The 115,343-nt window shown below is 32.7% G+C and carries 107 protein-coding genes and 1 pseudogene (2 of these 108 running past the window's edge); 44 read left to right on the forward strand and 64 right to left on the reverse strand.

Annotated features, from left to right (window positions below; genetic code table 11):
- Together EW093_RS03730 and EW093_RS03735 are read right to left on the reverse strand one after the other, a co-directional pair.
- Positions 1-1,860 carry the 5' portion of a sensor histidine kinase gene (locus tag EW093_RS03730; protein ID WP_149567104.1) on the reverse strand. It extends 30 nt beyond the left edge of the window, so 1,860 of the gene's 1,890 nt are visible here — the first part of the coding sequence; the start codon lies at positions 1,858-1,860; its stop codon lies off the left edge, out of view.
- Between the two features lie 69 nt (positions 1,861-1,929).
- Positions 1,930-2,460, reverse strand: a complete 531-nt coding sequence (locus EW093_RS03735) for a rhodanese-like domain-containing protein (protein WP_149567105.1) — start codon at positions 2,458-2,460, stop codon at positions 1,930-1,932.
- Positions 2,461-2,704: 244 nt separating this feature from the next.
- On the opposite strand from EW093_RS03735, the gene EW093_RS03740 reads away from it, so the two are divergent.
- The 8 genes from EW093_RS03740 to EW093_RS03775 all read left to right on the forward strand — a co-directional run bounded on the left by EW093_RS03740 (position 2,705) and on the right by EW093_RS03775 (position 12,994).
- Positions 2,705-3,982 carry a P-loop NTPase gene (locus EW093_RS03740; RefSeq protein WP_149567106.1) on the forward strand — a complete coding sequence of 426 codons (1,278 nt, stop codon included), beginning with the start codon at positions 2,705-2,707 and terminating at the stop codon, positions 3,980-3,982.
- A gap of 122 nt (positions 3,983-4,104) precedes the next feature.
- Entirely contained in the window at positions 4,105-5,430 is a 1,326-nt protein-coding gene (locus EW093_RS03745; RefSeq protein WP_149567107.1) for an MATE family efflux transporter, read from the forward strand.
- Positions 5,431-5,490: 60 nt separating this feature from the next.
- Positions 5,491-6,783 carry a DUF1015 domain-containing protein gene (locus EW093_RS03750; protein WP_149567108.1) on the forward strand — a complete coding sequence of 431 codons (1,293 nt, stop codon included), beginning with the start codon at positions 5,491-5,493 and terminating at the stop codon, positions 6,781-6,783.
- A 58-nt stretch (positions 6,784-6,841) separates the two neighbouring features.
- Positions 6,842-7,429: an acetate uptake transporter gene (locus EW093_RS03755; RefSeq protein ID WP_149567109.1), complete on the forward strand. Its 588-nt coding sequence runs from the start codon at positions 6,842-6,844 to the stop codon at positions 7,427-7,429.
- Between the two features lie 174 nt (positions 7,430-7,603).
- Positions 7,604-7,912 carry a hypothetical protein gene (locus tag EW093_RS03760; RefSeq protein ID WP_149567110.1) on the forward strand — a complete coding sequence of 103 codons (309 nt, stop codon included), beginning with the start codon at positions 7,604-7,606 and terminating at the stop codon, positions 7,910-7,912.
- 58 nt (positions 7,913-7,970) lie between these two features.
- Positions 7,971-9,701, forward strand: a complete 1,731-nt coding sequence (locus EW093_RS03765; RefSeq protein ID WP_223111645.1) for an ABC transporter ATP-binding protein — start codon at positions 7,971-7,973, stop codon at positions 9,699-9,701.
- 208 nt (positions 9,702-9,909) lie between these two features.
- Positions 9,910-10,578: a TetR/AcrR family transcriptional regulator gene (locus EW093_RS03770; protein WP_149567111.1), complete on the forward strand. Its 669-nt coding sequence runs from the start codon at positions 9,910-9,912 to the stop codon at positions 10,576-10,578.
- Positions 10,571-12,994: a beta-glucosidase gene (locus EW093_RS03775; protein WP_149567112.1), complete on the forward strand. Its 2,424-nt coding sequence runs from the start codon at positions 10,571-10,573 to the stop codon at positions 12,992-12,994. Before EW093_RS03770 ends, EW093_RS03775 begins: the two co-directional genes overlap by 8 nt.
- On the opposite strand, the gene EW093_RS03780 is transcribed toward EW093_RS03775, so the two are convergent.
- From EW093_RS03780 to EW093_RS03815, 8 genes are all read right to left on the reverse strand, one after another.
- Positions 12,959-14,122, reverse strand: a complete 1,164-nt coding sequence (locus EW093_RS03780; protein WP_187759816.1) for an MFS transporter — start codon at positions 14,120-14,122, stop codon at positions 12,959-12,961. The two genes, EW093_RS03775 and EW093_RS03780, sit on opposite strands and share 36 nt — an antisense overlap.
- Positions 14,123-14,138: 16 nt before the next feature.
- Complete coding sequence (locus EW093_RS03785; protein WP_149567114.1) at positions 14,139-14,741, reverse strand: TetR/AcrR family transcriptional regulator; 603 nt, start codon at positions 14,739-14,741, stop codon at positions 14,139-14,141.
- Between the two features lies 1 nt (position 14,742).
- The gene (locus tag EW093_RS03790; RefSeq protein WP_281283472.1) at positions 14,743-15,378 is read right to left on the reverse strand and encodes an aldo/keto reductase; all 636 of its coding nucleotides are present in this window, start codon (positions 15,376-15,378) and stop codon (positions 14,743-14,745) included.
- Positions 15,379-15,468: 90 nt separating this feature from the next.
- Positions 15,469-16,443 (reverse strand): ABC transporter ATP-binding protein, encoded by a 975-nt coding sequence (locus EW093_RS03795; RefSeq protein WP_149567116.1) that lies wholly within the window; start codon positions 16,441-16,443, stop codon positions 15,469-15,471.
- Positions 16,444-17,445 carry an ABC transporter ATP-binding protein gene (locus EW093_RS03800; protein ID WP_149567117.1) on the reverse strand — a complete coding sequence of 334 codons (1,002 nt, stop codon included), beginning with the start codon at positions 17,443-17,445 and terminating at the stop codon, positions 16,444-16,446.
- Position 17,446: 1 nt separating this feature from the next.
- Positions 17,447-18,319, reverse strand: a complete 873-nt coding sequence (locus EW093_RS03805; protein ID WP_149567118.1) for an ABC transporter permease — start codon at positions 18,317-18,319, stop codon at positions 17,447-17,449.
- Between the two features lie 10 nt (positions 18,320-18,329).
- Positions 18,330-19,343, reverse strand: a complete 1,014-nt coding sequence (locus EW093_RS03810; RefSeq protein WP_149567119.1) for an ABC transporter permease — start codon at positions 19,341-19,343, stop codon at positions 18,330-18,332.
- Positions 19,344-19,399: 56 nt separating this feature from the next.
- On the reverse strand, positions 19,400-21,007 hold the full coding sequence (locus tag EW093_RS03815; protein ID WP_149567120.1) for an ABC transporter substrate-binding protein: 1,608 nt from the start codon (positions 21,005-21,007) through the stop codon (positions 19,400-19,402).
- Positions 21,008-21,617: 610 nt separating this feature from the next.
- Here EW093_RS03815 and EW093_RS03820 point away from each other — a divergent pair.
- Complete coding sequence (locus EW093_RS03820; protein WP_187759818.1) at positions 21,618-22,310, forward strand: PTS sugar transporter subunit IIA; 693 nt, start codon at positions 21,618-21,620, stop codon at positions 22,308-22,310.
- Between the two features lie 2 nt (positions 22,311-22,312).
- Here the strand turns inward: EW093_RS03820 and EW093_RS03825 are convergent, their stop codons facing one another.
- Positions 22,313-22,627, reverse strand: a complete 315-nt coding sequence (locus tag EW093_RS03825; RefSeq protein ID WP_149567122.1) for a hypothetical protein — start codon at positions 22,625-22,627, stop codon at positions 22,313-22,315.
- Positions 22,628-22,663: 36 nt separating this feature from the next.
- Positions 22,664-24,361 carry an AMP-binding protein gene (locus EW093_RS03830; protein ID WP_149567123.1) on the reverse strand — a complete coding sequence of 566 codons (1,698 nt, stop codon included), beginning with the start codon at positions 24,359-24,361 and terminating at the stop codon, positions 22,664-22,666.
- 106 nt (positions 24,362-24,467) lie between these two features.
- Here EW093_RS03830 and EW093_RS03835 point away from each other — a divergent pair, with 106 nt between their 5' ends.
- The 3 genes from EW093_RS03835 to EW093_RS03845 all read left to right on the forward strand — a co-directional run bounded on the left by EW093_RS03835 (position 24,468) and on the right by EW093_RS03845 (position 28,566).
- Positions 24,468-25,736: a hybrid sensor histidine kinase/response regulator gene (locus EW093_RS03835; RefSeq protein WP_149567124.1), complete on the forward strand. Its 1,269-nt coding sequence runs from the start codon at positions 24,468-24,470 to the stop codon at positions 25,734-25,736.
- Positions 25,737-25,819: 83 nt separating this feature from the next.
- Entirely contained in the window at positions 25,820-27,436 is a 1,617-nt protein-coding gene (locus tag EW093_RS03840) for a cytochrome c biogenesis protein CcdA (RefSeq protein ID WP_149567125.1), read from the forward strand.
- A 47-nt stretch (positions 27,437-27,483) separates the two neighbouring features.
- Positions 27,484-28,566, forward strand: coding sequence for a bifunctional methionine sulfoxide reductase B/A protein (locus tag EW093_RS03845; protein WP_149567126.1), 1,083 nt, complete (start codon positions 27,484-27,486; stop codon positions 28,564-28,566).
- Here the strand turns inward: EW093_RS03845 and EW093_RS03850 are convergent.
- A complete protein-coding gene (locus tag EW093_RS03850; protein WP_149567127.1) occupies positions 28,558-28,959 on the reverse strand; it encodes a PGPGW domain-containing protein in 402 nt (133 codons plus the stop codon). The two genes, EW093_RS03845 and EW093_RS03850, sit on opposite strands and share 9 nt — an antisense overlap.
- A gap of 92 nt (positions 28,960-29,051) precedes the next feature.
- On the opposite strand from EW093_RS03850, the gene EW093_RS03855 reads away from it, so the two are divergent.
- The 4 genes from EW093_RS03855 to EW093_RS03870 all read left to right on the forward strand — a co-directional run bounded on the left by EW093_RS03855 (position 29,052) and on the right by EW093_RS03870 (position 34,819).
- Entirely contained in the window at positions 29,052-29,513 is a 462-nt protein-coding gene (locus EW093_RS03855) for a MarR family winged helix-turn-helix transcriptional regulator (protein ID WP_149567128.1), read from the forward strand.
- Between the two features lie 204 nt (positions 29,514-29,717).
- A complete protein-coding gene (locus EW093_RS03860) occupies positions 29,718-30,830 on the forward strand; it encodes an IS110 family RNA-guided transposase (protein ID WP_149566950.1) in 1,113 nt (370 codons plus the stop codon).
- A gap of 60 nt (positions 30,831-30,890) precedes the next feature.
- The gene (locus EW093_RS03865) at positions 30,891-32,966 is read left to right on the forward strand and encodes an ABC transporter ATP-binding protein (RefSeq protein ID WP_149567129.1); all 2,076 of its coding nucleotides are present in this window, start codon (positions 30,891-30,893) and stop codon (positions 32,964-32,966) included.
- Positions 32,963-34,819 carry an ABC transporter ATP-binding protein gene (locus EW093_RS03870; protein ID WP_149567130.1) on the forward strand — a complete coding sequence of 619 codons (1,857 nt, stop codon included), beginning with the start codon at positions 32,963-32,965 and terminating at the stop codon, positions 34,817-34,819. Before EW093_RS03865 ends, EW093_RS03870 begins: the two co-directional genes overlap by 4 nt.
- Before the next feature lie 31 nt (positions 34,820-34,850).
- Here the strand turns inward: EW093_RS03870 and EW093_RS03875 are convergent, their stop codons facing one another.
- The 3 genes from EW093_RS03875 to EW093_RS03885 are packed head-to-tail and all read right to left on the reverse strand — an operon-like array spanning position 34,851 to position 40,359.
- A complete protein-coding gene (locus EW093_RS03875; RefSeq protein WP_149567131.1) occupies positions 34,851-36,218 on the reverse strand; it encodes a TolC family protein in 1,368 nt (455 codons plus the stop codon).
- Positions 36,215-39,274, reverse strand: coding sequence for an efflux RND transporter permease subunit (locus EW093_RS03880; protein WP_149567132.1), 3,060 nt, complete (start codon positions 39,272-39,274; stop codon positions 36,215-36,217). The genes EW093_RS03875 and EW093_RS03880 overlap by 4 nt, the downstream gene beginning before the upstream one ends.
- Positions 39,271-40,359: an efflux RND transporter periplasmic adaptor subunit gene (locus EW093_RS03885; protein ID WP_149567133.1), complete on the reverse strand. Its 1,089-nt coding sequence runs from the start codon at positions 40,357-40,359 to the stop codon at positions 39,271-39,273. Before EW093_RS03885 ends, EW093_RS03880 begins: the two co-directional genes overlap by 4 nt.
- A gap of 100 nt (positions 40,360-40,459) precedes the next feature.
- Here EW093_RS03885 and EW093_RS03890 point away from each other — a divergent pair, with 100 nt between their 5' ends.
- Complete coding sequence (locus EW093_RS03890; protein WP_149567134.1) at positions 40,460-41,338, forward strand: helix-turn-helix domain-containing protein; 879 nt, start codon at positions 40,460-40,462, stop codon at positions 41,336-41,338.
- 7 nt (positions 41,339-41,345) lie between these two features.
- Here the strand turns inward: EW093_RS03890 and EW093_RS03895 are convergent, their stop codons facing one another.
- From EW093_RS03895 to EW093_RS03915, 5 genes are all read right to left on the reverse strand, one after another.
- Positions 41,346-43,565 (reverse strand): MFS transporter, encoded by a 2,220-nt coding sequence (locus EW093_RS03895; RefSeq protein WP_149567135.1) that lies wholly within the window; start codon positions 43,563-43,565, stop codon positions 41,346-41,348.
- 303 nt (positions 43,566-43,868) lie between these two features.
- Positions 43,869-44,936 carry a hypothetical protein gene (locus EW093_RS03900; RefSeq protein ID WP_223111646.1) on the reverse strand — a complete coding sequence of 356 codons (1,068 nt, stop codon included), beginning with the start codon at positions 44,934-44,936 and terminating at the stop codon, positions 43,869-43,871.
- Between the two features lie 87 nt (positions 44,937-45,023).
- Positions 45,024-46,490 (reverse strand): sensor histidine kinase, encoded by a 1,467-nt coding sequence (locus EW093_RS03905; RefSeq protein WP_187759819.1) that lies wholly within the window; start codon positions 46,488-46,490, stop codon positions 45,024-45,026.
- Positions 46,462-47,154, reverse strand: coding sequence for a response regulator transcription factor (locus EW093_RS03910; RefSeq protein ID WP_149567137.1), 693 nt, complete (start codon positions 47,152-47,154; stop codon positions 46,462-46,464). The genes EW093_RS03905 and EW093_RS03910 overlap by 29 nt, the downstream gene beginning before the upstream one ends.
- Positions 47,151-48,143 (reverse strand): aldo/keto reductase, encoded by a 993-nt coding sequence (locus tag EW093_RS03915; protein ID WP_149567138.1) that lies wholly within the window; start codon positions 48,141-48,143, stop codon positions 47,151-47,153. Before EW093_RS03915 ends, EW093_RS03910 begins: the two co-directional genes overlap by 4 nt.
- Positions 48,144-48,275: 132 nt before the next feature.
- On the opposite strand from EW093_RS03915, the gene EW093_RS03920 reads away from it, so the two are divergent.
- Together EW093_RS03920 and EW093_RS03925 are read left to right on the forward strand one after the other, a co-directional pair.
- Positions 48,276-50,219, forward strand: a complete 1,944-nt coding sequence (locus EW093_RS03920; RefSeq protein WP_149567139.1) for a sensor histidine kinase — start codon at positions 48,276-48,278, stop codon at positions 50,217-50,219.
- A 44-nt stretch (positions 50,220-50,263) separates the two neighbouring features.
- Positions 50,264-51,787 (forward strand): flagellar assembly protein A, encoded by a 1,524-nt coding sequence (locus EW093_RS03925; RefSeq protein ID WP_149567140.1) that lies wholly within the window; start codon positions 50,264-50,266, stop codon positions 51,785-51,787.
- Here the strand turns inward: EW093_RS03925 and EW093_RS03930 are convergent.
- The 3 genes from EW093_RS03930 to EW093_RS03940 form a co-directional block, all read right to left on the reverse strand.
- The gene (locus EW093_RS03930; RefSeq protein WP_149567141.1) at positions 51,780-52,469 is read right to left on the reverse strand and encodes a DUF554 domain-containing protein; all 690 of its coding nucleotides are present in this window, start codon (positions 52,467-52,469) and stop codon (positions 51,780-51,782) included. The genes EW093_RS03925 and EW093_RS03930 overlap by 8 nt on opposite strands.
- Positions 52,469-53,062: a cob(I)yrinic acid a,c-diamide adenosyltransferase gene (gene cobO, locus EW093_RS03935; RefSeq protein WP_223111647.1), complete on the reverse strand. Its 594-nt coding sequence runs from the start codon at positions 53,060-53,062 to the stop codon at positions 52,469-52,471. The genes EW093_RS03930 and cobO overlap by 1 nt, the downstream gene beginning before the upstream one ends.
- Before the next feature lie 68 nt (positions 53,063-53,130).
- Positions 53,131-53,619: a ferritin-like domain-containing protein gene (locus EW093_RS03940; RefSeq protein WP_187759820.1), complete on the reverse strand. Its 489-nt coding sequence runs from the start codon at positions 53,617-53,619 to the stop codon at positions 53,131-53,133.
- An 83-nt stretch (positions 53,620-53,702) separates the two neighbouring features.
- On the opposite strand from EW093_RS03940, the gene EW093_RS03945 reads away from it, so the two are divergent.
- From EW093_RS03945 to EW093_RS03995, 11 genes are all read left to right on the forward strand, one after another.
- Positions 53,703-54,539 (forward strand): MBL fold metallo-hydrolase, encoded by an 837-nt coding sequence (locus EW093_RS03945; RefSeq protein WP_149567143.1) that lies wholly within the window; start codon positions 53,703-53,705, stop codon positions 54,537-54,539.
- A gap of 64 nt (positions 54,540-54,603) precedes the next feature.
- Entirely contained in the window at positions 54,604-54,933 is a 330-nt protein-coding gene (locus EW093_RS03950; protein WP_149567144.1) for a NifB/NifX family molybdenum-iron cluster-binding protein, read from the forward strand.
- Between the two features lie 86 nt (positions 54,934-55,019).
- Positions 55,020-55,367 (forward strand): NifB/NifX family molybdenum-iron cluster-binding protein, encoded by a 348-nt coding sequence (locus tag EW093_RS03955; protein WP_187759821.1) that lies wholly within the window; start codon positions 55,020-55,022, stop codon positions 55,365-55,367.
- An 11-nt stretch (positions 55,368-55,378) separates the two neighbouring features.
- The gene (locus tag EW093_RS03960; protein ID WP_149567146.1) at positions 55,379-55,669 is read left to right on the forward strand and encodes a hypothetical protein; all 291 of its coding nucleotides are present in this window, start codon (positions 55,379-55,381) and stop codon (positions 55,667-55,669) included.
- Positions 55,666-56,025, forward strand: coding sequence for a NifB/NifX family molybdenum-iron cluster-binding protein (locus EW093_RS03965; RefSeq protein WP_149567147.1), 360 nt, complete (start codon positions 55,666-55,668; stop codon positions 56,023-56,025). Before EW093_RS03960 ends, EW093_RS03965 begins: the two co-directional genes overlap by 4 nt.
- A gap of 1 nt (position 56,026) precedes the next feature.
- Entirely contained in the window at positions 56,027-56,863 is an 837-nt protein-coding gene (locus tag EW093_RS03970; protein WP_149567148.1) for a nucleotide-binding protein, read from the forward strand.
- Entirely contained in the window at positions 56,853-57,707 is an 855-nt protein-coding gene (locus EW093_RS03975; protein WP_149567149.1) for a nucleotide-binding protein, read from the forward strand. Before EW093_RS03970 ends, EW093_RS03975 begins: the two co-directional genes overlap by 11 nt.
- A gap of 12 nt (positions 57,708-57,719) precedes the next feature.
- On the forward strand, positions 57,720-58,001 hold the full coding sequence (locus EW093_RS03980; RefSeq protein ID WP_149567150.1) for a DUF134 domain-containing protein: 282 nt from the start codon (positions 57,720-57,722) through the stop codon (positions 57,999-58,001).
- 92 nt (positions 58,002-58,093) lie between these two features.
- Positions 58,094-59,434, forward strand: a complete 1,341-nt coding sequence (locus EW093_RS03985; protein ID WP_149567151.1) for a bile acid:sodium symporter — start codon at positions 58,094-58,096, stop codon at positions 59,432-59,434.
- A 121-nt stretch (positions 59,435-59,555) separates the two neighbouring features.
- Positions 59,556-60,674 carry a selenoprotein TsoY gene (tsoY, locus tag EW093_RS03990; RefSeq protein ID WP_149567152.1) on the forward strand — a complete coding sequence of 373 codons (1,119 nt, stop codon included), beginning with the start codon at positions 59,556-59,558 and terminating at the stop codon, positions 60,672-60,674.
- A 49-nt stretch (positions 60,675-60,723) separates the two neighbouring features.
- Positions 60,724-61,494 (forward strand): 3'-5' exonuclease, encoded by a 771-nt coding sequence (locus EW093_RS03995; RefSeq protein ID WP_149567153.1) that lies wholly within the window; start codon positions 60,724-60,726, stop codon positions 61,492-61,494.
- A 96-nt stretch (positions 61,495-61,590) separates the two neighbouring features.
- Here the strand turns inward: EW093_RS03995 and EW093_RS04000 are convergent, their stop codons facing one another.
- From EW093_RS04000 to EW093_RS04110, 24 genes are all read right to left on the reverse strand, one after another.
- A complete protein-coding gene (locus tag EW093_RS04000; protein WP_149567154.1) occupies positions 61,591-62,568 on the reverse strand; it encodes a helix-turn-helix domain-containing protein in 978 nt (325 codons plus the stop codon).
- 206 nt (positions 62,569-62,774) lie between these two features.
- Positions 62,775-63,062, reverse strand: coding sequence for an RNA recognition motif domain-containing protein (locus EW093_RS04005; protein ID WP_149567155.1), 288 nt, complete (start codon positions 63,060-63,062; stop codon positions 62,775-62,777).
- A 234-nt stretch (positions 63,063-63,296) separates the two neighbouring features.
- Positions 63,297-63,791, reverse strand: coding sequence for a flavodoxin family protein (locus EW093_RS04010; RefSeq protein WP_281283474.1), 495 nt, complete (start codon positions 63,789-63,791; stop codon positions 63,297-63,299).
- Between the two features lie 8 nt (positions 63,792-63,799).
- Complete coding sequence (locus tag EW093_RS17800; RefSeq protein ID WP_281283475.1) at positions 63,800-63,988, reverse strand: NAD(P)H-dependent oxidoreductase; 189 nt, start codon at positions 63,986-63,988, stop codon at positions 63,800-63,802.
- A 22-nt stretch (positions 63,989-64,010) separates the two neighbouring features.
- The gene (locus tag EW093_RS04015) at positions 64,011-65,765 is read right to left on the reverse strand and encodes a histidine kinase N-terminal 7TM domain-containing protein (RefSeq protein ID WP_149567156.1); all 1,755 of its coding nucleotides are present in this window, start codon (positions 65,763-65,765) and stop codon (positions 64,011-64,013) included.
- Positions 65,766-65,842: 77 nt separating this feature from the next.
- The gene (locus tag EW093_RS04020) at positions 65,843-66,310 is read right to left on the reverse strand and encodes a Na+/H+ antiporter subunit E (protein WP_149567157.1); all 468 of its coding nucleotides are present in this window, start codon (positions 66,308-66,310) and stop codon (positions 65,843-65,845) included.
- Positions 66,303-66,719 (reverse strand): 4Fe-4S dicluster domain-containing protein, encoded by a 417-nt coding sequence (locus EW093_RS04025; RefSeq protein ID WP_149567158.1) that lies wholly within the window; start codon positions 66,717-66,719, stop codon positions 66,303-66,305. Before EW093_RS04025 ends, EW093_RS04020 begins: the two co-directional genes overlap by 8 nt.
- Positions 66,720-66,721: 2 nt before the next feature.
- The gene (locus EW093_RS04030) at positions 66,722-67,849 is read right to left on the reverse strand and encodes an NADH-quinone oxidoreductase subunit D (RefSeq protein WP_223111648.1); all 1,128 of its coding nucleotides are present in this window, start codon (positions 67,847-67,849) and stop codon (positions 66,722-66,724) included.
- Positions 67,827-68,426 (reverse strand): NADH-quinone oxidoreductase subunit C, encoded by a 600-nt coding sequence (locus EW093_RS04035; protein ID WP_149567159.1) that lies wholly within the window; start codon positions 68,424-68,426, stop codon positions 67,827-67,829. The genes EW093_RS04030 and EW093_RS04035 overlap by 23 nt, the downstream gene beginning before the upstream one ends.
- Complete coding sequence (locus EW093_RS04040) at positions 68,423-69,034, reverse strand: NADH-quinone oxidoreductase subunit B (protein WP_187759822.1); 612 nt, start codon at positions 69,032-69,034, stop codon at positions 68,423-68,425. Before EW093_RS04040 ends, EW093_RS04035 begins: the two co-directional genes overlap by 4 nt.
- Positions 69,034-69,957 carry a respiratory chain complex I subunit 1 family protein gene (locus EW093_RS04045; RefSeq protein WP_223111649.1) on the reverse strand — a complete coding sequence of 308 codons (924 nt, stop codon included), beginning with the start codon at positions 69,955-69,957 and terminating at the stop codon, positions 69,034-69,036. Before EW093_RS04045 ends, EW093_RS04040 begins: the two co-directional genes overlap by 1 nt.
- Positions 69,954-71,753 carry a proton-conducting transporter transmembrane domain-containing protein gene (locus EW093_RS04050; RefSeq protein ID WP_149567160.1) on the reverse strand — a complete coding sequence of 600 codons (1,800 nt, stop codon included), beginning with the start codon at positions 71,751-71,753 and terminating at the stop codon, positions 69,954-69,956. The genes EW093_RS04045 and EW093_RS04050 overlap by 4 nt, the downstream gene beginning before the upstream one ends.
- On the reverse strand, positions 71,746-73,191 hold the full coding sequence (locus EW093_RS04055; protein ID WP_149567161.1) for a complex I subunit 5 family protein: 1,446 nt from the start codon (positions 73,189-73,191) through the stop codon (positions 71,746-71,748). The genes EW093_RS04050 and EW093_RS04055 overlap by 8 nt, the downstream gene beginning before the upstream one ends.
- Positions 73,191-73,484 carry a sodium:proton antiporter gene (locus EW093_RS04060; protein WP_149567162.1) on the reverse strand — a complete coding sequence of 98 codons (294 nt, stop codon included), beginning with the start codon at positions 73,482-73,484 and terminating at the stop codon, positions 73,191-73,193. Before EW093_RS04060 ends, EW093_RS04055 begins: the two co-directional genes overlap by 1 nt.
- A 64-nt stretch (positions 73,485-73,548) precedes the next feature.
- Positions 73,549-74,256, reverse strand: a complete 708-nt coding sequence (locus EW093_RS04065; protein WP_187759823.1) for an MnhB domain-containing protein — start codon at positions 74,254-74,256, stop codon at positions 73,549-73,551.
- On the reverse strand, positions 74,246-74,497 hold the full coding sequence (locus EW093_RS04070; RefSeq protein ID WP_149567164.1) for a Na(+)/H(+) antiporter subunit B: 252 nt from the start codon (positions 74,495-74,497) through the stop codon (positions 74,246-74,248). The genes EW093_RS04065 and EW093_RS04070 overlap by 11 nt, the downstream gene beginning before the upstream one ends.
- Positions 74,490-74,804, reverse strand: a complete 315-nt coding sequence (locus EW093_RS04075) for a cation:proton antiporter (RefSeq protein WP_149567165.1) — start codon at positions 74,802-74,804, stop codon at positions 74,490-74,492. The genes EW093_RS04070 and EW093_RS04075 overlap by 8 nt, the downstream gene beginning before the upstream one ends.
- Complete coding sequence (locus tag EW093_RS04080; RefSeq protein WP_149567166.1) at positions 74,804-75,058, reverse strand: MrpF/PhaF family protein; 255 nt, start codon at positions 75,056-75,058, stop codon at positions 74,804-74,806. Before EW093_RS04080 ends, EW093_RS04075 begins: the two co-directional genes overlap by 1 nt.
- Before the next feature lie 155 nt (positions 75,059-75,213).
- Entirely contained in the window at positions 75,214-75,810 is a 597-nt protein-coding gene (locus EW093_RS04085) for a histidine phosphatase family protein (RefSeq protein ID WP_149567167.1), read from the reverse strand.
- Positions 75,804-76,571: an adenosylcobinamide-GDP ribazoletransferase gene (gene cobS, locus EW093_RS04090; protein WP_342781930.1), complete on the reverse strand. Its 768-nt coding sequence runs from the start codon at positions 76,569-76,571 to the stop codon at positions 75,804-75,806. The genes EW093_RS04085 and cobS overlap by 7 nt, the downstream gene beginning before the upstream one ends.
- Entirely contained in the window at positions 76,565-77,617 is a 1,053-nt protein-coding gene (gene cobT / locus EW093_RS04095) for a nicotinate-nucleotide--dimethylbenzimidazole phosphoribosyltransferase (RefSeq protein ID WP_149567169.1), read from the reverse strand. Before cobT ends, cobS begins: the two co-directional genes overlap by 7 nt.
- Positions 77,618-77,625: 8 nt before the next feature.
- The gene (locus EW093_RS04100; RefSeq protein ID WP_149567170.1) at positions 77,626-78,168 is read right to left on the reverse strand and encodes a bifunctional adenosylcobinamide kinase/adenosylcobinamide-phosphate guanylyltransferase; all 543 of its coding nucleotides are present in this window, start codon (positions 78,166-78,168) and stop codon (positions 77,626-77,628) included.
- A gap of 67 nt (positions 78,169-78,235) precedes the next feature.
- A complete protein-coding gene (locus tag EW093_RS04105; protein ID WP_149567171.1) occupies positions 78,236-80,782 on the reverse strand; it encodes an ATP-dependent Clp protease ATP-binding subunit in 2,547 nt (848 codons plus the stop codon).
- A 187-nt stretch (positions 80,783-80,969) separates the two neighbouring features.
- Positions 80,970-82,205: a BamA/TamA family outer membrane protein gene (locus tag EW093_RS04110; protein WP_149567172.1), complete on the reverse strand. Its 1,236-nt coding sequence runs from the start codon at positions 82,203-82,205 to the stop codon at positions 80,970-80,972.
- 90 nt (positions 82,206-82,295) lie between these two features.
- On the opposite strand from EW093_RS04110, the gene ilvA reads away from it, so the two are divergent.
- Positions 82,296-83,813, forward strand: coding sequence for a threonine ammonia-lyase, biosynthetic (ilvA, locus tag EW093_RS04115; RefSeq protein ID WP_149567173.1), 1,518 nt, complete (start codon positions 82,296-82,298; stop codon positions 83,811-83,813).
- A gap of 37 nt (positions 83,814-83,850) precedes the next feature.
- On the opposite strand, the gene EW093_RS04120 is transcribed toward ilvA, so the two are convergent.
- Positions 83,851-85,512, reverse strand: coding sequence for a glycoside hydrolase family 13 protein (locus EW093_RS04120; RefSeq protein WP_149567174.1), 1,662 nt, complete (start codon positions 85,510-85,512; stop codon positions 83,851-83,853).
- Positions 85,513-85,678: 166 nt separating this feature from the next.
- Between EW093_RS04120 and EW093_RS04125 the strand changes: the two genes are divergently transcribed.
- Positions 85,679-86,665, forward strand: coding sequence for a LacI family DNA-binding transcriptional regulator (locus EW093_RS04125; protein ID WP_149567175.1), 987 nt, complete (start codon positions 85,679-85,681; stop codon positions 86,663-86,665).
- Between the two features lie 337 nt (positions 86,666-87,002).
- Here the strand turns inward: EW093_RS04125 and EW093_RS04130 are convergent, their stop codons facing one another.
- The 7 genes and pseudogenes from EW093_RS04130 to EW093_RS04160 all read right to left on the reverse strand — a co-directional run bounded on the left by EW093_RS04130 (position 87,003) and on the right by EW093_RS04160 (position 96,144).
- The gene (locus tag EW093_RS04130; RefSeq protein ID WP_149567176.1) at positions 87,003-87,323 is read right to left on the reverse strand and encodes a hypothetical protein; all 321 of its coding nucleotides are present in this window, start codon (positions 87,321-87,323) and stop codon (positions 87,003-87,005) included.
- 190 nt (positions 87,324-87,513) lie between these two features.
- Positions 87,514-89,232 (reverse strand): annotated as a pseudogene (locus EW093_RS04135) (methyl-accepting chemotaxis protein); the annotation flags it as partial.
- Positions 89,233-89,304: 72 nt separating this feature from the next.
- Positions 89,305-91,398 (reverse strand): PocR ligand-binding domain-containing protein, encoded by a 2,094-nt coding sequence (locus EW093_RS04140; protein WP_149567178.1) that lies wholly within the window; start codon positions 91,396-91,398, stop codon positions 89,305-89,307.
- 71 nt (positions 91,399-91,469) lie between these two features.
- The gene (locus EW093_RS04145; RefSeq protein WP_187759824.1) at positions 91,470-92,039 is read right to left on the reverse strand and encodes a histidine phosphatase family protein; all 570 of its coding nucleotides are present in this window, start codon (positions 92,037-92,039) and stop codon (positions 91,470-91,472) included.
- Between the two features lie 38 nt (positions 92,040-92,077).
- Positions 92,078-93,070 (reverse strand): YhdH/YhfP family quinone oxidoreductase, encoded by a 993-nt coding sequence (locus tag EW093_RS04150; RefSeq protein ID WP_149567180.1) that lies wholly within the window; start codon positions 93,068-93,070, stop codon positions 92,078-92,080.
- A 233-nt stretch (positions 93,071-93,303) separates the two neighbouring features.
- Positions 93,304-95,139 (reverse strand): amino acid permease, encoded by a 1,836-nt coding sequence (locus tag EW093_RS04155; RefSeq protein ID WP_149567181.1) that lies wholly within the window; start codon positions 95,137-95,139, stop codon positions 93,304-93,306.
- 75 nt (positions 95,140-95,214) lie between these two features.
- Positions 95,215-96,144 (reverse strand): pectinesterase family protein, encoded by a 930-nt coding sequence (locus tag EW093_RS04160; RefSeq protein ID WP_149567182.1) that lies wholly within the window; start codon positions 96,142-96,144, stop codon positions 95,215-95,217.
- A gap of 128 nt (positions 96,145-96,272) precedes the next feature.
- Between EW093_RS04160 and EW093_RS04165 the strand changes: the two genes are divergently transcribed.
- From EW093_RS04165 to EW093_RS04180, 4 genes are all read left to right on the forward strand, one after another.
- Positions 96,273-96,896, forward strand: coding sequence for a DsbA family oxidoreductase (locus EW093_RS04165; protein ID WP_149567183.1), 624 nt, complete (start codon positions 96,273-96,275; stop codon positions 96,894-96,896).
- Positions 96,897-96,943: 47 nt separating this feature from the next.
- Entirely contained in the window at positions 96,944-97,270 is a 327-nt protein-coding gene (locus EW093_RS04170) for an ArsR/SmtB family transcription factor (protein ID WP_149567184.1), read from the forward strand.
- 9 nt (positions 97,271-97,279) lie between these two features.
- Positions 97,280-98,017 (forward strand): NADPH-dependent oxidoreductase, encoded by a 738-nt coding sequence (locus tag EW093_RS04175; protein WP_149567185.1) that lies wholly within the window; start codon positions 97,280-97,282, stop codon positions 98,015-98,017.
- Between the two features lie 110 nt (positions 98,018-98,127).
- A complete protein-coding gene (locus EW093_RS04180; RefSeq protein ID WP_149567186.1) occupies positions 98,128-99,468 on the forward strand; it encodes a GH1 family beta-glucosidase in 1,341 nt (446 codons plus the stop codon).
- 120 nt (positions 99,469-99,588) lie between these two features.
- On the opposite strand, the gene EW093_RS04185 is transcribed toward EW093_RS04180, so the two are convergent.
- Positions 99,589-100,197, reverse strand: a complete 609-nt coding sequence (locus tag EW093_RS04185) for an NlpC/P60 family protein (RefSeq protein ID WP_149567187.1) — start codon at positions 100,195-100,197, stop codon at positions 99,589-99,591.
- Positions 100,198-100,234: 37 nt separating this feature from the next.
- Between EW093_RS04185 and EW093_RS04190 the strand changes: the two genes are divergently transcribed.
- Genes EW093_RS04190 through EW093_RS04200 form a run of 3 tightly spaced genes read left to right on the forward strand, consistent with a single transcriptional unit; the run spans position 100,235 to position 104,165 of the window.
- Positions 100,235-100,483, forward strand: a complete 249-nt coding sequence (locus tag EW093_RS04190; protein ID WP_149567188.1) for a hypothetical protein — start codon at positions 100,235-100,237, stop codon at positions 100,481-100,483.
- A 41-nt stretch (positions 100,484-100,524) separates the two neighbouring features.
- Entirely contained in the window at positions 100,525-102,207 is a 1,683-nt protein-coding gene (locus EW093_RS04195; protein WP_149567189.1) for a DNA repair helicase XPB, read from the forward strand.
- Entirely contained in the window at positions 102,204-104,165 is a 1,962-nt protein-coding gene (locus EW093_RS04200) for a hypothetical protein (protein WP_149567190.1), read from the forward strand. Before EW093_RS04195 ends, EW093_RS04200 begins: the two co-directional genes overlap by 4 nt.
- Before the next feature lie 74 nt (positions 104,166-104,239).
- Here the strand turns inward: EW093_RS04200 and aroE are convergent, their stop codons facing one another.
- The 4 genes from aroE to EW093_RS04220 are packed head-to-tail and all read right to left on the reverse strand — an operon-like array spanning position 104,240 to position 108,212.
- Positions 104,240-105,685, reverse strand: a complete 1,446-nt coding sequence (gene aroE / locus EW093_RS04205) for a shikimate dehydrogenase (protein WP_149567191.1) — start codon at positions 105,683-105,685, stop codon at positions 104,240-104,242.
- Positions 105,685-106,113 carry a hypothetical protein gene (locus EW093_RS04210; RefSeq protein WP_149567192.1) on the reverse strand — a complete coding sequence of 143 codons (429 nt, stop codon included), beginning with the start codon at positions 106,111-106,113 and terminating at the stop codon, positions 105,685-105,687. The genes aroE and EW093_RS04210 overlap by 1 nt, the downstream gene beginning before the upstream one ends.
- 4 nt (positions 106,114-106,117) lie before the next feature.
- Complete coding sequence (locus EW093_RS04215) at positions 106,118-106,897, reverse strand: DNA-processing protein DprA (protein WP_149567193.1); 780 nt, start codon at positions 106,895-106,897, stop codon at positions 106,118-106,120.
- 43 nt (positions 106,898-106,940) lie between these two features.
- Positions 106,941-108,212 carry a methyl-accepting chemotaxis protein gene (locus tag EW093_RS04220; protein WP_149567194.1) on the reverse strand — a complete coding sequence of 424 codons (1,272 nt, stop codon included), beginning with the start codon at positions 108,210-108,212 and terminating at the stop codon, positions 106,941-106,943.
- Between the two features lie 83 nt (positions 108,213-108,295).
- On the opposite strand from EW093_RS04220, the gene EW093_RS04225 reads away from it, so the two are divergent.
- Positions 108,296-108,931, forward strand: coding sequence for a 3'-5' exonuclease (locus EW093_RS04225; RefSeq protein WP_149567195.1), 636 nt, complete (start codon positions 108,296-108,298; stop codon positions 108,929-108,931).
- A gap of 1 nt (position 108,932) precedes the next feature.
- Here the strand turns inward: EW093_RS04225 and EW093_RS04230 are convergent, their stop codons facing one another.
- From EW093_RS04230 to icd, 3 genes are all read right to left on the reverse strand, one after another.
- Positions 108,933-109,574, reverse strand: a complete 642-nt coding sequence (locus tag EW093_RS04230) for a DUF998 domain-containing protein (protein ID WP_149567196.1) — start codon at positions 109,572-109,574, stop codon at positions 108,933-108,935.
- Between the two features lie 108 nt (positions 109,575-109,682).
- Complete coding sequence (locus tag EW093_RS04235) at positions 109,683-110,171, reverse strand: hypothetical protein (protein ID WP_149567197.1); 489 nt, start codon at positions 110,169-110,171, stop codon at positions 109,683-109,685.
- Between the two features lie 23 nt (positions 110,172-110,194).
- Entirely contained in the window at positions 110,195-111,388 is a 1,194-nt protein-coding gene (icd, locus tag EW093_RS04240) for an NADP-dependent isocitrate dehydrogenase (protein WP_149567198.1), read from the reverse strand.
- Between the two features lie 78 nt (positions 111,389-111,466).
- Between icd and EW093_RS04245 the strand changes: the two genes are divergently transcribed.
- The 4 genes in view from EW093_RS04245 to EW093_RS04260 are tightly spaced (at most 47 nt apart) and all read left to right on the forward strand, a layout consistent with a single transcriptional unit that may run on beyond the window.
- Complete coding sequence (locus tag EW093_RS04245; RefSeq protein WP_149567199.1) at positions 111,467-112,546, forward strand: tetratricopeptide repeat protein; 1,080 nt, start codon at positions 111,467-111,469, stop codon at positions 112,544-112,546.
- Positions 112,513-113,811, forward strand: a complete 1,299-nt coding sequence (locus EW093_RS04250; RefSeq protein WP_187759825.1) for a LysM peptidoglycan-binding domain-containing protein — start codon at positions 112,513-112,515, stop codon at positions 113,809-113,811. The genes EW093_RS04245 and EW093_RS04250 overlap by 34 nt, the downstream gene beginning before the upstream one ends.
- A gap of 1 nt (position 113,812) precedes the next feature.
- Positions 113,813-114,646 carry a hypothetical protein gene (locus tag EW093_RS04255; protein WP_149567201.1) on the forward strand — a complete coding sequence of 278 codons (834 nt, stop codon included), beginning with the start codon at positions 113,813-113,815 and terminating at the stop codon, positions 114,644-114,646.
- Positions 114,647-114,693: 47 nt separating this feature from the next.
- Positions 114,694-115,343, forward strand: the 5' portion of a protein-coding gene (locus tag EW093_RS04260) for an SH3 domain-containing protein (RefSeq protein ID WP_149567202.1). Its footprint extends 625 nt past the window's final position; the window shows 650 of its 1,275 coding nt (coding positions 1-650); it begins with the start codon at positions 114,694-114,696; its stop codon lies beyond the right edge, outside the window.

Consider the following 115,343-nt stretch of genomic DNA (forward strand, 5'->3'; position numbering starts at 1 on the left):
AAAGGTTGTTCCATTATTTTTGGAACTTGTGCAAGATATCTGTCCTCCAAGCTTCTGTGTTACCAAGTTATATACAATATGCATTCCTAAACCACTTCCGCCTTTGCCTCTTTTTGTTGTAAAAAAAGGATCGTATATTTTTTTTACTTCCTCTGGGCTCATTCCCTTTCCATTATCTTTGTAAATAAAATGTATACGTTCATTTTCTAAATATATATCAATGCTTATTACACCGTTAGGGATATTTTCAAACCCATGTTTTATTGAGTTTAATATAAGGTTTGTTAATATTTGGGCAATTGCTCCAGGATAACTTTTAACAGTTATAGATTCATCACAATTAACTTCTACTATATGGGTTGTTTTTTTAAAATTCGGATGTAGACTTGTAAGGATTTCATTAATATATTTTTTCATTCTAAAAACCCGAACTTCTTCGCTTGATTGATCTACAGCAACCTGTTTAAAACTACTAATTAGATTAGAAGATCTTTTACTATTTGAAAGGATTAAAGATGTAGTACTTAACACGTTTTCACAATAAGTAGAAAACATACTTTTTGCCATAGTATTTTCTTTATAGGATTTATATAACTCTTCTGTTTTATCTTGTAGATATGATGCAGCTGTTACAATGATTCCAATAGGTGTATTTATTTCATGGGCTACACCGGCAACCATTCCTCCTAAACTTGCAAGCTTTTCAGACTCAATAACCTTCTCTTGAGCATCATTTAGGGATTCTAAAGCTGATCTTAAATCCTTTGTCTGCTTCTCCACCTCCCTTTCTAAAAGGACTTTGTTATTGTTTATTTTTAAGTATGCATCCTTTAGCTCTGTCTCTCTTTCTAATATAACTTTGGACATATTAGTTACTGATTTTGCTAGAAGATCCATCTCTTCTAATGCTAGTGACCTAATTGTTATATCATATTCACCTAGAGCTATCTCCCTTGTGGAGTTTAATAGGGCATTAATTCCGTTATATATAGTTTTACTAAACCTTCTTCCTATAATAATAGCTATCGAAATTAGGGATATTAGTATTATTATTAGGGGAAGAACTAATTTATATATAGTTTGATAAATGTTATCCATAGGAGTATAGAGGGATACCTGCCACCCTGTTTCTGGCATTTGAACTGTTTTTATATAGTACTTCTCATTGTTATATGTAGCATACTCCTTCTGTTTTTCTTCAAAAAGGTTATTCTCCCTTAACAAGACTTTTTTATAATCTGGATGATATACATAGACTCCTCTCTGATCTGTAACAAAGACTAACCTACTTGAGTTTTCTCCATTTAGTAGGGCTAGAATCTCATCCATTTCTTTTATTGATATAAAAAGAGTTATTACTCCATCGCTATATTTTTTACTTAGAGTTACTGCTGATGAGTTTGTTTTGCTTGAGAGGAATGTTGATGACCAGTATGGTTTATCACTATGGGTAACAATTTTAAAATACTCATGTCCAGAGATATCGGTTCCTAATAACCTTTCATCATTTGGGTATAAAGCCCTAATGTTTCCATATAAATCAGAAACCTGTATAGACCAAATTTTTTCACTATTCTCTGTTAAGATCCCTAGAAGTTTATTAAAATCCTCTGATGAGGTATTTCTAGTTGATTCTAAATTCTCTTTAATTATATTTAGCTCTAAAAGAGGACCCCTTATATAATCTCTTATCATTTTGGATAAAAGAGATATTTTAATATCATCCTCTTTTTTTAACGCTTTCTGAAAACTATCAACGGATAAGATTGTATTCGAGACCCCTAGAACTATCATAGGTAGTAAAATTGTAAAAATTATAAAATTTAATAAGAATCTATGTATAGTTCTACTTTTCCTCATATTTCTCCAAGTTTACTAACCTAATCTAATCATAATTATAGTTTGATACCTATGGATCTACAATAAAATTTATTTAACTATATTATATCCCCTAGACTTCCAATCCCCTATTCCATAACGTAGATTATATATATTAGTAAAACCATTATCAATTAGTATTCTAGCAGCAACAGTACTTCTATTCCCAGACTGACAGTAGACTAATATTGGTTCATTTTTATACTTTTCTAGCTCTTTTATATCCCTTTTTAAAAATTGAACAGGTAGAAGTGTGGCATTTTCAATAAAACCAGCCTCATACTCCCCCTGTGTTCTAACATCTAAAATAAAGGGTTTAATATTAGCCATTAGTGTTAAGGCCTCTTTAGCTGTTACCTCACTATACTTAGGAGATTCCAGCTCTAAAACAGTAAGATGCCCCTTATAATCACCTAGGGTAAAATCATATTTTCCACTTTTTTTAATTTTTATATATGATGTCTCGCTACTCTTTTTAGGAAGTTTTTGATTTATTTCTAAACCAGGTATCACTAGGTTTAATAAATCATTATTTGGTGTTTCAAGTACTATGTAGTCCCCTCTATAAACTGTAAAATTCATATTTTTATAATCTTTTATATTAATAATTCTTAGTCCGCCATCTAGCCTACCTGAGATTTTACTCTCTTCAGCAGTGGTACATGCTGCTAGAATTATTAATAAAGCTATTATTGTTAAACTATTTTTTTCATCTTAAAATCTCCTATATATTTAAAAGATAATATAAGACATTAATAATAACAAGTATTATTAAGATTGATTATAGGGTTAAGAATTAGTATTATTTATTTAATAGGAGTTTACTATGGTAACAAGAGAAGATGTTTTAAAAGTATTAAGTCAAATTGAAGACCCAGATCTTCATAAAGATATAGTTACATTAGGCTTTATTAAAGAGCTAATAATAGATGGATCGACAGTTAGTTTTTCCATGGAATTAACAATAGCTGGTTGTCCCTTAAAGAATATGTTTAAGGAAGAAGCAGAGAGAGTTGTATTAGAGTTAGATGGGGTTGATAAGGTTAATATAGTAATGACCTCTAGGGATAGAAAAAGAAGCAATGATACCGAGAGTTTGAAAAATGTTAAAAATATTATTGCTGTAGCCTCTGCTAAAGGGGGTGTTGGAAAGTCCACAGTAACCGCCACATTAGCTAGCGAGTTCGCATCTAAAGGTTATAAAGTGGGTGTACTAGATACAGACTTGTTTGGTCCATCTCTAGCAACCCTTTATAATCAACACGATGTTAAAATTTACCAAAAGGGTGAAATGATGATTCCATTTGAATCAAATGGGATGAAGTTTATGTCATTTGGTTATCTAATTGGTGACTCCCCTGCTATAATGCGTGGTCCTATGGTTTCTGGTTATATAACACAGATATTAACCCAGGTTGATTGGGGAGAACTTGACTACCTATTTATAGATATGCCTCCAGGGACTGGGGATATACAGTTAACAATATCCCAAACTATTAAGTTAGATGGGGCTGTTATAGTTACAACGAGATCCTCCCTATCATTAGTTGATGTAGTTAAGGGTATCTTAATGTTTGAAAAAGTTGAGATACCTATTTTAGGTGTAGTAGAAAATATGTCCCACTTTGTATGTGATAGTTGTGATAAGGAACACCATATTTTTGGGGAACAACGGGGAGATTTATCCGAGCGGTTTGGTATTGAGACTCTAGCCCATATACCTATAGAGGCTACTAGAGCTGTACCATTTGATAAATACAAAACTAACGACTTAAATAGTGAGTTAGCAAATAACTTAGTAAGACAGTTAGGTGCTATTACATCTAAGGCTATAACCCCACCACAGGTAGCTTTAAGTAAGGATTTAGTTACAATTACATGGGATGATGGAACAGTTAAGGAAGTTCCTAACAAAGAGTTAAGGGATAGTTGTAAATGTGCTCTTTGTGTAGATGAGTATACAGGAAAGAAAACTCTTAAAAAAGAAGATATACCAGAAGATATTCATGGAGAGAAGGCAGTTCCCCTTGGGAATTATGCTGTTTCCATACAGTGGAGTGATGGCCATACATCTAGTATCTATCCCTATAGCTCTTTAAAGTAGCTATATTTTATTAAAAGGGGCTTTTTTAGCCCCTTTTTTTATATCTCTGTTTCCTATGTCTATTATAGTAATTGAGTAAATTAAGATTTTGAATTATGGTAGTTTACTTTACGGAGATTTTTATGAATAAAAAGATGACTACTTTTGCAATAACACTACCACTTTTTTTTGAAACACTACTAAGAACACTATTAATGAATGTTGATACATTTATGTTAAGTCAATACTCTGATAAAGCTGTAGCTGCAGTTGGTACGATACAGCAATTTACTTTTTTTGTAATGGTGATCTATTTAATGGCTTCAACAGGTTCAAGTATATTGATCTCCCAATATTTAGGGGCAAAAAAGAGTGAAGATGCATCTAAAATAGCCCAATCTGCTGTTTTAGCAAATATTGGACTAGCTATTATTCTAAGTACCCTTTTATACCTTTTATCAGACCTAATTATTAATAGTTTAGGTTTAGAACCCCAGGTTAGACTCTTTGCTTCAGACTATTTTAAGGTCTATGTACGCTTCTCAATATTCCAGGCAGTAAGCCTAGTATTTGCAGGAATTGTACGGAGTTATGGATACTCATATATCCCCCTTTATGTAAATATTGGAGCTAATATAATAAATATTATTGGGAACTATCTATTTATTTTTGGTGCCCTTGGTTTTCCCCAGCTTGGGGTAAAAGGTGTTGCTATATCCACTGTTTTCAGTCAAGGTGCTGGAGCTTTTGTTATGATGTTAATAATAACTAGAATCCCAGAGATCAATATGTTTGCAATTAGAAAAATAAAAACACTTGGTACATATATAAAAGACATCCTAAAAATAGGAGTCCCATCAGCAGGAGAGTTTCTATCCTACAATTTGGCTCAAATAGTAATTCTATACATGGTTTCATCCCTAGGAACAGCATCTTTAGCTTCGTACACATATACAATAAATTTTACAAGATTCGCCTATATGTTATCTATATCCCTTGGAAATGCGACCCAGATATTAGTTGGGTATAGTGTTGGTTCTAAGGATATGGATGGTGCTTATAAAATTTGCCTAAAAAATCTAAAAATTGGAATTATCTCTTCTTTAATATTAGCTGGGACAATTGCAATATTTAGATTCCCACTTATTAAATTAGTGACACTAGACCCTACAATTACAGCAATAACCTCTACTCTACTACTCCTAGCAGTAATCCATGAGATAGCAAGACCTCTGAATTTAGTGGTTATTGCGGGATTAAGGGGAGCAGGTGATGTAAAATACCCTGTATTTACAGGAATAATTATGATGTGGAGTATAGCTGTAACTCTAGCATATCTATTTGGTATAAAATTAGGTTATGCAATGGCTGGAATATGGATTGCTAGGCTTATTGAGGAGTGGTTAAGAGGTGGAGTAATATTAAAAAGATGGCTCTCTAGAAGATGGGAATCAAAAATTTTAGTATAATTTAAATGAAATACGAAAATCCCCTTCCTATATCAAACTAAAAACGTGATAATATATAGTATGACAGATTTATTAAAACGATTTTCTTTAATGGGTATACATATTCCAGAAATACTTCTTCCCAATAATGTGGATATGAATAAATGGGCAGTTATAGCCTGTGATCAATTTACTTCTGAAAAAGAGTACTGGATTAAAACAACAGAAATTGTTGATGATGGTCCATCAACCCTTAGATTAATACTACCTGAAGTCTACCTAAACGATAAAGATAAAAAAGATAAAATAGACAGTATAAAAAATACTATGCGTAAGTATATTGAGAATAGAGTTTTACAACCACTTAAACCTGGATTTATATTAGTAAATAGATCTACACCCTATACAAAGTCTAGAAAGGGTTTAATTATGGCTATAGATCTAGAACAGTACTGCTTTAAAGATGGAACCCAGTGTTTAATTAGACCTACTGAGGGAACAGTAATTGAGAGACTGCCTCCCCGTATTGAAATTAGGGAAAATGCCCCCCTTGATATTCCCCATATTTTATTATTAATAAACGATGAGAAAAAAGAGATTATAGAGGAAGCTTTTACCTATATAGATGAGTATGAAAAAGTTTATAATTTTGATCTGATGCAAAATGGTGGGAAAATTGCAGGTTATCTAATTTCTAAGGAAGAGCATTTAAATAGGATATGTAAATCCTTTGAAAAACTGTTTAATAAAAACAAGATGTTATTTGCTGTAGGGGATGGGAACCACTCCCTAGCATCGGCAAAGGAGATTTGGGAACAACTAAAACTAGAGGGTGCAGCGAGTGACCACCCTGGAAGATATGCCTTAGTTGAAGTTAATAATATATATAACGAAGGTATAATTTTTGAACCAATACATAGAGTTTTATATGGAGTTAGAACCAGTAGCTTTATTGAGTTCTTAAAAAAGAGGGCTACAACAACTGCACAATATAACTTATCCGAGGATGATGTAAAAAAAGATCTAAAACTAGATAAAGAGGAGCATAGGGTAGGATTTTTAAATAGTGGGATTTGGGGGTTATTAACAATCAACGAACCAGAATTTAAACTCTCCTATGAAGTTGTTCAAAGGGTTATCGATGAATTCTTAATTTTAAACCCTAAGTGTAGTGTGGATTATATTCATGGGGATGGTATTGCTAAAAACTTAGGGCAGAAAGAGGATAATCTGGTTCTATACTTTCCGGCTATTAAGAAAAATCGTTTCTTTAAGATGATAGAGGAGGATGGTTCCCTGCCTAGGAAAACATTTTCAATTGGAGAAGCTGAAGAGAAACGTTACTATATTGAATCAAGAAAATTGACTAGTTGACTATTCCATAAGTTGTATCTATTATGTACCCTCATTTATTTAGATATTAGGAGTTTTTATGTCAAATTATTCACCTGTAGAAGTAGTAGATAACAGTGCAAATCCAGCACCCCTAGGTTTAGTTGGTTTTGGTTTAACTACCCTACTATTAAACTTTCATAATGCAGGTTTTTTCCCACTAAATTCAATGATAATGGGAATGGGTATAGCTGTTGGAGGTATTGCACAAGTAATAGCGGGTATTTTAGAGTCAAAGAAAAATAATACTTTTGGAACCACAGCCTTTACTCTATACGGTTTTTTTTGGATTAGCCTTGTAATTACATGGACATTTCCAGCCCTTGGAATTGCAAATGAGTCTTCGGCAATTGCTATGGCTGTATACCTACTCTTCTGGGGAGTATTTACCCTTGGAATGTTTGTTGGAACTTTAAAGATAAATAGAGCTCTTCAAGTTGTATTTTCTACTTTAACCCTATTATTCTTTTTATTAGCAATTTCAGATTTCTCAGGAAGCCATTTAGTAAAAAAAATTGCAGGGTTTGAGGGTATAATATGTGGACTTTCCGCTCTATATGCAGCTATAGCCCAGGTTTTAAACGAACTATATGGAAGAGAAGTTATGCCAATTGGTGTTGTTAAATAGGTTTAAAATCCAAGTTATTATAGAAGTCTCCCTATGGGAGGCTTTTTTTTGGCATAAAATTTGCATCTTATTAAATATTGCTAGGTTCTAATAGAGATTATTATAACTTTAGCAAAATTTAGAACATAAGTGTAGTTTTAACATACTTTAAACTACCCATTTGTAGGAGATTTTATGAATACCAGATTTAGACCCTTTGATACAGCAAAGGATATTATAAATGCTTGTGGATTAGACATAAGTTATTTTTATGATGATTTAATATTTTCGGATCACTCCCTCTTTATTTTACAATTTGATGATCACCGCCCAGAAGTTATTAAACTGTTTTTTAACAGAGATTGTGAATTAGATAAAAAAATAGAGATAAAAGATAAGCTTTATAAGGAAGGACTTGAGCGGGGTATAGCTCTAATGGATGAGGGGATGTTTTTCCTCAGGGATTCCCATGAAACAGGGGAAATATCAATATATTATGAGTAGTAATAATTATAGAGAGACAAGCATTGTAGTATCCTTATATTTATAAGATAATACTTAAATGAATAATAAGCCTATACTTAAAAGATTTACAAACTACTACAAACCCCATAAAAGAATTTTCTTTATTGACCTATTTTGTGCACTATCAATAGCCATAATAGACCTATTATATCCAGCTTTTACTAGAACAATTCTCCAGGATATACTACCTGAAGGAAATCTAAACAGCCTATTTACTCTATTAGCACTATTATTAGGTCTATATATTATTAGATGTTTTCTCGACTTTGTGGTTCTATACTGGGGACACATAATGGGTGTCTATATGGAAAGTGACATGAGAAGGGACCTATTTAACCATCTACAAAAACTACCCTTTAAGTTTTACGATAACAATAGAACTGGAGAGCTTATGTCCAGGGTTGTTAATGATTTAAACGAAGTTTCAGAATTAGCCCACCATGGTCCTGAGGATATCTTCCTCTCTGTTGTTATGTTATTAGGTTCTTTTATATATTTAGTTCAGGTAGAGTGGCATTTAGCTGTCTTAATTTTCTGTATTATGATCCCACTAATTCTTTGGTTTACAATAACAAGACGATCTAGCCTTGGTAAATCCTGGGCTACTGTTCGGGTTAAAATGGGAGAGATCAATTCAAGCCTTGAGAACTCTATTGCTGGAATTAGAGTAGCTAGAGCATTTACAAATGAGTTATTTGAGAAGTTACGTTTTAACAAGTCCAATAATGATTTTAGAGGGGCTAAAAGAGGGGCTTATAAATCCATGGCCCACTTCCACGTAGGTGTAACCTTTTTAATGACACTTTTAAATATTGTTGTTTTAGCTGTTGGTGGTTATATGGTTTTTAAGGAGAGTATCGATATCCCTGACCTACTAGCTTTTATGCTCTACATAAACCTTGTAATTGAACCTATTAAACGGTTCACAGGTTTTACTCAGCAGTATGAGAAGGGTATGGCAGGATTTAGAAGATTTTGTGACATTATGGATCAAGAACCAGATATTATAGATAGGGATGATGCTATAGAGTTAATAAATCCAAAGGGGAATATTGAACTTAATAATGTTACATTTAGTTATGATGATGAAAATCATATACTATCTGATATAAACCTACATATTCCATCAGGTAAAACTGTAGCAATTGTAGGACCAACAGGTGCTGGAAAAACAACCCTATGCCATCTTATACCCAGATTTTACGAGGTTAATAGTGGATGTGTAAACATTGATGGTATTGATATAAGAGATACAACCCTATCTAGTTTAAGGAAGTCTGTTGGTTTTGTGCAACAGGATGTATTCCTATTTACTGGTACAATTAAAGAGAACATCTTATACGGAAGACCAGATGCAACAGATAGTGAGATTAAAGAAGCTGCTCTAAAGGCAGAAATTGACGATTTTATAACCTCCCTTGATAATGGTTATGATACATGGATTGGAGAGAAGGGTATTTTACTCTCTGGGGGACAAAAACAGAGATTAGCAATTGCTAGGGCCTTTCTAAAAAATCCTCCTATTCTTATTTTAGATGAAGCAACATCCGCATTAGATAATCAGACAGAGAGAAAGATTCAAAAAGCACTAGAAGAGTTAAGCAGGGGAAGAACTACTCTGGTTATTGCCCATAGACTCTCTACTGTAAGGCATGCGGATAAAATTGTTGTATTAACTACAGATGGAATTGAAGACCAAGGAACACATGATGAACTTTTTGATAGGGATGGCCTATATAGGAATCTATACAATTCCCAATTTGTATAAAAAAATAGCCGACTAATTAATAATAGTCGGCTCTATATCTTTAGGGGTAACTACCCCATAACATTGGATAGGGTTTTTAAATATTTCATAAAAAACTCCTTATCTATAGCTAATTATATTACTATTATTAAGATTAATAAATAGATAAAAAATGTCTTGCATCAGGACATTATATTGACATATCTCCATTGTAGGGTAAAATGTCTCTATGAATGACATTAATATCTTCTATAATGAAACACCAACAAGATCAAAAACAAGAAAATCCATTCTATCTAATAGCTTAGAGCTATTTACATCTAAGGGGATTGAGTCTGTCTCTATGGCTGAAATTAGTAAACTGTGTGGTATTACTACTAGAAATTTATACCGTTACTACTCTTCTAAGGAGTTTTTAGTAGTTGATTCTACCTATGAAATATTTTTTAGAAGTATAAATACTCCACTTGATACCTCCTTTAATCAATTAACAGGTATAAAACAGTTAAAGGTTTTAATGTTTAATCTTATACATCTAAACCAAACAAAAGAGGATGAGATAGCATTTACTAAATATATTATGTATTTCGATATATATATATCTACCCTTTCCAAGGATCACCCTGCATTTATAAAATATACAAAGGAGTATCTACCACTAATTGAGAGTAGTAAGTCTACATCCATTAAAAATGCTTTAAAAAAGGGAATAGCTGATAGGTCCATACTTATACATGAGGAGGAGATAACCCTCTATGATACATATATTACCCAATCAATATTTAGCCTTATCATGCGAATTAATATAAAAGAGTATGAAAATGAATCAATTAATCCAAAACTTATTTACAAACATATTGAGATAATTTTAAACCATTTAGGAGTTAATAATGAGTGAAAACATTAGGGATCTTTTAAACAAATTAACATTAGAAGAGAAGGCTAGTCTCTGTTCTGGAGAGGATTTTTGGCATTTAAAGGGGATACAAAGATTAAATATTCCATCAATTATGGTAACAGACGGTCCCCACGGTCTACGGAAACAGGAAGTTAAGGGAGACCATGTAGGCCTAGGTGGAAGTGTAAAAGCTACCTGTTTCCCCACAGCATCAGCTACAGCTAGTTCCTGGGATGAGGAGTTGATGTTTAATATGGGAGTAGCCCTATCTAAGGAGTGTTTAGCCGAGGATGTATCCGTATTGCTAGGACCTGGCGCTAATATAAAAAGATCCCCTCTATGTGGTAGAAATTTTGAATATATCTCAGAAGACCCCTATTTAACTGGAAAAATGGGGGCATCCCTAGTTAGAGGAGTTCAAAGTAATGGCATTGGAACTTCACTGAAACACTTTGCCCTTAATAATCAAGAGTATAGAAGAATGGCTATTGAGTCTGTTGTTGATGATAGAGCCCTAAGGGAGATATATCTCCCAGGGTTTGAAACTATAATAAAAGAAGCCCAACCTTGGACAGTTATGTGTGCCTACAATATGTATAATGGGGAGTACTGTAGTGATAATAAAACCCTCCTCACAAATATATTAAAGGAGGAGTGGGGACATACAGGCTTAGTTGTAACAGATTGGGGGGCTTGTAATAACAGAGTAGCAGGAATAAAGGCTGGGTTAGAACTAGAGATGCCATCTAGTGGAGGGGTAAATGATAAACTTATTGTTAAGGCGGTAAAGAATGGAACCCTCTCCATAGAGGAGGTAGACAGAGTTGTCCTTAGACTTCTAAATCTAATTTTTAAAGCTAATGAGGGAAAACAAAAAGATTATAGATACGATGTGGATGAGCATAATAACCTTGCTGCAGAGATTGCTGGTGAGTCAATGGTATTACTGAAAAACAGTGAGGAAATTCTACCTCTAAGTAGAGATGAAAGGATTCTAGTTGTTGGTGAGTTTGCAAAAAAACCTAGGTATCAAGGTGCGGGGAGCTCTTTAATAAATCCTACAAAAGTTACAACCCTCTTAGATGCCCTAGAGAACTTACAAATTAAATTCGATTATATACAGGGGTATAACATAGACTCTGATATTCCCAATATGGAGTTAATATCCCAGGCTGTAGATAGCGCTAAAACTTATGATAAAGTTGTAGTTATAGCTGGCTTAACAGATGACTATGAGTCTGAGGGCTTTGATCGAACCCATTTAGATATGCCTGATAGCCACAATAAGTTAATTGAATCCCTTTGTGAAGTTAATGAGAATATAGTTGTTATTTTACAAAATGGGGCTCCTGTTATCATGCCTTGGATAGGTGGTGTAAAAGCTGTTCTTGAAGGCTACTTAGGAGGCCAAGCATCTGGTACTGCAATGGTTAATATTATTTTTGGTATAGTAAATCCCAGTGGAAAAATTGCAGAGACCTTTCCCTTAAAACTCGAGGATGATTTAGCATCTAAATATTTTGGAATGGGTCCTAAAACTGTAGAGTATAGAGAGAGTATATATGTTGGTTATAGGTACTATGATAAAGCGGAAAAGGATGTCTTATTCCCCTTTGGGTTTGGTCTAAGTTATACCAATTTTGAATATTCTGACTTAAAACTTAACAATAAAAACATTAGTGATAATGATAAATTACTTGTTAGTCTAAAAATTAAGAATGTTGGGGATGTTTATGGTAAAGAGATTATACAACTATATGTAAATGATGATATAAGTTCTGTTTTTAGACCACAAAAGGAGCTTAAAGCTTTTAAAAAAATTGGTCTTAACCCTGGAGAAGAGAGGGAAGTAAACTTTGAACTAACAAAAAGATCCTTTGCATTTTACGATGTAGAGTCAAAGGATTGGATTGTAGAGAGTGGCCTTTTTAATATTTTAATTGGTTCATCTAGTAGGGATATAAGATTAGAAGAGTCTGTCACTGTTACATCAGATATCAGAAGAATCATAGAAAACTTAGAGCCTAAAGCTCCAGAATATTACAATCTAATTGAATATAACACTATTAGTAACAGTAGTTTTATAGAACTTTTAGGTAGGGATCTACCGGTACAAAAGAGATTAAAAGGGGAAGATTTTACTATAACCTCAACAGTAGGAGATGTAAGTAGTACTTTTATTGGAAAGATTCTTTATAAAAATATTTCTAAAAATTTTCTAAAACCACCTAGTGGGGAAGAGGAAGTAGACCCAACTATGAAGAGAATGATGGAGTCTATTATTTATGAGATGCCACTAAGGAGTTTAGTTCTAATGAGTGGGGGTAAAATATCCTTTAAAACTGTAAATATTCTACTTCAATTTATTAATAGTAACTATTTAAAGGGGTTTTTTGCTATCTTTAAACCTAGTTGATATAAAAAAAACTACAGCTAATAGAAAGAGATATATAGGTGATAAGATAAAGCTTGTATGAAGCCCATACTTATCCCCTATAATTCCCATTAAAATTGTGGCAGAACTGTACCCTGGAGTTCCAAAACAAGATAGAAATATCATTAAAATTGTTATATCAACACCCATTACTGAACCGGCATATGACTGAATACTAGGCCATAAACAAGCTATTGTAAGACCCATAAATAACATTAGTATAAAAAGTGATGAGATATTTATTATAAAAAAGAATACAATGCTCAGCCCTAGGGAGAGAAGGGAAGATATAAGAATAATATTTTTAAGTTTAAACCGATGGGCAATTCTACTGGTTAAGAGTCGCCCTAAAACCATTCCTATAGCAAATAAGGCAGCTCCTATAGCCCCAGCCCTTGGGTTTGTGTTGTACTCTAGCTGTATATAACTAGCACTCCAAAATGCAAAGGCACTCTCGGCTCCCCCAGCAAAAAAGAGTGAAAAACCAAAAAACCAGAACCTTGGCTTTGAAATTATCTCCCCCATATGACTAAATTCTGTTCTTGATTTAGGAAGGTTAATTGTTTTACTAGATGGATATAGGGAAACAATGATTAATACAACCAAAGCTAATATAACAAATATAACCCTCCAAGAGGTTCCCCTTGTTAATAGTTCACCAAAAAATAGAACACTAAAAGTTACACCTATAGGCCAAAAAGCATGGAGAAGGTTCATCTTTTTCCCATTATCCCCTGGGTGTAAATCCTCGACTAAAGGGGTTAATAAGCCTTCAAGGAAACCTTGCCCAAAACCTATAATTAGAACTAAAATTGTGGATAGAAGAAATGTTGAACTCTTTGTAAAAAGAAATAGACCAAGTGATAAAATAAGAAGAGCCACTTTAATTAATCGTAATTTACCATATTTTCCAGCTAGGTAGCTACTAATTAATAGAACAACAAACTGGGCCATAGCAGATATAAAACCTAGGGATCCTCCCTGGGTTAAGGAGAAGTTCAACTCCTTAGATATTCTAACTAGGGATATAGGTATTATAGATGCGCTTGCAGCAAAAACAAACATTGTTGCCATTGCTGCAATTGAGGTTCTTTTTATATAATCTTTCAAACTCAAACTCCAAATTCTAAATGTAGAACAGTTTCCTAAAATAAGAGATATAGTCACAGATTGTATCATATATTTCACTCTTATCTAAGGAGGAGTTTAATCCATCCTCTAATAGTTTATCTAGTGTAGATTTTAAAATTATTATTATTTTATCTAACTCTTTAGGACTCTTAAATAACTCAATATCTAAACCAGTTTTAAAGACCTCTTCTAATTTGTTATACGAGTCAGACTCTCTTTTTAAAATCTCACTCTTTATCCCTATATTATCATCACTACGTGCCTTTAATATAAACTCCATGGTACGTGGAAAATCTGTTAGAAGATTCAACATACTATCCATATAACTCTGTACTCTAATAAGTAGGTCTGGACTATTTAAATCAATATTATCTAGAATATAATCCTTAATCTGTTTCTCAGCATGATCAAATATATAGTAGAACATTAACTCTTTATTCATAAAGTATTGAAATATTGCACCCTTGGATATTCCAGCTTTCTTGATTATTGCATTGGTTGATGCTCTATCATACCCCTTAGAGGCAAACTCCTCCATTGCACAGTTGAGTATTCTATTTTTTTTCTCTTGTGTTACGTTTTCAATTAATAGATTCAATTTATCTTTTTTTTCCTCCAGTAACTAGCCTACCAATAGCTGATAGAGATTTTACTAAAGGGCCCTCTAGATCTCTCTGAACTAGTTTAAACTTCTCCCTTATAGGAATAAATTGTGGGCATTTTTTTTCACATAGACCACACTCTATACATGATGATGTAAAGTGGGGTTTTCTATCTTCATACCCCATTCCAAGAAATGATATATGATGAAAACGTGCTCCTGTTTTAGAGAACATGTGGTAATCATTTAAATTTTTAAAGGCTGCGGGAATATCTATACCCATAGGACAAGGAAGACAGTAGGCGCAACCTGTACATGGTACTTGCTGTAGCTCATTAAACTTATCTCTAACATCGGATAGAATTTTATTCTCTTCTTCTGTTAAACTACTAATATTTGAGTCTGAACAAGTCTCTAAATTCTCTTTTATATGTTCATCCTCGTTCATACCTGATAAAACTAGGGTTACTGCAGGGTTGTCTAGAACAAAACGCAGAGCCCAATCGGCAGGTGTTCGATGGATTTTAGCCCTATTGTAGATCTTTTCTACAGGTTTAGGTATCTTAGTAACTAAAGAACCTCCCCTTAGGGGTTCCATAACAATAACTCCCATGCCCTTTTTATAGGCATACAACGGTATAACACTTAGTATCTCCTTAGTAAATGACCACTTTGGTCATTTACTAAGGATAGATCCTAGGTATGTGAATAGTCAATCTTTTTCTTAATTTTCTATCCAACAGGCAACAGAGTGTCCCTTTGAAATTTCTTTTAAAGGTGGGTACTCTCTTTTACACCTCTCCATAGCATAGGGACATCTAGGATGAAAGTGACACCCCTTAGGGGGATTTAAAGGACTAGGAACATCCCCAATTACTACCCTTTTTTTATCCTGTCTATTATGGGGATTAGTTAGAGGGAATGCTTCAAAAAGAGCCTTGCTATAGGGGTGGACATGTCTCTCTACAAGCTCCTTTTTATCAGCAATTTCAACAATTCGCCCTAAATACATAACAATAATCCTAGTGGATATAAACTCTACAACCGATAGATCATGGGCTATAAATATGTAGGTGAGTTTATGTTTCTCCCAAAGGTCTAGTAGTAGGTTAATTATTTGTGCTTGGACTGATACATCTAGTGCAGAAACAGCTTCATCACAAACAACTAACTCTGGATTTAAAGCTAGAGCTCTTGCAATACCAATTCTCTGTCTCTGCCCACCAGAGAACTGATGGGGAAATCTTTTTTTATATAGAGGGTTTATTCCAACTTCTTCCATGATGGATTCCACCTTTTTACTTCTCTCTATAATATTCCCTTCTTTATGAATCTTTAAGGGTTGTCCTATTAAAGCTTCTACTTTTTTCCGAGGATTTAAAGAGGAGAATGGGTCTTGGAATACCATCTGTATATCTTTTCTAATACTACTAAGTTCAGATTTTGTTAAAGAGAAAAGGTCTGTATTATTATATATAACCTCTCCTTCTGTCTTCTCATGTAACCTTAATATAGTTTTTCCTAACGTCGATTTACCACAACCTGATTCCCCAACAATCCCTAGGATCTCACCTTTTTGTAGAGTAAAGGAGATATCATCTAGTGCTTTAACGTATTGGGACTTTCCACCTATTTTAGTTGAGGGAATTTCATAATACTTTTTAAGGTTTTTAACCTCCATTAATACTTTATCATCCATCTATATATCCCCCTTTAAAAAATCAGAAGCTTTAAAACACCAAATGGAGTGACCATCTTCTACACTAGACTCCTCTGGAAAACTAATATCACACTTTTTTTCATAGAAGGTACACCTATTAGCAAATGGACAACCTTCTCCAAGGGTTAATAGATCTGGAACTGTACCATCTATAGCTTCTAACCTTGTTGAACTACTATACTTATCGTTGGAAGGTAGTGAATTTAAAAGACCTAGGGTATATGGGTGTTTAGGGTTATCAAATATTTGATATACACTCCCCTCTTCCACCTTTCGCCCAGCGTACATTACAATTACCCTATCAGCTGTCTCTGCAACAACACCCATATCGTGGGTAATAAGTAGTAGTGCCATATTAACACTCTCTTTTAAGTCTGCTAGTAGATCAAGAATTTGTGCCTGAATTGTAACATCTAACGCTGTTGTTGGTTCATCTGCTATCATTAAACCAGGTTCTGGTGATGCTAAAGCCATGGCTATCATAACTCTCTGCCTCATACCGCCGGATAACTGATGGGGATAGTCGTTTAAAACTTTTTTAGGAGATGGAATTTTAACCTTACCTAATAACTCCTCTGCCTTAATTATAGCATCCCTCTTTTTCATCCCTTGATGGGTCATAAATACATCGGCTAACTGGGTTCCTATTTTAAAAACTGGGTTTAAACTAGTCATAGGCTCTTGGAATATCATGGATATATCGGTTCCACGCTTCTTTTGCATCTCATCCTCAGAGAGATCTAGTAAATTTTCCCCATTAAACATAACCTTTCCAGACTCAATAATTCCAGGAGGCATGGGTATTAATCTGTTTATAGTATGGGCTGTAACGGATTTACCACAACCTGATTCCCCAACTAGGGCTAAAGTCTCCCCCTTATCTATAGATAAAGAGAGATTACGAACGGCTCTAACAACTCCACGTCTTGTATTAAAATTAACACTTATATTTTCCATGGAAAGCAATTTTTCTTTTTTCATACTAGTCCCTCATCCTAGGGTCTAAAATATCCCTTAATCCATCACCTAAAAGGTTAAAACCTAATACAGCCAATAGAGTTGCAATACCAGGAAGGGTTACAATCCACCATGCACTTGTTACAAACTCCTTAGAACTAGCAATCATTAAACCCCATTCAGGTGTGGGAGGTTGCGCCCCTAAACCTAGAAAGGATAGTGCAGCAGAGTCTAATATAGCAGTTCCTATTCCAAGGGTAGCCTGAACAGAGATAGGAGCTAAACAGTTTGGTAGAATTGAAAAGATCATTAACTCCCAGTCTGGGGCTCCTAACGCTCTTTCAGCCATTACATAATCATTCTCTTTCTCTGCTAAAACTGAAGCCCTAACAACCCTGGCATAACTAGGTATCTGGGATATACCAATGGCTATCATCCCATTTGTTAGGGATGGACCTAGAATTGCTACAATAACAATTGTTAATAAAATATATGGAAAAGCCAACATAATATCTATTAACCTCATAATAATTTTATCTACAATACCACCATAAAAAGCACTAATTAAACCAATTATTGCACCGCAGGTTAATGATATAGAGACTGCAAAAACACCAATTAACATTGAAATTCTTGCACCATATATTATCCTTGAGAGCATATCTCGACCAAGGTCATCTGATCCTAGAATAAACCCATTTGTAAATGGAGCAGACTTTCGTAACTCAATATTTTGAGCAATAGGATCCATTGGGGATATAAGTGGCGCAAATAACCCAATTATTATAAATACAAGAATAATAATTAATCCTGTAACAGCTGTTTTATTACTTTTAAATTGATGCCAATGTTCCCAAAAAAGAGAGTCCTTTTTAGGAAGTGTATTATCTACTTTCATAACTTCCTCCCTACTGTAACCTAATTTTTGGATTTACTATTGAATATAAAATATCAACTACTAAATTAATTAAAACAAAACAGGTTGATATAATTATTATACCACCTTGAACAGCAGGATAGTCCCTAGCTTCAATAGCTTGATAGAGCCACTTACCAATCCCTGGCCATGCAAAAATTGTTTCTGTTAAAATTGCTCCGGATAATAAAAGTCCAAACTGAAGCCCAATAACTGTAATAACTGGTAGTAGGGCATTTCTTAATGCGTACCTATAGATAACTCTACTCTCTTTAATACCAGCAGACCTTACAGTCTTTATATAGTCCTGTTTTAAGACCTCTAACATACTACTTCTTGTTGTTCTAGCAATAATTGCCAAAGGAATAGTCCCTAAGGCTATAGATGGTAGAATCAAATGGTGTAGTGCTGATGTAAAGTATTCAGGATGTCCAGTAAAAATATATTTAAAAGTATCTAATAGATAAAAATTTGTTTCTGGGGAGAAGTAGTATCTAATGTTTATTCTTCCACCTGTAGGGAATAGGTTTAGTCCTACAGAAAAAACCATAATCATTACTAGTGCTAACCAGAAAACAGGCATAGATACACCAAAAAGAGCACCTACCATTGCAGAAAAATCTACCCAAGTATTCTTTTTAGTAGCTGATATAACACCAATTAATATACCAAGAATTGTTGCAAATATCATAGCACAAATAGCCAACTCTATAGTTGCAGGGAATCTCTCTTTAATCTCGTTCATAACTTTTTGACCAGATTTAATAGATTTTCCAAAATCTAGATGGGCAACCCTCTGCATATATAATCCGTACTGCTGAATTAAAGGTTTATCAAGTCCAAGATCTTCCCTTAGTCTTTCAATTTTCTCTTTACTCGCTCTCTCACCAAGCATTACCCGAGCCGGATCACCTGGAGCCAATGCTATCATGAAAAATACCAAAGTAACCACTCCTATAAGTGTGGGTATTAATAATAATAGTCGATTTATTATGTATTTTAACATATTACCTTCTTAATAAATGGATTAAAAAAAACCGCCAAATCCTGGCGGCTTAATACTTATTTTTTTAACCAAACCTTAGTAAATACTCTTCGACCAGTAGGATATAATACAAAGTCTTGAACACTCTCTTTCATAGGTTCAGAAACAATAGAGTGGGCAATAGGTACCCAAGGAGCTTCCTCATGGAAGATAACCTGAGCTTCCCTATATAACTGGGTTCTCTTAGCTGGGTCCATCTCCTCTTTTGCCTTAGCACATAGCTCTGTAAACTCTGAGTTTTTCCAGAAAGCTATATTTCCAGCTGGTTTTTCAGCTGCCATCTCAGATAGTAGTACCCATAAAAAGTTATCAGGATCTCCATTATCACCAGTCCAGCCTAACATAGCAGCTTGATGCTCACCCTGATCTGTTTTATCTAAGTATGTACCCCACTCGTAGGATATAATTTCAACTTCAATTCCAACTTTAGCAAGTTGAGCCTGCATAATTTCAGCAACTTTTTTACCATTAGGATTATATGGTCTAGCTACAGGCATTGCCCAAATTTCAGTTTTAAACCCATCTGCGTAACCAGCTTCAGCTAATAACTCTTTTGCTTTTTCAGGGTTATACTCATAGGCTACAATATCGTCATTATATGACCACATTGTTGGAGGAAGAGGATTTTTAGCAGGTTTACCAGCTTCACCATAAACCCCAGCTACAATTTCGTTTCTATCAATTGCGTAGTTCATAGCTTGTCTTACTAATTTATTATCATAGGGTGCTTTCTCATTATTTAAAGCAAGATAACCTACATTAAGTCCCTCTTGTTGAATAACCTTAATACCATCAGTTGACTTCATATCAGCTAAATCCTCTGGGGATGGGAAGTCTATAACATCAACCTCACCCTTTTGAAGGGCTAACCATCTTGATGTTGCATCTGGTATTACCTTTATGATTAAACGATCTAAATATACATCACCACCCCAGAAGTCAGGGTTTCGTTCATATACAATAGAGTCATCTTTTATCCATGATACAAATTTAAATGGTCCAGTACCTACAGGATTTGTTGCTAAATCAGCACCATATTTTTCAGCAGCTGTAGGTGAGATAATTGCAGCAAAATCCATTGCTAAGTTAGCAATAAAAGGAGCTTCTTTTTTCTTCAGCTTAAATTCTACAGTCAGATCATCTATTGCAGTTACACTCTCTACAATATTATCCATATCCATATAACCCCAGTATTTCCAAGGTCCAAAACTATATGCAGGGTGATCTTTAACAAATTGACGTTCAAAAGAGTAAACTACAGCATCTGCATTTAGTGGTGTACCATCATGAAACTTAACACCCTCTCTTAAAAAGAATTTAACAGACAGTCCATCACTTGCAAACTCCCAAGATTTTGCCAAAGCTGGTTGAATAGAGGTTTCACCTGGAACAAACTCAACTAAAGTATCATATACAGGTGTACTTCCATAAAAGGATTCACCATCAGTCTCTCTTCCTGGATCTAAACCTACAGAATCACCTGACCGTGCAAAGACAAGAACTCCGCCAAATTTACTATCACTATCCTTATTAACTACAGTTTCACTCTCTTTCTGACAAGAGAAGGATAAAACAGATAAGATAGCTACCACTAATAAGGCAACTAGTTTCTCAATTTTTTTCATATTTACTCCTATAAATATTTTTATTCACTATTAAATACTGCAAATACCATGCCATGAGATAAAACCCACAGAAAACGCTTACAATACAATTTTAAGTGAATTATAGCACAAGAATGTAGGATTGCAACAACATTATTACAATTAAGTAGTTTAAAAACAGCTACCATTGAGCATTTAAACTACAATAACTAAAATTAACGGTTACTTTATAGCACATAGAGCCTAACAAGCAACAAAACAACCATTTTTTTAGCTTAATCTTCGCAAAAATTAGTAAAAAAACTACTAGATTAGTATTTATACACTATGACTCTACGAAATATTTAAATTTCACAAATAATTATACGAATAACTTAGAACCTACAGGTGGAAATATCTTGAACTTAATTTACTTTTTATAGATAAAACTAAATAAAACCAAAACTTACCCCAATAAATAAATTTTTTATTAGCTACAATTAAAGGGCTATCTCCTTTTTTATACTAGAAGCATCAACTGTATAAAGATACACTTTATATTTATAAAGATATTTTTAAATTAAAAGCTTATATAATACTAACTATATCTGATATAATATTTACGTTCATATAATATATGCAAGGGGTAAGTATGAAGGAGATTTTAACATTACAAGAAGTAGCCGAATACCTACAGTTATCAGATAAAACAATATTAAAAATGGTTAAGTCAGGAGAAATTCCATGTGCAAAAATAGCAAATCAGTGGAGATTCTCAAAGGTTATGTTAGATGATTGGATAACTGCAAAGATGGAGGTTATTCCTCAAAATGATTTTTCAAGATTAGTTGAAAAGGAGTTTGATTTTATACAGATATCCAGACTTATTGATGAGTCTTCTATACTTCCTGAGTTAAAGGGAACAACAGGCCCTCAAGTTATTACAGAACTTGCTGAAAATGCTTACAAAAATGAACTTATTGCCAATAAAGAGGAGTTTATAAAGAAACTTTTAGAAAGGGAGCAGATTACTTCTACTTCTATTGGTCAAGGTATAGCCCTTCCCCATTTAAGAAAGCCCTGTGGCACAATTGTTACAGAACCAAAAATTGTTATAGGTAAATCCACTGAGGGTATAGACTTTTCATCAATGGATGGGAAAAAAACATATATTTTTCTACTACTACTATCAGATAGCGAAGTTGTACACCTAAAAATCCTCTCAAAACTATCACAAATCCTCTCAATTAATGGGAATATTGATAAGTTAAAGAAAATTAAAGAACCTAAAGAGTTTATTAAGTTCTTTATTATTGGAGAACAACAGATAAATAATAAAGAGTAAAATTAATATCTCTCTTTTTTACACCTTCTTTTCCCGGCTCTACCACTTCCTCCAAAGAAAGTACTAGCTCCTATAAGAAAACCGAGGTCATAGAGTCCTCCAGAATTATGAACCTCATAGATTGAAATAGTGTCATTAAATAGAGAACCTATAAATGAGAAAAGCAGTATAAAACCATGCCATAACCCCCTAAAAAAACCAGCCAAATATTCCTGACTATTTGGGACTTTCTCAGCAACATTAACACCTGCAGTACAGGATGTTAAAAATAGTGCAACAACAAAAATTGCTGTTATCAAAGTAATTTTTTTCTTCATAGGTTCTCCCTTTTTTATATCAATTTTAATATTTTTTTATGTTTTCAAATTCCTTATTAACAACATTCCTTCTAATTTTTTAGTAGTTGTCATAGGTAGAGCCTCTTTAGCAATGTAGAGACGGTCAATATGCTTATAACTTGTTAAAGTTTTATTTACATCTTTAACTATAGATGAAAAGAAGCTCTTAATTTCATCCTCTGTTTTTCCCTCACAAAACTCAGTTGTTGGATAAAAAATAACTTCTATACCCTCGGAGAGATATCTAGAATCCTTTAAATATCCTTTAACCAAAACTTGTTCAATCTCATTATATAGTTGGAATGCATCTTCTAACTCTTCAGGATAAACATTTTTACCACCTTCTGTAACAATAAGTGAGGATTTTCTACCTGTTAAATATAGATAGTTATCACTGTCTAGATAACCAACATCACCTGTTTTTAAATATCCATCACTGGTAAAAGCATTTTTTGTTGCCTCTTCATTCTTATAATACCCCAACATAATATTTGGACCCTTTGCAACAATATCACCTATACCCTCAGCATCCTTATTTATGATCTTAACATCAACATTTGATATTATCTTACCAACAGAATCTACCTTATAATGCTCCTTAGGATTTAAAGCTAACATTGGAGCTGCCTCTGTTAATCCATACCCTTGAACAAAGTCAATTCCCAATTGATTAAAGTGCTTAAATGTAGATGGGGCTAGAGGACCACCACCAGAAATACATATTCTTATATTTTGTAATGATGCCTTTTTTAGTAAAAAGTTAAACATTTTTTTCCCTGGATTAACCTTAAAACTCTTCTTAATAAATCCACTAATTGACATTAAAAATCTAATTACACCATATAAAACTATACTCTTCTTTTTTACCCCATTTAATAAACCATTTAATATTTTATTAAATAACATAGGAACACCAAGGAACATAGTAACTTTACCCTTGTTAAAATCCTCTAGTATTTTTGCAAAAACTAACTGTTTACCAAATATAACCTCAGCTCCAACGTAAATTGCTTCAAAAAATACTGAAGTCATAGTATATGAGTGATGTATTGGTAGTAGGGCGTAAAAAACATCAGTAGAGTATATTTTTAAATTACTTTGAGCTAGAAAAACATCACTTGAGAAGTTTTTATGGGTTAACATTACACCCTTAGACACTCCAGTAGTCCCAGAGGTATATAGAATTGCTGCTATATCACTCTCAACAGGTTTCTCAAAACTGTTATCAACATCATCTAAATCTAGTATGTAGTTTTCAGAACCACTGTTTAAACTAATATAACCTAAAAGGTCAACACTGTTATCCTTAATAAACTGATACTTATCAACTTCGGAGAACATTAATTTGGAATCGGATAACTTTATTAATTCTACTATCTCATTATTACTTAACGCATAATCTATAGGAACTACAACCGCCCCCATATTCACAATGCCTAAGTATGCTAAAGCCCACTCTGGGGAGTTTTTACCTGCAAGGGCTACATTATCCCCTTTTTTTATACCCTTAAAAGATAGATATCTTGATATTTTATTTATAATTACATTGGATTCTTTATATGTTAATGTAAACTCGTTAGGATTAAAAATAGTGAATGCCCTATTATTGGGAAATTCATCAGTAGTAATGTCAAACATTTCTGGTATTGTTGGCCACTCTCCTGCTATTTTATCTCCTTTATATTTGTCTAATTTTTTCCATGGACTGTACATTTATCACCTCGTTAACAAACAATATAATTCTATTTCCCTAATTTGACAAATATGTTTAAAAAAAAATATTCTTGTATTCTATAAATAGTGTTAATACAATTACTTTATGAGTAAAATAATTGTTGTAGATGATGATAAAACTCAAACTGTGTTAGTAAAAACTATTTTAACTAAATATTACCATGAAGTAATATGTTATAATGATCCAAGATTTATGTTAACAGAATATTTTCAAGGTAAAGCCGATCTAATATTATCTGATATTCATATGCCACACCTTAATGGATTAGAACTATTTAAAGCTATAAGAGTTAAAGATAAAGATATTCCATTTATAATATTTACATCTAATAATGATATAAAAAGTGTTATTGAACACTTTGAAAAGGGTATTTCCGATTATTTAATAAAACCTATTCTTTCCGATGACCTTATATACAGAGTATCTAGGGTAATCGATAGATCAATAATGGAGAAGAAACTCCACAAAATTGAGCTTGAAAGAGATCTTATTGAATTAGAAAAAAATAAGCTTAGTAATTGGAGAGATCTATATGCCGGAAAAGATATTAAGCAGACTAAGCAGATGATAACATATTTTACCCGTTCAATTAACTCTGGGGGAGGTTATGTCTGGCTGGATATTTTAAATGGTCTTCCAACAAATGAAGATGGAAGTCTACTATTAGATAGTGATCTTTTAAATCTTGTTACCGAGTCAGCATCTAACCAGAGAAAAGCCTTTGAGTATCTAGATTTTATTACTAATTTGCCTGAATTAAATATGGAAACTTTAGAAATTAGAAGTTTGTATCACAAAGTAAAAGATCATTTTACAAATAGACTAGAGGATCTTTTTCATAATAGTAGTAGAGAGTTATCCGTAAACCTTGGGTTAACAGAACTAGATGGAGAAGTAGAAATAGATTATGAGATGTTTATAGACATTTTTGAGGAAGTTTGTATAAATGGGATAAAATACTCTCCAAATAAGTCCAAAATATTTATTGAGGTATATAAAATTAGTAATCAAAGTCTAATGCGGTATAGTCCTCAAAAGGATACAAAAAATTGGCTTCTATTTGAAGTTCGAAACGAGGTAATACCAAAAGAGATATTGACAAATGGAGACCAGGGAGTTATTGGAATACCCTACGACTATATAGAACTAGTATTTGATATGTTCTATACAATTGAGTCCTACCCAACTACCCATCCAGAGGAAAAGTGGGCCAATGGAACTGGTTTATATATTTGCCGAAACCAAATAAATAAAATGAATGGTGGCCTAGAGTGTAAGAATATTATTGATTATACAAATGGCCAAAAGAAACCCTATGTACAATTTAAACTTTATCTACCAATCTCTAATTAAATAATAAAAGTTATCATTTTCATTAAAACCAGTAATGATTTAATATAGAAATAGGATTAAACTTAACAAAGGTGGTATCTTATATGATAATTCTTATACTTTTTGCTTTTTTATCTGGAATAATAACAATATTATCTCCCTGTATACTTCCAATGCTCCCAGTTATACTAACTGGATCGATAGGGAATAGAAGGCGTCCCTACGGTATTATTACCGGCTTTATAATTAGCTTTGTAGTTTTTACCCTATCTTTAACATTCCTAGTGGATTTTTTAAATGTTCCTACTAATACCCTTAGAACCGTAGCCTATATAAGCTTAATATTATTTGGTCTTATAATGCTTACTCCAAAGCTAAAAGAAACTTTTGAAATTTTAGTCTCCCTAATCAATAGAGGTGGAGACCATAAGAAGAGAGATGGATTTAGTGGTGGTTTTTTTATAGGCCTAACACTAGGAATTATTTGGACTCCATGTGTTGGACCAATAATGGCCTCTGTTATTACACTTGCTGCTACTCAAAATGTAAATTTAGACTCTGTATTTATAATTCTATCCTACTCTATAGGAACTGCACTACCTATGCTTGCGGTTATATATGGAGGAAAAGCAATTATTACAAAAGTACCTTTTTTAACTAGAAATCCTGAAAAACTAGAGAGATTTTTTGGAATAATTATGATTATAGTAGGGATATCTATAGCTTTTAATCTAGATAGGCAGTTTCAGAACAGGATTTTGAATCTATTTCCCAACTACGGCAGTGGTCTTACGGCCTTTGAAAATAGTGATATTGTACAAAATGCCCTTGGTAATAATCTAGAAGATAGTGGTGATTTTAGAACTTCTAAAGAGCCTGAAAAAGGGAAACTTGGATATTATGGTTTAGCTCCCGAACCTCTTTTAGGCCTTAAAGGGAGTGTTGTTATAGTCGATTTTTGGACTTATAGCTGTGTGAATTGTGTTAGAACTATCCCCTATCTTAGATCATGGTATGAGAATTATAAGGGTTTAGGGTTGGAGATAGTTGGTGTTCATACCCCAGAGTTTGTCTTTGAAAGGGATAAAAATAACGTTGATAAAGCTGTTAAAGATTTAGGAATTACATGGCCTGTAATACAAGATAATGACTACTCAATTTGGAACTCCTATAACAATAGATACTGGCCTGCAAAATATTTTATAGATATAAATGGAGTTGTTAGATATTTTCACTTTGGGGAAGGTGATTATGAAACATCAGAAAAGGTTATTAGAGCACTGCTTATAGAGGCTGGTGTTGAAATTGATAACAAACCAACAAATATGTTGGAAGAGGAAAATCAGAGTAATACACCTGAAATTTATCTTGGATATAGTCGATCTAGGGGTTTTAAATCGGTTGAGAAAATATTAGCAGATAAGAGTAGATTCTACTCTTTAGTTAGTAATTTAGAAAATGGTATGTGGAGTTTAAGTGGTAACTGGTTAATAACAGAAGAGTATATTATTCCCCAGGATAGTGGGGATTTAGTACTAAATTTCTTCTCAAAAGATCTCTATATAGTCATTGAACCTGAGGGAACTAGTGGTTTTATAGAAGTATACCTTAATAATGAAAAAGTTCAGGAAATTAGACCTACACAGAGCAGATTATATAAACTTTTAGAGTTGGATAATAGTGGTTCAAACACACTAAGATTGAGGGTAGATGGCCCTTGAGGCTGTTTGCATTTACATTTGGATAAGTATCCTAGGAGGATATAAGTATGAGAAAGTACAATATAATAGTAATTTTAATAGTAGTAGCTATTGGTTTTCCTATATTTTCAAAGGGAAACAAGGATAGTTATAAACCTGAAATAGAGGGGGTTTTACCTCCTAATACCAGTGGGGAATATATAAAACCTAGTATCAAAGAGTTACAAGAGAGGTTAACAAATATCCAATTTTTAGTTACACAAAAAAACTCAACAGAGAGAGCATATAATAATAGATACTGGGACAACCACGATGAAGGAATCTATGTGGATATAGTTTCTGGGGAACCCCTATTTAGTTCTACAGATAAGTTTGACTCAGGCACAGGATGGCCAAGTTTTACTAAACCCTTAGAACCCACAAATATAGTTAACTTAGAGGATAAAAGCTACAATTTAACAAGGGTTGAAGTAAGAAGTCTATATGCAGACTCCCACCTGGGACACCTTTTTTCTGATGGTCCAAAACCTACTGGGAATAGATACTGTATAAATTCTGCATCCCTTCTTTTTATACCAAAGGATGAATTAAAGAGTTCAGGTTACGGTTATTACCTATATCTTTTTAATGATATAGAGTTTGAGACAGCTGTTTTTGCGGGAGGTTGTTTTTGGGGTGTAGAAGCTATTTTTGAATCTATAAATGGTGTTATAGATGTTAAATCCGGTTACTCTGGTGGTAAAAAAAGCAGTGCTAATTATAAGAGTGTAAGTTCAGGCCTAACAAAACATGCAGAAGCGGTTTTAGTTGAGTTTGATCCTAGTATAATTACTTATAATCAACTTTTAGAGGTATTTTTTAGAGTTGCCCATGATCCCACACAATTAAATTATCAAGGTCCAGATAAGGGTCCTCAATATAGGTCCCAGATATTTTACACTAACAATTATCAGAGGGATAAGGCCAAGGATTATATAAAAAGTTTAGAAGATGATGTAGTTACTCTACTATCTAAATTAGAAGAGTTTTATGTGGCAGAGACATACCATCAAGATTTTTTAAAATTAAACCCAAATAATCCATATATTCTTTACTGGGATATGCCTAAACTAGATCATTTAAAAAGGGAGTTTCCAGAACTTTTAAAATAAGATCTCTTCTCTTCCTGCTTTTTTTCTAATTGAATTTATAACCTTACTAATTTTTTTATTAGAAAAGAATTTATACTCTAGGGATTTTTTTCCTGGAAAGTTTATAAAAAGTAACCCTAGAGTTATGGATAAAAGCCCCTGTCCAGGAATAAATAACATAATAACTCCAAGAATTATAAAAATATATCCAACTATATTTTTTAAAATTAAAACAAAGTATCTAATAAATAAGTTTTTATATCTATATAAAGGTTTATTTGCTCCCTTAAAATAGTCAGGAGAGAGGTTTATAATTACAAATGGAATTATAATCAAACTAACTAAAAAAGTTATTGCGCTAAAGATTGTAAAAATGAGTATTAACTCTCTATGTAATATTAAAAAATCAAACATTGTTTATAATTATATTTACAAATCTAAAAAAAACAATTAAATTAAGCATAATTAATAGTTAAGTAAGCTTACCTATATATACAGGGGTTATAATGAATAGTAAAGAAGAATTTAGTGAAGCGATAAAAAACTGGATGAGTGCATCTATGCATACTTTTATGAGGCAACTACATATATATGCTAAGCAAAACAGTCTCTCAATTACCCAGATAAATACACTTTTAAGAATAAAAAAGCATGGACCAATTCAAGTTAGTGACGTAAGTAGAAGCCTTGATATAAGTAGACCTGCAGCTAGCCAATTAATGGATAAGATGGTACAGAGGGATTTTCTTAAAAGAGAGGAGAGTAGAGATGATCGTAGGGTTAAATTCCACAACTTAACACCTAATGGAGAGAAACTATTAAAAGGCTTTTTTGAATCTGTTAAAGGAATACAAGCGGAGCTAGTAGATAGCTACAGTGAAAATGAGTATGGAAAATATAGGGATTTATTAAACTCTTTAACAAATAACCTATTACAAAATCAAGAAAAGGATAAAAAGGAGGAATGATAAAAAGTAAATATAACCCCTTTGGTTGATAGACTGTTTTATAATTAGTAAGACAGCAAAGCTACTGTTCGTCATATTTATTGGTCTGCGAGACCGCAAAGGAGATTGAAGAGCTGTAGCCGTAACATTCAATGGTCTGCGAGACCGAATAGGAGATTGGAGTTAATCAACCGTACAGGAGCTGTCTAATATAGGGGGCAATATATGAAACTTAGTATAGGTTCAGACCTACACAAAACACAATTTACAACACTTTCACTTAGTGAAGATCGTAAAATTGAAGAATCAGGAATGTATCCAACAAATAAAACGGGGTATGGAGAATTCTTAAAACAGGTTAAAGAATGGATAGAGCAAGGATACGAAATATCTATTGCTGTTGAATCAACTGGAAATGCAAGATTTTTTAGAAACAAAATGATTAGTGCAGGAATTGAAGTAAAAGTTGTGAATACACTGAAGTTCAAAGTTATAAATGAGTCTGTGAAGAAAACAGATAAGCATGATGCAAGAACATTAGCAGAGTTTTTGGAAAAAGATATGCTTCCAGAGTCGATTTTATGTTCTCAGGAAAGTGAAGATATCAGAAGAATATTAAAGTCACGATCTATTTTAGTAAAAACTGTTGTTTCTTTAAAAAATCAAGTTCATGGTCTATTACTTGGATATGGTATTGAATCCAAAAGAGGACAGTTGCAAAGTAAAAAAGAGAGGCAGCGAATCCTTGTGGGTCTCGAAGACCATAGGTTTAACGGAAACGCCGCCAATGCGGTAAGACCGCTACTTAATACGATAGATCAGGTATCATCAGAAGTCAAGATTTTAGAAAAAGTCTTAGCTAAAATGGTTGAAGAAGATGAAGATGTTGCACTTCTTCAAACAATACCTGGTGTTGGAATAATAACAGCATCAACAATAAGAGCATTTACTGATGATATTGAAAGATACAGTAGTGCAAAAAAATATGCAGCACATGCAGGACTTGTTCCATGGGTTCAAAACTCAAATATGACAATACATCATGGTCATATAACGAAAAGAGGACCAGTAGAGCTTAGAACTGCATTTGTACAAACTGTAATGGGAATGATTAGAAGTAAAAAACATACTATGGGATACAGATTAATGAGTAGGTATACAGATATGAAAAAACATAAAGGTTCTGGGAAAAGTATTATAGCTACAGCCAGAAAAATGAGTACCATAGTTTATACAATACTAAAAACTAGAGAACCATTTGATCCTCAGAAAATGGCTCACAATAGTAAATATAGAGAAATGCAGGCGACAGCATTAGGTGCCGCACTTGCTGTGTAGAACAGCACGATATATGCTTTTTTACGGAAGGGTATATATTGACTTTTTATAGGAGTTTAGATGCTAAAGTTAATTAAATATCTAAAGCCGTATATTGGAGCAATAATATTAGCAGTAATCCTGCTATATACCCAGGTTAATATGGATTTAGCCCTGCCCGACTTAATGTCAAAAATAATAAATACAGGGATACAGCAGAGTGGAATAGATGATGTTATACCAGAGATTCTTCGGGATGATCTATATATAAGTATATCACAAGAGTTTGATGGAAAAGATTTACAAATTCTTGAAAGTATATATCAAAAGAGTACAAAAGTTGAAGTTTTGAAAAAGAAATATACAGATATAGAGAATTATAATGTTTTAATTCTTAATAAAAAGATAAAGACTACCCCAAATTTTGACCTTTTATTTGCTAAAACTCTGCTTAAGATAAGTGGAATGCCATCATTTGATAAGATGGGTGAGAGTTTTATAAATCAGGCAGCTACTACAATTATTAAATCAGAGTATACACTACTAGGTGTTAATATGGGAAAATTACAGAGGGATTATATAATTAAAACAGGTGGTATAATGTTATTAGTTACACTACTATCTGTTTTTTGTGCCGTATCTGTTGGTTTTATTGGAGCTAAAACTTCTGCCGGAACAGCTAAAACAATCCGGTTTGACCTTTTTTCCAAGGTTGAAAGTTTCTCCAGTGCAGAGTTTGATAGGTTCTCAACAGCATCATTAATTACAAGATCTACAAATGATATTACACAAATACAACAGATAATCTTTATGACCCTTCGAATGGTTGTATATGCTCCACTAATGGGTATAGGGGGATTTTTTAGGGCTCTATCTAAAGCCCCATCTATGGGTTGGATTATTGGAATAGCGGTAATTGTACTTTTAGGGATTATATCTGTAGTTATATCTATATCTATGCCAAAATTTAAAACTGTTCAAAAACTAGTTGATAGATTAAACCTGGTAGCCAGGGAAAACCTATCTGGTCTTCTTGTTGTTAGAGCTTTTAATAGACAGGATTTTGAGGAAGAGAGATTTGATAAGGTAAATAGAGACCTTACATCTACAAACCTCTTTATCGCTAGAACTATGGTTGTATTAATGCCAATAATTTCATTAATTATGAACGGTTTAGCTGTATCCATTATTTGGGTTGGCTCAAAGCAGGTCTCCCTAGGTACAATGCAGGTTGGAGATATGATGGCTTTTATACAGTATGCAATGCAGATAGTTATGTCTTTTATGATGATGTCTATGGTCTTTATTACCCTGCCTAGAGCTTCTGTTTCGGGAAAGAGGGTTTCTGAGGTTTTAGATATTAAGCCGAGTATAAATGATAAGATAGATCCTACAGATCTTCCAAAAAACTTAAAAGGAGAAGTTACCTTTAACAGTGTAAGTTTTAAATATCCTGGAGGTGAAGTTAATGCATTAACTGATATTAGTTTTACAGCAAAACCGGGAACAACAACTGCTTTTATTGGTTCTACCGGTTCTGGAAAGAGCTCTATCATAAACCTTATTCCACGGTTTTACGATGTAACAAAGGGTAATATAACTATTGATGGCGTCGATATAAGGGATATAAGGCAGGAGGCTCTAAGGGATGTTATAGGTTATGTTCCTCAAAAAAACGTTCTATTTAGTGGAACAATAGAGTCTAATTTAAAATATGGTAATAAAAATGGAACAACTGAGGATTTTAACTTAGCAACCTCAACAGCCCAAGCAACAGACTTCATTTTAGAGAAAGATGAGGGATACAGTTTTACCATATCCCAGGATGGAAGTAATGTATCGGGAGGCCAAAGGCAGCGGTTGGCAATTAGTCGAGCATTAATGAAAAAAGCACCTATCTATATTTTTGATGATAGTTTTTCCGCTCTAGATTTTAAAACAGACGCAAAACTTAGAAGGGATTTAAAATTAAATACCGGAAAAAGCACAATAATTTTAGTAGCCCAAAGAGTTGCAACTATAATGAGTGCAGAACAGATAATTGTTTTAGATGAGGGTAAGATTGTAGGAAGAGGAACCCACAAAGAGCTACTTAAAACCTGCCCTGAATATTTAGAGATTACAACCTCACAACTAGGAGTACAGGAGAGAGTATGAGCCAAAATAAAAATAAACAAAATAGGCCACCAATGGGATTTGGTGGAGGACATGGAAGAGCTGGATTAAGTGGTGAGAAGGCAAAAAACTTTAAAGGGACAATTAGCCGTTTAGTAAGTTATATGTCACCATATAAATTAAAAATATTTATAGTTATACTAGTTTCTATTCTCTCAACTGTATCCATGATTATTGGACCTAAGGTTATGGGAAAAGCAACAACTAAACTCTTTGAAGGTATAAAACTTCAAATAAGTGGTAGGGGTAAAATAGACTTTAGTTATATTGGAAATATACTTCTTTGGACACTAGGACTATATCTCTTTTCAGCCCTATTCTCATATATTATGGGGTGGATTATGACATCTGTTTCAACAGATATAACATATAGACTACGTAGAGACCTATCCCATAAGATGAATAAGATTCCACTATCCTACTACGATAAAACAAAACATGGTCAGATATTGTCAAGGATTACCAATGACATAGATACAGTAAATCAAACTCTATCCCAAAGTTTAACCCAGATAATAACATCTATTTTTACTGTTTTAGGTGTTATGGTTATGATGTTCTCTATAAACTGGCTAATGACACTAGCAGCTCTATTAATTCTCCCATTATCAATGAGTATTGTGGGTAAAATAATTAAAAAATCACAAAAGTATTTTAAAGAGCAACAAGCTTCCCTTGGTAATGCAAATGGGCATATAGAGGAGATGTACTCAGGTCACTTAGTTATGAAGGCCTTTAACGGTGAGCAGGAGAGTATAAAAACCTTTGAAACCTATAACCAGAGCTTATATAAATCTGCATGGAAGTCTCAGTTTTTATCAGGAATGATGATGCCGGTTATGATGTTTGTTGGTAACTTAGGTTATGTAATAATAAGTATTTTAGGTGGGTATTTAGTTGTGAAGGGAACTATTTCTGTTGGGGAGATACAAGCTTTTATACAGTATGTTAGAAGTTTTAATCAACCTATCGGTCAGCTAGCTAATATATCTAATATATTACAACAGACAGCTGCTGCTGCAGAGAGGGTTTTCGAGTTTATGGATGAGGATCAGGAGATAGCAGAAACAGATAATCCAATAAAAATAGATAGTATAACTGGAAGGGTAGAATTTAAAAATATCCATTTTTCATATACTCCAGAGAAACCTATAATAAATAACTTCTCAGCAATTGCAGAGCCTGGAACAAAGGTAGCAATAGTAGGACCAACAGGTGCAGGTAAGACTACTATGGTTAAACTTCTAATGAGATTTTACGATGTAAACCAGGGTGAAATACTAATTGATAATCATAACATTAAGGATTTTATTAGAGGTGATCTACGGTCTAACTTTGCAATGGTTTTACAAGATACATGGTTATACAATGAGACAATAATGGAGAATATTAGGTATGGTAACCCAAAAGCTACAGACGATCAGGTATACTCTGCTGCAAAGGCAGCCCATGCTGACCATTTTATATTAACCCAGCCTGATGGCTATAATATGGTTTTAAATGAAGAGAGCAATAATATATCCCAGGGGCAAAAACAGCTTCTAACAATAGCAAGGGCTATTTTAGCAGACCCCAAAATATTAATTTTAGATGAAGCTACTAGTTCAGTAGATACTAGAACTGAAGGGTTAATACAAAAAGCTATGGATAATTTAATGGAAAATAGAACTAGTTTTGTAATAGCCCATAGACTATCAACAATTAAAAATGCAGATACTATTTTAGTAATGGAACACGGAGATATTGTTGAGCAAGGTAACCACAACGAACTACTTAAAAGTAACGGATTATATGCAGACCTATACCAGAGTCAATTTGATATTCCTGTTGCTTAAATAACAAGGGGGGAAGTACCCCTCCCCTCTTTTATATGTAATCCTCTACACTTCCTCCATTTAGATTTATTATCTCTAATAGTGTTAAATAGAGCTCTCCATATATGTTATTAATATCTTTTTGTCTATTTAGAAGCTCTAACTCTACTGTTTTAACATTAATCTGTGTAGAAGAACCAATTTCTAATAACTCCTTCTCCCTATCTAAAAGTATTTCATCATACTCAATATTCTTTTTAAGGAGGGAGATCTTATCCTTTAATAACTTAACCTTAGAGTTTAATATTCTATTATTATCATTTACATTTTTTTGTGACTCAAGTAGTGACTCTCTAGCAATTTTAATAGCAGTATCATCCACATTTATACTCTGTTTTTTACTTCCACCATCTAAAATATTAATGTTAACTCCTAAGCCAAAGTTAATATCTAAATCACTATTAGTTTTGAAATAAACACTTAAAGTTGGCGCATCAATTATTCGATTTAACTTTTTATTTAAAATTTGCTTCTCTAACTCTAATAAAGCTTTTTTCTCGTTACTGTTTTGGGATTCTTTAACTACAGTTGAGGTTTCTATACCCTCTAGAATATTTAGATCAAAAGTATAATCCTTTACCCTCTCTAAACCTAACAATCTCTCCAAGTTTATCTCGGCCATTTCTAAATTGTATTTAACATCAAAAAGACTCTCCTCCTGCTTAGCTACATCAAGTTCTAACGCAAGAAGATCAGAAGATGATATTCTACCAACCTCTCTATCATCCCTAGCCATAACAACTCTCTCTTGGGCTATATCTAAACCCTTTGATAGTAGATCAATACTATTTCTTAAAATATTTATATTCTGTATCGATGTTAAAACAGTAATAATTAACTGATTCCTTGTACCAACTTCGTTTAGTTCTGCAATTTCATGACTTATCTCGGATTTCCGTAAACTACTTTTAAATAGTTTAAAATCTATAATTTTGTTATTAGCTAGTATTGGTTGACGTAGACTAAACTCCAAAGATGGGGTCTGGGATGTATCCCAATCCCCAGTACTTGATTTAGTTAAACGATAGATATCACTTAAACCAATCGAGAGACTACCTCCTGTGGATATATTCTGGGTTAGTAGAAGCTTACCAGATAGAGTCTGGGTTTCCGAATTAATATTAGAATAGCCGTATAGAGGTGATGAAAATGTGTCTGTAGTAAATGTTAGGTTAGGTTTTGAACTACTTAAAACACCTTCATATACGGATTTAGCAATATCACTATTATATTTAGAAACCTTAACCGTATAGTTGTTTTTTACTAAAAGTTGAATAACATCCTTAGGGGTTAATGTTTTCTCATTGGAAAATAGTATGGAACAAAGACCTAATAGTATTAATAAATATGTTTTTTTCATTTTTTTCCTTCCTTATCAAATAGAGCTCCATATACAAGTGGTATTACAATTAGTGCTGTTAAGGTAGAGAATATCAATCCAAAAATAATTGATCCAGCCATAGGACTCCAAACAACTGACTTTCCCCCTATTCCAATAGCTGTAGGTAAAAGACCTGCAATTGTTGTTAAAGATGTTAATAGTATTGGCCTTAACCTTGTCTCTGCAGATTCAATTATTGCATCTCTAACACTGTACCCCTTCTCCCTTAACTCATTTATAAAGCTTAGTAAAACAATAGAGTCATTAACGGCTATACCAGCTAGTGCAACACCAGAATATAAAACAGTAGTCGAAAATGGAGTTTTAGAAATAAATAGGTAGAGTATAACCCCTGCAAAAGCGAAGGGAATTGTTAAAATTATTAAAAAAGGTTGAATATAGGATTTAAACTGTGCTCCTAAAATAAGATATATTAAAAATAGACCTATTAAAAATACTCGTAAAATCTGAAATAGAAGATTACCTAAATCTGCAAACTCCCCTCCTACAACAAGTTCTATTTCAGGATATCTATTTTGTAATTCCTCCTGAAAGTAGCTTTTTATATCCCTATTTATATCCTTTACACTATCATTAGAGTACGCCTCACTCTCAATTGTAACCTCCCTTTTACCATCAACTCGTTTTATACCACCTAGAGCGTTTCCCTGAACAATATTTGCTACAGAAGAGAATGGTATCAATCTACCATCTGGTAAAGGTATCATTAATTCATCTATATAAGTTAAAGATAGCTCTTCATCATTATTATATCTAACAATAACTTCGACCTCTTTGTTATCCTTGAAAAATGTTGTTGCTGTTCTACCCTCTACACTATCTCTTAAAAATGAACCTAGGGTTAAAACATCCAATCCTAGTGCAGAGGCCCTATCCTCGTTTAGTTTAACTCTTAACTCAGGACTTCCCTTCTCAAGATTGTTCTCTATATTATAAAGGTCAGAATAGTTACTTAGTCTACCTATAATAGAGTTAGAGGCACTAATTAGATTATCATAATTCTCCCCAAAGAGTCTAAAAGAGATAGGTTTAGATGTGGGAGGACCATTTGTAGCCTTACTAAACTTAACATTTTCAGCTCCTGGTATATTTATAGTTTCCCATTGAACCTCATTCATAATATCAGTTATAGATCTTGTTCTACCCTGGGTTCTCTCAGATAGATCAACCACTATTTGGGATACATTTGATCTGCTTGTATTACCACTACTTCCAGAGGAGAAACCAACAGATGAGATAACTGACACAATCTCACCATTACCAACTAATGGAAGAATCTTCTTTTCGAACTCTTTAGTTATATCATTAGTTTTAGATATAGGGGTTCCTGGAGACATTTCGATATCTATATAAAAAAGTGTAAAATCCTCGGCACTAAAAAGATCCTGATTAAGTAGAGGGACTAGACTAAATGCAGCTACAACAACTAGAAAAAGCATGGGTAGAACAATCTTTTTTTTACTATAAACACTTTTTATTAAACTCTTGAATCCGTTCTGAAACCTTGTGAATCTCTGGAAAACAACACTCTCTTTTTTCCCGTGGGGCCAGTCAGCATAGTGGGATGGAATAAATACTATTGCTTCAAATGTAGATGCAATTAAAGCTATTGATACTGTAAATGGGATTACTCTTAAGAACTTACCTATTGTTCCAGGTAGAATCATTAATGGAAGAAAGGCTGCTACTGTAGTTCCTGTTGCGGCTATAACTGGGATAACAACTTGATTTACCCCCTGGATTGCAGCCTCTTTTCTACTTAATCCTCCATGTTGTAGTCTAAAACTATTCTCTGTTATTACTATAGCATGGTCTACAATTAATCCTAGAACCAAAACCATTCCAAATAGAGTATTTGTATTAAAAGTCTCTCCAAAATACTCTAAAACCACAAAGGTTATAGCAAATGTAACAGGAATACCAAGGGCTGTAATCATAGCATTCCTAAACCCTACAAAAAATAGTAGAATTATTACTAATAAAATCAGACCAAATATAGCATTGTTTAATAGAACATTAATACTATCCTTTATTTGAATAGTAGAGTCCCCTGAAAGGGTGATCTTAAGACCAACAGGCAGTTTTTTTTCAAGATCTTCGATCTCTTTCTTAACACCCTCTATTACACCAACTGAGTTTCCCCGTGGGATTTTAGATACTCTTAAGGCGATAGAAGTCTCTCCGTTAAACCTAGAGATAATTCCCTTTGGATCATAGGTATCTAAAACTGTTGCAATATCGCTAACTTTTACGACACTACTATTAGACTCACCTCTTCTTACAATTACCCTATTAAAATTCTCTATATTATCCAACTCTCCTACTGTTCTAAGTAGATAATCTCTGGATTCTGTCTCTAGGGTTCCTCCTGGAACATTTACATTTTGTAGGGAGACTGCACGAACTATTTCATTTATTGAGATACCTAAGCTATTTAACTTTAGCCTATTAGCCTCAATTACAACCTGTTTCTCCCGTAACCCAATAATATCAACACCTGAAACTTCAGGAACACTCTTTATCCTATTCTCTAAAAGTGTTGCCTCGTTGGCTAATACATCATAGGAGGAATCACCAGATATTATCACCTCTATGACAGGGAGAAAGTCCGATGAGGAGAAGTCATCTATTAAAGCAGGAAGAGTTCCATCCGGAAGAAGGACCTTGCTAAATCTTGTTCTAACATCTTGAAAGAGGGACTCAAAGTCACTATTTGATATACCGTCATCAAACTCTACCCTAACAACACTTAAACCCTCTGAACTTACAGACTGAATTGTTTTTAATTTATCAATAGACTTAAGCTCATTCTCTACAGGTATGGTAACACTTTTTTCAATATCTTCAGCTGATACTCCAGGGTATGGAACAATTACATTTACCCAAAAAAAAGGGACCTCGGAAAACTGCTCCCTAGGGAGTTTATTTAGGCTTAAAAAACCTAATACAAGAATTGTAACAATTGCTATATTTATAAGAACTGGGTTTCTTACAGAAAATTTACCTATACTCATAACCACTCTCCACTACTTCCAATTATAGTAGAATTAACCTTAATTCCAGGTTTAATACTATTAAGTCCGCTAATAATTATAGTTTCATTCTCACTTAGCTGGGTTTTAGGATCAATTGATGTTCTACTTCCAACCACCTCACCCTTTATTATCTCCCTTGGTTCAGCTACTCCATTATTTTCTACAAAAATATACTCTTTCCCCTCTCGCACTACAATGGAGTCTGTAGGAACAATATAAAGAGCATTTGTATCGTTTGTTTCAATTGTGACAGAGCAACTCATCCCTGCTCTAATTACATCCTTTTGACTATTATCTGCCTCTACAATAACTTTGTAACTACCAGTTGATGCATCACTACCTGCCGCTATTGCAACAACATTTCCAATAAGAGGTTGACTATTTTTTATAGAGACAAGCTTTATATTTACCTTACTATTAAGTTTAATTAATCCTATCTGTCTCTCCCCTAAAGAGACCTCTACTCTAATTTTTGAAAGATCTACAATCTTAGCAATTTTTTGACCTTGATTAAGAAAGTTTCCCTGGGTAACACCACTATCCTTCCATGCTACTGCACCAAAGATTGGAGATTTTATAGATGCATCCTCTACTGTTTTTAGAGCTGTTTCATAGAGAACTTTTGCTCCATTGGCAGAACTTCTAGCTCTAGTTAAATCCGAAAGGGATGCAGAACCTTTTTTATAAAACTTCTCTGTACTTACTAAGTCTAAATCGGCATTTTCAAACTGCTCCTTAGCCTGTTCTAGGGACAGCTTTGCAATAGAATTATCTACATTAACTAGAACTTCTGTTGTGTCTACCTCTTCCCCAATTTCAAAATCTACACTCTCAATTATACCCCTGGTTTCAGAGATAATATATGCCTCTTTTATACCTGAAATTAAACCAGAGGATGTAACAGTTGGGTATAATACTCCCTTTGTTAGGTTTAAAGATTCAACGGCGACAACTGTATCACTTTTATCCATATCCCATGTTGCCGAAGATAAATCATCTACTTCCTTTGAACAGGAAAAGGCTACAGTAAGGATTATTATATTTAATATCATTTTCTTTAACATTTACTACTCCTTTTATTCTATAGATAAAGAATAATACACAATCCGTGATTAGTAAACCTATTAGATTGATAAATATCACTTAATGTGTTAAAATAAGAGTATGGAAAGTAAAAGTAGCTTTGGGGAAAGATTTAAGACCCTAAGAAAGAGTAAAAAGCTTACACAAAAAGAGGTAGCTAAAGAACTAGGCCTAGGTCAATCTGCTATTGCAAACTATGAACAAGGTACTAGATTCCCTGATGAGAAGACTCTAAGGCAGATAACAAAATATTTTAATACATCTTTAGACTATCTAATGAATATTAAAACAGAGGGTACTGATATTAAAAATAGAGTTGAAATAAGTTCCCTGTTTACTAAATATAAAAAACTAATTCTTTCAAATAAATTCCCGGAAGCTCTAAAGCTAATTTTAAATGCCCAAGACAGTGGGATAGATATTATTGAAATTTTTAATAGTATTTTCCTCCCCCTCTTAAAACACACTGGAGAGTTATGGGAGTGCTCCATTATAGATGTGGCCAAAGAGCATTTAATTTCAGAGGAGTTAGAGAGAACAATAGTTATTTTAACTTATAGATCAAAAACAAAAGAGCTAAAAAACATAAGATGTGTTTGTGCGACTCCTGGAGGAGAGTTACACCGAATATCCATAAGAATAGTTTCTGAAATATTAAAGAGAGAGGGATATCCCACATGGTTCTTAGGTGTAAATACTCCAACAAAGGATATAATTGAACTTTGTAAGAAAAATAGTATAGATTTTTTAATACTATCATCAACAATGCCCTCATCTATAGATTCAGCTAATAATATAATCTATGGTATTCGATTAGATAAATCCCTAGATAACTGTAAAATAATAGTTGGAGGTCCAGCTTATGAGAAGGATAGAAGAGCAGAAAAAGTAACTAGGGCAGATTTTGTTATAAATAACCTGCAAGGGATAGTAGATACTGTTAATAATCTAGCTAACTAAGGAAGTTTTAAAAGTCTCTCCTGCCACTTATATGGTGTTCACTCTGTTGTATCCTATGCTGATTCTCTAACTGTATAGTAAAATATAGACTTGCAATTGCCATAGTAGGAGAGATATCTCTCTTTCTAAAGTGTATTATCTCTAACCTAAGAGGTTCAAATGGTTCTAATAACTTAAACTCTCTACACCGTTTTGAAGACCAGGACCAAATTTTATAATAATTCTTTTCAGATAGATAACAATGGAGTTCTGCAAGCTCTTTATCTGTAACCTTTATGTCATACAACTCCTCTAAAATAGTGTTAAACCCAGACTCTATATCGATATTTAAATCATAAAAGAATTCATCTATTGGTGGTGTAAAATTTAACCTTGTACAGCCAATATTAATTAGAGTCTGTTGGAATCTAAAACTAGCCTTCTCTTTAATAAGTAGAAAAATACTACTCCAGTAATTACCATTATTCTCTATTAAACTAATTGCAATAATAAGGTTAATATAGGTTCTTACATCCAAATTTTTAAGCTTTAACATATCAATAATCTCCCTATGAAAGCTAAAGTCATTTACCCTTGCTAAGGATTTTGCAGCAATAGATTTTACATAGGGATACTTCTCTTTAAAAATTTTCCTTAAAACAGTTTTAGATCTCTCATCATCATAGGCACCTAGGGCAAAAATAGCACTCTGTCTCCACCATGATAGCTTATCCTGGGCCTCCTCTATAATCTCATCTAGAAGCTCATACCTTGGATAAGAGAAAAGAGATCTGATTACCATCTCCTTATCCTTAAGGTTGGACAACTTTAACCTTTTTTGTATCTCCTCGGTTGCTAACATTGTATCATCCGACTCTAATTCAACTAAAATAAGTTGTTTTTTTACTTTGTCACTTGTTCTATTTAACTTATCTAAATTATGAATAGTCTTTCTATTTTTTGGACTTATTAGAGTTAATAAAAACTCAAATGCTGTTAAACAACCCTTCTCTCCAATAAAAAAAGATATAATAAAATTAAAAGTAGCTAAAAATGCCATTAATAAAAAACTCAAACTATACTCATTATTTAGTTCTAAACTTAGCACTGTAGGAAGATCTGCTAAAAAACCACCTAGAATTCCAATAATTAAGGATATAAAAGAGAAGACAACAGCCAAAGAGGATGTAAAACCGATTCGATCTCCCTCGGGTATTGAGTTTATTATTAAACGATCTAAAAGTAGACGAATCATACCTATAAAATACATTGAGATAATACCTAAAACAAAAAAGAGGATGGGATTTGTTGTAGGTTTTGAGATACTCCAGACTATAGATATAATAATTATTATTAAGTTAACAGGTATTAATAAGGGTTTACTTCCAAAGCGATCTAAAAAAGGTCTAGCCGTCCTACTAGCAAAGATAACCCCTAGGAAGTTTATCATAGTGTATATAAATATAATATTTGAATTTATATTAACCTCTTTTTTAAGGAATGGGATGGAGAAGTTAAACAGGACAAAAAGGGACATTCCCCCACAATATAATAAAATAATCAAAAATGTCTGTTTTTGTTTTAAGTATAACCTAAATGTAAAAAAAGCCTCTCTAAGGCTTCTTTTTGGAATAGACTCCCTAATTGGAACTTTTATTATTGCAAAAGATGCAAAGGTATTTAATATAAAACCCAGTAATAAAAGGGACAAAATTCCTAGTAGTTCATTGCTTTTAAAAAATGTTAATGCTGAAAAACTAATAAACCTTGATAACATCATAGAGGAGTATAAGATTATAATGATTAGGGATGTATAATCACCTCTGTTTGTTGGTTTTGTTATACAACTCTGAATTACATGATTTAATGGGTAAGCTATATTTCTAAACAGACAGTAGAGAGTGTATACTACAATAATTACATAAACAGATATCCTATTTGGTAAAAAGGGTGTTAATCCATAAAAGATAGTAATACCACCTCTAAGTAACCAGGCAATAAAGAATAATTTTATAATTCTTGTATTTGGGAATAAAATAGGAACAAAAAATACTACTATCCCTGTTAAATATACTGCGGATGAAATATAACCTAATTGCATATTACTTGCACCAAAATTTAATGCCATTAGATATATAATTGTTTCTGCTAAAAAACTGTAACTTAGACCATTTATAAAAGTATATTTAATATAACTTTTTTGGCCTATTTCCTTCTCTTTTCTTGATAGAAAATTATTATATTCCATGTAACAACCTAATTGTACTGTATTAAAATATAATAAGGTTATTTTTAATTTTATTAAAGATTTTATATAAAATTGTTTGCGCTATTTATAATAGAGGATTATATTATAAATATGTTCATAGAACAATTTATCCGAATTTCTAGGAGGTTTTAAAATATGAATAGTAAGGGTGAACCACCAAATTATTAAGTTAAATTTTTCGACAATAAATTATAAATGATAGTTCCTTACAGGAATTATGGTGAAAAAATCACTGTAAAGCACAGGTAGTCATTAAGGGCTCTGTGCTTTTTTTTTGATAAATCAATTAGAAATGAAACTAGATAATACGTCTTCTTCAAAATAGGGTTCTTGATTGACCCAAAACATATAATTTACTTTTAAAAAATCCTTAGCAAAACCATGGAGTAGTGGAACTATGTTTTTTCTCTTATCTTTTACTAAAACAGAATTTGTTTGCCCAATATAGTTTCCATCTTGTACAGCAATACCTAGGGGTACAGAGTAGCAATTTTCATGCATCATAGCTAAGGCATGATTTAATTGCCCCTTTCTGCGAACCATTAAATCAGGAGCCCCAAGACCAACCCCAATTTTTTCTCCATATTGATATATAGATTTTAAATAACCATTGTCCTCCCAGGGTAACCACTCTCCAGGCATAAAATTTGCATATACCATAGTGGTTGAATTTGGAAAAGCTTTTTTTAATGCCAACATATTTATCTTTATAGAACTATTATATAAGGTTGGAGAAAATGTCTTATCATACTCTTTTGTTATGCCTACAGCTGTCTCCTGTAAATTTATTCCTTCAATTTTACCATCAAACTCTTTACCTAGTGCATTAAGTAATAGGGCAAACCTTATTTGTACATTTGTATTCCAACGTTTTGCAGCCCAACCAAAAACTTCACCATTATCTTCTCTCTGGTAAATCTCCCCTCCATTATAATCATCTGTTCGTAAATATTCAGGAACAGAGTGGTTTTTAGGGTTAAAAGTTGCATCTTGTATCTGAATAAATAGTTTCTTACCCTTGTTTTTTAAATAAGTATAATCTTCCAAAACGGCTGAAAAATCATATACACCCTTTGACGGTTCTAATTGTACCCAAGAGTACATAATTTGAGCCCCTTCAAACCTGAAATTTTCTAAAAATGGATGATTAACTATTGCATCCCTATCCCTGGAAAAGTAGACAAAATGTTTAATTTCATCCTCCCTAATAGGACCCTTTATATCCTCATATTTTTTATATGCATCCATATATCTTTCACTTGGATTATCCCACTGAGCACTAACATTAAAGTTAATTGCTACTACTAAAATTGTTAGTAGAAAATTGTTTTTTAAAAAAAATTTATTCATCTTAATCTCCTTTATTTTTATATTATTTCATAAACAAAGAGAAAAATATTTACATAAACATAGTTAAATTGTGACAATTTTATGACACTACATATTGCTAAATTTCACTATAAAGATAGTACCTTTAGGTTTATTATCCATACATTTAATAGTGTGATTATTACTCTGTAATATATTTTTAACAATAGATAACCCTAGACCTGAATGTAGTTTTTCTCCATCTACTATTAGCCGATTTGAATAAAATCTTCTAAATATTTTACACTTTTCTTCTTGGGGTATCCCCGGACCTAAATCCTTTATTAAAAGAGATGGTGAATCCCCATCTGTATAATATTTTATGGTTACACTCCCAGGCTCAGGGGAAAAACTTAATGCATTATCAATTAAATTTGTTAAAATAGATATAAATTGGGGCTCGGATAGTTTAACTCTCTTTTTCGTTTTAATAAAAGTTTTTATTTCCGCTTTATGGTATAAAGGTTGTAGTTTTTCTATTATCTCACTGGGGGAACACCATTTAGATAAGTTATCCACTCTATCATAGAGACTATACTCTCTAATATCAAATAATAACTTTTCTAATCTTCCTGACTCCTTTGATAATAGGGATAACATGGAACTACTTATTGCATCGTCTTGTAAATTTATTTGAAGAATCTCAATACCATTTCTTATACCTGTTAAAGGATTTTTTAGTTCATGAAGCACATCACTACTAAATGTTCTAAGAGAATCCTTCTGATCTATAAGTTCCATGGATGTTATATAGAAGGCTTTTGATAGAAGACCTATCTCATCAACTCTATTCCTCATTGAAAATATATCTTTTGGGCTCTTATTTTCACTTTTTACAAGCTTAACTTCATTAGTTAAAACTTTAAGTGGTTTAATTATTAATCTATAATAGACAAAGTTAATAATTATAGAAATTAATATTGAAATGATAGATACTAATAAAAGATAGATTTTGTATATTTTACTGTTTTTTATAAGGTCAAATTTATCAGAGAGTACAATTAGAGAATATTTCACCCCATTATCTAAACTGAAATTACTAAGAGAGTATATAAAACGGTAATCTATAATACTAAAACTATTTTCCCCACTCTTTATAAACTTTGACATCCTATTAATAATCTCTTTATCACTTAGTTTAGGTGGGGAAGCATCCCCTATAGATTCTCCAATTATCCTAGTAAATGGCAGATCATAATTAAAGGATTCGATAGCGTAATTTGTTAACCACCTTGTATCATAAATAGGTTTTAAATTTATTGAGTTTATAACTAATACTCTTTGATATGGGGCAATAACTGGTATAAAAGTAATATATTCCATAGAAAGATTATCTTTAAGGCCGTACATAATGGTTCTACTTAATTCTCTGTTAGTTAAACTCCTTAGGTTTAGGGCCTTATAATCCTTAGACTTAATAATAAGAAATCCACTTATTGGAATAAAAACTAATATAGCATTTAGAATTATAATCCAGAGAATTCTACTATAAATAATCCTCTTAAGCTTATTTTTTATATCTATATCCAAGGCCATAAACTGATTCAATTCCTTTAAAGTCACTATAGATGTTAATAATTTTCTTTCTAATTCTTGTAATATGTGTATCAACATTCCTATCAGAGATGTAGGTATCCTCAGGATAAGCCTGCGCCATTAACTCATCCCTAGAAAAGACAATATTAGGGCTTTCAAATAGTGTTTTAAAAATTCGAAACTCTGTAACAGACATATTAATTAAACTTCCATTAAAAAAAATTTGATACGCTCCATCATCAATGAAAAAACCACTAAGGTTACTTTTAAACCTTTTAGAAGTGGTTTGATAAAGATCAACTCTTCTTAAGCAAACAGCGACTCTAACTAGTAACTCTTTAATAGAGAAGGGTTTTGCTAAATAATCATCACCTCCCCTCTCTAAAGCTTCAATTTTTGTAATTTCATCTACAATAGAGGAAATAAAAATAATAGGGATATTGTACTCCATCTTTCTGAAAATAGAGCAAAATGTTATTCCATCAACTCCTGGCATCATTATATCTAAAATTATCAAATCTGGAGGATCTACCTTAATCTTCCCCAGTGCTTCAGAGCTGGAATTATATATAGTTGTAGTATAACCTTGGGCTTCTAAGGCTACGCTAAGTGTTTTTTGAATACTAATTTCATCATCAATAATAGCTATATGTTTTTTAGTCATTTTACAATTTTATCAATTAGATCCAACTCATCTTTAGAGAACTCACTGTTTTCTAATGCACCAATACAATCTTTAATCTGACTTGATCTACTTGCTCCAATTATTACAGAACTAACGGATTTGTGTCTTAAATTCCAAGATAAGGACATTTGGGCAAGTGTTTGTCCCCTGCTCTGTGCAATACTGTTCAGTTTTAGGACTCTACTAACTACATCATCTGTAATATCATCTGGTTTTAAGAACCTACCATCCTTTTTTGCCCTAGAGTCATTTGGGATACCATTTAAATACTTATTAGTTAATATCCCTTTTTCTAGGGGAGAGAAGGTTACAACCCCAATATTCTCACTATCATGTAGATCTAATAGTCCATTTTCAACTCTTCTATCAAACATATTGTATTTAACTTGGTGAAGTAAACATGGAGTTCCTAAATCTTTTAGGATTGCAAAAGCTTCCTTTGCTTTTTCTGGCAAGTAGTAGTTTGAAAGCCCAATATACATTGCCCTACCTGACCTTACTATATAGTCTAAAGCAGTCATAGTCTCTAATAGTGGGGTATCTGGATCTGGTCTATGGTGATAAAATACATCAACATAATCTAAGCCCAATCTTTTTAAACTCTGATCACAGCTAGAAATAAGATATTTTCTAGAACCCCAATTACCATAGGGACCTGGCCACATATCGTACCCAGCCTTTGTAGATATTATAAGTTCATCTCTATATGGTTTCAAATCCTTTTTAAGTATTAATCCAAAGTTCTCCTCTGCACTTCCAGGGGGCGGTCCATAGTTATTTGCAAGATCAAAGTGGGTGATTCCTAAATCAAAAGAGACTCTAGCCATATCACGACTATTTTCAAAAACAGTTGAGTCACTAAAATTATGCCATAATCCTAGTGATATCTTAGGTAATAAAATACCAGAAGACCCACACCTTTTATACTCCATACTATTATATCTATCTTTATCCGCTATATATTCCATTTAAAAATAGTAACACCCAATTCTATTATGGGATATGGGAAAATTTACTAATTTATTGTAAAATCTTCTACATTTTTAACACTAAATAAAAAATAATAACTCATTTGCTAATTATTATATTATGATGTATATATGAGGTTTAAAATTCTCTTTTTACTATTTATACTAATGAACTCATCCCTTTACTCCCAATCTTTTATTACTAAAGATCTATCCAATAAAAGTGTTTTATTATTAAACTCATACCATAAAGGTTTTAGATGGACTGATGATATTACCCATGAAGTAATTAAGGGTTTATCACCCTATGAAATCGAGTTGCATATAGAATTTATGGATTCAAAAAGGGGATGGGATAGGGAGTATCAGTTAAAATTAGCAGATTTACTAAAGTATAAAGTAGGTAGGCACAATTATGATTTAATTTTGACCTCTGATGATAATGCATTTAACTTTGTTATAGAAAATAGAGCAGAGATATTTAAAAACAAACCTATTATCTTTTGTGGAGTGAATAATCTTTTAGCTGACAAAGCCTCAAAATACCGTGATATTACTGGTATTAACGAAGAGATAGATATTATAGGAAGCTTGGACTTAATTAAAAAACTTCACCCTAAAATAGAGAAAATATCTATTATTACTGATAATACAACAACAGGACAAAGATTACAAAAAGGTATTAATGAAGTAATACCCCTCTACCCTGAACTCTCAATAAAATTAGATTATAACTTAACTGGAGATGAACTTATTAATTTAGTAGAGAGTAGTGGAAAGGATACAGTAATACTTTTTACACTATTCTACACAGATAAAAATAATGACTATTATGAAAACATTCTATCTGAGATCTATAAGGTATCTATAAATCCAATATATGGAACATGGGACTTTAACTTAAATAACGGTATTATTGGAGGAGTACTGGTTACCGGCTCCTCCCAGGGAGAGTTTGTAGCCCAAAAAGCACTAGAGATTTTAGGGGGTAAGGATATAAATTCAATACCTATAGAGTATAGAACTCCAACAAAAACAATTTTAGATTATAATCTCCTTAATAGATATGCCATGGATATCCCACAGAACTCTCAGATTGAGTTAATAAACAAACCTGATACCTTCTACAATAAGTACGGTTATATAATAAATATTATTATAACAATTGTAGTTATTCTTTTATTATCATTATTAATAATAAGTTATGCCTTTTTAAAATCTAAAAGGGCTGAGAGTGAACTTAATAACTATAAAGCCCACTTAGAAGAGGTGGTTTTAGAGCGAACAGAGGAACTACAGGAGAATATAATTGAGTTAAAAAATACCCAGGATGAGTTAGTTGAGTCTAAAAAAATGGCATACCTAGGTAGTTTAGTAGCTGGCGTAGCTCATAAACTTAATACACCAATAGGAATTGGTATAACATCCGTTACCCATTTACGATCTAAATCTTTAAAGTTACATAAGGAGTTTTCTTTAAACCAATTAAAAAAGAGTTCCTTAATGGATTACCTATTAGAATCCAAGGAAGCGTTGGATTTAATAAATTCGAACCTTAATAAAGCAGCAGATATTATTACTGTTTTTAAACAGGTAGCCGTTGATGAAATAGAAGATAAGAAAGATAGAGTCAACCTATCCGAATTAGTTCATGGAGTAGTAAATAGAATAATATCTCCTATTAAAGGGTTTAACTTCGATATAAACATCTTCTGCCCAGATACTATTTATCTAGATACTTCTCCAGAAATATTAATTACAATATTTACAAATCTTATTAGAAACTCCCTTGAGCACGGTCTTAAAGATCTTATGTATGGAAGTATAAATATAATTATAAATAGAGATAAGGATATTATTAATATTAAATACTACGATAGTGGACACGGTATATCTAAAGATGTTATAGGTAGGATTTTTGAACCTTTCTTCTCTACTAAGAAATCAAATGGTAATTTAGGATTAGGATTAAACATAGTATACAATCTAGTTGTAAATAAATTAAAAGGTTCAATAAAGTGTGTTAATGAAAATGACTATACAATATTCTATATTAAACTTTCTGTTAATAAATAAATTTATATTTGTAATAAGCAAATATAATTGTATATAATGTAGTTGTGGATAAAGATAAGTATCATCATATAAAAGATAAAACAATCTCAAGGGTAAATAGTATACTAGAAGATAAGTATATAAATGATTTAATAAATGAAACTACTGACATGTTAGATGAAATAACCTCTGGAGATGATATTCCAGAGCAGGAACAAAAGGTCTTTCCTGGGGCTATAAATATAGTTATGGAACCTATGAAGATGACTGCAACTTTAGAGATTCTAAAGCCTATTAATTCAAGTAACGAAATAACTATTGGTAAAGTAAAAGAGTTAATAAATGAGCTTGGGGATTTCTTTGAGAGCCGTGTAGACTGGGCTCTTATTCATGATATATATTCAAGGGTTATAGATGATGATGAAATAGTCCCACCTGAAATTATTGCTAGGGGTATAAAAGTAGAAGCCTATATTCCTGAGCATATAATATTAGAAGAGAAATTGTTATCTACATATATGCCACTGATTACCAGCCATGGTAGGGCTGATTATCATAAAATTAATTCCCTAGTGTTTGTAAAAAAAGGTGAATTTATTGGTAAAATAATTCCCTCTACACCTGGAGTAGTTGGTAAAAAACTTGATGGATCCGATATCCCCTTCCCTAAAATGATCATTAATAACTATGTAGCTGATCAAAATATCTATATAGAAGATAACAAACTATTTTCAAAAATAGATGGAACATTTAAAATTGTAGATAATAGACTTATGGTAGCCCCATGTCTTCTTATACAAAGTGATATAGATTATCATACAGGTGATATAGTTTTTACCGGGGATGTTGAAATTGGAGGTTCTATTAGAAGTGGATTTTCTGTGACTTCTGGTGGGGATCTTTTAATAAAAGGAGCTGTGGAACCTACCAATATTTCTTGTAATAGCAACCTAGTTGTTAATGAAGGGATTTTTGGGTCAAAAACTTCACTAATTGATGTTAAGGGTAATTTAAATACAAAACATATTGAGAATGTTAGGTTAAAATCAATTGGGAACCTTTTTGTTAGGAATAGTATTATGACATCCCATATCTTAACAAATGGTAAAATAACTATGGATAAAAATGGAACAATATTAGGTTCAATTGTATATAGTCTAAATGGAATAACATGCCATAATGTTGGTAATGAGTTAGGGGTACATACAGAAATTTATTTAGGGATAGACTATATTGTAATGGAAAAACTAAAAGAGATTCAGGAAGTATCTACTATAATTACAAATGAGATGGAAGAACTACAACAAGAGATTAATATTATGGAGACTAGAGAGGAGAGAGATAAGGGAAAATATCTCTTTTTATCCTTAAAAAACAGACTTAACAGTCTTAATAACCACTCTAGATCTTTACTAAAATCCCTTGATAAAAATGATAGAAGTTCATTAACTGTCACTGGAACAATATACCCTGGATCAAGAATAAACATATGTCATATATCTATAGATATAAAAGAGCCACTAAAAAATGTTACTCTTTTTCTTAATAAAGACCACGGTAGAATTGACTGGACAGGTTTTACTAAATAAAAAGATAGTATATTGGGGGTATTAATATTGCCGGTAGATAATTAGCAGTTTTAATTTTTTTTATGTTTAATAAATTTAGTCCTAGGCTAAAAATTAAAATTCCACCTATTATAGATATCTCCCTAATTGTCTCCACTGTTAAAACAGGCTCAATAAACTTTGCAAGAAGTGTAATACTCCCCTGATATATTAAAACAGCAATAGATGAGAAAATTACCCCTATACCAAGTGTGGATGTCAAAATAATTGATGTAACCCCATCTAATACAGATTTTGCATATAACATATCGTGTTTACCCTGTAGTCCACTCTCTAGGGATCCAAGAATAGCCATTGTTCCTACACAAAAAATCAGACTAGCTGTAACAAAGCCCTTAGCAATATTGTGTTCGCCCCCTCTTCCTACTCTATTTTGAAGAGAGTCTCCCAATCTGTTTAGTCTAAGATCAATATCGATAAACTCACCAATTAAACCGCCGATAACAATTGAAATTATAAAGAGTATAGGTTCTCCACCATTTAAAATTCCATTAAGTGTTGTTGACATTCCAATAAATAGGACAGATAACCCAACACCATTCATTACAATAGTTTTATACTTCTCTTTTAAACCATTTTTAATTAATAGACCCAAAATAGATCCTAGAATTATAACAAGAGTATTTACATATGTTCCTAACATTAAAATTCTATTCCTTTTTGTGCCTTAATACCAGATTCAAATGCATGCTTTATCATTACCATCTCAGTTACTGTATCTGCAATTTCTATTACTTCACTAGGAGCATTTCTACCAGTTAAGATTATATTTAGTGAGTCAGGTTTATTAGCTAATACCTCTACAACCTCTTTTATATCTAAAAACTTATATGCTAAGGCTAAGTTTATCTCATCAAGAACTAGCAGTTGAAACTTATTATCTTTATCCCGGCATATCTCCTTTGCAACTTCCCAGCCCTTAAGAGCAGCTAAAATATCCTTCTCTTTATCCTGGGTATCCCATGTGAATCCAGCTCCTGAGACAATATGGGTAATAGATTCGAATTTTTTAAATATATTCATCTCTCCTGTTGTCCAGGAACCTTTAATAAATTGAATTACTGCAACATTTAACCCCTGTCCAACGGCACGAAATACTGTACCAAAGGCGGATGAACTTTTACCCTTTCCATCACCTGTATTTACTATAATTATACCCCTATCAATAGAGGCATTTTTAACCTTATTACTCTGTGTCTCTTTTAACTCTTTCATTTTATCTTTATAGGAATCCACATAGCTATCCTTAACAATTATTTTAAGTTAATAATCATATTTAATAGATAAAAAGGCAAGAAGTAATACTATCTTTCTAACTGTCTCCTAAAAGCTTTTAAATGATTTTCGGATGCTTTTTTTAGGAATTCGAAAACATTTCTTACATCTAAGGGAAGGTCTTCCTTTAAGAATTTATTATACATTGCAATATTTTTTACCTCTGCATCAACTCCTATTTTAGCTGCTTCCTCTACATTTTTAGGTATATATAAATGACTTGTTGTATCAACTTTTGGAATTTCAATATTGTAAGATGAGTATAACTCCTTTAGGTAGGCAATATGAGTTTTTTCAGATTCGATGATATTAGTAAAAGGTTTTATTGGTCCAAACTTCTCAATAAGTGCTTCATACTCATTTAATGCTAAATATTCATCCTCTATAGCATACTCTAACATCTCTTCTAAAGTGTAATTAGACTCATTAAGTGCACCATCTGCACCAAAATTTTCTCCAAAAATAAAACTAGTAAAACCACCAAGTGATAATAAAATTAAACCTATAATCTTTTTCATAACTTCCTCCATTTAATCTAACTTAATTATACTTATAATTGTAAACAAGATATAAATAAAGTATATTTATTTAGGAGTATAATATGGTAAAAATTAGAGTAATTTCAAATAATAATGCTTTAGAAGGGTTTACCAATGAACATGGATTCTCAGTTTTAATTGAAACAGAAACAAGTTCAACCCTATTGGATACTGGAAGTGGGGAAGCATTTATTCATAATATTAATATATTATCTATAGATATATCAAATATAGATAGTCTTGTACTTTCCCATGGTCACTTTGATCACTGTGGTAATATTAACTATATATTAAATAATAATAACAGAATAAAAATTTATCATCACCCCCAGCTTTTAGTAGAGAGATACTCTATCCATAAAGACCGAGATCCAATGGTCAAGTTTATTGGTGTAAATGAGGTAAATAAGAAATCACTTAAAAATTGCCACTCTTTTTTGACAGAAGATATAACCAAGATATCAAATAATATTTTTATCACAGGGAGTATTCCTAGATTATCTAATGAAGATACAGGTGGACCTTTTTTCTTTGACACAATTGGAGAGAAGAGAGATCTGATTTTAGATGATCAAGCTATATGGTTAAATACCAAGAAAGGTTTATTAATTATTACAGGTTGTTGCCACTCAGGGATAATAAATACAGTTGAATATATAAAAAAATATAGCGGAATAGATAGAGTTTATGGAATAGTTGGAGGTCTTCACCTTTCAAAAGCCTTAGATAAAAGAGTTATTGAAACTACAAAATATCTGAACTCTTTAAACCTAACAATGATTGCACCAGGACATTGCACAGGGGATCATATTGTGGAAAAACTTAATAAAGATCTTAACTGTAGGGTTATAGATGTTTATGCAGGTTTAGATATTATTTTAGATGTAAATATAGATTAATATATTCGTTTTTTAATATATATTATTATTGACTTATTGTAGGTTTAGCTACAAACTTTAACTTATGATAGCAATTCCAGTAGTTTCAAAAAAAATAAAAAGTAATATTTCCATCTGTTTTGGTAGATGTAACTACTTTGCAGTGGTAGATGATAATGGTCAAATTACTTTTTTAGAAAATAAGTGTAAAAATAGTCCAGCAGAGGCTGGTATCATAGCAGTCAAGTTATTACTAGAGAATAATATTAAAATTATAATCTCTAGTAATATCGGTTCTACCACAAAAAGTTATTTAAAAAACAGTTCCATAACAGTATATGATGCAGGGAATTTAGAGACAGCGGATAAGGCCCTTTCCTTTTTAAAGTTAAATAAATTAGTAAAAATGATTTAATTCTTGTAAATTGCATATGCACACTATTGACAACAACACTCTACAGGTACATAATGTGCATATACACAGAACTTAAGGAGGATAATATGAGAATTGGAATACCAACAAACGATAGAAAAACAGTAGAGGGTCACTTTGGACATTGTAAAGAATTTGTACTTTTTGACATTGAAGATGGGAAAGTTACTAATACTAGTTATGTAACTCCTCCAGCCCACGCACCAGGAGTTATACCTAAATTTCTAGCGGACAACAAAACAAATGCAATTATATGCGGTGGAATGGGTCAAATGGCTATTAACATTTTTAAAGAGAATAACATTGATGTTATTTTAGGCGCTCAAGGATCTGTAGATGAAAATCTACAGGAATTTATTAAAGGTGAATTAGAGTCAACAGGTACAGCCTGTGAACATGACCATGATCACCACTAAGGAGAATTAACATGAACGGAAATAGAAAAGGACCAGAAAATAAAGGAAGTAAAACAGGTAGGGGATTAGGTTTTTGTACAGGACAAAACAAAGCAGGTAGATATTTTGAAACCAATACAGAGGGTAAAACCGTTGAGTTTGGTTTGCAACAGGGTAATGGGATGAAAAACCGTGGACGTCGAGGAATGGGTCAAGGCCTAAGAATGGGTCAAGGCCTAAGAATGGGTCGAGGAATGGGTCGAGGAATGGGCCGAGGAATGGGTCAAGGCCTAAGAATGGGCAGAACTGAGGAGAATGCATGATTATTGGAATCCCTGTAAAAGAGAAAGGTGCTGATCCACTGATTGATGAGCGATTTGGACGTTGCAATTACTTTTGTATTATAGACGATAAAGAGCAAATTACTTTTTTAGAAAATAGTGCAAAGGATCAGGCATCTGGTGCAGGTGGTCAATCAGTTAAATTATTAGCTGATGAAGATGTGGATACAATAATATCACCCCATATTGGACCTAAAGCAATGGATGCAATAAAACTACTGAATATTAATGTTTTTTCCCTAGGAGACTCTATAACAGTAACTCAGGCGTTAAAAAATATTAAGGCTGGGAAATTAGAATTAGTAGATTCAGAAAAAAAAGGTTTAAAAAGGGTTTAGGATGAACATAGTTGTTTTAAGTGGTAAAGGTGGGACAGGTAAAACAACTGTATCTATAAATCTTGAAGCTGTATCTGGTAATAATACATCATTATTAGATTGTGATGTAGAAGAACCCAATAGTCATCTATTTTGTACTAAGCCATTTGATACTATAGATGACGTTGGTGTTTATTATCCAGAAATTTCAGAAGATTTATGTATACACTGTGGAAAATGTGGATCTTTCTGTCAATTCCATGCAATCTTAAATACTAAAAGAGCAAATATTGTTATGCCAGAATTATGTCATGATTGTGGTGGTTGTAAGTTAGTTTGCCCTGTGGATGCAATTGAATTTAAGTCAAGAAGTATTGGAAGTATAAGAAAGGGGAAAACTGATAAAAACCAAAATTTTATTGATGGAATTTTAAATACAGGAGAGTTCTCTAGTACCAAGATAATCCAACAAGTCTTAAAAGAAGGTCTAACTACAGATGATAGAATTATCGATGCACCCCCAGGTTCTGCATGTGCTGCTGTAGAGACAGTCCAAGGTGCTGACTTAGGATTAATAGTAACAGAACCAACTCCCTTTGCTTTAAGTGATATGAAGATGGTTGTTGAGATGTTAGAAAATCTGAACATAGAAACTGCTGTTTTTATTAACAAGTCTGGAGAGAACGAAGAAAAACTTATTGAATATTGCAAAGAAAAAAAATTACCTATATTGGGAAGACTTCCATTTAATAACAGTTATGCACAAAGCTATGCAGAGGGAAAAGTTTTAGTAAATGAGTTTCCTGAGGTAAAAGAGATATTTACAAACCTATGGAGGATTATAAAAGATGAGTATTAAAGAGATTGTATTCATATCTGGAAAGGGTGGTACAGGAAAAACAACTATGACCTCCTCATTCATCCCTAGGTTTGAAAATTTAGTAATTGCAGATTGTGATGTAGATGCACCAGATCTTGATATATTATTAAAACCACAAATATTAACAACAGAGGACTTTATAGCAACAACAAAAGCTGTTATAAATAGTGATAAGTGTTTAAATTGTGGAAAATGTATAAGTTTTTGTAATTTTAATGCTATTGAAGCTGGTGATAAAACTCCAATAATTAAAGAGTCTCACTGTGAAGGGTGTAAAACATGTACCCTAGTTTGTAAGCCAAATGCTATAGAGATAAAGCCTTATAAAACAGGTGTTATTTATAAATCCACAACAGATTATGGTAGTATGATACATGCAAGACTAACTCCCGGAGAAGAGGTATCAGGAAGACTTGTTTCAGAAGTTAGAAAACGCGCAAAATTAACAGCTGAGAATAATAATAATGAGATAATTATTATAGATGGACCTCCAGGTATCGCTTGTAATGTAATTTCTGCAATTACTGGATCAAGCCTGGCTATTATTGTAACAGAACCAACAGTTTCAGGGTTTCATGATCTTGTTAGAGTTAACGATACTGCAAATAAACTTAGAGTTAAATGTGCAGTTATTATTAATAAGTTTGGATTATCTGATAGATATACTAAAGAGATTGAAGATTATTGCGAAAGGAATAGTATATCAATTTTAGGTAAAGTATCACTAAACAAGGAAATTTTAAGAAGTGTGAACAAACTAGAAATCCCTAATATAAATAACCATGATATGGTTAACAAAATAAAGGAAATAATTTATAATTAGATAAGAGGGATTATGCCAAGAAGAAGAAAAAATCGAAACTGTAGGATACTAGATGGGGATAGAAATTTCAAACCTTCTGGTATTCCTAGATCCGAACTTAATAAAATAATCCTTGACCTTGATGAATTCGAGGCATTAAGACTATGTGACTATGATGGTCTCAATCAAATTGAGGCTGGTGAAGCATTAGGTGTTTCAAGGGGAACAGTTCAAAGGCTCTTACTATCAGGTAGAAAAAAAATTGTTGAAGCTATTTTAGATTCTAATGAGCTCATTATTAAAGGTAACCATTAACCACTAAGATATAAATTAATACCTATACTGATATTAGGGATTTTTTTATCAATCTATATGCAAATTCAAATATATATACAAGGAGATATGTTATGATAAATTTTATATCATTATTACAAAAAAAGTTAGTTATAGTTATACCTATAGTCATGTTATTAGGTTTTTTATTTGGCATACAAAAGGATGTTTCATTTTTAAAGGGAGGGATTATTCCTTTAACATTTTTAATGGTCTACCCTATGATGGTAACACTGCCATTAAAAAAAGTGCTAGAAGGGGGTGATTCAAAGGTTCAGCTTACGGCACAATTTATAAACTTTGCAGTAACACCATTTATTGCATATGGCTTAGGTATTTTATTTTTTCCAAACAGTAAATTTTTAGCTCTTGGACTACTTCTAACAGGGTTATTACCTACTTCAGGAATGACAATTTCATGGACTGGTATGGCAAAGGGTAATATGGCTGCAGCTGTTAAAATGACTGTATTAGGCCTTTTAATAGGTTCTCTACTCACACCTGTCTATATAAAATTTCTAATGGGAGCATCTGTAGAAATAGATATAATAGGAATATTCATACAGGTTGCTGAGATTGTAGTGCTTCCATTAATTCTTGGAAATATTACACAAAAAATATTAATATCTAGGTTTGGAATGGCCCATTATCAAGAGAAGTTAAAGAAAAATTTCCCTCCATTCTCTACTTTAGGAGTAATTGGTATTGTGTTTGTTGCCATGGCACTTAAAGCTAAAAGTATTATGGGTAATCCATCAGCCCTTCTAATAATTTTTATTCCCCTACTACTTCTATATATCATCAATTTTTTAATTAGTACTATTATAGGGAAGATGTTCTTTAAACGAGACGATGCTATTGCCCTTCTTTATGGAACAGTTTTAAGAAATCTATCAATTGCTCTAGCTATTGCTATGACTGCCTTTGGGAAGGAAGGTGCCGATATTGCCCTAGTAGTAGCCCTTGGATATATAATTCAAATTCAGTTATCAGCATGGGCTGTTAAATTCACTGATAAAGTTTATGGCCCAGCGGGTGTTACAGAATCCTCAAATATTATGCACTATGGCATATATACGCTTCATAGTAGAAATACGGTAAATGATGCTTTAAAAATGTTAGCAACTGAAGATATACACTCTATAGTAGTTATTGATGATTTGGAGAAACCTATTGGGATATTAACTCAAAAAGTAATTATTAAGTTACTTGCAAATAAAACACCTAAAGATACAGTAATATCAGATTGCACTTTAGAGCCTGTAATTACCACTGGTCTTCATATACCTATAGAAAAAATAATAAAAACGATGGATGAGAATCAAGAGTTTAAAGTTCTTGTAACTGATGTTAAAGAGAACATAATAGGGGTTCTTACCGCAAGTGATATCATAAAATCAACTATAAATAAATAAAGTATTTCCAAAGTGGGGCTTTGCTATAATATAAATGCAAAGTCCTTTTTTTTTATTTTTTCATTGACAAAAGCTCTTTTATAGTTATTATATACAGAAAACAATATATTCAGGAGTTAATATGAATAAGAAATTTTCACCATTAAGCTTTTTATCATCTCTAGGAGCAGGAGGAATTGCAATAATCCCATTTGCCTTTTTCCAGTATACCTATCACACTAAACCAGGTTTAGTTACATTCAACGCAATAGATCATGGAAGTTTAAATTTTGCCCAATTAGGACTATTTTATTTTTTTGAAACTGTAATGATAATTTTTACACTAATTCACTTTTTTTTAACTTTTAAAAATCTAAAAGAGTTAAATTATTGGTCAAAAACCGATGAGTTTAAGACTTTTACTCAAGATCCACTAAGTAATGCTGCTTTAATGACTCCCTTTTTATCATTAGCAATGACAATGAATGTTTTTATTGGACCCATAAGGTTCTTTATTCCATTCTTTTCAAAGAATTTTCAAGGTATGATGTTACCAGCACTTATTGCGCTAATAATATTAGCTTCTGTCGCCCTATATTGGGAAATAAAGCTATTAAAGATATCCTTTGTTAATAGTTTTGATGTTAGTAAAATTAACTTTGGATGGTTAATTCAACCCTTTGCACTTGGAATGATTGCAGTTACAGCATCAGGGATAGCAGCTATGTCTAAAACTGAAACTTATGCTCACATTGGCGCATTTATCACATTTACAATGGGTTCAATGGCACTTTTCCTTTTAGCAGTAAAACTAAACTCTATTTTTAAAAGTCACTTTGCTGCAAAAGGATTACCAGCTAAACAGTTTATGCCTAGCTATTTAATTGTTTTACCTATAGTAACAATTTTATCTATAGCAGGATTTAGATTAACCCACTACTTCCACAACTTTTTTCATGTAGATCTTCACGCTTTAGGTATAATAATTATAGCTGGTTCTTTCGCCTTTGAAACTTGGTACCTACTATTTGGATTAGCTCTTTTAAAGAATTACTTAAAAGATGATTTTAAACTAAAAGAGTATTATGTATCCCAATGGGGTTTAGTATGTCCATTTGTAGCATATGGAACACTAGGTACTATGATGTGGCGAAATTTTGTACCAAATCTACTTCTATATGTAGTAATTATTATAAGTGCCCTAACAGCTATAACATTCTTTATTATATTAGCTAGGAAGCAGATTAAATACGCAAAATAAGAGATAGAGGTACTTCTTAATTGAAGTACCTTTTAAATATACTTATTTTATGGTTATATTATTTATGGATAATTTGAATTCAATAATTGATTTAAAAAGGTTAAACCTTATAAAAAAACAAATAACCCCAAGGGAATCTAAAAAGTTAGAGAAGAAATTAAGTTTACTTTTTAAAGGTTTTAGTAAGGATAGTCTGAATTTTATATCTATAATTGATAGATTTAATGATCCCTCCTTTGATCAGAATAAATTAGAAAAATATAATACAGGTACTAGAGAAATAGTTATTATAAATAGAGATTATAAAATAAAAGATGCTATTTCCAATATCTTAAAAGAGGACTTTATAGGTTTTGATACAGAACAGAGACCGACATTTAAAAGGGGTGAGAAACAAAAAAACTTTGCACTAATTCAGATAGCAACAAAGGACTTCTGTTACCTATTCCAGACTAAATATTTACATGATATTAAACCAATTATTAAAATTATAACTAATGAGAAAATAATTAAAGTTGGATTTGATCTTAAAAATGATAATAAAGAGTTTAAAAATCAACTTAATATTGAACCAAAAAACATATTTGACCTATCTCCTTTTATGAAAAGAAATCTACTTCATAAAAATCAAATAGGAGTAAAAAATAGTGTTGCACTTATTCTTTTAAAGCAAATGCAAAAGTCTAAAAAGATTGCTATGTCAAACTGGGAAAATAGGATTTTAAATGAAAATCAGATAAAATATGCCTCCGAAGATGCAACAGCACCCTATGATATTTTTAGTTATCTATACAATAATTTCCCAACAATAATAAGCTAAAAAACCTCATCAAGGATGAATTATTATTGATAAGTAGAAGTACAGCCTTTTCTACGGGACTATACTCTACTCTTAATTATTACATAATTTTGAGAGTTATTTTTTTGTTTCTAACAACCGGATTAATCCTGTAAAACCTACAAATGCAATTCCAGCAATTGGCCAAATAATCCATGTAATCCCCCATTCCATTGTCCATAAGCTCCAACCTATATAACCAGCTGTAACTAAAGGCCAATAGAAACCGGCGAACTTTTCATCCCTCTCAATCTCCAGTTTTCTATCTTTACTAAAGTCCCCTTCTCCCAATAGAAAATTATAACAATTATTCTCTGTTACTTTAGGTATCAAAATAAATAGAGATACTCCGACTATAACTAACATAAGTATTAACATAAGAAATAGGATCATGTCAGACTCTGTATATAAACTAGAAACAAATAATGGAACTACACTAATAATAAACATAGCAGTACATAAAGATAAAGTCTTAGTATATATACCTTGAAACCTTTGTAACTTTTCTACAATAATACCTCTAACTCCATAACTTAAATCAAAATTACTTTTTTCAAGTTCATCTATAAATAGTGATTGTGGACTCTTTCGTAAAAAAAAGATAACAGCAATTGTTATAAAAACAAATAGGGATGTCAAACCAATACCCTCGGCTAATTCTTCTGATAAATACCCTTTTTCGGCTTCTGATAATGCTGATAAAAATAGAAATGGAACTATTGATAAAATAGATATTAATACACCGATGGATATATTTTTAGCCAGCCAAACTTTTGTTTTAATATAGTTAGTTGTATCTTCGATGGAAATACTTAATACACCAGACTCTTTGTCTTCCCCTGTATAATCTATAAGTTCCATATCATCCTTTAATAAAAAATCAGTAGTTACTCCAAATAATTCAGATAATCGTATTATTTTATTCAAGTCGGGTATACTCGTTGTACTTTCCCATTTTGAAACTGATTGTCTCGATATTTCTAATTTTTCTGCAAGTTCTTCTTGAGATAACCCAAGTTGTTTTCTAAGTTTTGTAATTTTTTGAGCTAGTATCATTTGTACTTCCTTTTTCAATTTTATAGTAGAAATATAGTATGGATCTAAGTAGCACACTAGCAATCTAAGTTGGAAATTAGTAAACCAGTGGTTGCATTTTGTTAAATTTATTAATAATATTCATTTTAAATTAAATTCTTTAGGATTTCTAGAAGATGGCACCTTACAGTAGCTTAACATCTTCAGGTAGTTCTAAATTTGATTATTTAAATTGGGAAATAGAGCCGATTACTTAAGTTAGACCTTTCTTCTTTTTGTGCAAACTTTACGCTAATTTTTCTTTGCATCCAAATTACCTTATCTAAAGCACTCATAGCTTTTTCTGCACACTTTTTATCAGCCATTTCAATAAATGCTGAACCCTTAGATTTCATAGATTTTATATCGTTAATAATATCAATATGCATGATATCTCCGTACTTGCTAAACAAGCTTCCTAATTCGAAATATGAAATATTGTAATTAATATTTTCAATATATAGTTTTGTAGACATAACTACTCCTTATCCAATTAAATGGACCAAATGATTGTTAAGAAATTTATAGGATTCTCTAACTGAATATGCTGTAGTTTTAGAATTGAAAAATAATAAAAGACAAATAAGACAGGGATAACAAAATACAAAAATTTAATAAACTTATAGGCATATTAGTTTAATTAACTTTAAATTGCAAGAGGTTAGCCTAAATTAACAATTTCACTTAGGCTATTTTGTATAAAAAATAAATTATCGAATAAAATTTGTATATACCTTTCTCTCAATTAAAGGTTTTGGATTTTTCTCTTTTCCAAAATCAATTATTTTTAAAAGCCATGCCATATTTTTTCCTAAAACTCTAAGGATCTGTATACCCTCTTCATCTTCTAGAACTTCTCCAGGTGAAGCACCATGTATAACATTCCAGTAATTTGAAGTTGGTAATATCATTTGCGAATAGTTAAGGTAGTTATTCAACTGATCAAAAGTTGGTAATCCTCCAGAACGCCTTACGGCAACAACTGATGCACCAACCTTGTGGGCTAACATGGATTTATTTACCCCTGTTACTAGAAATACTCTATCCAAAAATGATTTCATTGTCCCCCCAATTGCTGAATAGTGAACAGGAGATCCTAAGATTATTCCATCTGCAAATTTCATTTTTTGGATCACATTATTTACTGGATCACTTATTATTGAGCACTTTTCATCAAGAGTTTTTGAACACTTTCCACAGGCCATACAACCACTTATTTTTTATTGCCTATATGGATAATTTCAACTTCTATATTCTCCTTCTCTAGCTCATCTGCAACTACCCTTAAAGCGTGAAAAGTATTACCATTACTTTTAGGACTTCCATTTATTGCTACTACTCTCATTATATCTCTCCACTTACTATTTATACTAATTTGTTCTTTAATATCATAATTTTCCACACCTACTTTTTTATTGGAATCTCTATACGAAATATTTTTCTATTGAGTCAACAATATATAACCTACCATGAAATTCCGACTCAATAATCTTTCTAGAAAGAGTCAAGCCTAAACCTGTTCCATTATTAGTACTTGTTGAAGTGTAGAATGGTTCAAAAAGAAGCTCTCTGTCTTCGATATTTATAGGTATTCCATTATCATAAATGTCACAAATAATGTTACAATCATTAACATAAGTGCTTACTTTAATAATACCGTCTGTTCTATGCTCTTCTATTGCATGGGCACTATTAACAAGTAAATTTAAAACAACCTGATCGACTTTGTTTCCTAGGATTTTAATTTTAGGGATATTACACCCAAGGTCAAGTTTAAGTTCTGCCCTATTTCGGATAACACTTCGAGCAAGAATTAATGTACTCTCTACTCCCTTATTTATGTCATATAGAATTTCACTATCTTCTCTATCTTCTCTTGTGTAGCTAAGCATATTTTTTATTACTTCACTTATACGTTGGATACCAAAATTTGTATCTTTTACAAGCTCTTTTATATCTTCAATATTGTTATTAAATGTATCTTCATCCAGATACCGCTGAAGAATATGACAATTACTCTTTATATAAGTTAAAGGATTATTTATCTCGTGGGAGATTTCAGCTGAAAGTTGACCTAAAGCTGCCATTTTTTCACTTCTAACTAAGAAAGATTGCATATTGTCAATTTTCTTACTACTACAGTCTAGTTCATCGATTAATTTTATTTTATCAGAAATATCTGAAAAAGTTAGAACTATCCCCTTCGAATCACTTTGTTTATCATATAATCTCCTTATATTGAGATTATAACTTTTATCCATTATCTTTTTAATAAAACTAACATAATCTTTATTAAGGAAAAAAGTACTAACATTACCAGTTATAGTACCAAGAAATCCTCTCTCAACCCTCTGTCCCAGGTCCCTCTCTGATAAGTTGAAAAGTCTTGTTGCCTTTATATTGTAATCAATTATTCTATAGTCTAGATCCAATGTAATTATAGCATCATCCATATTCTGTAATACAAGGTTCCTAGATAGTGGGGAATAATGTAAAATACGAAACCTATAGGTTCCAATAAAAGTACATAGACTTATAATAGCAAAAGTAACGGCTGAAAAATCCTTTGTGAAGTCAGGAAGAAGCCTAAAGATATATATGATATTAACTAAGAGGGAAACAATATAACCTATAATAATAAATTGAGCTTGGGATCTATAATATGAGCCACCTCTAATATAGGAGACTATAATAAATATTACACCTGTGATAATAAAGATATAGTTAAAAGAGCATATTATCCAGAAATAGAACCCGTATTCAGCCATTATTGTTGAGTAACCACCCTTATATAAAAAAGAGACATTGTGATAGAATTGATGATGTAAATCATTTGTAAATACTACAAAAGTATTAAAGAGGATAAATGCAAATATTATTGTAATAAATCTTTTATTTATAATTTTCTCATACCCTGTGTAATTGAGACAAAAAATAAACCATAATACAGCATAAAACTGCATTACTACATGTCCTAGTTTAATGACAAAAACCATCTGATACTCATTGTTAAGGTAAAACTCCATATACTCTAAAATAAGAAGTATAAGAGCTGCCAATTGAAACATAAGAACTATTTTGGAAATTCTCTCTTTTAAATATCGAAATGAAATTAATATAGACAAAATATTAAATCCAGCGACTAGAGGTGCTAAAAACTGATACAGTACATAATCCATAAATAAATATTATACTATGTTTATGAATATAAACATAATAATAATACTTTAATTAAAAGCGGGAATCTCCCGCCTTTTTAACTAAGAGCTTTTTCGAAACTCTCTTTAATTATTCTCCCCTGCTCATCTTCATTATCACTTTCAACATTTATCCAATGTACAATTAAATAGTTATCAATTATATCCACAGTAACAGTACCTGGAGTTAATGTAATAGCCTCGGCTAAAAACCATTTTTTTCTTGCACTGGTCAATTTTGTAGGTATTTTAACAAAACCAGGGTTTATATTCATTTTAGGAGATAAAACAACTTTTGCCATATATATATTAGCTTTAACTATTTCTATTAATAAAATAGGTGCATAGAGTAGCCAATTTTTTAATGTTAACCCCTCTCCTGGGTCTTCTGGGGATATTTTTATAGAAGCCCAAGATGTAATTATCGATACTATTAGACCAACGACTAACTCTTGTAAACTAAGGGAGGCTGTTAATAAAATCCAAAAAAGGAACATTATAACGGCTCTTATTATAACTCTATTCATTATCTTTCTCCTTATCCTCTGGGTCAGGGATATTAAATATAAAATCGTCCGCACTATCTGATACCATAGAGTAGTCTGTACCTAGTTTTAAGGATTTTGTAGGACATACATCTATACAAAGGGAACACCAACAGCATCTACCATAATCTATCCTAGGTATAAGCTCCGAACCGTTTTTTGGATTTTTAACAATTTCTGGTGTTATCATGTCAATTGCTTCATTCATACAGATATCCTGACATAGACCACACCCTATACACTTAGCCTGTAAATTTGTATGAAATCCTCTATATGATTCTGGGGTCTCCCTTTTACTATACGGATACATTAACGTAGCCGGCTTTTGAAAAAGATATTTTAAAGCGGAAAATGGCTCTAATATACCTTTAAAATCTGGTTTCCATTTCATAATTACCTCTCTATCTCCGGTGGACAAGTTCCAAGGGAGTTCATAATCATTGCTACATCTGCTAGTTGAGCTCCTTTTAATACTTCAGGAAGAAGGGACATGGCATGAACCATTGATGGACCTTTTACCTGCATTCTTCTTAACTTTTCTGTACCATCAGAAGCCATAAAATAGGAGAACTCTCCCCTAGAGGATTCTGTTCTAACCCAAGTCTCTCCCCTAGGAATTAAAAACTGTCTATGCCCCTTTAACTTAACATTAACAGGACCATCTTTAGGCATTTTATTTATAACCTGGCGTAAAATTCTAATACTTTGAACCATCTCTTCTCTACGAACAAGGGCTCTAGCATAAACATCACTATCTCTTTGGGTAGGAATATCAAACTCTACCTGACTATACATCTCATATGGGGCATACTTTCTAACATCATGTTTAAAACCAGCAGCCCTTAATACTGGCCCAACAACACCGTGTTTTATAGCTGTTTCAGGTTTAACAATCCCAATACCAACAGCTCTCTTTTTAAAAACAGCGTTATTAAAAAAGATTCTATCGTACTCTGGGAGTCTAGATTCATAATAGTCTAATAATCTAGATAACTTATCTAAAAATCCAACTGGAAGATCATTTCTTACACCACCTGGGTAGATATACATATGGTATACCCTTGCACCAGTTAACTCTTCATATAGGTCTAACATAAGGTCCCTGTCTGCAACAGCCCACTGGGGATTAATATATAGACCTAGAGAACCACCCTGTCCAGCTATCCATAAAAATTGTGCAGTTAAACGCTGCATCTCTAAAACCATGGTTCTTATCCACTTAGCTTTAACTGGAACTTCTATATTTGCTAGATTCTCAATACCCCTAGCAAAGTTCTCTTCGTTTGGGTCAGGTTCTGGAACACATATTCTACATACAATAGTAAAGGCTTGGGGTATAGTTCTTCTCTCTACTAATTTTTCAAACCCCCTATGTAGGTAACCAACATGGGTCTCTGAATTTACAATAGTCTCTCCATCTAAATCTATTTCAACACTCATATTTCCTGTTATTCCAGGATGCTGAGGTCCATGAAATATTTTTACAAGTTTATTATCTTTACCCATTTTCCCTCTCTCCATTGCTCTCTTCCTTGGCTTTTAAGGCTGCTTTAACTCCTCGAACCCTCTTTCTCTCAGCTGTAACATCTTTATTGTCTTCCCGACCTGGTCTAAAATCAAACTTTTGATTTACAAAATCCAGAGTATCAAAGTCTCGCCTCATAGGGGGTAGGTTTTGCCAATCCTCTAAAAAGAACTCTTTTAGATTAGAGTGCCCAGTTACAGATATACCAAACATCTCCCATAACTCCCTTTCAAAATGGTTAGCCTGGGGCCATATTTTTTCTAAACTAGGGATAAAAACCACAGTTCTTTTTGAACCATCATCTGCTAACTCCCTTGGGATTTTAACAGCTACAAAAACTGTTTCATTATGGGTGTAGCTATATAAAATATAGTTTAAGTGTAGAGTATTCTCCTCAATCCAATCCGTACAGGAGATAGTTTGTAGGGATTCAAAGGATAGTTCGTTATGAAGTCTTAATACTATAGTCATAAGTTCATTAACTGTAACCTCACACTTTATTAAACCAGTACTATCCCTAGTAAAATCCATATTAGGGAAAAAACTTCTTAAATTATCAATTATTAGACTCAAACCAAACCTCCATCACTATAGTACCAATCACAGGTATATGACGGTAGCATTTTGTCTCCAAAGATCTCTCTCTGATTAGCCTTATACCAATCGATATTTTGTTTATATCTATCAGCACCATCGGATTTACCCTGGGATATCTGCTTTTGGAGAGCTACAAAACCATCAATTAAAGCTTCAGGCCTTGGCATACAACCAGCTACATAGATATCAAACGGGAGGTATTTATCTAACTGCTTAGCAGTATTGTAAGAGTCCCAGTACATTCCACCATTCATTACACATGATCCAAGACCAATAACATATTTAGGGCTTTGCATCTGCTCATAGGTTCTAATTACCCTTTTTAGTGTTTTATATGAGAGATAACCGGATATAATTAGAACATCAGCCTGTCTTGGTGTTGCAGCTCCTCTAATTCCTAACCTTTCAGCATCGTATCTAGCAGTCATAGTAGGAGGAACCTCTATTGCTCCACAACCTGTACCGTAGGCTAGAACCCATAGGGACTGTTTTCTAAACCAGTTTACAACCCAATCAACTATCTGTTGTTCTCCCTTTATATTTTTTAATTCCTCTAAGGGAATATCTTTTTTTATTTCATCCATTAAACTACACCACCATTAAAAAACATTAAGACACCTGCTAAAAGACCTAGGAGGGCTGGAATTTTCCATAAAAAATCAACTGCTTGTTCTACCTTAAATCTAGGAAAAACTGAACCAATGGATATTTCAAATAGGAAGAGGGCAAATGTTTTACCTAACAACTCTAATATATTTGAAGCCCCACCAAGGAAGAGATTTACCCATAATAGAAGTTTCGCAAAGGAGAACATCAATCTTTGGGACATTAGAATACCTAGATATTTAGAACCAAACTCCGCAACAGGTCCTGAATAGACCTCTGTTGGAGCACCAACAACATCAAATGGGGATGCTCCCATAAAACCTACAAAGGAGAAAAGCGAGATAATAAATATTAGGGGATGTTCCACCATATTCCAAGTTCCACTCTCAACCTGAAAAGAGATAATCTTAGTTAAAGATGTAGTCCCTGAAACTGCCATTAAAAGCCCTATAGCTATATACATACCAATTTCAAGACCAATTAACCTAGTTAGTCCTCGAACAACGCCCATTACACCAAATGGATTCCCCCCAGCCCCAACAGAAAGGGCATTACCAAGGGGACCAACTACCATTAAATAGGTTATTAAAATTAAATTTCCATACTCAGAAACACCACTAAACCACACACTATTATTAAAAAATGGTATAAATAGTAGGGAGGTAACAGAACCTGCAGCCATTATTACAGGTCCAAGGTGGAACATTAAACCATGGGAGGCAGCTTCGACCTTGGAGTACAACTTAATATTATCAGCAAAATTCTGGTATATAGGAGGTCCCCATCTTCTATGGATTCGTGCTGTGAACCTTCTATAAAAACCGTAATAAAACCCAGCTATAATAAAAGCTACTATAGGGGCTAATAGAACATTTAAAATTAAGATTATTGGACTACTCACATTTTACCTCCTGATACAAAAATCCATAAAACCGCTGAACCTATAAAAAGGACATAGAAGAGTGTTGCAATATTCCCTGTATAAAAAAGTCTAATTAAGGATGAGAGTTGATCCATTAAAGAGTGAATATATCGATAAAAACCCTTGGTAGTCTTACTTAACCAGAAACCAATAAAAGGTATTCGGTCTATCTCCTGTCCCATTCCGTGACCATAATGTAGTGGGTAACTATCCTCTGGGGTTTCCCCAGCATAGGCGATATCTAACCGATTTACGTCCCTACTCTTTCCCTTTACTAGGGAGAATAAAAATAGAATTACCACGAAAGTTATACCAAAAGTAAGCATTACAACAAACCCATTATATGAACCTAATAGTGAACTTAGAACCTGGGGATTATCCTGATTTATGCTACCAAATCCAATCTCCCCAAGTATAGGGTTAATTATTTTGTAAATAAGTGATGGATACATTCCTGTTATTATTAATAAAATTAGTGGTAATATTACTGCTAATCTATAACCTAAAGGAGTCTCCTTAATATCATTAGGGTCACACTCTGTAGGATGACCTAAAAAGATACCGTAAATAAGTTTATAGTTATATATAAAAGCTGCAGTAGAAGCTGCTATTATAATTATTAACTCTAGAATTTTACCAGAAGATAACAGAGCAGAATAGATAGCCCATTTGGAAGCAAAACCACCTAATGGAGGCATTCCAGCTAGGGAAATAATTCCAATTAATACAGCAATAAAACTAAAGGGCATCTTGTTTATTAATCCACCTAGTTGATCAAACCTAGTTTTTCCAGTTCTATGGATAATTCCAGCTACTGTGGTAAATAGTAGAACTTTAATAATTGTATGAATTACAGCGTGATAGATCCCAGAGGAGATCCCTTCTGCTGTGCCTAAACCAATTGCAGCAAAAATATAACCTAGTTGTGCAATTGATGACCAAGCTAACAATCTTTTAATAACCGGCTCTTTTATAGCTCTAAAAGTAGCAAATAGTGCTGTTATGGCCCCTAACCATCCAATAATTGGTAAAAAATTAAGGGATTTATGGGGGTAGATTATATAAAGCAGAACTAAACCATAAACACCAGCCTTACTTAAAGCTCCAGATAAAAAACCTGTAAATAGGTCGCTGGACTCATTATATACAGATGGGATCCATCTATGTAGAGGCATAATACCAGACTTTAATAAAAAACCAATAAGAAGAAATGGCAGGGCTATATAAACTTCCTTAGTAAATAGGATATCTTGAATATTAAACCCGGAACTAACACCAATTAATAGAATCCCAGTTAATAAAAACATTGCTCCTGTTAAACCAAAAACTAAGTACTTCCTTGCAACCTTTACATTTTTAGACCTACTTAATATAGGTAGATAGGATGCCCAGGACATAATCTCCCACCCTATAAAAAATGTTATTAAATCACCTGCAAATATAGATAGACCTAAGCCACCAGCTGCAAATAAAACCCATGACTCTTCCCTATTTTTAGTACAAAGATTTGCAATAGAGTAGACAAATAGAGAGAACCAAACCATGGCAAAAAATAGTAGTTTTGTAATAGAGAGACTAAGGGACAGGTTAATTAAACTATTACCTAGCCAGTTATAGGAGATATTACCAGAAATAGAGAAGTTTAATATAAAAATTATTGGTAAAAATATAGAGACTATTAATAGTAAAAATTTAGATATACTCCTATTAGTAAAAATTGTAACAAGACCAGTTCCCAATAGGAAAAGTGGCATAAGTAGTACAAAATTATTCATTAGAACTACCTCCCTGTGTTAAAACAATGGACTGATAAAAACTTTTATTATACAAATCATTCTCAGCCTTTGTTGAGATTTTATAGATAGTCTGGGGGATTACACCAGAAACAATAACAAAGATAACAGGGATTAATAATGGTATTGTTTTAAAAATAGAAATATCCCTAGTAGAGACATCTTTATTAAAAAGAACGGATATAAGTTTTAATAGATACCAAGCTTCTATTAGGGCAGAGAGTAGAACCAAAAGAACAGGTATAACTCCATATCCAGCCATTAGGGATTTTAAGATTAGAAATTTACCAACAAACCCTGCAAATGGAGGTAACCCTAAAAGTGATAGTGTTAAAACTACAAAGGAAAAGCCTATAATAGGATTTTTTCTACCTAGTCCTCTTAAATCTTCAATTGAACCCTTGTTCATAGCTAAGGACAAAATTAAAAACAGACCAGCTTTTACAGCGGCATGGTTAAAAAGATATAAAACCATCCCACCATTTGCTTTACTTAAATAACCTACTAACAAAAGACCACCCTGGGCCATAGAAGAGTAGGCAAACATTCTAACTAAGTTACTCTGTCTTAGTGCACCTAACTCCCCGGCTATCATTGAAATTAGACCTATAACAAGTAAAAATGTAGTTAAAGTCTCATCAATCCCAAAAACTGTAATAACTCTAAATAGAATATAGAGGGTTGCATTTAGTGTAATTGTTGAAAACATACCAGAAACTGCAGCGCCACTACCCTCATAAACATCTGGAACCCATGTATTTAAAGGAAACATTTCCGCCTCCAATAAAAAAGCCCCTAACAAAGTCACTGTAATAATAGCTTTTGCAGTAAACGGTATTGAAGGTGATACTATTGATAACTGGGCCAGGTTTAATGTTCCTGTATGATAATATACAACAGAAATACCTACTAATAAAAATATAGATGCAAATGAACCTGCTAAAATATATTTAAGTGTAGCTTCAAACGCCTTTGAATCATTATGAAGTGTAGTTATAGCGTAGGCTGAAAGTGATACTATCTCTAAAAAAACAAAGATATTAAATAGATCACCACTTAAAAGTAGTCCATTGATTCCAGCAATATGAAGCAATACAAGAACTGTAGAGGACGAACCATCTGAAAAATAGTGTCTCATTTTTGGACTACTAAGTATTACTACTCCAAAAATTGATGTAATAAGAATAATGGAAATAGGTAAGGTACCAGCAAATAGATTTATACCTAGAGGAGGAGCAATTACTATAATTTGATTAATTGGGTTATCTATAACAAGAGGTAACATAATACCTGATAAAATCCCAGTAAGAAGTAGAATTGTTGTTGGTAACCAACCCATTCTAAATATTTTAATACCCCGTAAACCTGATGCTAAAAATCCAGCTAATAGTGGAATGACTATAAATAATATAGGATACATTAGTTTTTAAGCTCCTTCATTAAAGATATATCTAGAGTTCCCTTAAATCCAAAATACCTAGCTGTAACAGTTAACCCAAGTGCTGTTACTGCAGTACCAATTACAATTGAAGTTAAAATAAGTGCATGGGGTAATGGATCTGCAAAACCAGTTACAACAGATGGATCTGAAATAATTGGGGCTTTTTTACCAGCAAAGTCTGCCATAGCTAGAAATAGGAGGTTAACCCCTGTCTCTGCAATACTTAGGGATATAAATATCTTAATTAAGTTTTTTGAGTTACAGCTCCCCATAAACCAATAAGTAGCAGAGCTATTGAGAATGCTGGCATAACTGTTGAATAATCTGTAAGTGTCATTACTCCTCCTTCCTTTGAAAATTCTGATATATTGTAATTATCTCTGTACCAACTTTTATTCCAACAAAGATATAGATAATAGGAAGAATTCCACCACTAAATAGTGTATTAAACTCACCTAATGGTAGATATTGACCTAAAAATGATCCTGCAAACCACAGACCAGCTAGAGCTACTAGGATATAGAGAGATCCTGCTAGACCTTCTAAAAAGTGTAGAACCTTAACCTGTTTTACCCTCTCCCCTGCTAAAAGTAGAAGAAGAGCCATACCTGCAGCCATTACACCACCTTGGAACCCACCCCCTGGGGTTAGATGTCCATGTATAGTGATATATAGACCAGTTAATAAAAAGTGGGGAAGGACTAGAGTTTTGGAGTGCCTTACAATCTCATTTGGGTTACTCTCCCTTTTTATTTTACTTCTGTCCTTACTAAATATAAAACCTACAGCAGTAGAGACTAAAAAGAGTACAGAGACTTCACCAAGGGTATCTAGTCCTCTATAAAAAACAACAACAGCAGTTACAGCATTGGGAATACCTGCTCCATTCTCACCCTCCCCTGGTGTCATAGTTAATAAAACTTCCCCAGCCCTATTACTTGCTGGAACTGTAGACTCCTTAAAAACAGAAAGTAGTGGGAAAAATATTACTATAAATAATATCCCCCATATTAGATTAAGTGGATTATGAAATTTACGACTCACTCTCATCCTCCTTTGAAGTCTTTCTAAGGGTAGATAAGAAAATCAATGTAACTAGTCCGGTACCAACAGCAGCCTCTGTTAATGCAACATCAGGCGCCTTCATAAGTGCAAATAGAATTGTTGCTCCTACACCAGTAAATGAGAAGTAAAATATTGAATTTATCAGTTTCTTAGCAGTTATTGCCATAAATGATGCGATAATAATTGCTCCCATAATTATATAAGCAAAAATACTAATCATTAGATTCCTCCTTATCTATCACTGGATAGAACTTTTTTTTATCATCCTCAGTTAAACCAGTTCTACCTAGAGCTGAAGCTGAAACTGGACCTGTAAACATAAAAAGAACTATTGCTACAAATAGTTTTGGAGCCCAACCAGGTTCCTTTAAACCAATTCCAATAAAAAAGAGTATAATCCCAAGGGTTGTTGATTTAGCTACTGGATGTATTCTTGTTAAAAAAGAGGGTAGTCGAACAATACCAATTCCAGATATTAAAAGAGTTATTACTCCAGCTATTAAAAAAAAGTCACTTACTATACCCATTATTTAAGCCCCTTCTCTAAGTACCTAGCAAACAAAATAGTAGATAAGAAGACTGCAGAAGCTATTACAAGAACAATATCAATATAGTAATTAACCCCCTCCATAAAAGACCAATAGATTAAAAAGGCTGAGACTTGAACTGTAATTACATCCAGAGCCAATACCCTGTCCTGGGGGGTCGGACCAATAAATAATCTAACTAAAGAGAGGATAAGGGATAAACCTAAACCGCCTATTATAAAAAATTCTACCATATAACCACCTTAATAGATATTAACTTATCAATATATATTTAATTATATATTGTAGCAAAAATATATACTATAAACTAAGGAAAATAAAGAGCTTATTCCTATAATTGGGGAATTAATTCCAGATTAGAAATAAAAATAGAGGGGTGTTATAGGTGTTATTTATGATTTAAATAGCTAACTTGAGTTGAATTTTCATATATATTTAGAAGGGAGACAGAACCTCTGTCCATATTAAACTTCCAGTAGAAGTCTAAATCTAGACCTAAAAAGTGCAATAAAATTAGGATAAGTGGACCTCTATGGGAAATTAGAGCTATATTCCACTCTTTAGTATCTGTAGTGTGACTTTTGATTTTTTTTACAACTCTCTCTACTCTGTTAAGTAGGTCAATTAGACTTTCCCCATTTGGAGGGCTATTATCTATAGGGTTATCAACCCACTTACAATATTCACCTTTGTAATTTTTTATAAGATAGTTATACTCTAGACCCTCCCAATCCCCAAAGTGAACCTCGTCTAGCTCCCTATATATTTTACTAATATAACCTGGGAATAGAACGTCCTTTGTTTCTATGGCCCTTTTAAGGGAGGATGTGTAAATGGCATTAAAATCTACTCTTTCGAGTAGACTACTTTTAACTTTCTTTATTAATTTTATTCCCTCTAGGGTTAGGGATGGATCTGATCCTCTACCTATGTAGGATCTACCCCCATGACATTGGCCATGTCTAATTAGGTAGAGATTTACCAATTAAGAATTCCTAGGGCAGATAGGATCAAAAATTGTAACATTGATATTAACTCAATTATCTCATTTATTGCCCCGTAAAGGTCTCCTGTTAAACCACCAAGTTTTTTTATGTAAAAAAGTGACAATAGGAAAGTAATTAAAGTGGATAGTAGTGTAACTAAAACTCCTAATAGTCCTGTAAAATAGAAGATAATACCTACTGTTAATATAAGGGATAAAATTAGATCTTTTACTCTAATAAACTTTTTAAAAAATACCCCTAAACCACCCTCTTTAGCACTTTTAAAAGAGAATATAGAAAAAACTACACACCACCTGGAGATTATTGGGATTGAAATTAAGATTGGAATAATAGAGACCCTAGAGTTTATAATTAGCTCGTTAATAGTAAGTAGTTTTAACAAAATAAAACATATTAGTGTTAATACACCAAAGACCCCAGTTCTACTATCCTTCATAATCTCTAATCTTTTTTCGACAGTTGTTCCACCAAAAAGACCATCAGAACTATCTGATAACCCGTCTAGGTGTAAGCCTCCTGTAATAAAGATCCACCAAATGGTCATAAGTCCTGAAGTAAATAAATTGGAGAAGATATTGGTAGAGAGTGTAAAAATTCCAGATATAGTTAGACCTATAACTAAACCGACTAAAGGAATAAGAGATATTGATCTTGCTACTCTATCTAGATCTTCCCCCTCTTTCCATGGTATTGGGATAACTGTCATAAATCTAAAAGCGTAAATTATTTTTTTTATAATACTATACCTGCCTCTTCAAATGTAGAGATATCCTTTAAGGATTTAACAGCAGCATCTATTATCGAGATCCCTAAAGCAGCCCCTGTCCCCTCTCCTAATCTTAAACCAAGGTCTAATATAGGTGTAGTTTTAAAAAAATCAAAAACATGTTTATACCCTGTCTCTGCAGACTTATGGGATAAAAATAGATAGTCAGAAATTAATGGATTGTATGAGGTAGCTAATACCCCAGCGGCAGTTGATATAAAACCATCAATTACAACAGGGATTTTTTTAGCAGCACAACAGATTATTGCACCAACCATTCCCCCGATCTCAAATCCACCAATTTTTGATAATACATCAAACATATCATCCTTATTAGGGTTATTTACCTCTAATGCTCTTTTAACAATATTAACTTTTTTATCTAATACAGCACTATCGATACCTGCCCCAGGCCCTGTTATCTCTATAGGATCAAGACCTGTATATAGGGAGAATATAGCTGAAGACGGAGTTGTATTTCCTATCCCCATCTCACCTATACCAACAATATCCAATCCATTATCAATCTCTTCTAACACTGTCTCAATTCCACCAATTACAGATTTAATGGCTTCATCTCTACTCATTGCTGGACCTTTGGATATATTTTTTGCCCCACTAGCGACAAACTTATTTTTTACCCCTGTTTTGCTCTTATAAGGCGTAGCAACTCCCATATCAATAACAACAACTCTAGCCCCAGCATGTTTAGCCAAAACATTTACTGCTCCTCCGCCACGAACAAAATTATCAACCTGCATTGCAGTTACTTCCATTGGGGCACTGGCAATACCCTCTTCAAATACAACATGATGATCACCTGCAAAGGTTAAGATGGCCTTATTATCCATATGGGGGAATACTTCCCCTTTAATACCTGCTACATTTATAGATAACTCTTCTAGTCTACCTAAACTTCCTGGTGGTTTAGTTAGTCTGTTTTGTCTAACCCTTGCACCCTCCATGGCTTTTAAATCCAAGGGCTTAATTAAACTATTTATATCTTCTATAAGTGACATTATCTCTCCTACTTTAATTTTAAGGGCAGACCAGCATTTAACATGTATACGTTTTCACAAGCTTCTGCTAACTTCTGGTGGCTCATCCCCGCAATATCCTGGAACATTCTAGCCCATTTATGCTCAGAAACTAAACCATTTTCAACCTGGTTAGATATGATTATAAGGGAAATATCTTTATTTATGACAGAACTAATAATATTATCAAGTTCCTTAAAAACAGCTTTTTTTGCTTCTTCTTTAGGACACTCCTCACCTAATCTAAAAATTATATTGGTCATTAATAGTGTAAGACAATCAAGTATGACAACACAGTTATCTAACCTTTCTAATTCGGCGCTAGGATTATGTGGCTCTTCAACTGTAATCCAATCCCTGCTTCTAGACTCCCTATGTCTATTTATTCGGTCTTCCATCTCATGGTCAATTAAAAGCGCTGTTGCTAAATAATAAACAGGTAGACTTAACTCCTTAGAGATAGTATGTGCCCTTTTCTCTGCAAAACTTGTTTTCCCTGTTTTTGTCCCACCTAAAACTAATGTAATACCCATATAACCCTCTAAAAATATTCTATAAATATAATAAAATATTTTTACTATTTGTTATATAGGTATTTTCTTAATCAAAAACAATTGAGTTATCTTCTATTTTGGTTATTATTACACTACCCTCAGAATATCTATCTTTTAATAACTCCTTAGATAGAGGATTTATTAGATATTTTTGTATAGCCCTTTTAATAGGTCTTGCTCCTAATACCGGATCATACCCCCTTTCTAAAAGAAACTTTTTAACATCATCCTCCACTTTAATTTGTAGTTTTTTATCATCTAATAAAACCTTTAATTTGTTTAACTCAATTTCAACAATTTTATAAAGTAAATTTGAGTCAAGTCTATTAAATGTAATAATTTCATCTACCCTATTAAGGAACTCAGGTTTAAAACTACTACTTAATAACTCCTCTACTCTAGTTTCAATCTCTTGGCTACTTAACTTCTCATCTAGAATATAGGAGCTACCTATATTACTTGTCATAATAATTATTGAGTTTGTAAAATCCACAATTCGTCCCTGGCCATCTGTTAATCTTCCATCATCAAAGACCTGGAGCATTGTATTAAAAACATCTGGGTGTGCCTTCTCTATCTCATCAAATAGAATAACAGAGTAGGGCCTTCGTCTAACAGCTTCGGTTAACTGGCCTCCCTGATCATAACCAACATATCCTGGAGGGGCCCCGATTAGTCTGCTAACAGAGTGTTTCTCCATATACTCACTCATATCGATCCTGGTTAGGGATTTTTCATCGTTAAAAAGAAACTCAGCTAAGGCCTTAGATAACTCTGTTTTACCAACCCCTGTAGGTCCTAAAAATAGAAATGTACCTAAAGGTTTTTTACTATCAGAGAGCCCTGATTTGTTCCGTCTTATTGCATCTGATATTTTTTCTAAGGCGTGGTTTTGACCAACTACCCTCTTCTCTAAATGCTCTTCTAGAGTTAAATACTTATCCGCTTCTCCCTTTAAAAGTTTAGAGATTGGAATACCTGTCCATATAGATATAACATCTGCAATATCCTCCTCCCTTACTTCCTCTTTTAATAGGGTTGTTTCCCTAACTTCATGTGATCTTTTTTCTAATAGATCCTTAATTCTAGGAATCTCTCCATGGCGAAGTTTTGCAGCCATCTCTAAATCCCCATCCCTTTCACACTTAGCCTCTTTAATTGTTAAACTCTCTAACTCTTTTTTTAGGTTCTGAATCTCTTCTATCTCTTTTTTCTCACTTAGCCATTTCGCTTTTAACTCATTTTTCTCCAAGCTTAATGAATTAATACTCTCTTCAATTTTCTCTAATTTATCCTTAGCAGACTTCTCCTTAAGTAGAGATCTTTTCTCTATCTCCAGGGTTAGGATATCCCGTTCTAATTTATCTAGAATTTCAGGTTGACTCTCTAGCTCTATTTTAAGTCTACTTGCAGCCTCATCTACTAAGTCGATAGCCTTATCCGGTAAAAACCTTGATGTAATATACCTATTTGATAACACTGCAGCTTGGATTAATGCTTCATCATTAATTCTTACTCCGTGATGGATCTCATACTTATCCTTAATTCCTCTTAAAATAGTTATTGTATCTTCAACCGATGGCTCCCCTGTATAGACCTGCTGAAAACGTCTCTCAAAGGCACTATCTTTCTCGATATATTTTCTATACTCATCTAATGTGGTAGCCCCAATTGTTCTTAGTTCCCCCCTAGCTAAGGCGGGTTTTAACATATTTGAGGCATCATTAGATCCCTCGGCTGCTCCTGCCCCCATTAGAGTATGTAACTCATCTATAAAAAGAATTATCTCCCCATTTGACTCTGAGATCTCCTTAATAACACCCTTCAATCTCTCTTCAAACTCACCTCTAAATTTAGCACCTGCTAATAAAGAACTAATATCTAGGGCTAATATTTTTTTATCAAGTAACGAGTCTGGAACATCCTTATTTACAATTCTAAGGGCCAACCCCTCGGCAATAGCGGTTTTACCCACCCCTGGATCTCCAATTAATACCGGGTTATTTTTTGTTCTTCTAGATAAGACCTGTATAACTCTTCTTATCTCCTTATCCCTTCCAATAACCGGGTCTAGTTTCCCCTTTGTCGCAAGATTTGTAAGATCCCTGGTATATTTTTTTAATATTTGGTATTTATCCTCAGGATTAGCTGATGTAACCCTACTACTTCCCCTTATCTCCTTTAGAGATGAGAGTATTAATTTTTTTGTGATCCCTTTTGTCAATAATATTTCTGATGCCCTGCATTTTATATCCATAAGGGCTAATAGAATATGCTCACCACTTAGATACTCATCCGAGAACATCTCAGCCTCTTTTTCAGCTTTTTTAAGTAGTTTAGCAGATGTTCCAGAAAGTGTTGAAGCTGTAGTATCCCCATAGGACTTTGCTAGTGTATTTATGTAGGATTCAAGATCATCCTCTATATTTGAACTATTACCAACAATTAACTTAATTATTGAAAAGACAATAGACTCTCTATCCTGTAGGTATGCTAAAAGAATATGGGATGGTTCTATTGCAGGGTTGTTTCCACTCTCTGCAAGTTTAACTGAGTTCTCTAAAATTTCCCGTGTTTTAATTGTTAAATCCATATAATTTCTCCTATCATGTATACTCAAGCAAATTTTATGCCAAGCCCTCTATAGGAAATATAATACTCTTATAGGTCGAATACCAATATATGGGTCAATATAATATAATATTTAAATATAAATTACCCAACTGTGTATTATTTACACAATTAGGTAACTAAACCTTAATTTCTGGGTCAAAAAAACATCAACCACCACCTGTTCCACCAACAGAAACTGCTACTTTAAACAGACCTCTCTCTAAATCCCATGTAAAGTCTGCACCTAGCGCAGGTATAGCAACTTTATCAACATAAAACCTAAATCCAACTCCTGGACCGTGCCAAAACTCATTAACTCCTTCTAGGGAGGTAAAAATACCCGCTTCATAGTAGACAGGAAGGGTAAAACTACCCCAAGAAGGAGAGTAGATAACAGGTTCAAAGGAGACTAGAGAGTCTGCATACTTCTCTATAGCCACTTGTCCAGATGGTAGGACACGACTTCCCTCAACACCACCTATAAAGATTGGCTTATAATCTATACTACCTTGCCATCCACTATTAATACCAGTTTTTAATAGGTAGTTATCATTAAATAGAAATGTTCTATTAATTTTTAGAAGTAAACTAGGGTTATATAAATAGTTTTTAGAACTTGATACTTTATACTCTAAGTTAATATCCCACCCATCAGTAAAGAAATTAGAAAAGTAGAGATCCTTATAAGATAGAGTTAATGAGTTATTAAAAAAGAGCTCATCTACACCACTATTACCTAGGTAACCTGTAGGATCTAAGGCTTTAAACCCCTCGATACCTGTGGATAATAGAACTCCAAAATTCCACTTTAAATCCCTTCCTAGGGAAATTGATAAAGCTAATCTCTCCTCATTATATGAGGATAAAACATCTTTTCCAGAAATATCTAGATGATCTATACCCCCTCTATTGAAGCTTGTAGATAGCCCAAATGAGTAGTTAGAATCTAAAAAATTAGGATTAACCCAAGCGGAAAACCCCGATATTTTTTCACTATTTACAAAAAGTCCAGATACTAAAGTCTGGTTTAATCCAAGTAGGTTAGACTCTATAAAAACTCCACCAGCTAACCAACTATCAGAACTTACAAAACCAACAGGTATAGGTATTAACGTCCAACGCTCCATTAGTTCAATATTTAGTTGAATAGTAGTATCTGTAATATTTACTATATTAACACCAATGTTTTTCTGAAAAATTCCTGCGGATAGGAGATCCTGCTCTATTTGGGAATCTATACTCTCATCAACAACTGAACCCTTATTTACTCCAATAATATTTAAAACCGTAGAGTATTTAGTTCTTGTTAACCCACTTATATTAATCTGATCAACCACATACTCCTTAGAGAATAAAAGTAGGGTTAAAGATGTATAAACTATTAAAAATATCTTTTTTTTCATATTCTGTATAATATCAGATATAAATAACTTATAGAATAGTATTGATTACTAATAGAAGCTTATGGATAATAAAAAATTATAGAGGTTAAAATGAGTGACATTTATATAAAAAAAATACTTAGTGCAAAAGTTTATGATGTTGCAATAGAGACACCAATAGACGAAGCTATTTTTCTTAGTAAAAGAATAAAAAATAGGGTTTTTATTAAAAGAGAAGATCTTCAGCCTGTTTTCTCATTTAAACTCCGGGGTGCCTATAACAAGATGTATCAATTAACAGATAAAGAGAAACTACTTGGTATTGTTGCTGCATCCGCTGGTAACCACGCCCAAGGAGTTGCCCTTGCAGCAAAAAAACTTGGTATTAAAGCAACTATTGTTATGCCAGTAACCACACCTAAAATTAAGGTTATATCAGTTAGGGAGCACGGTGCAGAAGTTATACTTTTTGGAGATAATTTTAATGAAGCCCTAGAGTACGCTAAGAAGTTAGAGTCAAAAAATAGTCTAATATTTATTCATCCCTATGATGATCCAGAAGTTATAGCTGGACAGGGTACAATTGGTATGGAGATATCAAGGCAGTTTCCCAATACAATCGATTATATTTTTATTCCAGTGGGAGGTGGAGGCCTAGCCGCTGGAGTTGGAACATACCTTAAATATTTACGTCCTGATATAAGGGTTATTGCTGTTGAGTCTGATGAATCCGCCTGTTTGAAAGCAGCTTTAGAGTCAGATAGTAGAGTAATTTTAGACAGAGTTGGAATATTTGCCGATGGTGTTGCTGTAAAACAGATAGGGGAGAATACATTTGATCTATGTAAGAGTTGTATTGATGAAGTTATTACAGTAAATACAGATGAGATCTGCGCTGCTATTAAGGATTTATTTGAAGATACAAGGTCTATAGCAGAACCTGCAGGTGCCCTCTCCCTTGCAGGACTTAAAAAGTACTGCGAGGAGAATAACATAGAGGATAAAACTGTTATGGCAATTGAGAGTGGAGCAAATGTAAACTTTGATAAACTAAGATTTATCTCCGAAGTATCAGAATTTGGGGAGAGAAGGGAGTTCCTACTCTCTGTTACAATCCCTGAAGAGAGGGGAAGTTTTAGAAAGTTCTGTATTGAGTTAGGGGAGCATAGCATAACAGAGTTTAACTATAGAACTAGTAATAAAAAACAGGCAACAATTCTAGTAGGTGTTAGAGTTAAACATAAAAAGGGAGAGCTTGAGAAACTAATTAGTCACTTAGAAAAGTGTAACTATACCGTTTCCGATTTAACAGATAGCGATAGCGCAAAAAGACATGTTAGACACATGGTTGGTGGACACAGACTAAATGAGCAAATAAATGAAGCTGTATTTTCTATTGACTTCCCGGAGAAGCCTGGAGCTTTAACAAATCTACTTAACAAACTAGAGGATAGCTGGAATATCTCCATGTTCCACTATAGAAACGAAGGAAGTGTAGTAGGTAGAGGTTTAATTGGATTCCAATACAAAAATGAAAATAAGGAAGATCTTCTAGAGACTTTAGATAGGGTTGGATATAACTATTTAAATATGGAAAATGATAAGGCATATAACCTATTTTTAGGTTAACAATTAAGCCCCCCCTGTAAAGCTGGGGGGATAATTTTTATTTAATAAAAATCAGGGACTGCCAAGGTTTTAAAACCATATTGTGACTATAGGTTAGACTTTTGGATTTTCCTAGAAAACCGTAGTTATCCAGTTGTGTATTATTATTAAAGGAGTTCCATAACTCCTTAGGAATATTAAACTGGGTCTCACTATCTGATCTATTTAATAGAACTAACAGTTCCTGATTTTTATAAGTTCTCTTATAGGCTATTAACTCTTCCTTATCTTCTAATACAAAGTGACAATCCCCATAAACAAAAACATCAAACTCTTTTCTTAGCCTTATTAAGTTTTTGTAATAGGATAAAATACTGTTTTCCATATTTAGCTGATCTTCAATATTTAATTCCTTATAGTTAGGGTTAACATCTAGCCAGGGTTTTGTGTCTGAAAATCCAGAAAAACTCTCACTACTCCACTGTACAGGAGTTCTTGAGTTATCCCGACTTTTTTTAGCAAAATAATCTAGAATATAATCATCACTTCTACCCTCTTTTTGAAGAATCTTAATACCATTTTTAGTCTCTATATCATTAAATTGATCAAAGGATTCAAATAACATATTTGTCATCCCTATCTCCTCCCCCTGATATATGTATGGTGTGCCAGGAAGGGTAAAGTTCATTGTTCCTAACAGTGTTGCAGACTGGGCTAGATACTCCCTATCATTTCCAAAAACAGAGACCTGTCTAGGATTATCATGATTACTTAAATAGTTACTGTTCCAACCTCCATTATTAATAACAGGCAGCCAATTTTTTAAAACTCTTTTTATCTCGCTATTATTTTTTGTACTTAAAGAAACCAGTTCAAAGTGGAATACCATATTTAGCTCTTCTCTATCCAACCCTACATATTTAATCGCCTCATCTGGGGTGACTTCTACATTTTCACCTACAGTTAAACACTCATATTTAGAGAAAACCTCCCTATTCATCTCGGCTATAATATCGTGGATACCTTCATTATTAGCGTAGTAGTCAGGGGCAAATATCAATCCTTCAATATCCCTCTCTCCTTTAGGATTAGAGTAGAGATCTGGTTTAGAGTAGAGATTACAAACATCCATTCTAAATCCACCTATACCCTTATCTAACCACCAACGCATCATTTTATATATCTCTTGACGAAGCTCCATATTCTCCCAGTTTAAATCTGGTTGTTTTTTAGAGAAAAGATGTAGATAATATTGATCTGTATCCCTATTAAACTCCCATACAGAGCCACTAAAAAAGGACCTCCAATCATTTGGTCTTTTATTATCCTTAGACCATATATAATAATCATGATACTTACTATTTTTATCTTTTTTAGCTTCTTTAAACCATTCATGCTCATCGGAGGTATGGTTAACAACTAAGTCCATAAGAATTTTTATACCAAACTCCTTAGAAACAGCTATTAACTCCTCCATATCTTCCATGGAACCAAATGTAGGATCGATATTGTAATAATCTGAAATATCATAACCATTATCATCATTAGGAGAAGCGTATACTGGGGATAACCAAATAACATTAATACCTAGATCTGATAAATACGGAATTTTTGATATTATCCCCCTAATATCCCCAATACCATCACTATTTGAGTCCTTAAAACTTCTAGGATATACCTGATATACAATAGAATCTTTCCAATTATAACTACTTGTCATACTTCCTCCTAATAAATTACGTAAACGTTTACTTAAAGTTAACTTGATTTATAAAATATGTCAAATATTTATACAAAAAATATTGAATAAATCTATATTTAATTATGAAAAATTGACTAATTAGGAGTTTTATCCTAAAATTACGTAAACGATTTCTAGAGGATTAATGGTGAAACCAACTATAAAAGATGTAGCAAAACTGGCAAATGTCTCTATAGCTACAGTATCTAGGGTTTTAAATAACTTAGATGGTTATAGTAAAAAAACTAAGGATAAAGTAGAAAAGGCGATAAAAGAGTTAAATTATGAACCTAATGCTATAGCTAGGGGGTTAGTATCAAAAAACAGTAGAACTATTGGTATACTACTCCCCTATATGCACGGTAGGTTTAGCGTTGACCTTTTAAGGGGTATCGATAAATATACCCATGAAAATAACTACAGCGTTGTTATTTGCAATACAGACAACAATGGTATTCGTACTATGGAGTATATAAAACTCCTTGGGGAGAAACAGGTTGAAGGTATTATTTTTGCCAGTGCAGAGGTAAAAAAAGAGTATGAGGAAGAGTTACTAAAGTTAAACATCCCCACTATTCTAGTCTCAACTAATGGAATAAGTAACAAACTACCATCTATAAATATAGATAACTATCAGGCAGCTTACTACGCTACACTAGAGTTAATTAAAAAAGGGCATAAAGATATATGTATGATTAGTGGGCAAAAGGATAATAAGGAGAGTGGAATCCCAAGGGAAGCCGGCTTTAAACAGGCTCTACTAGATAACGGTTTAGAAGTTAGTGATCAAAAGATATATTATGGGGATTTTACATTTGAATCAGGGATATCAGGTATTACCAAGTTGAAAAAAGACAACCCTAATATGACTGCCATATTTACAGCTAGTGATTTAATGGCCCTTGGGGTTTTACAGTATGCATATCAAAAAAGGTTGATTATTCCCCACGAACTTGCAGTTATAGGGTTTGATGACAGTGAAGATGCAAAAATGTCTGTTCCACCCCTTACAACTATTCACCAACCAATCGAAGAGATGGGTATTTTGGCAGCACAGATGTTAATTGATAAAAGTATTGTTTTTGAGGATAAAATTCTAAAACACTCAGTTACTATACGGAATACTATTTAATAAATAGAAATTATATTTACCCCCTTCTCTAACCTGTAATAAAAACTTACATAACTGTCTAATTTTATTATATAATTATTTAGGTTTTTATATTGTTTATTACTTGTAACTAGAACCTCACTAATAGACGTAAATGGGATATACCTATAGTTATACTTATAACCTTTTCTACTATTCCCAGTAATTTCATCTTCTGTATTAATTATGATTAACTCTTTAAAGTTTGTTAAAAATAAAACACTGTGTAGAGTATTACCCTTTATCTTATCAATTATATAAGTGCATATAGTTTTGTGTTTTCTACAAAGTTCAGACTCTTCCTGGTATCCAATTAACTCTAGATTTTCACCTCTTTTAATAAATTTGTTGTATTTGTTATTGAAATAATCTCAGAATAAGCTATGTAGTAACTTGAAATACTTCCATCTCTCTCCTTAAGAATCTTCATTTTATTTTTATCAAGAATTATAAGCCTATTATATAAAACCATACCTGGCTTCACATCTCTTCTATCAGCGTTAATAGGAAGCTTTATAGCAAATTCTAAATCATTTTCAAGATTGACATATTCTCTAAAGTGAGATGGAATATCCCAGATATTATCTAATTTAAATATCCATGGCCCAAACATATTATACTCTTTTACAAAACTATCCATAAAAACTCCATTCTAATATAATATACTAAAATGTAAAAATGCCTACACTTTCTTTTAATAGTTCAGCTTGGAATTCTAAATCCTTTGCATGGCCTAATAAACCTTCCGATGTCCCTGCATTATCCTGGGAAACTTTATTTAACTGAGTAATAGCTATATTTATCTGCTTAATACCTATATTCATCTCTTGGGTAGCACCACTTATTTGATGCACTAAGAGGGATGACTTTTCCATATCTGGTAAAATTACACTTAGTTGATCCCCTGCTTTAGATGATAGGTCAACACCAACCCTAGTTAACTCTTCTATATCTTGGGCGGCACTTTTACTTCTTTGTGCTAATTTTGTAACTTCTGCAGCAACAACAGCAAATCCCTTACCAGCCTCACCAGCTCTTGCAGCTTCTATTGCTGCATTTAATGCTAAAATATTTGTCTGGTTAGCTATATCACTAATAATAATTATTTTTTCTGCAATCTCTTTCATAGAATTTACAAAGAGTTTTGTTGATCCATAACACTGGCTAATCCCAAGGGTAGCTGCTTCAGTAAGATCTTCACTTAGTCTAGAACTATTTTCATTTTGTTGTATATTTGCTCCAAACTCTTCAAGGGTTGTAGAGATCTCTTCTACAGAGCTAGACTGAAGTATTGCCCCAGAAGAGACTTTGTCCGATTGAGAATTCAGATTTTTTGATGAGTCTAAAATAGAATCAGCTCCATCAGTTATCTCATTTATTATTGAACGTAAATTCAATTTCATCTGGTTTAAAGCCTCTATTAATTGACCTATCTCATCCTTATTTCTAACACTTATCTCTTTTGATAGATCCCCCTTTGATATAGCAATTGAAAAATCCATAGCTTTTATTATGTTCCTAATTATAGGTTTTAAAATATTTGAAAATGTAATAAGAAACAAAAATATGGATATAATAACGCTAACAGTTATAATATACAAAAATTTATTGATATACCTATAAAGGTCACTCTCATAAATTGAGACACAAATATAAGAGTCATAGGGGGCAAAATATTTAAAATACTGATACTTCCACCTTCCTTCCCGACTCTCTGGCCATTTATACCTAGATTTATACTCCCCATTAGAAGCACTCACTATCTGTCTAAAAAATACACTATTCTTAAAATTATCTCCCTCTAATGATGGGTGTATAATAAACTCTCCTGTAGAGTCTATTAAAAATGGATACCCTTCTCCATAGTAGGATTTTTTATTAAAAACATTTTTTAGAAAGCTATAATCCTTCTCTTTTATTCCCACATAGAGTATTCCCTCTATTTTTCCATTAACATATATGGGTTCATAGGCTGTTAGAAACCAATCATTAACTACATAGGCTCTTCCATAAAATGTTTTACCACTTTCAATCTCCTTTATAACACTAGAGCTATTAGGAATGTATGTACCTACCGCTCTTTTATTATCTAGAGTTGTTACATTAGTTGAAATCCTTAGATAACCATCATCTACCTTTTGAAAAATTGTAGCGGTCTCAACAGACTTACTCTTAATTAAATCTACAATTTCATAGTTTTTATATAGGGATTTACCACTTAACATCCACCTAGAAATTTTATACTCCCTAGACTCTTTAGTTATCTGGTTAATACCTTCTACATATATCTCTTCCCCACTATCAACAATATCACCAGATTGATATAGGATGTTGTGGGCTAGGTTTAATGAGACATTAACTGTCTCCTGTTTCTGTTCAACATGGCCTTTTAACAGGGTGTGTAGATCATCTAAATGACTTAACATCTCTTGATCTGTTGTTATTATGTAGCTAGATTTTTGAGACTGATAAACAACAATTGCTAAAATGGTAAAAATAACGACTAAAAGAATAAATGTTATTAAGTTTATCTTATTTTTTAAATTCATAATATCTCACTTTTTTTTAATTATTTAACTAAATATAGTTCATATTAAAACAGTTTACAGAGGAATTACTTATTATTTTTTTAAAATATGATCTAGAAGCTTACCTAATTGATAGTTTCTGTATGGTTTATGTATAAAACCATCTAAACCATTACTCTTAAGCTCTTGAATGTTTCCATCCTTTGTAAAGCCTGATGATATTATAATTCTACAATCCTTATCTATCTCTCTTAACTTGTAAAAGGCCTCATAACCACTCATTACTGGCATAACCATATCCATAATTACAACATCAATACTATTTCTATTTTTTTTATATATATCTATGGCTTCTAACCCATTTGCTGCTAAAAATACGTTATACCCCATACCCTTTAACATCTTTTCACCTGTTAATCTTAATAAATCCTCATCATCGACAAAAAGAATATTACCAGCACCATTTATAATTTTTTTTTCCTCTATTAGTACCGACTCATCCTCTACAGTACTACAGGGTATATAGATATGAAATACGGTTCCAAAGTTCATAGCACTATAGACACTTATAATTCCATTATGCTCCTTTACAACACCGTAAACAGTAGATAGTCCTAAACCTGTTCCTTTCCCCTGCTCTTTAGTTGTAAAAAAAGGTTCAAAAATCTTTTTAATATTCTTTGAGGAAATTCCCTGTCCATTATCCCTAAAATCAATTTTTATATAGTTCCCTGGTTCTACATCGAAGGTAGAATCTTTACAGTACTCTGCATCTAAATATATATTTTTTGTACTAATAGTAATCTCTCCACCATTTGGCATAGCATGGGATGAGTTTATACCTAGGTTAATTATAACATTTTGTAGATTTGTTTTATCACCTAAGACCTTATCATTTTCAGCGCTTTTATTAACTTTTATTATATTTTTTTTATCAATACTCTTATCAAGGATCCCAACAGACTCATCTATTAATTCATGTAGATATATATTATTTAATGAGGATACGTTTTTACTTGAAAAGGTTAATAACTTATTTGTTAAATCACTTGCTCTAGATACGGCTTGGATTATTAAGTCTACATATTTTAAGCCTTTCTCATCTAACTTTAGTTTAGGAGATTTTAGTAGTTCTGCTGCACCTATAACACCTGATAACATATTGTTGAAGTCGTGGGCTACTCCCCCTGCTAACTGTCCTACAGCCTCTAATCTTTGGCTGTGGGCTAACTTCTCAACTAACTCATCCTTCTCTATCTCTCTAGCTATTTTATCACTTATATCTCTAAATATAATAACTATAGAACTTTTATTCCCCCTATTATCATACATAGGGCCAGCGCTGTGTGAAACATAATACTTAGATTTATCTTTAGAGTGTAAAACTGTATCGCTATTTTCTTCTATATATTGACCATACTTTAAAACTCTAGATACGGGATTTTCCATTGGAGTGTTATTACTTGCTGATACGATATTAAATACTTTGTTTAGTTTCTCCCCCTTTACATCCATTAGTTTATAACCAGTTAACTTTTCCGAATATGTATTCATTTTTTCTATATTAGAGTCTAGATCTGTAATAATTATTGCATTACCAGTGGAGCTAAACATAATAAGAAGTTCTTCATCCCTACTAACTCCGTGGCCAATAAGCTCTAGAATCTGGGCTAAAAAGTTTAAAATTATCTTTACCTGTTCCTCTTTTATACTAAGAATACTATTATAAGCCTCTATGTAGCCCTCAACATCCTTTATTCCAACTTCTTCTGCCTGATTTCTAAAATACTCTTCATTAGGTTTATCCCCCTGGATAAAAAATTGACCAATGTAGAGATTTCCTAGGTGTCTTCCACTTATAATAATTGGAATAGCTGCATCGATAAGGCCATTTTGACACTTATAGATGGTATAATTCTCACCTGATTTTATTTGTGTATTTAAAAAATTGTCACTCTCTAGACACCGTTTTAGTGTTATTGGGTTTTTACGATGGTATTTAGTACACAAATCCTGCCAACCTGTTGCGACAAGAATGGTTCCATCTATATCAGCAATTGCTGTTGCAAGACCTGTTATTTCAGTAAAAGACAGACATAAAGAGTTTAAAAAATCTCTATCTAGTAGATCTAGTATTCTTAATTTACTTATAGATTCAAAATGTTCACTACTTGTAATTTTTTCCAAAAGAGTCCCTCAAAACAATTATAGTTAAAAATAATTATATTTTGTGGGATTTTTTTTCCTTTGAGTAGTTTTTATAATATAGGTCTAAACTCACCCTCTTCTAAGGGTTTTAAATCTCGATGATATTTTGGGTCCATACTATTAAACCAGCACTCTAGAATTTGCAGAGAATCCCCATGGGATACAATTAAAATATCCATATCTTTCATCTCTAGTTCTACTCTTTTTACAAATGAAGATGTTCTATTATATACAGATTTTACAGATTCAACGTTAAAGTTCTTATGTTCGGGGTCTATTCTATCCCTATCCCAAACAATTTTATAATTTTTATTGCTTTTAAGATCAAAATCACCAAAAAACCTCTCTTTTAAGTCTGTTATATACTCAATATTTATAAGCCCTAAACTCTTTGCTACTATTAAGCTAGTCTCTATAGTACGTTTAAATGGGGATGAGTATATTAAATAGGGTTTATTAATAATTTTTTTACTTTTTAACAAGATATCTCTTTTACCTAGATCTGTTAAACCGTATTCTGAAATTCCAATATCCAAATCACTGACAATTAACCCATCTCTATTTGCAATACTATTACCGTGTCTTAATAAATAGTACCTATTATTTAAATCTCTTATCAAAATTAACTCCAACATTTGTTATCAGTTTCTTTAAGCTCTTAGGAGCATCTGATAATAGTCCGGCCCTTTAATTTCCCTTTAAGCATCAGCTCCACTTTTTCATTTATTTTATCGAAAGTGATCTCTTCATAACTATTTAATAAAACTTCTGACTTCCAAGGTCCTGCTAGTTTCTCCCATACAATCTCTCTAGAACTCATTGGATAATTTTGAGAATCAATACCTATAAGGGTTACACCTCTTAAGATAAATGGAAATACTGTTAGGTCTAACTTAGGAGACGCTACATTACCACAACATGTAACAACTCCTCCAGGAATTGTGGTTTTAATTATATTTTCTAAAATAGTTCCACCTACCGTATCAATTGCCCCAATATATAGAGGTTTTAATAGAGGTCTCTTATCTGTATTCTCAAACTCACTTCTAGATATTACATTTTTAGCCCCAAGTTCTATTAACTTCTCTTTTTCTGACTCTTTTCCTGTAACAGCTGTTACAAAATAGCCTAATTTGTTAAGGATAGCGATACTAAGTGAACCTACACCACCAGTGGCTCCGGTTACAACAATATCTCCATCATTGGGTTTTATAAGTTGAGTAAGACGTAATATAGATATTCCAGCGGTTAAACCAGCTGTACCGTAGATCATTGCTTCCTTCATAGATAACCCTTTGGGCAGTTTAACAACCCAAGCTGAAGGTACCCTTATATACTCACCAAAGCCACCATCAGTATTCATCCCAAGGTCGTAGCTTGTAACAATAACCTCCTCATTAATACTAAAGGTACTATCTTCTGACTCAACAATTACACCTACAGCGTCAATCCCTGGTGTATGGGGGTAATTTTTTGTCACACCTCTATTTCCACTTACGGATAAAGCGTCTTTATAGTTTAGAGATGAGTAGTGAACCTTGATTAAAAGCTCTCCATTAGGAAGATCACTCAAATTCCTTTGTGTGATCTCTCCAATAAAATTATTCTCTTTTTCTGTAACAACAAAAGCTTTAAATTGACTCTTTTCCATAATCTCTTCCTTTTAATATATAGCTATATATAAGGTAAAATAATTATTGAAAGTTTTCTATTCTAATTTAAATAAAAGCTATTTATTCTTTTTATCTAATTTTTTCTGTTTTTTTTCCTTAGGGGTTAAGGATGGTTTTGTCTTTACATCTTTTTTACCCTTATCTTTTTCACCCATTTTTAAATCTCCTAGATATATTATATCATAAAAATTAAATTAAAACCCTTATATAATCAGTAAAACCTCTTTCTACTACTTAAAAGCATAAGATTTTTTAACTCTATAATACTTTCAGAACTTATCCACTTCTCCTCAAACTCTTTATATTGTACAAGGGTTGCAATGGAGGCAATAGTTTTTAAATGCAAAACCCTCTTTTCCTTTGTACCACCTAATAGAAAGATAGCTTTAACAGCATTCTCATTATCTGTAAACTTTATTCCATCCTTACATCTTATTACTGTTAAAAATATTTTATCCATACCATCAATAATAATATGGGGTATTGCAAGAAAATCGGAAACCGCTGTATTTGAACTTTTCTCTCTTTCTAAAAACCGTGATATAACTTCATTTTTATCCATATCAACTTCTTCAGAGATACTTTTACCTACAATATTTAAGAGTTCCTCAAAATTGTGTGGCTCATTTATATCGATTATATTTGCATTCTTAATTAAGTTATCAAAGTTATCCTGCTCAATATTATCCCGATTTATTAAAACTTCCCTTAACTCATCTTCTAAAAGGTTGTCAGTCAACTTTCCATCTGTAACTCTTTTTAATAGGTATAAAAGTGCTGATTCTCGACTTTTTATCTTTCTTCCATAAAACATATAGAGACAAAAACTAATAAATATAAAAGAGAGACTTATCTCTATTGCCTCTTTACCTAAATCTATAATAAAAAATGTAAATAGTATAACACAGGCTATCTGCAAAAACGGGTATAATGGTGTTTTAAAGCTTGGTTTATAGTTTGTTATCTTACTCTCCCTTAATACTATTACTGAGATATTTGTTAAAACATAGGATGTTAGAATTACAGTTGATGCTGATTTTACAAGTATTTCTAGGGGTAGTAATAGGGACAAAAATATTAAAGTCCCTGTAATAACAATAGCGACTGTAGGTGTATTGTACTTTTTATTTACAGCCCCAATATTTCTTGGTAATAACTGGTCCCGGCTTAAAGCCATAGGGTATCTAGATGCGGACATAATTCCTGCATTTGCTGTGGTAAAAAAAGCGAGCATTGATGCTATAACAATTACTAAATATCCAATCTGTCCGGTTAGAACTTTTGCTGAATCTGCAACTGGAGTTAAAGAAGCTCTAAAAAGATCTGGGTCTAAAGTCCCTGTAATAACAAATGTAATTAATCCATAAAAAACTGTTACAACAACAATTGAGGCTATCATTCCCAATGGGATGTTTCTTTTAGGATTTATCATCTCCTCTGATAAATTAGCAACATTTAAAAGTCCACCAAAGGATATAAATATAAATCCTGATGTTATTAATAGGTCGTTAATCTTGACTGTTAAAAATGGGGTAAAATGTGAAGCTTTAACCTGGGGAAGTCCTACAATAATAAATAGTAACATAATTGATAGTAGTCCTGTTACCATAATTGTTTGAAATACAGCAGCCTCTTTAACTCCCCTAATATTGATTATTACAAAAAAAAGACAAAATAAAAATGATGTTATTATCATATTAAAACCTGTGTAGATATAGATAATCTCAGAGATACCAAAAATAGCAAATGCACTTTTTAGGGATAGGGCAACCCAACCTAAAAAACCTGATATGGAACCAAACATAGGACCAAAGGTTTTGTTAATAAAGTAATAGTCTCCCCCAGCCTTTGGCATTGCAGTTGATAACTCAATAACACTTAATATCCCTAACAAACCAAGAATACCTGCAATAGAATATGAGATAAATAGTGCAGGACCCGCTTTAGAAAAAGCTAACCCTGGTAATATAAAAATACCAGAACTTATCATAGCCCCAGAGGCTATACTAAAAACACCAAAAAATGACAATTTTTTTTCTAAATTCATGTACAAACCTCTCTTTATTCATATATTTAAAAGTATAAGAAAGGGTATTTATTATCGCAAGTTTTTATTAAAAAATTATGAAATTATAGCCCAACTAACCCTATCACCCGATTTGGAACCTTTCCCGCTACAGTTTACCTCAACATACTTTACTGTTTTCTCTCTTTTTTTATCATCCCAATTATGCCATCCATTTGGGTGAATATGATCCCCTAAATAACAATCTATAAATGAAACTCTCCCATAAGGCCTCCAAGGTCTACCTAGATATACACTACCCTTCTTAGCATCTCCTGTTAGTTTACAATTCTTAAATATATACTCTGAGATACCACCTTTTACATGGGAGGCAGCTGTTATATAACACTGTTTGTAATCATTATTTTTTTTGGAGTAAATTTCACAATTTTGAAAAATAGCATTTGCTGATCCAAAAATAAAATCAAAGTCTCCCATTATAAGGCAATCTTCAAAAAGTTGGTTAAATATTACCTCACTAGCCTCATTAGTATATGAAAACTCAAATTGAGGATTTATCCACTTAGGTAGTGGATCTGTAGGAATAGGCCCCGTAAAGAGGGTATCTTGGTGACCTAATAAACAGCAATTTTTGATATGAACCTTATTAGAATCTACATATAGCGCCACAGCTTGCCCAACAATTTGTCCCCTTCCTGATGAGTTTTCTATGGTTATATTTTCCATGTAAAAATTCTCACAACCTATATACATAGTGAAAGAGTTAAAAGTCCCCATTTTACTACTATCTTCTAATATTTTAGTTGCATGGTCATTATATGAAATTATACATTTTTCCCTACTTGTACCAATTATTGATACATTTGGGTTTAATACTCTAACCTTTTCATTATAAATACCCTCTTCTAAATAAATTACTACTTTAGAATCATCTAAACTATCTAAACTATCTAAACTATCTAAAGCCCCTTGAATTGTTATATATTCTGAATTAGGTCCAACATTTTTTCTTATAACTATATCCATCGTATTTTCCTTATCAATATATATTACACTTTAAAATATTTATTTTAAAAGCCTAATTGTTATATAATACATTGACTATAGTAATAATTACTATTAACTTTAAGATAGATTATAATAAAGGAATTAATATGAAAATAGAAGTGTGGTCTGATTTTGCTTGCCCTTTTTGTTATATTGGGGAGACAAAACTAAACAGAGCATTAAAAGAGTTAAATTTAGATGATGAAGCTTTGATAGTTTATAAGAGTTTCCAACTAAATCCAAATGCAACTAGCCAAAAAGGTAAGGATCTAAATCAACTAATATCTGAAAAATACGGTATCCCCTATGAGCAAGCTGTTGCTTCAAATAGAAATATAGTTAATGTAGCAAAGGAGTCTGGCCTTAATTTTAACTTTAATAAGATTCAACCTGGGAATACAGCCTTAGCCCATGAGTTACATAAATATTCAGAAACAATTAATAAGGACCTAGAAATGGCAGAGGTCATATTTAAAGCTTATTTTGAAGATGGTATTGATATTAGTGATAAAGTGGAACTTATTAAACTAGCAAATAAGGTTGGAATTAAAGAGGAGGAAGTAGAGGATATTTTTAATAATAAAAAATTTAGTAATGCTGTGATAGAAGATCAGAATTTAGCAATTAGTAATGGAATAAACAGTGTCCCATTTTTTGTTATTGATAATAAAAAGACTATTTCAGGAGCACAGAGTATCGAGCATTTTAAAATGGTATTAGGTGAAAATTAACATTAGCCTAAATTTTTTTTACAATATTGGTTTATAGGATTAAACGAATGGACAAAGAAGCAGAGAAGTGTAGTTTGGATCTTTTTCGTAAATGTATACCATATTTTGAGGTTCTTGCTGATGAAAATCGTCAAAAACTGGTACTACTACTAGCTGAAGGTCATCAGGTTCTAAACGTGGGAGATATAACAGAGAAAGTATCCCTATCAAGACCTGCAGTTTCACACCACTTAAAAATACTTTTAAGGGCGGGAATGGTAAACTATACAAAAAAAGGAACCCAAAACTACTATTTTTTAACTATAGGATCCATGGTGAAAGTTTTGAAAGATTTTGTAACTACAGTGGAGAAGACATGTACAAAAAATACATAAGGAGTTTTTATGAATAAAACAATTAATACAATTAAGGACCACAGATCAATTAGACAGTATACGGATAAGGATATTGATAATAGTGAGTTAAATGCAATTTTAGAAGCAGCCCATGCAATGCCAACGTCAATCCATGGACAGCAGTTATCAATAATTGTGGTTAAAGATAAAGATAGAAGGGAAAAAATATCAGAACTTGCGGGAAACCAACCCTGGATAGCTAAGGGTCCTGTTTTTTTAGTATTTATTATGGATATGAATAAAACAGCAAAGGCTGGAGAAAAGGCCGGACTACCCCAGGTAATACAAGAGAGTGCAGAGGGTGTTTTAGTTTCAAGTTTTGATGCAGGCCTAGCAATGGGAGCAGCTATAATTGCAGCTGAATCTTTAGGTCTAGGTATTGTTCCAATTGGTGGAATTAGAAAAAGCCCCCAGGAGATGATTGATCTACTAGAACTACCTAAAAATACTTTCCCAGTTGCAGGCTTAGTAATAGGACACCCAGAGAATATGTCTGGGAAAAAACCAAGATTATCCCTAGAGAGCTTTGCCCATAAAGAGAGGTATAATGATGAGATTGTAACAAAAGCTGTTGATGATTTTGATATTGAAATAGCTAAGTATTATGAGAAAAGAGGGGATAAGAGCAGTAATTGGAGTGACCAGATAGCTGGATTCTACCAGCAGGTTTATTTCCCTTTGGTTTACCCTACACTTAAGTCCCAGGGATTTACATTAGATAAATAAGTAAAGTTTTTATAAAATATTTATTTAAAAAATAAACTACTAGGGTTAGTATTTAAAAGAGTCTGTTTTTAAAGTAGACTCTTTTTTCATATTAGTAGTAAGGAGTGACCATGTTAAAAAGAGAGAACTTTCCAAAGAATTTTCTGTTTGGAACAGCAACATCTGCATATCAAATTGAGGGAGCCGCAAATAGTTATGGACGAGTACCCTCTATTTGGGATGATTTTAGTAAAACTCCAGGTAAAATAGCAGACTCATCCAATGGAGATATAGCATGTGATCACTATCACCTATATGAAACGGACCTTGATTTAATTAAAAACATTGGCTTAGACTCCTATAGGTTTAGTATCTCTTGGCCAAGGGTTATATCCAATAGAAGGGGTAAAATAAACCAAGAAGGTTTAGATTTTTATGATAGGTTAGTAGATCAAATGTTAAAAAGAGATATAGATCCATTTTTAACTCTATATCATTGGGACCTACCATCATTTCTGCAAGAGATTGGTGGGTGGACAAACAGAGATACGAATAAACACTTTAGAGATTATGCCTATACTGTATCTGAAAAATTAGGTGATAGGGTTAAAAATTGGATAACCCATAACGAGATGTGGTGTACAAGTTTTTTATCCCACCATATTGGAATGTTTGCTCCAGGGGAGCAGAACCTAAAAAATGGTTTTACAGTTGCCCACAACCTACTATTAAGCCACGGGCTAGCTACAAAATCATTACGAGAACACTCAAACAGTTTAAAAATTGGCATCGCACCAAACTATCTACCATGTTATCCGGCTACAGAGTCAAAGTTAGATAGAAGAGCAGCAGAGTTATACGATGGATACTTTAATAGATGGTTTTTAGATCCACTATCAGGGAAGGATTACCCAGAAGATGTTTTAGAATTTGTAGAAGATTTTATGCCAAAGATTGAAACGGGGGATATGGAGACTATAAAACAAGAGTGCGATTTTATTGGAATAAACTACTATAATGCAAACTGGTATAAATATGATGAAAGTATTCCACTTCTTCCATGTAAAAAAGTTCAACCAGATAATTTATGGTTTACAGCTGACAGAGATGTATATGCAAAGGGCCTTTATGACACCTTATATAGGGTTAATAAGGATTATAATTTTAAAGATATATATATAACAGAGAATGGTGCAGCCTTTGATGATAAGTTAGAGATTGATAGTAATGGAAATAAAGTATGCCACGATCAAGGAAGAGTAAGATTTTATAAAGAGCATTTTGAACAAGCAAGCTTGGCAATAAAAGATGGAATACCATTAAAGGGTTATTTTGTATGGTCTCTACTAGATAATTTTGAGTGGGCTGCAGGTTATACTCTAAGATATGGTATGCACTATACTGATTATAATACCCAGGAGCGAATTCCTAAGGATTCTGCAAAATGGTTAAAAGATTTTATAAATAATTAACATTTTCCTAATGCATCTGTAACATTTATATATATAAATAGTGTTATAAAGAGCAAAAAGGAGATCATAAAATGAAAATACTTACAAAATCAGTAATATCATTAGTGCTTTTATTAATAGCTATGAATTATTATTTACTAGTATAAGGCGTTTAACAGAGATAGAAAAAGATGTTTTTAATGGTAATGTCCTATACCCTACTCCATCAATATCATAAGAAGGAAGTTCATTGGCTTCAATAAAATGATAATACCCACTTTCTATTTTTTCTAAGATAGCCACATGAAAGGCGTTATCATTCTTATCCTTCCAAAAGATAAGGTCCCCCTTACCAGGATTAGAAACATTAACAGTAAAGTACTTATATAGTTCATCTGCTGTTTTATCATTTAAAATTCCATTGTTATATCCAAAAGGGAGAACATAATCTGTGTTCTCGACAGCATATTTGAAAACATTTATTATTAGTCCTGAGCAATCTATGCCTTTTATTAAGGATCTGTAGGGAGGGACATAAACTGTCTCATTACCACCAAGTTGGTAATTAAGTTCAGATTCTAGATAGTATTCAGCTGCAAAATAAGCTTTTAATCGGACTAATTCTGGGGAGATAATATAATTATCATCTACTGTTGTCTCATGAACTATACCGTAAAATTCGTCATAAGAGACCCATTTACAGCTAATAACAAGAAGTATAGTTATTGGAATTAATAATAATCTTTTCATACTTATAATATAGGTATTATAGTGTTATTATTTGTTTATGGAAACTACTGATATTAAAGCCGAAGAGATATTGATACTGGTTTTAGATGCAAAAAAGAAACTTTTAGATAGTCATAAAAAACCTACAAAGGTTATAATGCACTCTAAATATTATAAAAAGTTAAAACTATATAGAGCGACTCTAGGAGATTATCCAGAAGGAATGGAGGACTATCTAACCCAGGATAAAATGTTTGGACTAGATATATGTATAGATAATAACTATGGAATACAGGTAACTATTTAATAGCTTGTAATATGTGGTGTAACAATGTAAAATTACACTATATGAACACAAGTGAATTTAAACCTCTTATTGTACAGGGAGACTCTTCTCTTCTTTTAGATGTACATAATCCAGATTTTGAATCTGCTCGAGGAGATATAGCTCCATTTTCGGAACTTGAAAAGTCTCCAGAGCATATGCATACATATAAAATTACTCCTCTCTCTCTGTGGAATGCAGCATCGGCAGGAATAACCCATGATGATATAGCTGAGATTTTAGATAATTATTCAAGATTCCCTGTTCCTGAAAACGTAAAGTTTACAGTTAGGGATATTATAAGTAGATATGGGAAACTTAACTTAGATAAGACCGATGATGAGATGGTTCTTAAACTAAGTGTAGAGAGTGAGATTATCTATATGGAGTTAACAGCACAAAAATCCTTAAAACAACTTCTTATACCAAAGGGTAATTTAGAGTTTCATTTAAAACTATTAGATAGAGGTGTTGTAAAACAGGAGTTATTAAAGCTTGGTTATCCAGTAAAGGATTTAGCTCCACTTAAAGATGGTGACCCATATGAAATAACATTTAGAGACGTTACAGAGTCGGGTAGAGCCTTTGGTATAAGGGATTATCAAAAAGAAGCCTGTGACTCCTTTGTAGGGAACAATCTACCGGGAACAGGTTTTGGAACCCTAGTTCTTCCCTGTGGAGCTGGTAAAACTATTGTTGGAATGACAATAATGGAAAAACTACAAACTAATACACTAATCTTAACCACTAATGTTGCTGCAGTACACCAATGGATTGATGAGATAGCAGATAAAACCAATGTTCCTAGAGAGGATATTGGAGAGTATACTGGGGATAGAAAAGTAATAAAACCAATTACAGTAGCGACCTATCAGATTCTTGTATGGAGAAAAAATAAAGAGAGTGAATTCCCCCACTTTGACCTTTTTAGAAAGAGAAATTGGGGTTTAATTGTATATGATGAGGTTCATCTACTCCCTGCTCCTGTTTTTAAAGTAACAGCAGAAATTCAGGCAGTAAGAAGGGTTGGATTAACAGCAACACTTATTAGAGAGGATGGAGCAGAAGGGGATGTTTTTACCCTAGTAGGCCCTAAAAGATATGATGTCCCTTGGAAGCAACTAGAGGATAAGGGTTGGATTGCAACAGCCTACTGTCATGAGATACGTGTGGATTTATACGAAGATGACAAGATAAAATATGCAGTTGCAGATAAGAGAAAGAAGTTTAGAATTGCAAGTGAAAATCCTTGGAAGGTATCAATAATTAAAAAGTTACTGGAACAACACAAGGAAGATCAAACTTTGGTTATAGGTCAATATGTTGATCAATTAAAGGAGATAGCTAAAATAATAAATGCACCTTTAATAACAGGAAAAACACCAAACCCAGAAAGGGAAGTTATATTTGATAAGTTTAAGAGAGGTGAAGTTAAGGTTATAGTAGTATCAAAGGTTGCTAACTTCGCAATAAACTTACCAGATGCATCAATAGCAATCCAGGTTTCTGGAACATTTGGATCAAGACAGGAAGAAGCCCAAAGACTAGGTAGAATATTACGACCTAAGGAAAAGGATTCATTTTTCTACTCTGTTGTAACAAGACACACAACAGAGGAGTCCTTTGCGGCTAATAGACAGAAATTTTTAACAGAGCAGGGTTATAAATATAATATTGAAATTTGGAATACAAAGGATTTAATGTGATAAATATATCAGACCAGTGGAAACATATAATGTTAACTCTCCCGGATAACTATTTTTTTGAATTAATGAAAAATTATCTAGGAAAGATAGAGACACCATTTAATAAGCACAAACTGGTTGATAAATTAGCTAGCTTCTTAGTTAAGAACAGTGCGGACGAGGTAGTTTTAGGTGACCTAGATGAGAAGGAAATTTTAATTCTTACTTCCATAGAGTTTATTGAAAAACCAACTGCAAAAAGTATCTATGAGTTTTTTCTTGGAGATATTGCCTTTATTGAGCTTTGTGATATTTTAAAAACATTAGAAGAGAAGTTGATAATCTATAGTGATCTATCAATTATATATATATCTCCCCTATTTTTTGATGATGTTAAAACATCGATTATAAATCCAGGACTACTATATAAAAGTGAACCAATAACACCCTCATCTGGAAGTATACTATGGCTATCAGACTCACTACTCTTAAGTTTTTTATCATTTTTATTTCATCAAAAGGATCTGCTTAAATCAAGTGGTGCATTTAAAAAAAGGGCGTATAACCAGATAGAGGAACTCTATCCAAACCTTTTTTCTGGGGATTTAGGAAGCAGAAAACTAGAACTTGTTAGAAGAATAATACACAATTTAAAACTCTTTAGAATAGATGGCAGTAGCCTAATTCCAAGGGAAGAGATTTGGCAGGAGTTATTATCTCTTTCCAGGGCCGAACTTTGGTTATACTTGGTCTCTGCTGGGACAACAGAGAGTTCACACCAACTTGGAGATAGAATAACAACAGTTAAAAGAGTTATTGAAACAATTCCTAAAAGTAGAAGTTTCTACCCAGAAAACATAAAAAAACTAATTAAGGCTATTAGTACAGATTCCCACTTAAGCAATCACGCTGCGGTTTCAGAATTTATTGATGATCTTATAGTTTTAAATGTATTAGAAGCTAGGGAAGATGGAACTATTACCCAGAATCCTATTCTTGACCTAAATAATCTTAACCCTGACTTCGGGGATACAAAGACAATTATTCTACAACCGAATTTTGATATTACCTATAAACCCTGGATTACCTTAAAAGACGGGTACCTTATAGCCCTATTCTCAAACCTTAAAAAGATGGATATTTATACTGAGTTAGCAATAACCAAGGAGTCTGTAATTAGAGGTTTAACTATTTCTAATCTAGATGAGTTCCAAAAACTAATAGAGAGAATAACCGGGGTAGATATTCCTGACAATATACAACTAACACTTAAAGAGTGGGAAAAAGAGTCAACAAAGGCGAGACATTATGAGGCATCTGTTTTAATTTTAGATGATGATAAAGAGTTTATTTTAAAAGAGACTGGTGTTATTGATGACCTTATTTTATTAAACCCAGCTAAAGGTGTATATCTAATTAAACAAGAGGATTATAAACACGCTAAAACTCTATTAGAGAGTGTTGATATTATACCAGTAGATAAAAATCATCTAGCTCCCCTAGAGTACTCTAAACTACCAACATTTAGTAACTCACAACCACTACACATTGACTGGGAAGAGAAAAAGATTGATTCTAAGGGTACAATTAAAGATGAACTTCTTAAAACCCTGCGAAACATTCCCGCGTCAAAAGATGAGTTGGAAGACTTAAGAAAGAGAATCACCAGAGGAATTATTTTTACTAAGGAACAGGTACAGCCAGGTATTAGCAAAACTGATTTCTCTGAGGCTAAGGGTATCAACTATCAGGCAAAACTAAGACTTATCGAGGTTAGTCTTAAGTCTACAAACGATAGACTTGAGATAAACTATGTAGAAGATTTTAATATTAAGAAAGAACTTATACTACCAGAGAAGGTTGAAAAAAATGGGGATGTTAAAATTCTCCATGGATTACAACTTCCCCAAGAGATGCCATTCTCCATTGATATTAGTAAAATCAGTCTTGTTAAGCGAATACAGACAACTCTATTTTAACTAATTAAGACTACATATAGGGATATGATTATCTGTTTAAATTAAAGGGTAATCATAACCTATATGAACCAGTTCTAAACAATTGGATAATCATACCCTGTGTATATTTTGAACTGCCTATACCCCTGCTCTAATAACATCTGCCAGCCATTAAGTATTTTACAACCAGAATCTACCCCCCTAGCTAAGAACTTAGTAACCTTTGGAGTATAAATAACATCATAAAGAAACTCATTACCAGTAAAGTCGTAGAAATCTATGGGGTCAATGTCCTCTAAAGGGTGCATACCAACATTAGTATTTTGAATAATTACATCTGAATAACCCTTAATTATATCTATATTATCCCTACTTAAACCTGAGTACTCCATATTAAACTGTTTTGCTAAAACTTTAGCCTTCTCTAGTGTTCTATTTACAATTAAGACATTAGCCCCTTCCTCCCTTAGGGCAAAAAGTGATGCCTTTGCAGAACCACCTGCTCCAATAACACAGACATTCTTTCCCTTTAAAGTCCCATAGGATTTTATTAAAGGGGTGATAAAACCAATATAGTCCGTATTATCCCCTACCCACTTATTATTAATTTTAACAACAGTATTACAGGCTCCAATCTCCTTAACAGATGTTGTTAGGGAGTCCATTAAGGGAATAATTTCTGTTTTAAAAGGTACAGTAACAGAGAATCCTTTTAAACCTATAAGGTTAGCAATTTTAATAAATATAGTAGGATCATCTATTTCAAATGGAACATATACAGCGTTTAAACCTAGAGATTTATACCCTTTATTATGAATAGCAGGGGATTTAGTGTGCATGACAGGATTCCCAATTATACCAAAAACTTCTGTATCCCAATCAATATTATTAAAACTGTAGGTTTCCTTTAATAGGGTTGGGGTAACATGTCCTGGAGCTGCAGATGCCCCGTTGGTAGAAGTAAAGGTTAAAAAAGATCCTATTTTATGGGCTAGAACTCTAGTATTAAACCCCATATTCCCCATACCTAGAACTATTTTCTCTATGGACTTAATCTTAAGGGACTCTTTATAAAAAAGTAAAAGATCCTCTGTAGATTTAATCATAACAGCGGCCTTAGGTAGTTCATCATTAGACCTTTTAATTCTTAACAATCTATCTGCTAGATCTTTAGGAACACCATTAAAGTCGTGGAATGATCTAATTATTTTAACATTATGAACCCTTGCTAACTCCTCTAAATTAGGGGCTATTAGGTCCTCTTCTAAATCAACGTAGGAGAAATTACCACTTTTAAGACCAAGCTCTAAAATTTTAATTCTATACTCTTCATCCCCATTATATAATCCACCATCAACACTCTTTCTAAATGTAAGGATTGTAGGTATATCAATTTTAAAATTGTTAATTTTTAACTGTTCACTTCTCTTTAATAAATCAACTCGTAACTCAACAATCTGAATTTCACTTCCATGTTTTTCAACACTATTAATACACTTTTTTAAACTATCTTCTGTTAGTGTTAAACAAATTTTACTCATTAGTAGTCCCCTCGGTATAGATAGATATCGTTTAACTTATCCCCTAAAAAATAGAGTCTTAAAATAAGAGGAAAACCTCTATCAGGTCTTCTATATATATATGAGTTATCTTTTATTTCATGTGGTTTGCCTAAAAGCTCATTAACAACACTTTTATCATCACCTAGTTTTAACTTAAGTATCGAACCCTCATATTTAGAATCGGCTCTAATCTGCCAAACTCGATTTTGATTAAAATAGAGATATACCCTATTATCATAAAAGAAGATAACATCATCCTCTTCCGTCCTCTCTCCCCTTTGGGTTAAAACATAGTTTGGAGATCCAAACTCCTTTATAACCTCTACAGGTATCATCCCTATGTAGTTATCTAAGGAGAATAAAAATATATTACTTAATAGAAATAGTATTAGAAGTATTTTTTTCATAGACTCATTCTATACAATTTTTAAGAAACAGGTCAAACTGGCTCTTATCTTCTATTTTGGTATGGCTATATCTAGTAATACCATTAAAGCCAACACCATAGGAGATGGGAATTTTACTTTCTATGGCGTATTTTAATGAGTGTTGGGTACCACTTCCCTCCTGTGCCTCTATAACAAATAACCCCTTGGATAGACCAACAATTATTCTGTTCCTTAAAACACAACGAAATTTTTCAACTTTTGTATTTGGAGGGTATTCTGAAACAAAGACACCCCTATCTAAAATCCATGGGGCTAGACCATCCCTATACCCCATAGGGATAACTGCAATTGTAGATCCTCCATTTGTTATGGTTACTCTATGGGCTAGTTTATCACAACCTCTAGCTAACCCACTAACAATACACCAACCACTTTCTATAGCATTTAATACAAATCTGGATCCAATATCTACTCCAGTGGAACTTGGTTCTCTAGTACCTACAACGGCTATATTCTTTTTGTTAATAATTAGTGATTCATCACCCTTAATATATAGTAGCAGAGGCCTATACTCTACACCTAAATTAGGAGGATGGATAATTTTTACACCAAGATTAAAACACTGCTCCTTTAACCTTGAGACATCATCAATAAACTGACTTGGTTTATAACCTGACTCTTTATAAACAAGATACTCAAAGTAGTTAAAGTCGTTAATAAGGGCCTGGTTTTTTTCTAGAAAACTCCTGATTTTAACAATTCCAAAACCGGGAATCATCTGTAATAAAAGTATATTATCCATACTTATCTTATAATACTATTTTAAATTCTGCTTCTATTTATAGCTAAAAAAGAAATACTCCGTCATCTAACTTAGTACTCTTAGACTCCTCTTCCTTAGCTATATCTAGATTCCACTCCTTAGAAAATCTTACAACTTCCTCCTCTTCACTTGCTGTAGTACTTATCTCTTTTAAAAAGTTTATTACTCTACCTCGCACTACTTTCTTTTGATTATCATCCATATACAGGTCGTAATTTCGGTCCATTAAACTACTATCTGCAATTTTTTCTAAAAATTGTAGTATGTGGTTTGTTTCCTGGCTTGCAATATCTTGAAACTGCATATTTTGAATGGAAGAGTGGAGGTTATTTTGTAGATTAACAGAAACATCATTAAAATTCTTTATTATTCCTTTTATTGAAGTTGCAGAGTAATCTAATATATTTTCAAATGGGTTAAACCTATTAAAAATATTTTTTGCAGCACTATCTACATATTTTATCTGACTTGAGAGTTCAACTCTCTGTTTTTCTATATTATTTACAGTATCTTTAATCTGTTGGTTTGTACTCTCTGCAACCTTAGCTGTTTTATCTGCAAAGTTAGAAATATCGTTACCTAAAACCTTAAACCCACCGCTATCCTTAATTCTTGCAGCCTCGATCCTTACATTTATTGAGATAACCTTTACCTGCTCGGCAAGTTCAATAATATCCTTTGTAGTTTTACTTATATAGTTAAAACTATCCATTGATGTCTTAATAAACTCGTCAGCTAATAGGTTCATGTTATTTATAACCTCCATAAACCGAGAGAACTCCCTATTTATCTCCTTAGAAGCATTAAGAACATAGGCTAAGTTATCACTTTTATCAGTATCAAATATTGATTCTAAAGAGTCTTCTGAACTTTTAACAATTTCATCAGTCTCCTGGGATATTGACTCAAACCTTTGATAAAGCTCACTAATTGCTACCTCTTCGACCTTCTGTGTATTTTGAGTTAACTTTTTAATTACAGGCAGACTATTTCTAATAAAATAGATCTCTTCTGTACAGCTATGACAAGTTTTTGGTCTATTACTACCCCTTGGGTCAACTACAACCTCTTGAATTATATCTTTAACAAATACCGGCTCCTCTTTAACTTCTTCTATAGGAAGGGAAGGTTCAGCCTCAATTTGATTCCAAGTCTTATCTTTTTTCCGATTAATAATTATTAATAGTGTGATACCTAGGAGTATGCTAACAAAATTTGAGATTATTAGAAAACTAGGAATAAAGCTAACAAAGATAGAAATTAGCATTAGAATTATCAGTAAACTTTGTATCATATAAAATCCTCTAGCCTATAATATAGACTAATTATAGCCAATTTATAATTGGTTTTTTTAATAATTTATGTTAAGGTTCCACTATGTTTAACTTAAATACTGACTTATTAGTCATTGACTTAGAAGCAACTGCTGGTGTAGACGAAAATGGAAACCAAACCAATAACTATATTATAGACCTAGGAGCAGTCCTACTCAATAAAAACTTAGAGATAGTCTCCTCTTTTGAATCCTTAGTAAAACCAGAGGAAGAGATAACTGAGTTTATTACAAATTTAACAAAAATTGATAACGATATGGTTAAAGATGAAGATCTTTTCCCAGAGGTTTCTAATAGATTATTAAAATGGTTAGTAGATAGCCTAGAGGGAAGAAGTATTAAAAAAATTAGACTATGCGCCTGGGGAACATACTTTGATATACCTCTTTTAAGAAGTGTATACAGTAAATACTCACTGAATTATCCATTTTCTGGAACATCATTTGATATAAAAACAATGGCTCTTATGTGGCACAGCCTTAGTGGAAAAAAGACAGACAAACTACAAGTATCCACTGTTGCAAAAGAGATGGGTATAAAAGCTGATGGGTTCTACCATAGAGCCTTAACAGATGCTTTAGTAGAAACTAAAATACTGCAAAGGGTATGGTTAGACTTACAAGGGTTCTTCTTAGAGGATAAAACAGGAGTAAAACACTACAATATTGTGGCAAACTAAGTTATCTTTTTAAGTATTTTAATCTTTTATATGGTCTAACCCTTTTAGTTTTATCTGGAAAAAATAGATCTCCTCCCTTAGTCAACCAAGAGATACCAAAAAAAACAAGGGCTGTAGATTCTGCAAAAAACACAAAGTGTCCAGGACTATTCTTTGGAACTAAAAAGTATATAAAAAGAGAGATTATTGATAAAACCATCATAATACCACAGATCCTATAAAGTATATTTCTTCTAACCTTTTGTGAATTACTTTTATCCCCCTTAGTAAAAAGAACAAGGGAAAAAACTGCTAATATAATAAATAGAAGTGTGGCACATATTATATGTATAGTCCCAATGATCTCCACTTTATCATTTTGTGAAGTAGGGAAAAATGCTACACCAAAGGCAAAAATACCAGCTATGTTACCTAAGATATCATCTGTCTTATCATATCCTGCATAGAAGAATAGAAATAGACCGACACAACACAGAGCTCCAACAAATACATCTCCCATATTTGTATAATAATAATCGCTTATAGAGGCTTGTAACTGAACCGACTTACAAAAACCACCTATCATTAGGGTAAAGGGTAAAAATAGACCTATATACCCAACAGTTTTTCTAAGGGATTTGTACGTATGGATAATATTACTCATTTTAAAACTCCATTTTTAAATATATTTAATAAAAAACTCCTATAACTACAATAATACTATGTAGTTAAAGGAGTCTATTATGGTGCTATTTATATCTGTTATTGGAAACTATAGACCAATTTTTGTCTTAAGTCCCATAGATATAACTCCACCATTAGCAATATCATAAGATCCACCATTTGATGCAAACCAATCTAAGTAGAGACCTAAAGAAGTAAATATACTTTTAGTATTGGTAAAGAAATCATAACCTAAACCAACTCCAAAACCTAACTCTGTTGCAGCAGGAACTGCACCTGCTGCTGGTGTTGTTATAGAACCAGTATACATTGTTAAAGTAGCATTTTCTGCTGGAACAATGGAGATATTAATTGTATCAATAGATATACCATCTATCTCTGTAAAACTAAATCCACCTTTAAATGCCTCAGAAAAAGTATAGGTAAAACCCATACTATTAGATGTTACAACTTCTCCAGTATCTACATTGTATGCAGCACCAGAACCTAGTTCAAACGCAAAAAACTGTGGTGTTTCGGCAACAGCTACAACTACAGATAGAGTTGTAAGTAGTGCTAAAATAAGAACTTTCTTCATTTTTTCTCCTTTAAAAAAAATTATTACATGTTTTGAATTATGAGTTTTGCATACTCATTTGTACCTAGGGTCTCAGGATCTCCAGACATCATTGATGCTAAATCCCCTGTAACTCTTTTGGATGAAATAGTAGTACTAACTCCCTTCTCAATAAGGTTAGCAGCCTCCTGCCAGCCCATATACTCAAACATCATCTTCCCAGATAGGATTATAGATGATGGATTCGCCATATTCTTCCCTGCAATATCAGGGGCAGTTCCATGGGTTGCCTCAAAAATAGCAACACCAGTATGATAGTTAATATTAGCACCAGGGGATATTCCAATTCCTCCTACTTGGGCAGCTAATGCATCAGAACAGTAGTCTCCATTTAAATTAAGAGTTGCTACAACATCATAGGCTTCTGGTTTTAATAATATATTCTGTAAAAAGGCATCGGCTATACAGTCATTTATTAAAAGTTTACTACTATCATTTGGGTCTTTAGTAACTTGGTTAGGAAACTCCCTTAATGCAACTTCATAACCCCAATTCCTAAAAGCACCCTCGGTAAACTTCATAATATTACCCTTGTGAACTAATGTTACAACTTTTCTTTTGTTTTTTAAAGCGAATTTTATTGCTTCAATAACAAGGCGTTCAGTGGACTCTTTACTCATAGGTTTGATTCCTAAACCAGTCTCACCCTTTATATCCCAATCCATCTCATCTTTTAAGAATTTTTTTAATTTATCAACTCTTGGGTCATCAGATGCTACTTCAAACCCTGCATATACATCTTCTGTATTCTCTCTAAATACAACGATATCAACTTTTTGAGGCTCTTTTACTGGAGTCTCTATACCTGAATAGTATGAAACAGGTCTTAAACATACAAAGAGATCTAAATTCTGACGAAGCGTAACATTTAAGCTTCTAATACCTCCACCAACAGGAGTCATTAATGGACCTTTGATTCCAATTAAATAATCCTTAAAAGAGTCTTCAGTCTCCTGGGGTAACCACTGACCAGTTTTATCAAAAGCCTTCCCACCAGCAAGAACTTCTCTCCACTCAATCTTTTTACTATTTCCATAGGCTTTTTTTACAGCTGCATCAAAAACAGACTGAGCTGCCTGCCATATATCACAACCAATTCCATCACCTTCTATATAAGGTATAACAGGATTATCAGGAACATTTAATACTCCATCAACCATCTTAACTCTGTTAATCATAATTACTCCTTGTTATGTAATATTACTAAATTAGAACAAACTTGCAAAGGGCTAGCCCTACATGATAGAATCCCCAATATGAAAATCAAATACCTAATAATTTTTATGTTTATACTTATAAGCCTAACCTCTTGTAATAAAACAAATTATTCCCAATATATAGATAAAGAGAGTTCATCTAAAACTGAATTAAATCAGCTATTTTCACTTATAGAGACATATACTACTTATTCCGAAAATAAATTTACAGTTATGAACGAGATAATTAACCTCCTTTTAAAGGATAAAGATGGAGGCAAATTAAATTTATTTATTACAAGTTATATAAATGAACACCCTGATGATCCATATAATTCATACTATCTATTAAATTTAGCATCATATTATTTAAATGAACATTTAGATAATTTTGCTATCCAGTATCTACATAGTGCAGTAACAAAATATAAAGATCTTATTATAAGGGGCGAATCAACCCATTTTAAAGCCTTAGAAGTTCTTTTAGATATTTCAAAAGAGAGTGAATATAAAATACTTTATTATAAAAAGCTTATACGAGAACACAAAGATAGAGTAAATAAAAAAGATGTATTTACCGGAGGTTTAGGTGAACTCTACTACTACCTAGGTAAAACATTAGAAGAAAATGAACAGTGGGAAGAGTCGATTGAAGCCTATAAAAAATATCTAGAGTTTGAAGATACTGTTATATCTACTAAAAATGATGTTAGGGAAGAGATAATCAAAAAGGTAGGTTTTTATTACTCAGATAAAAAGTGGGTCGTTAATGATTTAAACAGACTAGTTGCCAATGTTAGATATGCAATTTCCATTAGAAACCCAGCTCTTTTGGATAAATACAGAGCGTTTGACTTCTTTATTATAAACTGGAATTCCGACTATGCAGATTTAAAGAGTAGCTTTCCTATGGAGTCAAATGTTTTAACAGGAATGAGTATAAAATCAGAATCAAAACTTGACCCAATGTCAACAGATAATGAAGCCTACTTAGCAGTTTACGGTAACCGTTGGAGTAGTAGTATATGGTTTGTATATCCAGTATGGTACTTTTATTTCAAAAAAGTGGACTTCCCTATGGATCCAGAGATACACGGAGGTTGGGAATGGGCAGGCATTTTCCTTGGAGAAAAAGTTTAATACTTTTTTTTATTTTAAACAGACTACTTCATTTAGCAGCAGAGCCATTAGTTTCACAAAATCATAATCCAAGATGGAAGTCGGAGATTAAATATGAGAAAAGAGATATATTTAGTAGTATAAATGACTATAAAAGAAGTCAGTTCCTAGATTTAGATGGATATGACTCTAAGGCCATAGAGACACTATATAAGCAGGTAAAAAAGGATAATTGGGATAAGTATTTAAAAACAACCTATTCTAGACTTCTACCATATAGAGATTTTATTGCAGCAGAGGTTGAAAAACAGGGTGTACCCTACGAGATTATCTATCTACCAATTGTAGAGTCCGCAGCATATCCTATGGCAACTAGTCATATGGGAGCTACAGGATTATGGCAGTTTATGTCTAATAGTAGCTCAGCCTATGATATGAAAACTACAGAGTGGGTTGATGAGAGAAGGGATTTTATAAAATCAACTAAGGGAGCAATAGCAAAGTTAAGTTATAACTACAAAGTCACTGGAGACTGGTTACTTGCCCTAGCTGCATATAATTGTGGGTTAAATAGGGTAAAAACTGTTGTAAAAAAAAGTGGTATAGATGATTTTTGGGAATTATCAAGGTTAGGACTACTTCCAAAAGAGACTATAAACTATATCCCAAAACTTTTACTAGTTAGTTCTCTACTACAGGATAAAAACTTATATAATGTACCTATTAAATGGGATATAAACGAGTGGAGCGAGGTTGAATTGGAAAACTCTATAGACCTTAGACTCCTAGCGGAAAAGTCAGGTATACCATTTAAAGTTTTAAAAGATGGAAACAGTGAACTTTTATATAATGTTACTCCACCAATAAATAGTTCTTATAAACTGAAAATTCCTAAAGAGTATACCGATAGTGTAAAAAACGCTTTATTAAAGCAGGATACTCTTATAGAATTCTACAAATACAGGGTGAAATCAGGAGATACACTATCTGAAATAAGTTATCATTATGGGTTATCTACCCCTAGTCTAATAAAATACAACCCTGGGGTAAGCCCTAGAACTTTAAGGGTAGGAAGGGTTTTAATAGTTCCTGCAATAAAAAAAGTGGAGCCCTATGGTTCTAATATTGAAACAAAAATTTTTAAGAATTATTATGTTGTAAAGGATGGGGATACTCTATGGGGTTTATCCATGAAATTTGATACAACTGTGGAAGAAATTGCATTAAACAACGGAATTAATGTTAATAACTATATAAAAAAAGGTATGAGGTTAAGGGTTCCTTAAAATGAAAAAAATAGTAGTTTTGTTTTTATTTTTTAGTAGTAGTTTTTTATTCTCAGATATTTATAACGACGTAGAATGGAATAAAAAAGTAAACTGGGAAGATAATAATATTGAAATAAGGGTAAAAACTCCTTTGGATAAATCATCTGGAACCCTAGCTGCTGCTAGAATAAAATCTGAGAATTGGGTGCATGAAAACCAAACAAATATTTTTTTTAAAAATATCTTAGATGTACAGATAAACTCTTTAGAGGATGTATCAACTATAATAAATAGGGACCCATCAATCTATTATAAGTTAGATGAACTAGTAGAAAAGGTTGAACCGTATCAAAAAAACCTAACTACTAATTTAGAGTACCTAGAGTCAATCTACCTACTCCCCTTATATCCAGACTTTGTCTCTGTTTTTTACAATCAGTCTCAATTTGTAAAAATTCCTAAAAAACTAGACCATATCGATTATGGGCAGTTTACAGGATTAATAATTTATGTACCTCCAACACTACCCCTTTATGGGAAAAACAGTGATGGGAGTTTAAAAAAAGTACTCTTCCCTAGAATATTTGATGAAGATATGAATTTAATATTAGATTATACAAAGGTTGATCCAGAATATATGAAAAAATGGGGAATGGTTATATATGGTGAAAGCTTTAATGAAGAGTTATATCAAAGTAGAATAGGAATAACTCCACTAAGAATAATTGCACGAGGTCTTTTTGGAAAGAGTAATAGTGATATAATAATTTCTAAAGAAGAAGCAAATAAACTAATTGGAACCGATGGAAACCTAAAAATCATTACCCAATCAAGAATATTAATACTCAACTAGAGTCGTGGTAACCTAAGGTTATTACTGAAATCAACTAAGGAGATAAAATGAATTTTAAAAAACTTTTACTTATTTTTATAAGCATAATGGCTCTATCATCATGTGAAAAATATATAGGTTATGGGGTAATAATGTTACCTGAAGAGGATAGTAACTTAGAGACAGGATCACTAATAAAAATAACTAAGGAGTCTAGAATAAGGGAAGCCTGGGTATATAATAGTGAAGAAGAAGAGCATATCGAAATAAAAAAATGGCGTGTAGAGTTTTATAAAGAGTTAGAAGATGCTCAAAAATATATAGAAGAGTATAAAGAGTATAAAGATTATTACGTTATTGTTAATACTAATGCCCACTCTATGAGAATTAAGCCAACAGCTAAAGCTAATTTAGTATATAGACTTAAAAAGGACCAAAGAGTTAAGGTTATAGGAAGAACAGCAGAAAAAGAGAAAATTGCTCGATTTGAGGGATATTGGTGGAAATTAATAACCGATGATGGGGTAAAAGGGTGGAGTTATGACTCCTATCTTAGTGTATATAATAACGACCAGGTTATTCATAGTAATGTTACAGATGACGGCCCAGAGATTCATGAGTTTTTTAGAAATGTATGGAGACCTAAGTACTTCTGGGAGATGCAAAAATCCAGAAATATTGACTTAGATAAATTTAAGGCTAAATTTAAAATGACTCC

Source organism: Thiospirochaeta perfilievii (genome assembly GCF_008329945.1).
GTDB lineage: Bacteria > Spirochaetota > Spirochaetia > DSM-2461 > DSM-2461 > Thiospirochaeta > Thiospirochaeta perfilievii.

What these genes read in the sequence shown, in the direction of transcription:
- EW093_RS04180 (WP_149567186.1), top strand. Translation starts at nt 98,128, where the DNA reads ATGTTAAAAAGAGAGAACTTTCCAAAGAATTTTCTGTTTGGAACAGCA.
- EW093_RS03985 (WP_149567151.1), top strand. Translation starts at nt 58,094, where the DNA reads ATGATAAATTTTATATCATTATTACAAAAAAAGTTAGTTATAGTTATA.
- EW093_RS03830 (WP_149567123.1), bottom strand. Translation starts at nt 24,361, where the DNA reads ATGTACAGTCCATGGAAAAAATTAGACAAATATAAAGGAGATAAAATA.
- EW093_RS03940 (WP_187759820.1), bottom strand. Translation starts at nt 53,619, where the DNA reads ATGAAAAAGATTATAGGTTTAATTTTATTATCACTTGGTGGTTTTACT.
- EW093_RS04170 (WP_149567184.1), top strand. Translation starts at nt 96,944, where the DNA reads ATGGACAAAGAAGCAGAGAAGTGTAGTTTGGATCTTTTTCGTAAATGT.
- EW093_RS04105 (WP_149567171.1), bottom strand. Translation starts at nt 80,782, where the DNA reads ATGGATTTAACAATTAAAACACGGGAAATTTTAGAGAACTCAGTTAAA.
- EW093_RS04125 (WP_149567175.1), top strand. Translation starts at nt 85,679, where the DNA reads ATGGTGAAACCAACTATAAAAGATGTAGCAAAACTGGCAAATGTCTCT.
- EW093_RS04250 (WP_187759825.1), top strand. Translation starts at nt 112,513, where the DNA reads ATGGGCAGGCATTTTCCTTGGAGAAAAAGTTTAATACTTTTTTTTATT.
- EW093_RS03870 (WP_149567130.1), top strand. Translation starts at nt 32,963, where the DNA reads ATGAGCCAAAATAAAAATAAACAAAATAGGCCACCAATGGGATTTGGT.
- ilvA (WP_149567173.1), top strand. Translation starts at nt 82,296, where the DNA reads ATGAGTGACATTTATATAAAAAAAATACTTAGTGCAAAAGTTTATGAT.
- EW093_RS03765 (WP_223111645.1), top strand. Translation starts at nt 7,971, where the DNA reads ATGAATAATAAGCCTATACTTAAAAGATTTACAAACTACTACAAACCC.
- EW093_RS04000 (WP_149567154.1), bottom strand. Translation starts at nt 62,568, where the DNA reads ATGATACTAGCTCAAAAAATTACAAAACTTAGAAAACAACTTGGGTTA.
- EW093_RS03770 (WP_149567111.1), top strand. Translation starts at nt 9,910, where the DNA reads ATGAATGACATTAATATCTTCTATAATGAAACACCAACAAGATCAAAA.
- EW093_RS03810 (WP_149567119.1), bottom strand. Translation starts at nt 19,343, where the DNA reads ATGTTAAAATACATAATAAATCGACTATTATTATTAATACCCACACTT.
- EW093_RS04050 (WP_149567160.1), bottom strand. Translation starts at nt 71,753, where the DNA reads ATGAATAATTTTGTACTACTTATGCCACTTTTCCTATTGGGAACTGGT.
- EW093_RS04040 (WP_187759822.1), bottom strand. Translation starts at nt 69,034, where the DNA reads ATGGATGAAATAAAAAAAGATATTCCCTTAGAGGAATTAAAAAATATA.
- EW093_RS04025 (WP_149567158.1), bottom strand. Translation starts at nt 66,719, where the DNA reads ATGAAATGGAAACCAGATTTTAAAGGTATATTAGAGCCATTTTCCGCT.
- EW093_RS04210 (WP_149567192.1), bottom strand. Translation starts at nt 106,113, where the DNA reads ATGAAAAAAATACTTCTAATACTATTTCTATTAAGTAATATATTTTTA.
- EW093_RS03995 (WP_149567153.1), top strand. Translation starts at nt 60,724, where the DNA reads ATGGTTATATTATTTATGGATAATTTGAATTCAATAATTGATTTAAAA.
- EW093_RS03760 (WP_149567110.1), top strand. Translation starts at nt 7,604, where the DNA reads ATGAATACCAGATTTAGACCCTTTGATACAGCAAAGGATATTATAAAT.
- EW093_RS03885 (WP_149567133.1), bottom strand. Translation starts at nt 40,359, where the DNA reads ATGTTAAAGAAAATGATATTAAATATAATAATCCTTACTGTAGCCTTT.
- aroE (WP_149567191.1), bottom strand. Translation starts at nt 105,685, where the DNA reads ATGAGTAAAATTTGTTTAACACTAACAGAAGATAGTTTAAAAAAGTGT.
- EW093_RS04005 (WP_149567155.1), bottom strand. Translation starts at nt 63,062, where the DNA reads ATGTCTACAAAACTATATATTGAAAATATTAATTACAATATTTCATAT.
- EW093_RS03750 (WP_149567108.1), top strand. Translation starts at nt 5,491, where the DNA reads ATGACAGATTTATTAAAACGATTTTCTTTAATGGGTATACATATTCCA.
- EW093_RS03980 (WP_149567150.1), top strand. Translation starts at nt 57,720, where the DNA reads ATGCCAAGAAGAAGAAAAAATCGAAACTGTAGGATACTAGATGGGGAT.
- EW093_RS04080 (WP_149567166.1), bottom strand. Translation starts at nt 75,058, where the DNA reads ATGGTAGAATTTTTTATAATAGGCGGTTTAGGTTTATCCCTTATCCTC.
- EW093_RS03840 (WP_149567125.1), top strand. Translation starts at nt 25,820, where the DNA reads ATGATAATTCTTATACTTTTTGCTTTTTTATCTGGAATAATAACAATA.
- EW093_RS03950 (WP_149567144.1), top strand. Translation starts at nt 54,604, where the DNA reads ATGATAGCAATTCCAGTAGTTTCAAAAAAAATAAAAAGTAATATTTCC.
- EW093_RS04160 (WP_149567182.1), bottom strand. Translation starts at nt 96,144, where the DNA reads ATGGATATAGTTATAAGAAAAAATGTTGGACCTAATTCAGAATATATA.
- EW093_RS03805 (WP_149567118.1), bottom strand. Translation starts at nt 18,319, where the DNA reads ATGAAAGTAGATAATACACTTCCTAAAAAGGACTCTCTTTTTTGGGAA.
- EW093_RS03815 (WP_149567120.1), bottom strand. Translation starts at nt 21,007, where the DNA reads ATGAAAAAAATTGAGAAACTAGTTGCCTTATTAGTGGTAGCTATCTTA.
- EW093_RS03975 (WP_149567149.1), top strand. Translation starts at nt 56,853, where the DNA reads ATGAGTATTAAAGAGATTGTATTCATATCTGGAAAGGGTGGTACAGGA.
- EW093_RS04195 (WP_149567189.1), top strand. Translation starts at nt 100,525, where the DNA reads ATGAACACAAGTGAATTTAAACCTCTTATTGTACAGGGAGACTCTTCT.
- EW093_RS04230 (WP_149567196.1), bottom strand. Translation starts at nt 109,574, where the DNA reads ATGAGTAATATTATCCATACGTACAAATCCCTTAGAAAAACTGTTGGG.
- EW093_RS04120 (WP_149567174.1), bottom strand. Translation starts at nt 85,512, where the DNA reads ATGACAAGTAGTTATAATTGGAAAGATTCTATTGTATATCAGGTATAT.
- EW093_RS04185 (WP_149567187.1), bottom strand. Translation starts at nt 100,197, where the DNA reads ATGAAAAGATTATTATTAATTCCAATAACTATACTTCTTGTTATTAGC.
- EW093_RS04030 (WP_223111648.1), bottom strand. Translation starts at nt 67,849, where the DNA reads ATGGAGAGAGGGAAAATGGGTAAAGATAATAAACTTGTAAAAATATTT.
- EW093_RS03875 (WP_149567131.1), bottom strand. Translation starts at nt 36,218, where the DNA reads ATGAAAAAAACATATTTATTAATACTATTAGGTCTTTGTTCCATACTA.
- EW093_RS04255 (WP_149567201.1), top strand. Translation starts at nt 113,813, where the DNA reads ATGAAAAAAATAGTAGTTTTGTTTTTATTTTTTAGTAGTAGTTTTTTA.
- EW093_RS03735 (WP_149567105.1), bottom strand. Translation starts at nt 2,460, where the DNA reads ATGAATTTTACAGTTTATAGAGGGGACTACATAGTACTTGAAACACCA.
- EW093_RS03910 (WP_149567137.1), bottom strand. Translation starts at nt 47,154, where the DNA reads ATGACTAAAAAACATATAGCTATTATTGATGATGAAATTAGTATTCAA.
- EW093_RS04060 (WP_149567162.1), bottom strand. Translation starts at nt 73,484, where the DNA reads ATGGGGAGCTGTAACTCAAAAAACTTAATTAAGATATTTATATCCCTA.
- EW093_RS04020 (WP_149567157.1), bottom strand. Translation starts at nt 66,310, where the DNA reads ATGAATAGAGTTATAATAAGAGCCGTTATAATGTTCCTTTTTTGGATT.
- EW093_RS03820 (WP_187759818.1), top strand. Translation starts at nt 21,618, where the DNA reads ATGAAGGAGATTTTAACATTACAAGAAGTAGCCGAATACCTACAGTTA.
- EW093_RS04130 (WP_149567176.1), bottom strand. Translation starts at nt 87,323, where the DNA reads ATGGATAGTTTTGTAAAAGAGTATAATATGTTTGGGCCATGGATATTT.
- EW093_RS03970 (WP_149567148.1), top strand. Translation starts at nt 56,027, where the DNA reads ATGAACATAGTTGTTTTAAGTGGTAAAGGTGGGACAGGTAAAACAACT.
- EW093_RS03895 (WP_149567135.1), bottom strand. Translation starts at nt 43,565, where the DNA reads ATGGAATATAATAATTTTCTATCAAGAAAAGAGAAGGAAATAGGCCAA.
- EW093_RS03890 (WP_149567134.1), top strand. Translation starts at nt 40,460, where the DNA reads ATGGAAAGTAAAAGTAGCTTTGGGGAAAGATTTAAGACCCTAAGAAAG.
- EW093_RS03930 (WP_149567141.1), bottom strand. Translation starts at nt 52,469, where the DNA reads ATGTTAGGAACATATGTAAATACTCTTGTTATAATTCTAGGATCTATT.
- EW093_RS03945 (WP_149567143.1), top strand. Translation starts at nt 53,703, where the DNA reads ATGGTAAAAATTAGAGTAATTTCAAATAATAATGCTTTAGAAGGGTTT.
- EW093_RS04150 (WP_149567180.1), bottom strand. Translation starts at nt 93,070, where the DNA reads ATGGAAAAGAGTCAATTTAAAGCTTTTGTTGTTACAGAAAAAGAGAAT.
- EW093_RS03860 (WP_149566950.1), top strand. Translation starts at nt 29,718, where the DNA reads ATGAAACTTAGTATAGGTTCAGACCTACACAAAACACAATTTACAACA.
- EW093_RS04075 (WP_149567165.1), bottom strand. Translation starts at nt 74,804, where the DNA reads ATGGGTATAGTAAGTGACTTTTTTTTAATAGCTGGAGTAATAACTCTT.
- tsoY (WP_149567152.1), top strand. Translation starts at nt 59,556, where the DNA reads ATGAATAAGAAATTTTCACCATTAAGCTTTTTATCATCTCTAGGAGCA.
- EW093_RS03745 (WP_149567107.1), top strand. Translation starts at nt 4,105, where the DNA reads ATGAATAAAAAGATGACTACTTTTGCAATAACACTACCACTTTTTTTT.
- EW093_RS04220 (WP_149567194.1), bottom strand. Translation starts at nt 108,212, where the DNA reads ATGATACAAAGTTTACTGATAATTCTAATGCTAATTTCTATCTTTGTT.
- cobT (WP_149567169.1), bottom strand. Translation starts at nt 77,617, where the DNA reads ATGTCACTTATAGAAGATATAAATAGTTTAATTAAGCCCTTGGATTTA.
- EW093_RS03960 (WP_149567146.1), top strand. Translation starts at nt 55,379, where the DNA reads ATGAACGGAAATAGAAAAGGACCAGAAAATAAAGGAAGTAAAACAGGT.
- EW093_RS04245 (WP_149567199.1), top strand. Translation starts at nt 111,467, where the DNA reads ATGAAAATCAAATACCTAATAATTTTTATGTTTATACTTATAAGCCTA.
- EW093_RS04100 (WP_149567170.1), bottom strand. Translation starts at nt 78,168, where the DNA reads ATGGGTATTACATTAGTTTTAGGTGGGACAAAAACAGGGAAAACAAGT.
- EW093_RS03800 (WP_149567117.1), bottom strand. Translation starts at nt 17,445, where the DNA reads ATGAAAAAAGAAAAATTGCTTTCCATGGAAAATATAAGTGTTAATTTT.
- EW093_RS03905 (WP_187759819.1), bottom strand. Translation starts at nt 46,490, where the DNA reads ATGGCCTTGGATATAGATATAAAAAATAAGCTTAAGAGGATTATTTAT.
- EW093_RS04190 (WP_149567188.1), top strand. Translation starts at nt 100,235, where the DNA reads ATGGAAACTACTGATATTAAAGCCGAAGAGATATTGATACTGGTTTTA.
- EW093_RS04015 (WP_149567156.1), bottom strand. Translation starts at nt 65,765, where the DNA reads ATGGATTATGTACTGTATCAGTTTTTAGCACCTCTAGTCGCTGGATTT.
- EW093_RS03880 (WP_149567132.1), bottom strand. Translation starts at nt 39,274, where the DNA reads ATGAGTATAGGTAAATTTTCTGTAAGAAACCCAGTTCTTATAAATATA.
- EW093_RS04165 (WP_149567183.1), top strand. Translation starts at nt 96,273, where the DNA reads ATGAAAATAGAAGTGTGGTCTGATTTTGCTTGCCCTTTTTGTTATATT.
- EW093_RS04225 (WP_149567195.1), top strand. Translation starts at nt 108,296, where the DNA reads ATGTTTAACTTAAATACTGACTTATTAGTCATTGACTTAGAAGCAACT.
- EW093_RS04010 (WP_281283474.1), bottom strand. Translation starts at nt 63,791, where the DNA reads ATGGCCTGTGGAAAGTGTTCAAAAACTCTTGATGAAAAGTGCTCAATA.
- EW093_RS03965 (WP_149567147.1), top strand. Translation starts at nt 55,666, where the DNA reads ATGATTATTGGAATCCCTGTAAAAGAGAAAGGTGCTGATCCACTGATT.
- EW093_RS03955 (WP_187759821.1), top strand. Translation starts at nt 55,020, where the DNA reads ATGAGAATTGGAATACCAACAAACGATAGAAAAACAGTAGAGGGTCAC.
- EW093_RS03755 (WP_149567109.1), top strand. Translation starts at nt 6,842, where the DNA reads ATGTCAAATTATTCACCTGTAGAAGTAGTAGATAACAGTGCAAATCCA.
- EW093_RS04110 (WP_149567172.1), bottom strand. Translation starts at nt 82,205, where the DNA reads ATGAAAAAAAAGATATTTTTAATAGTTTATACATCTTTAACCCTACTT.
- EW093_RS04155 (WP_149567181.1), bottom strand. Translation starts at nt 95,139, where the DNA reads ATGAATTTAGAAAAAAAATTGTCATTTTTTGGTGTTTTTAGTATAGCC.
- EW093_RS04070 (WP_149567164.1), bottom strand. Translation starts at nt 74,497, where the DNA reads ATGATTAGTATTTTTGCTTATATAATTATGGGAGCAATTATTATCGCA.
- EW093_RS03795 (WP_149567116.1), bottom strand. Translation starts at nt 16,443, where the DNA reads ATGGATGATAAAGTATTAATGGAGGTTAAAAACCTTAAAAAGTATTAT.
- EW093_RS03900 (WP_223111646.1), bottom strand. Translation starts at nt 44,936, where the DNA reads ATGAATAAATTTTTTTTAAAAAACAATTTTCTACTAACAATTTTAGTA.
- EW093_RS03915 (WP_149567138.1), bottom strand. Translation starts at nt 48,143, where the DNA reads ATGGAATATATAGCGGATAAAGATAGATATAATAGTATGGAGTATAAA.
- EW093_RS03850 (WP_149567127.1), bottom strand. Translation starts at nt 28,959, where the DNA reads ATGTTTGATTTTTTAATATTACATAGAGAGTTAATACTCATTTTTACA.
- EW093_RS03845 (WP_149567126.1), top strand. Translation starts at nt 27,484, where the DNA reads ATGAGAAAGTACAATATAATAGTAATTTTAATAGTAGTAGCTATTGGT.
- EW093_RS03740 (WP_149567106.1), top strand. Translation starts at nt 2,705, where the DNA reads ATGGTAACAAGAGAAGATGTTTTAAAAGTATTAAGTCAAATTGAAGAC.
- EW093_RS03775 (WP_149567112.1), top strand. Translation starts at nt 10,571, where the DNA reads ATGAGTGAAAACATTAGGGATCTTTTAAACAAATTAACATTAGAAGAG.
- icd (WP_149567198.1), bottom strand. Translation starts at nt 111,388, where the DNA reads ATGATTAACAGAGTTAAGATGGTTGATGGAGTATTAAATGTTCCTGAT.
- EW093_RS04175 (WP_149567185.1), top strand. Translation starts at nt 97,280, where the DNA reads ATGAATAAAACAATTAATACAATTAAGGACCACAGATCAATTAGACAG.
- EW093_RS04235 (WP_149567197.1), bottom strand. Translation starts at nt 110,171, where the DNA reads ATGAAGAAAGTTCTTATTTTAGCACTACTTACAACTCTATCTGTAGTT.
- EW093_RS03835 (WP_149567124.1), top strand. Translation starts at nt 24,468, where the DNA reads ATGAGTAAAATAATTGTTGTAGATGATGATAAAACTCAAACTGTGTTA.
- EW093_RS03855 (WP_149567128.1), top strand. Translation starts at nt 29,052, where the DNA reads ATGAATAGTAAAGAAGAATTTAGTGAAGCGATAAAAAACTGGATGAGT.
- EW093_RS04215 (WP_149567193.1), bottom strand. Translation starts at nt 106,897, where the DNA reads ATGGATAATATACTTTTATTACAGATGATTCCCGGTTTTGGAATTGTT.
- EW093_RS04055 (WP_149567161.1), bottom strand. Translation starts at nt 73,191, where the DNA reads ATGTATCCTATATTATTTATAGTCATTCCACTATTAGCTGGATTTTTA.
- EW093_RS03825 (WP_149567122.1), bottom strand. Translation starts at nt 22,627, where the DNA reads ATGAAGAAAAAAATTACTTTGATAACAGCAATTTTTGTTGTTGCACTA.
- EW093_RS03920 (WP_149567139.1), top strand. Translation starts at nt 48,276, where the DNA reads ATGAGGTTTAAAATTCTCTTTTTACTATTTATACTAATGAACTCATCC.
- EW093_RS03865 (WP_149567129.1), top strand. Translation starts at nt 30,891, where the DNA reads ATGCTAAAGTTAATTAAATATCTAAAGCCGTATATTGGAGCAATAATA.